Origin of the sequence: Dongia mobilis (genome assembly GCF_004363235.1) — a bacterium.
GTDB classification, from domain to species: domain Bacteria; phylum Pseudomonadota; class Alphaproteobacteria; order Dongiales; family Dongiaceae; genus Dongia; species Dongia mobilis.
In genome coordinates this window covers 1-115343 of the sequence record NZ_SNYW01000013.1, presented here as the reverse complement: position 1 = coordinate 115343, position 115343 = coordinate 1, and the positions used below count along the sequence as shown (strand labels likewise).

Sequence of the window (115343 nt, the reverse complement as noted above, 5' to 3'; positions counted from 1 at the left end):
AACCCCTTCATCGAACCCTGGTCGAGTGCCAGGACCAGGCCGAACCGGTCGAACGTGCCGTCATTGAAGAGCGGCTCGGGGCTGAGCAGAATGTGATGCGGCTGCGCCTGGGCAAGCGCGGCAGCGGCAGCCAGTCCCGGCCACTGCGCCGCGTCCCGCGCGATGTCACCGAAACGAGGGAGGCCGGCATCCAGTGCCAGGCGATGCCCGCCATCCGGCATTTCCTCCAGATAGGCCAGGGCCACCTGCCGGTTGGCGGTCCCGTTGCGCGACATGCCGTCGACGACGCGCTGGAATTCCTCGGCCGTGACGCTCTCGGAACCCAGGAACAGGCCGGTCATGGTGCGCAGCGGCACCATCTCGGCGCTCACCAGGTCGGAAAAGGCGTCGTCGAGCCGTGCCAGCGCGCCTTCAACGTTGCCAAGCCAGACCGCGTCGGCCCGTTGGCGCAGCTCGCCATAGATCACCACAGTGGCAAGAACGCCGATGACCAGGGTCACGATCGGCACGGCGATCAGTAGCATCAGGCTGTGGCGCGGTTCACTTGCGTTCCCTTGCTGCAGATCATCCGAATCGGGGCCGATCGGAGATGTCTCATGCTCGGCGACGAGACTCATCAGGCAAGACCTGTGCGGTGGTTCCGGCAGTGACAACAAGGGCAGATATTTGGCGCACCGCGAATTCGCGGCGGCGGCCCCGGACGCAGATTGCTTGCGCGACCGGGCGGAATGGTGGCCGCCCGGATGTCAAAGCGCAAGGTTAATAGTTTCTTGCTGTTAAAGGATGCAGCCGCATTAGGAAGATGGGCACAAATGCCGGCAGGTGTTCATGTATCAATGCAGGCTGCGGGATGGCATCGGCAAATCTGGCAGCGCCGATGATGCGGTTTCCGGCGCGGGGGCAGGGAGCAGCAGCTTGCCGCGCGCCAGGGCCATCCCGAGCCGCATCAGGGGCGCGAAGGCCAGACGCGCGGCAGCCGGCGCCAGCCAGCAGCGCAGTTCATGATAGGCCTGAAAGGCAAGCCCGTTCTGCGCGGCTGCAACGGCGCGGTGGAACACCAACTCGTCCGGGCTGACCTGACGGCATTTCAGACAGCGGATATCGATCTGCCGGTTGGCCGAATGGGCGACCACCAGAAAGAACTCGTCGAGGGCGCCCTCGGCCGCATCGAGGCCGAGCTGCAGGAAGGTGCCACCGCTCACGACGGCGAAATCCCGCTCGCTCTTCAGGGCCGTTACCCAGGCGCGCGCAACCCAGATGACGAACTGGCTGGCAAAGCCGAGTTGCTCGATACAGGTCTCGGCCGGCTTTTCCGTGGTGTCGCGAAGGTCCGGATCGGCGCAGTGATTGTCGTTGGCGGTCATGAGCGGGGGGCGGCTTTGGATGGTTTTGGATATGGCGGGCAGTCTAATGCTGTCCAGATTTATTTGCAAATGATTTGCAATCGCATGTTTGCCTTGCTTGCCTCAGGGCGCTGCCGCTGGCACTCTCGCCCCCAAGTGAAATCCCCGGAACGGGAGGAAAAATGAATACATTCCAATCATTTAGCATCTGTCTTGGCGCCCTGTCGCTGCTTCTTCTCGCGGCCTGCGACGCACCGCCCAACCGCCAGAAATTCGCCGACATGACATTCCAGCATCGGCCAGCCATTTCCCTCGATGTGGCGTCCGTGCAGGTCGAGACGGAGCCGGCGGCTGCCCTGCCCAGCGGCGCCGAGGATGTCAGTGCCGAGTTTCCGCAATCCCCGGCGGCGGCGGTCAATCAATGGGCGGGGGATCGGCTGCGTGCCGTTGGTATCCGCGGCCAGGCCGATGTGACGATCGTCGAGGCACGGGCGATCCGGACGCCGCTGCCGCGATCGAGTGGCCTAGACGCGGCGCTGCGCAAGGAACAATCCGACCGCTATGATCTGGCGCTGGAGGTCAGGATCACCGCCTTCAACCCGGTCATTGGCGTAAGTGGCACGCTGACCGAGCGCGTCACGCGCAGCCAGACGGTACTCGAGGACCTGACCCTCAACCAGCGCGAGGCGGTACTCTACAACATGCTGGATGCCGCCATGAAGGATCTCGATGCACGGCTGGAGCAGCGCATCAGCCAGCATCTCGGTCCGCTCATGCGCTGATGCCGCAAACAAACATGAGGTGCACATGATTGCCAGACTGACCGACAGCGAGATCGCCGCCGCCGCCCAGGAACTCGGGCATTGGCAGGTGAGCGCGGACCGCACCGCCTTGCAGCGCGACTTCAGGTTCCGCAATTTCAGCGAAGCCTGGGCCTTCATGAGCCGCGTTGCCCTGCTGGCCGAAGCACAGGACCATCATCCGGAATGGTCGAATGTCTATAACCGCGTCTCGATCCGGCTCACGACCCATGACTGCCGTGGCCTGAGTGCGCGCGACCTTCGGCTGGCCCGCGATATCGATGCCATCGCCTGATGTCAGGAATTGCGGCCAGTATCGCGCTCGGTTTCCAGATAATCCTGCTTCAGCAACTGGTGTTCCGGGAACAGGAAATCCTCCAGCCCGATGCAGCGGTCGACCCGTTTGCCGTCGGCGGACAGCGGCAGCAGCACAATCTCGCTGCGGCCGGTATGGTCGCGGGCCAGCGGCCATGAATCGAACCCGAAGACCGGTTCCCGCGCCGTGCTGGCCAGCTGGTAGGCGCGGGTATAGCGCCCCTGTCCATCCCAACGCAGTTCGTCGAGATAGCGCCCGGTAAAATCGATCCGATTGAAATCGGCGACCCGCGTACCGACCAGACGATAGCGGATGCGGAAGGGCTGCTCGATATCCACCAGCACGAGGTTGGGCAGCAGGTCGCGGATCTCGCCGGGGTCGATATCGTCGCGCCGTGGCAAGGCGTTGCCATGCCGCTTGCTGTACCAGTAGTCCAGCAGACGGCGAATCCGCGGCGAAGTTATGCCGTCCGGGCTGTTGCTGAATTCGGGGAATTGCTCCTCGGTGGTCATGGTCTTGCCCGGTCGAGTTCGGCCGGCGACAAGCGGCCAATGCCACTATAGCATGACTTGCCATCGCAGTGATCGGCACGATCGCAGGCGGGCATGTTCGCGGGCTGGCGCGGCTATTGCGCCATCACCAGCTGGCCGTTGCCGGAAAAATCCGCGCTGGCTAGGTCGACGAAGGCCTGCGTGATCTCGTCCGGCGCCTTGAGCGACATCGGATCCTCGCCGGGATAGGCTCTGGCGCGCATGCGCGTGCGGGCGCGGCCGGGATCGATCAGGTTGACGCGCAGATTGCTCTGTTCGACTTCCCGGGCATAGATGCCGGCCAGCATCTCCAGTGCCGCCTTGGAGACGGCATAGGTCCCCCAATAGGCGCGCGGACCCCGCGCCGCGCCCGAGGTGACGAAGATGACACGGCCAGCCGGCGATTGACGCAGCAACGGGTCCAGCGAGCGGATCAGGCGCCAATTGGCGGTCAGGTTGACGTCGATGACGTCCTGCCACTCCGCCGGCTTGATATGGCCGAGCGGCGACAGGGTGCCCAACTGGCCGGCATTGCCCACCAGCACGTCGAGGCGGCCATAGCGTTCGTAGAGGGCGGCACCCAGCCGGTCGACGGCCTCGCCGTCCTTCAGGTCGAGCGGCACCAGCAGGCTGGTCTTGCCGTTGATCTTGCGGATCTCGTCGTCGAGTTCCTCCAGCCCGCCCACGGTGCGGGCGGTCAGGACCAGATCGGCGCCTTCCCGCGCATAGGCGCGGGCGATGGCGGCGCCAAGCCCGCGCGAAGCCCCGGTCACCAGCGCGATGCGGCCGGCGAGTCGCCCCGAATTGCCCTGGCTCATGCGCTCTTTTCCGCCAGCAGCGACAACTGGGCCACTTTCTCGTTGCTGTGATCCGTCAATTCGGTCGGGTAGTCGCCGGTGAAGCAGGCGTCGCAATATTGCGGAGCCGCGGCATCGCGGCCCTTGTGGCCCATGGCGCGGTAAAGTCCGTCCAGCGAGATGAAGGCGAGGCTGTCGGCGCCGATGAAGCGGGCCATCTCGTCGACACTCATCTGTGCCGCCAGCAGTTTGCTGCGTTCCGGCGTGTCGATGCCGTAGAAGCAGGAATGCGAGGTGGGCGGGCTCGAGATGCGCATATGCACCTCGGTGGCACCCGCCTGGCGCATCATCTCGACGATCTTCTTCGAGGTGGTGCCGCGCACGATCGAATCGTCGACCAGGATGATCTTCTTGCCGGCCACCTTGGCGCGGTTGGCATTGTGCTTCAGCTTGACGCCGAGATGCCGGATCTGGTCGGTCGGCTCGATGAAAGTTCGGCCGACATAATGATTGCGGATGATGCCGTATTCGAAGGGAATGCCGGAACCCTCGGCATAACCCAGTGCCGCCGGCACGCCGGAATCCGGCACCGGAATGACGACATCGGCGGCGACCGCGGCCTCGCGGGCGAGTTCGGCGCCGATCGCCTTCCTGGCGTCATAGACGCTGCGCCCCTCCATGACCGAATCCGGCCGGGCGAAATAGATGTATTCGAACACGCAGAAGCGGTGCGGCGCCGGCGAGAAGGGCCGGAGCGAGGTGACGCCCTTGCCGTCCAGGATGACCATCTCGCCCGCCTCGATATCGCGCACATAGTCGGCGCTGACGATATCGAGGGCGCAGGTCTCCGAGGCGAGGATGTAGCCGTCACCGAGCTTGCCAAGTACGAGCGGTCGTACGCCCAAGGGATCGCGCACGCCAATCACCATGTCCTTGGCGAGAACGACCAGCGAATAGGCGCCCTCGACCTGATGCAAGGCATTGATCAGGCGGTCGACCACATTGCCCCTGAGATGGGTCGCCATCAGATGCGGAATGACCTCGGTATCCGAGGAAGCCTGGAAGATCGAGCCGCGCTTGACCAGTTCGCGGCGGATGGCGGAGGCATTGGTGAGGTTGCCGTTATGGGCGACGGCAATGCCGCCGAAGGCAAGCTCGGCAAAGAAGGGCTGCACGTTCCTGAGCGCCGTCTCGCCGGTGGTCGAATAGCGCACATGGCCGATCGCGGCGCGGCCCGCCAACTGGCCGACGACGCTTTCCGCCGAGAAATTGTCGGCTACATGGCCCATGGCGCGATGGGCGTGGAAGCTCTCGCCGTCATGGGCGACGATGCCGGCGGCTTCCTGCCCGCGATGCTGCAGAGCGTGGAGACCGAGGACGGTGCGGGTGGCGGCTTCGTCGACCCCGAAAATGCCGACAATGCCGCACTCTTCCTTCAAATGGTCGTCATCGAAGGGGTGCGTGGTCAGCATCGGCAGTTACCTTTTTCCGGCCGGGCTTTCACAGCGTTACTGGGTGCCCTGGATCAGTCGGTTTAGGTCGTTGCGTTCGGCGTCCTTATACCCTGATCCGGCATCTTGTCCACCGGGTTCTTGGGACTGAGGTCCGGCATTCGCGCCGGGGAGGGGCGCATCCGGCGCAGGACTGCCCTGGATGGTGCCGATCGCATTTCCGATCGCCTGGCCCTGTTCCACTGCCTTGAGGCCCTGGCCCAGCGCTTCCTCGCCCTGCTTGAGAATATCTTCGGGCAGCAATGTGAGGAGATAGGCGGCCCCCCGTTCGACCACCGGCAGGGTCCGGGCTTCGTTGACGATGTCCGGCCGTTCCTCGCGATCGGGCATGACCCAGGCCATCAGAATATAGGCGGCGCAGATCACCACCGCCCCGCGCACCAGGCCGAAGACCAGGCCCAGCGACCGGTCGAGGGCCCCCAGCCCGTTATTGCGCACATGCCCCGACAGCCAGTGGTTCACCAGGCCGCACAGAAACAGAGTGATGACGAAGATGCCGATGCCGGTGGCGATGTCGGCCAGCAGCGGCTCCGTGATGTATTGTCGCACATGGATCCGGGCCGGGGCGAACAGCATGATGGTCGCCACGACCGCGCCGATCCAGCCCAGGATCGAGAGCATCTCCTTGACGAAGCCGCGCGAGAAAGCGAGCAGCGCCGACAGGGCGAGGACGCCAAGGATGATGAGATCGAGAAAGTTCAACGCGCGGGCGCTCCTGTTGCGGCTCGTCCCTTAGCCTTTGTTGTGCTGTTGTCGACTGGCGCTCACCGTTGCCTGGAGGGCATTGGAGCGCACTTCATTATAGAGCCAATCGATCATTTCTTGCAGATGGCCGATTTCGACGAGCGCGAGGCCGGGAACCCGGATCGGCTTGCCGCCGGCCTGGGTCATGCGCTTTGGCAGAATGGCGCGCTTGAAGCCCAGCTTGGCGGCTTCCTTGAGGCGCGTTTCCGCCTGGGCCACCATGCGCACCTCGCCCGAGAGGCCGATCTCGCCGAAGGCGATGAGATCGCCCGGCACCGAGCGGTCGGAGAGCGAGGAAACGAGGGCCAGTGCCACGGAAAGATCGGCCGCCGGCTCGGTGATCCTGAGGCCGCCGGCGATGTTGAGATAGACTTCGCTGCCGGCAAGGCCGAGGCCGCAGCGTGTCTCGAGGACCGCCAGAATCATGGCAAGGCGCGCGGAATCCCAGCCGACCACGGCGCGGCGCGGGGTGGCGAGGGGCGAGGGCGAGACCAGGGCCTGCACTTCCACCAATACGGGCCGCGTTCCCTCGATGCCGGCAAAGACCGAAACGCCGCTGACATTGCCGTGGCGCTCGGCCAGGAACAGGGCGGAGGGATTCGGCACTTCGGCGAGACCCCGGTCCGACATCTCGAAGACGCCGATCTCGTTGGCCGGGCCGAAGCGGTTCTTGACGGAGCGCAGGATGCGGAAATGATGCCCGCGCTCGCCCTCGAAATAGAGCACGGTATCGACCATATGTTCGAGCACGCGGGGCCCCGCGATCTGGCCCTCCTTGGTGACATGCCCGACCAGCAGCAGGGTGAAGCCCCGGCTCTTGGCAAGGCGAATCAGCTCGGCAGCACAGGTCCTGACCTGGGCGACGGTGCCGGGGGCGGAATCCAGGCTGTCGAGATAGAGAGTCTGGATGGAATCGATCACCACGATCTCGGGTGCGTCGTCGCGGTCGAGGCTCGCCATGATGTCGCGCAGGGATGTCGCCGCGGCCAGTTCGGTCTTCATCTCGCCCGCCTTGCCGCCCGGCATCCTGTCATCCGGGCCAAGGCCCAGGCGCCGCGCCCGCAATTGCACCTGCTCGACCGCCTCTTCGCCCGAGATATAGGCAGAGCGGGTGTTCTTCAATGCGGTCACGACCTGCAGCAGCAGGGTCGACTTGCCGATGCCGGGATCGCCGCCGATGAGGACAGCCGACCCGCGCACTAGGCCGCCACCGGTGACGCGGTCGAATTCGGCGATGCCGGTCGGCCGGCGGATGGTCTGCGGCACATCGCCGTCGAGTGTGACGAAGGTGACACCCTTGCCGCGCTTGCCGGACAGCCCCTTGGGCACGCTCTCGACCGGCGCTTCCTCGACGATCGAGTTCCAGGCGCCGCAGGCCTCGCATTTGCCGGCCCATTTTGGAAAGGCGGCGCCGCAGGACTGGCAGACATAGTTGCGGGCTGGCCGTGCCATCGCCCCGGCGCCTCAGAGCGGCCGCACGGGCATGCGGATGGGCCCTTCCGAGCGGCCCTGGACGAATTGCTCGACATGGGCATTGCCGGTTCGGTCGATGTCGCGGGCGTCGCCCTCCCAGATGATGCGCCCCTCATAGATCATCGCCGCCTTGTCGGCGATGGCGCGGAGCGAATGCATGTCATGGGTGATGGAGAGTGCCGTCGCGCCCAGCGACTTGACGCATTTGACGATGAGTTCGTTGATCACCTGGGCCATGATCGGATCGAGCCCGGTGGTCGGCTCGTCGAAGAAGATGATCTCCGGCTCGGCGGCGATGGCGCGGGCGAGGCTGACGCGCTTCTGCATGCCGCCCGAGAGCTCGGCCGGGAAAAGCTCGCCCACTTCCGGGCCGAGGCCGACGGCGGCCAGCTTGCGCAGCGCCACGTCCTTGGCCGCCTTGCGGCCCATGCCGCGCCCGGCGATGAGGCCGAAGGCCACGTTCTCCCAGACTGGCAGGCTGTCGAACAGGGCCGAGCCCTGGAACAGCATGCCGAACTTGCGCATGATCTCCTCGCGCTCCGAGGCCTTCATGCCGACCACTTCCTGGCCGTCGATCTCGATCGAGCCGGAATCGGGTTCCATGAGGCCGAGGATGCATTTGATCAGCACCGACTTGCCGGTGCCGGAGCCGCCGATCACCACCAGCGATTCCCCGCGCGGCACGTCGAGATCGATGCCGTTGAGGACCTTCTTCGGCCCGAACGACTTGCGCAGATCCCGCACCTTGATCTTGAGATCGCTCATCGCGTGAAGAACAGCCCTGTGATGATGAAATTGGCGGCGAGGATCAGGATCGAGGCCGAGACCACGGCATCGGTGGTCGCCTTGCCGACGCCCTGGGCGCCGCCGCGCGAATGAAAGCCGCTATAGGTGCCCATCAATGCCACGATGAAGCCGAAGGCCGCCGCCTTGACGAGGCCGGAGACGATGTCGATCGTCTCGACGAAATCGACCGTGTTCTTGAGGTAGATCGCCGGGCTGAAATCGAGACGGTAGACGCTGACCAGATAGCCGCCGAAGACGCCGATGATGTCGGCGATAGCAACCAGCACCGGCAGCATCAGGATGGCGGCGATCAGGCGGGGGGCGATCAGGTACTTGAACGGATTGGTCGAGAGGGTCCGGAGCGCGTCGATCTGCTCGGTCACGCGCATGGTGCCGATCTCGGCCGCCATGGCGGCGCCCACGCGCCCCGCCAGCATCAGGCCGGCCAGCACCGGGCCCAGTTCGCGGGTGAGCGAGATGACCACGACATAGGGAATGGTCGATTCGGCATTGAGGCGCGACACCGCGACATAGGTCTGCAGCACCAGCACCATGCCGGTGAAGACCGCAGTCATGCCGACCACCGGCAGGGAATAGAATCCGATCTCGATCATCTGCCTGACGATCAGCCGCGGATAGATCGGCGGCACCAGGCAATGCATGACCGATTGCAGGGTGAAGAGCGCGAGCCGGCCCGCGGATTCGAGGCCGGCGAGGAAGGTCCGCCCGATCGGTTGCAGGATGCGCGTCGCCATCTCGCCAGCCATGCCTCAGCCGCCGCTGTAGCGGCGCTGGAAGCGCGCGCCGAGATTGGTGAGCACCTCGTAGCCGATCGTGCCGGCATCGGCGGCCAACTGGTCGATCGATTGCTGCGGGCCGATGAGGTCGACCAGCGTTCCCGGCGTCGCCGCTTCGGGCGGCAGGTGACCAACATCGATCGTCATGAGATCCATCGAGATGCGCCCCACGATCGGGGCCCGCTGGCCGGCCACGACGACCCAGCCGCGATTACCCAGCGACCTGAAAATCCCATCCGCATATCCGACCCCCAAAGTCGCGATGCGGGTGGGCCCCCGGACTTGATGCGAGGCACCATAGCCAACGGTCATATCCAAGTCAACGTCGCGTAATTGCAGGATTTTTGCCTGCAGACGCAAGGCCGGCCGCAATGGGTTCGGGGCACCCAGGAGCGGGTTGATGCCATAAAGCGAGGCCCCTGGGCGCACCAGGTCGAAATGATAATCCGGCCCCAGGAAGATGCCCGAAGAGGCGGCAAGCGAGACCAGCGGCTTTCGGCCCTGGACCGGCGGCAGCTTGAGGGCCGCCAGCAACTCGCGCAGGGCGGCGAGCTGGCGGCGGTTCATCGGATGCTCCGGGTCGTCGGCACAGGCGAGGTGGCTGAGAACGAGGCCGATATTGCCGGCGCCGATCCGGCGCGGATCCGCGGCGAGCGCGCGGCATTCGCCCAGGGTGAGGCCAAGGCGGTTGAGCCCGGTATCAAGATGCAGCGCAGCCTGGCGGCGCAAGGCGCCGTCGCTTCCGGGTCCCTTCTGGTAGGCCTGCCAGCGGTCGACTTCAGCCAAGGTGTTGAGCACGGGGATGAGGCCGGCGGCGTCGATCTCGCGCTCCGATCCCGGCGGCAAACCGCCGAGGAGATAGATGCGCACCCCGGGCAGCAGGGCCTGGCGGAGTGCCATGCCCTCATCCACCGTCGCCACGAAGAAATCGCTGCAGCCCGCGCGCTTCAGCAGCGGGGCGATGACGGCGGCGCCGAGGCCGTAGGCATCGGCCTTGACCACGGCGCCGGCGACAGCCGGCAGGGCACGACGCGACAGCAGATTGAAATTGGCGAGAACGGCGCCGAGATCGACGCTCAGGAGCGGCGCATAGCTGTCCGGCATGGGCCGCGCTATTCCGTTTGTGCCGGCAGGTAGTCGCTGCGCACCAGGTCGCTGAACCTGGTCAGCATGCCCTCGAATTGCAGCGGCACGGTGCCGATGGGACCATGGCGCTGCTTGGCGATGATGACTTCGGCCACGTTGTGGACGCGCTCCATCTCCCGCAGCCATTCGGACATCTTCTCGGCCTCGTGGTCGCCGGGCTTCTTGCGCTCGTGATAATATTCCTCGCGATAGACGAACATGACGACGTCGGCGTCCTGCTCGATCGAACCCGATTCGCGCAGATCGGCCAATTGCGGGCGCTTGTCGTCGCGCTGCTCGACGGCGCGGGAGAGCTGCGAGAGGGCGATCACCGGGACGTTCAGTTCCTTGGCGATGGCCTTCAAGCCCCGCGTGATCTCGGAGATTTCCTGGACCCGGTTCTCCGAGCCGCGGTTGTTGGCCGAGCGCATCAGCTGCAGATAGTCGATGATGATGAGGTCGAGGCCGTGCTGGCGCTTCAGGCGCCGGGCGCGGGTGCGGAGGGCCGGGATGGTGAGGGCCGGCGTGTCGTCGATGAAGAAGCCGGCCGAGCTCATCTCGGTCGAGGCCTCGACGATGCGGGTGAACTCGTCATCGCCCTTGATGTCGCCGCGGCGGATGCGGTCGGAGGAGACGCCGGATTTTTCCGCCATGATACGCAGCGCCAGCTGTTCCGAGGACATTTCCATCGAGAAGAAGGCGACCTTGTAGCGCGTCCCGGTATCGCCCTCCTTGAAGGCGCTGGCGGCGTTGAAGCCCATATTGGTGGCAAGCGCCGTCTTGCCCATCGAGGGGCGGCCGGCGAGGATGATGAGGTCGGAGGGCTGCAGCCCGCCCAGCTTGCGGTCGATATCGGTCAATCCGGTGGTGACGCCGGTCAGGTGGCTGTCGCGCTTGAACGCAGCCTCGGCCATGTTGAGCGCCGAGATGACGATCGACTTGAAATCCTTCGGCCCGCCCTCCACCTGGCCGGTCTCGGCCAGGGCGAAAAGCTTGGCTTCGGCGGATTCGATCTGCTGCAGCGCCGTCACTTCGGTGTCGTGGATATAGGCCTCGTTGACCGTTGCCTCGCCGAGATCGATCAATTGCCGGCGCAGGTACAGGTCATGGATGGTGCGGCCGTAATCCTCGGCATTGATGACGGTGACGACGGCCTGGGCCAGCTGCACGAGATAGGCGGCGCCGCCGATCTCGGCCAGCGCGCCGTCCTGGTCGAACAGATTCTTCAGCGTCACCGGGTTGGCGATCTGGCCACGCTCGATCAGTTTGGCGATGGCGGCGAAGATGCGCCCGTGCAGCGCGTCGGCGAAATGTTCGGGCCGCAGGAACTCGTTGACCCGGTCGAAGACCAGATTGTTGGCGAGGATGGCGCCGAGGAGCGCCTGCTCGGCCTCGTAATTGACCGGCGGGATCCGCGTCGGCGTGGTGGGACCGCCGCGAATATGGGCAATGTTGTTTGACTGTGTCGATTCCATGGGCGCGACCCTAGCAGGGCACGAAGCAATCCGTGCCTGTGGATAACGTGAATCATGGGATCATAAAAGAATGATTCGAGTCGCGCGCGAAGAAGACGCGTTGCTTCGTCGCAGTTTCTGTTGTCATCCCTCGCGCAGGCGGGGGATCCACAAGTTTATCGCAACAGGTCAGTCACTTGCAGTGAAACTCGTGGATGGCCCGCATGTCGACATTGGTTGACGGGGCGGGCCATGACACAAAAAGCGCTTTGCCGTCGTTCAGTGCAGTTCCGCACGCAGTTGCTGGCGGAAATAGTCGATGGGAATCAACTGGCCCTCGCGCGGCACGCACCAGAACTGCCAGCCATTGCAGGCGGGCGCCCCCTGGACGGCCGCACCCACCTGGTGGATCGAGCCGCGATGGTCGGCGGAGATCAGCGTGCCGTCGGCGCGCACCTTTGCGGTGAAGCGGCCATTGGTCGAGGTCAGCACCGTGCCGGGTTCGAGGAGGCCGCGCTCGATCAGCCAGCCGAAGGGGATGCGCGGCTCCTCGCGCTTCGAGGTGATGCGCAGCACCTCTTCCTCTGGCACCGTCTTCACCTTGGCGATGCGGGCGCGCGCCACCTTGATGTAATTGGGATCGCGCTCGATGCCGATCCAGCGGCGGCCGAGTTTCTTGGCGACGGCACCGGTCGTGCCGCTGCCGAAGAAGGGGTCCAGCACCACGTCGCCCGGCTTGGTCGCCGCCATGATGACGCGGTAGAGCAGCGCCTCCGGTTTCTGGGTGGGATGGCTCTTGGCGCCATCCTCGCCCTTAAGGCGCTCGGCGCCGGAGCAGATCGGAATGAGCCAGTCCGAGCGCATCTGCAGATCGTCGTTCAGCGTCTTCATCGCCTCGTAATTGAACTGGTGGCGGCTCTCGGCCGATTTCGCGCACCAGATCATGGTCTCATGGGCGTTGGTGAAGCGCCGGCCGCGGAAATTCGGCATCGGGTTGGTCTTGCGCCAGATGACATCGTTCAGCATCCAGAAACCGAGATCCTGCAGCTTGGCGCCGACGCGGAAGATGTTGTGATAGGAGCCGATCACCCAGAGCGAGCCGTCATCCTTGAGCACGCGCCGCGCCGCCTTCAGCCAGCCTTCGGTAAAACGGTCATAGGTGGCGAAATCGGCAAACTTGTCCCAATCGTTGTCGACCCCGTCGACCCGCGTATTGTTCGGCCGGTGCAGCTCGCCATTCAACTGTAGATTGTAGGGTGGATCCGCGAAGATCAGGTCGATCGAGCGTTCCGGCAAGGCGTTCAGCACATCGATACTGTCACCGCCGACAATGGAATCCAGCGGCAAGGACGGTGTTTTCGGCATCGGTTTCAAGTTCGGCCCCCATTTCTGATGGGCCGATCCTGAGTCACGCGATTCCGCGTGTCAACGAGAAAGTGATTTGAGTCAACTGGTTATCAGAATGTTCTCAGAAACAGGTCTAAATGTCCGTCGGTGTTGTGGGGTGATGCCATGGGCGCGGATGGCAGCCAAGTGCTCGGGCGTCGGGTAGCCGGCATTGCGTTCCCACCCATATACGGTATGCACGCTGGCCAGCTGACTCATGATCTTGTCCCGCTCCACCTTCGCGAGAATCGAGGCGGCAGCGATGGAGAGACTCTTCTGGTCGCCCTTGACGATACAGGTGCCGGGACAGGGCAGGGCGGGTGGCCGGTTGCCGTCGATGAGGGCATGGGCGGGCGCCAGCGCCAGACCCTCGACGGCGCGGCGCATGGCAAGGTGGGTGGCCTTGAGGATGTTGACGGCATCGATCTCGGCCGGGCTCGCCCCCGCCACGGCAAAGATGGCCACTTCCTGCAAGGCGGCGGCGATATCTTCGCGCGCCCCGGCGCTCAACTTTTTGGAATCATCCAGGCGCTTCTCCAGCGCCTTCGGCAGGCGCGCGGGGTCCAGGATCACGGCGCAGGCAATTACTGGTCCCGCCAAGGGACCCCGCCCGACCTCATCGACGCCGCAGACGAGCTGGCCCTTGGCGAGGCCGGCGGCCATTTCATAAGTCCAGTCGGGCATCGTCTCCGCACGCGGCAGCAAGAATTCAATCGCGCGGCAATTCTGCCGGGACCGCGCCCTTGCCACAATCGGAAAAGCCCCACCTGAATAGCGCGGGATCTACAGGCAGTAGTGCCCTGGACCAATCCCTCAGTTTCCTTCGGTCAACACCAGGCCGTCGGGCGCGAGCACGACATTGACCGGCATGCCGTCCTTGACCGCCGTCGCGTGCCAGAAATTGTCGCAGCCCTTGCTGGTGATAACGACATTGCTGTAGCCGGCGGCCTCGAATTTTCTCTTGGCATCCTCAGGGGTCGAGCTGTCGATCACCTCGCCCTCGGTGCAATTGTTGCCGCTGGGGAGATTGGGCTGTGCATCCTGCGCAAATGCAGGGATCATGGCGGAGAGGATGATGATCGACAGCGCCGCGAGGATGGCAAGGACAATACGGGCGGCGATCAGGCGTTCAAGGATGACGCGGGTCATGCTTCTCTCCCTTTGCTGACGGCACCGGCGGGCCATGGGCCAAACCCCGTTGACGCGACCCGGTTCCGCTCTCCTCAGCCGAACAGGCTGAGCTGGCCGGAATCGCGACCCGAGAGCGGGGCCGGGCGGTCGCCCGGAATGGCGAAGCGGCCGGTATCGATGTCCCATTTATAGCCGTCGAGGCCGTATTTGCGGGCGGCGGTGAGGACGCGGCGGCGAATGAGGGCGGCATAGGGGCCGGTCCCCTTCATGCGGCTGCCGAAATCGGATTTGTAGAGCGCACCGCCATGGCAGTCGCGCACCAGATCCATGATGCGTTTGGCCTTCAGGGGGTGATGCGCCTCCAGCCATTCGGTGAACAGTTCCTTGATCTCCAGCGGCATGCGGAGAACCGTCCAGGAGACGCTGCTGGCTCCCGCCTCGGCGCCTGCCTTGACGATGGCCTCGATCTCGTGATCGGTGAGGGCGGGGATGATCGGCGCCACGGAGATGCCGACCGGCACGCCGGCATTGCTCAAGGTGCGGATCGCCTCCAGCCTTCTCGCCGGCGCCGAGGCGCGCGGCTCCATCACGCGGGCGAGATCGCGATCCAGCGTCGTCACCGAGATATAGACCTTCATCAGCTTTCGCTTGGCCATGTCGGCCAGAAGACCGACGTCGCGCGTGACATTGGCCGATTTCGTGGTGATGCCGGCGGCATGGTTGTAGGCCGAGAGCACTTCCAGGATTTCCCGCGTCAGGCGATAGCGCCGCTCGATCGGCTGGTAGGGGTCGGTATTGGCGCCGAGCGCGATGACGGTTGGGCGATAGCCGGGGCGGCGCAATTCCCGCTCCAGCAATTGCGCGGCATCCGCCTTCATGTAGAGCCTGGTTTCGAAATCGAGACCCGGCGAATGGCCGAGATAGGCGTGGCTCGGCCGCGCGTAGCAATAGATGCAGCCATGCTCGCAGCCGCGATAGGGGTTGATCGACTGGTCGAAGGGAATGTCGGGCGATTGGTTGCGGCTGATGATCGACTTGGCGGAATCGAGCGCGACGCTGGTCCTGAGCGGCGGCAGAGCGTCCTCGTCGGCCGGCTCATTCCTGCCGAGTTTCGCACTGTCGAGCCTCACTGGCGTACCGCGAAAGGTCAGGGCCGCGACCGGGGTTTCCGCTGCGTCGCCCTGCTGCCAGCCGTCATCCTCCAGCGGGCGCTGGCCGCGCTCGAAGCGTCCGGCCTTGTTGGTGACGGCGCCGCGCCCCTTGCGGGCCATCGCCGGCAGGGCGATATCGGGTTCCAACTGGCTGAGGTCACGTTCGTAGCGCATGGCAAAAACCTGCCACGCGAAATGGAACATTTCAAGAACAAAGAATCAGGTGAGAGTCAGCGCCGATGCTCCTGCAGACGCGGCATCAACTCGACCAGGTTGCAGGGGCGGTGGCGGTTGTCGAGCTGCCATTTCAGGATCTCCTCCCAGCCGTCGCGGCAGGCGGAAGGCGAGCCGGGCAGGGCGAAGAGATAGGTGCCGCCGGCGACCCCGCCCACGGCGCGTGACTGGATGGTCGAGGTCTTCACCTTCTGGTAGGAGAGCCAGCGAAAGAGCTCGCCGAAACCGTCGATCTTCTTCTCGAAGACGCGTTCGAAGGCTTCCGGCGTCACGTCGCGGCCGGTCACACCCGTGCCGCCCGTGGAGATGACCACATCGATCGCGGGGTCGGCGATCCATTGCGTCAGCCTGCCGACGATGGCCGGGATATCGTCCTTGACGATAGCCCGGTCGGCAAGGCGGTGGCCGTCGCGGGTCAGCATCTCGACGAGTGCGTCGCCTGACCGGTCATCGGCAGGTCCGCGCGAATCCGAGACCGTCAGAATGGCGATGTTGACGGGAAGAAAGGGGCGCTGCTCGTCGATGCGGGACATGGTCGCTGCCTCGATGTTAAAGCCGCGATCAGTATACAGGCCAGATGCCGGCGGTCGCGAGGATCAGTTCGCCGCAGTCGCCGTGGCGCCGCTCTTCTGGTAGGTGGGCCAGGCGCCGTTGGCGACGGCTTCGAGAGAGCGCTGCGGCTGGCCGAGGCGCGCCTGATAAACCCAATAGGCGGCAATCACGCGTTCGACGAAATTGCGGGTTTCCTGCGAAGGGATGTTCTCGATGAAGAAGAGCGGGTCGTCGCTGCCCTTGATGCTCTTCTTCCACTTGATGAGGTTGCCTGGTCCCGCATTGTAGGAGATCGCCATCAGGAAGAGGTCGCCGCCGACGGAAGGCTCGGCGAGCAGGCGATCGATGTACTTCTCGCCATATTTCAGCGACACCAGCGGATCCTTGAGCGAGGCGGATTCCGGCGCGCCGATGGCCCTGGCCGTGGCCGGCATCAGCTGCATCAGACCGGTAGCGCCGGCGCTCGAGATGGCATTGGGATTGAACCCGGATTCCTGGCGCATAATCGCATAAAGCAGCGCCGGATCGATCTTGAAGCCGCCGGCCGGCTTCCAGGAGGGCAGCGGATAGAGCGCGGAATCGCGCCGCTCGCCACCCTTGATGGCATGCCAGGTGCCGATCTTCAGGGCCAGCGAGGGCAGGCGGTAGGATTGCGAGATCGCGAGCAGCGCGTCGGACAAGCTGCTTCCGGCCTCGCTCTGCAGGATCAGCAATTCCTTCTCGGCCAGATCGGTCTGGCCGATCTGCAGCAGGCCAAGGGCGCGCTGGCCGGTGCGGCTCTGCATCAACTGGTCGCCATGGCCGGTATTCAGTGTCGGCACGCGCCAGTCATAGCTGGGCTCAAGACCGAGGGCGCGCGTGGCAAGATGGCCATAGAAGGTCCGCGGGGCGGCGGCCGCCAGCTTCAGCCATTCGCTGACCTGCTGCGGCTGCTTTGCGCGGACATGGGCGCGCGCCGCCCAATAGGCGGCTGCCGAGCGTTCCCAGTCCGAAAGCGATTTCTGTCCGGCGGCCTTCTCGAACAGCGCGGCAGCGCGCGCGTAATCGCGCTTGCCCCAGGCCGCGAGACCGGCGCGCCAGTTCTGGTCGGTATCCTTGGTGCTCTCGTCCGGCGTGCCGACCCGGGTGATGTCGAATTTCGGCGATTTCAGCGCGCCCTCGCTGGCGCCCTTCTTCAGGGCGAGGCGGTAGATATACTTGGCCTGCGGATGACCCGGATAGGCCGCCATCCATTCGGTCAGTTCCTTGGCCCGACTCTTGTAGCTGGGCGACAGATAGCGGTCCGCCAGAACGTGGCCGAGCAGCAGCGGATCGGTGAGGCTGCCGATCAGGCGGTCGGCGCCGGCGAAATCGCCCGCGGCCTGACGGCGGAAAATCTGGCGATAGCGGTCGGCATCGACCGGATCGAGCGGATTGGGCAGGGCGGCACCCAACATCTCGGGCATGTCGCTGGGCAGCGAGGCGGTGCTGCCATTGCCCAAGGTGGCGGCGCTCAGTTCCTCGGCGGCTTCCTGCGCCGCTGCGGGTTTGATCCCGAGACTCGTACCAGCGACCGGCAGCCCCTGCGTGAACAGGGCCACCAGCGCGGTCGACGCCAGGATCCGGCGCCAGCCGTGTTGCCGAATAATCATCTTCAACCTGTCGCCCCCCTTAAGAGCGAGTGCCCATCGTTCAGTCCCGCGGGCTTCGGCGTCCCATCCTCGCCGAATGTTAACAAGAAGCGTGTTTGCGGGTTCCAGCGTTAGCGTCTGAAACCCAGCCAGTCCAGCAAAAAAACCGTGACCGATCTACAGATATGGTGCCTGGTGGGGCGCGTCCTACAATATATTGATTAAGCGCCTAAAATTTTAGCCGACGTGAAATATCGTCGCGGGGACTTGACGCGGCACAATTTCGTTAATGGGACAGCATTCTTGCCCAAAACACTGCCAGCCCCATCAGGCCGGCATGGCGAGTGCGGCCAGCCGCGCCTTTAGCTTGAGCAGATCAGCCCAGGTTTCGCGCTTCTGGGCCGGCTGGCGCAGAAGGAAGGCGGGATGGAAGATCGGCAGGGCTGGGATCGCCCGGGCGAGCCCGTCCGAGCGATAGTCGAACCAGCGCCCACGCAGTCGCGTGATGCCGTCCTGGGTGCCGAGCAGGGTATGGGCAGCACTGGCGCCGACCAGGACCAGGATGGCCGGGTTGATGAGCTCGATATGGCGGCTGACGAAGGGGGCCTGGGCCACCAGTTCCGCCTCGGTCGGCTTGCGGTTGCCCGGTGGCCGCCAGAAACAGGTGTTGGTGATGTAGAAACGGCTGCGGTCGAGGCCGATTGCCGCCAGCATCCGGTCCAGCAACTGGCCGGAGACCCCGACGAATGGTTTGCCGATGCGGTCCTCGTCGGCGCCTGGCGCCTCGCCCACCAGCATCACCCTGGCTTCCGGATTGCCGTCGGCAAACACCAGGTTGGTCGCCCGCTGGCGCAGGGCGGCAAGCCCGTCGAAGGCAAGGAGGGCGGCGCGCAAGGCGTCGAGATCGGCGGCACTGCGCGCAGCCTCGCGGGCCGATTGGGCCAGTTGGCTTTCACCACCACCCCTGCCAATGCCGGTTCCGGCTGGGATCGACCGTGGCACCCTCGGCTCGGCCTGGCGTGGCGGCGCTGGTTCCCGCATTGTCGCCGGCCGGGGCGCGATCGGGCCGGGGCGATTGCCTTCTGGCCGCGCCGATTCGGAGAAGCGATCCTGCGGCTCATCCGCGATCGCGGCATCCGCCCCGAAGGCGGTATATAAAGAGAGCAGGCGGAGCGCGGCTGCGTCATCCAGGGATGCGGCGTCGGGAATGGACGCGTGAGTGTCGGAAAATGGGCCGTCGCTGCTCATGCGGCAAGGCTAGCATCCGGGGCTTGCCCGGGTCCACAAAAGGGGAGTTTGGCCGACCGGCTGACGCGCCAATCTGCATGCCGTCGATAGCGCCGGCACGGTTGCGTTGATGGGTTCGCCGGTGTAAGCACACGGGCGTTATTTGACAACTGTACAAGTGTACAGCGAGATCGCTGCCAACGGACGCCAGGACCAGCGCTTGGGTGCCGGTCGTCCGTCAGCCTGGGGAGGGATGAGATGGATCGCGAAGTGATGGAATATGACGTGGTGATCGTTGGCGGCGGCCCCGCCGGCTTGAGCGCCGCGATCCGCCTCAAGCAGATGGCGGCCGAATCCGGCAAGGAGGTGTCCGTCGTCGTGATCGAGAAGGGTTCCGAAATCGGCGCCCATATTCTTTCCGGCGCCATCATGGACCCGCGCGCAATTACCGAATTGTTGCCGAACTGGAAGGAAGACGGGGCGCCGCTCAACTGTCCGGTGACCGAGGACCGCTTCCTGTTCCTGACCAATGAGCAGAAATCGATCCGCTTCCCGAATGCGCTGCTGCCGGACAGCCTGCACAACGAAGGCAATTACATCATCAGCCTCGGCAATGTCTGCCGCTGGCTGGCGACCCAGGCGGAAGCGCTGGGCGTCGAGATCTTCCCGGGCTTCGCCGCTGCCGACATCGTTTTCGATGACGAGAAGAAGAAAGTGCTCGGCATCGTCACCGGGGATATGGGCCGCGCCAAGGATGGCAGCGAAAAGGCCGAGTTCCAGCCCGGCATGGCCCTCATGGGCAAGTACACGCTCTTTGCCGAAGGCTGCCGCGGCTCGCTCGGCAAGCGCCTCATCAGCCATTTCCGCCTGGATGACGGCAAGGATGCGCAGAGCTATTCGATCGGCATCAAGGAATTGTGGGACATCGATCCCGCCAAGCACAAGCCGGGCCTGGTCATGCACACCGCCGGCTGGCCGATGGACAATTCGACCTATGGCGGCTCGTTCCTCTATCACGGCGAGAACAACCAGGTGATGGTGGGCTTCGTCATCGGCCTCGGCTACCAGAATCCCTATCTCTATCCGTTCGAGGAATTCCAGCGCTACAAGCACCACCCGGCGGTGGCCGAATTCCTGGAAGGCGGCCGCCGTGTCGCCTATGGTGCCCGCGCCATCGTCACGGGCGGCCTGCAGGCCCTGCCCAAGCTCACCTTCCCCGGCGGCGCCCTCATCGGCGACAATGCCGGCTTTCTCAACGTGCCGCGCATCAAGGGCAGCCATGCCGCGATCAAGACCGGCATGCTGGCCGCGGAGGCGGCCTTCTCGGCCCTGGGTGCCGAGCGCCAGCATGACGAACTTGCCGCCTATCCGGAGGCCTTCGAGAAATCCTGGCTGCACGAGGAACTCTACAAGGCGCGCAACTTCAAGCCCTGGATGAGCAAGGGCCTGCTCCTCGGCACCATCATGGCCGGCATGGATCAGAAGCTGTTCGGCGGCAAGGCGCCCTGGACGCTCCACAACAAGACGCCCGACAACGCCAAGATCAAGAAGAAAGACGGCTTCAAGCCGATCCAGTATCCCAAGCCCGACAACAAGCTGTCCTTCGACCGGCTTTCCTCGGTCTTCCTCTCCTCAACCAACCACGAGGAGGACCAGCCCTGCCACCTGACGCTCAAGGATCCGAAAGTTCCCATCGAGGTCAACCTGGCTCTCTATGACGCGCCGGAACAGCGCTATTGCCCGGCCGGCGTCTACGAGATCATGCGCGAAAGCGATGGCACCAATCCGCGGCTGCAGATCAACGCGCAGAACTGTGTCCACTGCAAGACCTGCGACATCAAGGATCCCACCCAGAACATCAACTGGGTGACGCCGGAGGGCGGCGGCGGACCCAACTATCCGAACATGTAGCTTCGAGAAGGGCGCCCGCGTGGCGCCCTTCGTCTTGGTGGCGCCCTTCGTCCTGGCGGCGCCAGTCGGGGAACGCGGGATCGGCGGGAGCCGGCGAAATGCCACGGCACACTTAGGCGACGGGAATGATTGCGATGGCCGCGACGCCGACGCGCCAGGTCCGGCGCCGCTTATGCCTGTGACAGGCGCCCCTTTCTGGTTCGGGCACTTCCTGCTAAGAGTGGTGTTTGAACACGTCAATTCAACACCTTAAAGGCTGCCGCCGCCCATGAAGATCCGCCTTTCCGTGCCGCGCCTGCGACCCGCCCTGTTCGCACTGGCCCTGCTGCCGGCCATGATCGCCTGCGCCGGCGAGGAACAGGGGCATGGCGCCGCGCGGGCCGAGACGGTCCCCGGCAACGCCCCAGACGCCCAGCCGCAGGAATGGTCCTTGTCCGGCGCCATCCTGGCGGGTCGCCATGCCTTCGAGACCGGCGACGACGCCATGGCGGCAAAACTCTATGGCATGATCCTGAAGGAGACGGATGGCGACCCGGTGACCGCCTCGCGGGCGCTGGCGGCGATGGTCGGCAGCGGCGACTTCGCGTCCGCCGTGGAACTGGCGGCAAAGTTGAAACAGAGCGGTGCGCGCACGCCGCTGGTTCCGCTGGTCGAACTGGCCGATGCCGCGCAGCGCGGCGACTTCAAGGCGGCGCGCGCGGCCCTCTCCGCCTTTGGCAGCGACAATATCAGCCGGGTCGCCAAGCCGATGTTCGGCGCCTGGGTGGCACTGGGCGAAGGCAAGGACGAGGCGGCGGTACTCGCTGAGCTTGACGCGCTCGACGCGGTCAACGGTCTTGGCGGCATTGCCGTCATGCACAGGGCGCTCATCCTCGACCATTTCGGCAAGGGCGCCGAGGCGTTGCCCACCCTGCGCCAGGCGGCGGAATCGGGATATGGCAGTGCCCGCTTCATCGAGCTCTACGTTGACATTCTGCACCGGCAGGGCGACGCGGCGCCAGCGCGCGACTACCTGACCAGGTTGTCGGCAGATGAATCCGGCATAGCTGCCGCGATCAGCGACCCGTTGCTCGAGCGCATTGCCCAGCCGGCACCCAAGGGGCCGGTGGTAGAGGACGCACGCCGCGGCCTGGCTGTCGCCATGTTCGATCTCGGCTCGCTGCTGAGTTCCGAGAACGTCAATGAGCAGGCCAAGATCCTGGCGCGGCTGTCCCTCGAGCTCAAGGACGATCTCGACATTGCGCGCCTGCTGCTCGGCAATCTGATGCAGGAGGGTGAGCGCTGGCAGGATGCGATCGCGATGTATCGCAGCATCCCGGCCGGATCGATCTATCGCTGGTCGGCCGAGATTTCCGTGGCCGACTGCCAGCAGAAGCTGAAGGATACCGACGGCGCCATAGCGACCCTGGAGGGACTGGTTGCCGCGCGGCCCAACCGGATGGAGGCAATCGTCGAGCTGGGCGATCTTTATCGTCGTGACCAGCGTTTCACGGAAGCGATCGCCACCTACGACCGGGTCATCGCAGGCATCAAGGAGCCGGCAACCCGCGACTGGACCCTGTTCTATGCACGCGGCGTCGCCCATGAGCGCGCCAAGCAATGGGAAAAGGCCGAGCCGGATTTCCTGAAAGCGCTGGATCTGTCGCCGGACCAGCCCTATGTGCTCAATTACCTGGCCTATTCCTGGGTCGAGCGGCGCGAGCGCCTCGACGAGGCGCTCGACATGCTGCACCGCGCGGTCGACCAGCGACCGGAAGAAGGCTTTATCGTCGATTCCCTCGGCTGGGCCTATTACCAGCTCGGCGATTTCGAGCAGGCGGTGACCTATCTCGAACGCGCGGTCGAATTGCAGCCGACGGATCCCGTGCTCAATGATCACCTGGGCGACGCCTATTGGCGCGTGGGCCGCAAGAACGAGGCGCGCTTCCAGTGGCATCGCGCCCTCTCTTTCGAACCGGAAGCGGATCTGGTGAAGCCGATCGAGGACAAGCTGGAGAACGGGTTGGGCGCCGCCGAGACGCCCGCCGCCCCGGCCACCGGCAACTGAGCGGGCCGGCTGGTCATGAGCAGGTTCGAGTGCGCGCCAGCGCGCGCCAAGATCAACCTCTTTCTTCATGTAGTCGGGCGGCGGCCGGACGGCTACCACCTGCTCGACATGCTGGTCGTGTTCGCCGAGATCGGCGACGAGATTCGCGTGGCGCCGGCCGACGACCTCTCGCTCGTGATCGATGGCCCCTTCGGCGCGGGCTTGAGTGCTGGTTCCGACAATCTGGTGCTGCGCGCGGCTGCAGGATTGCGCCAGCTTGCCGGCACGACGCAGGGCGCCAGCATTTCCCTCACCAAGATCCTGCCGCTGGCCTCGGGTATTGGTGGCGGTTCTGCCGACGCGGCGGCGACCCTCATTGCGCTGATGCGACTCTGGCAGGTGACGCCCGACCGGCGGGCGCTGTTCGATCTCGCCGCCTCGCTCGGTGCCGACGTGCCGGTCTGCCTCGACGGTCGTGCCAGCCTGGTCAGCGGCATCGGCGAGATCATCGAGCCGCTGCCGCCGCTGCCAGAAGCCTGGCTGCTGCTGGTCAACCCGCTGGTCGAAACGCCGACCCCCGCCGTGTTCAAGGCACGTGCGGGCGCGTTTTCGGCCAAGGCGGATTGGCTGGAACGGCCGCGCGATGCGCACGAACTGGCGGCAGCGTTGGCGTCAAGGCGCAACGATCTGGCCGAACCCGCCACCCGGCTGGCGCCGGTGGTCGGCGACGTGCTTGCCGCGCTCGCGGCGACACCGGATTGCCTGCTGGCGCGACTCTCCGGCAGCGGCGCCACTTGCTTCGGTCTCTTCGAGAACGAAGTCGCAGCGCTTGGTGCTCGCAATGCCGTGCTGCGGCATCGGCCCGATTGGTGGGCGGTCGCGACGCGGATGGCGACCTGACGTTTACCTAGTCACTGAGCAGCGCGCCGGCCCTGCGGTGTGCCAGGGCTTCGGCGCCGACGATCATCGAAATGCCTTCGCCGGGGGCCACCAGTTTCCTGAGGCAGCGCGACAGCACCAGGCCGTCATTGACGGCGCGCACCGGTGTCCGCGCCTGTGCGTGGCTGTCGGCCAGGGGATCGACGATTTCGGCGATGAGGTCGCCACGCTTCACGCTGGCCCCCAGTTCGACCTTGTAGGCGAGAATTCCGGCCTTTGGCGCACGCACGATATCGGTAGCTGCGAGATCGGTGCCGGCGCATTGCAGCGCCGGTGCCGGGCCTGGGTCGCCGGCGATGACGCCATGGCGCTGCAGGAAGCGATAAAGACCGACGGCATCCTTTTCCGCAAGCTCGTCGAAGACATCGGCCTGGCCGCGGAATTCGACCGTGGTGGCAAAGCAGGCGGAAGGGATCGGAAATTTTTCCCCGACCGCCGCCGCCATCTTGGTCCAGGGCAGCGAAAAGGTCTCGTCAAAGGAATTGGCCTCGGAATCGACACAGAGGAGCGAGGCGCGCGCCCCGAGTTCAGCCGCGAGATCCTGAAATTCGGGCCAGTGCACCGGCTGCATGTAGACATGCATCAAGGCCTCGTCGTCGCAATGCAGGTCCAGCACCATGTCGGAATCATAGGCGAGCCGGGCGAGCGATGCCTTCAGGCAGGCAAGTTCGGTATCCATCGGCAGGCGGGCGATACGGGCGCCGATTGCCGCACGGATGGCAGCCACATTGGCGGCCGGATCCGGCCCCAGCTTCGGCTCTGCCAGGTCGCGCACACCCTCGAAGAGATCCGGCCAGTGCCGGTTGAAATTGCCGCCGCCGCGCAACTCATAGCGGCCGCTATGGCTGCCATTGATGATCTGGCCGAGGCCGATCGGATTGGCGACAGGTACCAGCACGATCTCGCCGACGATCTCGCCGCGCGCCTCTGCGGCGTCGAGCAACCCCATCAGATGATGGGCCGCCAGCATGCCCGGAATTTCGTCCGAGTGGATCGAGGCCTGCAGGTAGGCCTTCGGCCGCGCGCCCTTCGTGCCGTAGCGATGGACCTTGAGGAAGCGCTCGGTGCCGGGGCTCATGCTGTTGAGGGAAATGCGCTCGATCGATTTTGCCATGGTTGTCCACTCCTGGGCGTTCGGGCGGCATTGGGCCCATCGCCCCCGATGCTGTCAAGGTTCGGAAAGGCCCCTTGTCCCGGCGCCGGATGGTATAAGGGCGCATGACCGAATCGACGCTTTTCCCACCCGACGTTCCGCCGGCGCAACCCGGCTATCTGGCGGGTCTCAACGACCGCCAGCGCGACGCCGTGCTGGCACTTGACGGCCCCGTCCTGGTCCTGGCCGGGGCCGGTACCGGCAAGACCCGGGTACTGACCACGCGCCTCGCCCACATCCTCGCCAGCGGACTTGCCTGGCCGTCGCAGATCCTGGCCGTCACCTTCACCAACAAGGCCGCCAACGAGATGAAGGAGCGCATCGCGCACCTGCTCGGGCGTCCGGTGGAAGGCTGGTGGCTGGGCACCTTCCATGCGCTGGCGGCGCGCATCCTGCGCGCCCAGGCGGAACTGGTCGGGCTGAAGCCCAATTTTACCATCGTCGGCACGGACGACCAGCTGCGCCTGGTCAAGCAACTGATCGAGGCGGAGGGTCTCGATTCCCAGCGTTGGCCGTCGCGCGTTGTGCTCGGCATCATCGAACGCTGGAAGGATCGCGGCCTCACTCCCGACAAGGTCAGCCGCGCCGAAATGGCCGAAGTCGCCTCGGGCCGCATCCTCGACCTCTATCACGCCTACCAGCAGCGCCTGCTGACGCTGAACGCCTGCGATTTCGGTGACCTGCTGCTGCACAACCTCACCATCTTCCAGAAGGCGCCGGACCAGCTTGCGCGCTATCAAAGCCAATTCCGCTACATCCTGGTCGACGAATACCAGGACACCAATGTGGCGCAGTACCTCTGGCTGCGCGCGCTGGCTCAGCAGCACAAGAACATCTGCTGCGTCGGCGATGATGATCAGTCGGTCTATGGCTGGCGTGGTGCCGAGGTCGAGAACATCCTGAAGTTCGAGAAGGACTTCCCGGGCGCCACCATCATTCGCCTCGAGCAGAACTACCGCTCGACGCCGCATATCCTGGCGGCCGCCTCCGGCCTCATTGCCCATAACGAGGGGCGCCTCGGCAAGACGCTCTGGACCGATGTCAACGAGGGCGAAAAGGTGCGCGTCCTCGGTGCCTGGGACGGCGCCGAGGAAGCGCGCCAGATCGGCGATGAGGTGGAGACGCTGCAGCGGCGTGGCACGGAACTGAAGGACATCGCCATCCTGGTGCGTGCCGGCTTCCAGACCCGCGAGTTCGAGGAACGCTTCATCACGCTGGGCATTTCCTACCGCGTCATCGGCGGCCCCCGTTTCTACGAGCGGCAGGAGATCCGCGACGCGCTCGCCTATCTCCGCCTGATCCACCAGCCCGATGACGGCTTGGCCTTCGAGCGCATCGTCAACCTGCCCCGGCGCGGCATCGGCGACACCACGCTGAAGCAGCTGAACGAACTGGCGCGCGCGCAAAGTGTCTCGGTCCCGGAAGTGGCGCGCCAGGTGGTGACGACCGACGAACTGAAGCCCGCGGCAAGGCGTGCGCTGGGATCGTTCATGAACGACGTTGCGCGCTGGCGCGGCCTTGCCCAGACCCTGCATCATGCCGAGCTCACCCAGATCGTCCTCGACGAAAGCGGCTATACCGCCATGTGGCAGGCCGACAAGTCGATCGAGGCGCCGGGCAGGCTCGAGAATCTCAAGGAACTGGTGCGGGCCCTTGAGGATTTCGACAGCCTGGAAGGCTTCCTCGAACATGTCTCGCTGGTGATGGAGAATGCCGAATCCGGCCCGCGCGACCAGCTCTCCATCATGACCCTGCACGGCGCCAAGGGCCTGGAATTCGATGTCGTCTTCCTGCCCGGCTGGGAGGAGGGCCTGTTCCCGCATCCCCGTTCGCTCGACGAAAACGGCATCAAGGGACTGGAGGAGGAACGGCGCCTAGCCTATGTCGGCCTCACCCGCGCGCGCCGGCTCGCCATCATCTGCCATGCCGGCAGCCGCCGCATCCACAATCAGTGGCAGAATGCGCTGCCCTCGCGCTTCCTCGCCGAACTGCCGGCCGCACATATCGAGCGCCAGGACCATCAGGGCTTCCGGCCGCCGCAAGGGGGGGCACTTGCTGGCGGTCTCGATTGGCCGGCCCGTTCCTATGGCAGCGGATTCGGCGGTGGCGGCAGCTATCCGCAGCGGCGCATGGCGCCCACCATCGACCTTGAGGCGGTGCCGGTCAGGAAGTCCGGCGGTGTCTATCCCGGCGGTATGCGCGTGTTCCACCAGAAATTCGGCTATGGCAAGGTCTTGACCGCCGAGGGCGACAAGCTTGAAATCGCCTTCGACAAGGCCGGGGTGAAAAAGGTCATGGCAGGCTTCGTCGTGCCGGCGGATCAGGCGGGCTGACGAGATTTCTGGTGAGGGACATGAAGAATCCAAAGCTCTACGCGGTCAGCCTCGACCTCGCCTTCAAGCCGGAGGAAAGCTGGCGCCTGGCGCTGGAGGAGGCGCTGGAGCCCTTCGGAGCCGCCCTGGTCAGTTTCGAGACCGATGGCGGGAAGGGCTGGCACATGGAAGTGATCGGCGAGGAGAAACCGAGCGCCGCGGCGGTCAAGGCGGCCCTCAAACCCTTTGCCGGGTTGACGCCGGTGATCGCCCCGGTGCCGGACAAGGATTGGCTGGCGGAGAGCCGCAAGGGCTTGGCACCGCTGAAAATGGGGCCTTTCTTTGTCCATGGCGAACATGATCGCGGCAAGGCGCCGAAGAACGTCATTCCCCTGGAGATCGATGCCGGCATGGCCTTCGGTACCGGGCGGCACGAAACCACCAGCGGCTGTGTCAAGGCGCTGCTGCGCCTCGCCAAGTCGCACAAGTTCAAGCGGCCGCTCGATATCGGCACCGGGACGGGCATCCTCGCCTTCGCTGCCTGGCATCTCTTCAAAGTGCCGGTGACGGCCGGCGACAATGACAAGGACGCGGTCCGCGTCGCGCGCGAGAACGCGGCGATCAACGGCCTCAGGAAGGCGATCCGCATCGTCACTTCCGACGGCTATCGCGCCAAGGCGATCCGCGCGGGCGGGCCCTATGATCTCGTCACGGCCAACATCCTGGCCAATCCGCTGATCTCGCTGGCGCCCGACTTGGCGAGGCATCTTGCGCGCAACGGCCGCGCCGTGCTGTCCGGCCTGCTGGTCGCCCAGGAGAAGGATGTAATTGCGGCACATCGGGCAGTCGGGCTGGAACTCGATTTCCGCATCCGCCAGAACGACTGGTCAGTTCTGGTGCTGAAGAAGGCGGCCCGCCCACCGGCCGGCAAGAAATAGGACGCGTGGGCCGGGTCAAAAATGAAACGGCGGCCTGGACCAGCCCGCGAGGGGCAAATCCAGACCGCCGTTCCGGCGCACTACTTAGGGGAAGCTCGTGCTAGCTCTGTTACCGAGCCCGCGGCCTTAGGCGGCCTTCGGGGCGCGGTGATTGCTGTTGGCGGCGGCGAGACCGGTTTCGGCCAGATTGTCGGCCAGTTCGGAGATGTCGCCGCGGATGACGCCGATATCCATCAACTGGCGGTCGGTCAGGCGCGAGAGTTCCTTCACCGTGGCGCGGGCTGCGCTCCAGGCCTTGAGCGGGGCGGTGACGTCCTGCTCCATCGCCGCGACGGTCACCGGCAGCGGACCGTTGATGGCACCCGAGAGGCGGGCCACATGGGCGTCGATCTCGTGGCGGGCGAGGCCGATATCCGCCAACAGGCGGTCATCGAGGGCGGCCAGAGTGGCGCGCGCCTTGCGGCGGCGGTTCCAGTCGATCGAGGGGCGCAGCACGCCGTTGACGATCATGCGGCTGAACTCGGCGAAGAGCGAGCCAGTCACCTCGTCCGGGATCGCCTCGCGGGCGATGGCCGGGATCAGGCCGCGGCTGACGCCGATATCGGCCAACGAGCGGTCATCGAGACCATAAAGCTCGTTCTCGAGCTGGGTGCGGGCATGGGCGCGCTTGGCCGAAGCGACCAGGGCGCGGCCGAACCGCTTGAATGCCGCCAATCCGATTTCGCGAGAGGGAGCAACCGGCGACATCGCAGCGCTCAGGACCTTCTCATTGCTCACGATCCGATTCATAGTAACCTTCCATGCCGGCTGGCCGGCTTTCTCTTCCAGATGGCACCATTGCCATCGCTCTTGTTTGTGGACGAACGATATATAGATTTAACCCGACCCATTTAGTAGTGTTTTCGCTGCATCGCAGCAATGCAGTGGGCGCATGGTAGTCGGCTGAGATGGCAGTGTGACGCATATCACTAAGACTTTATGAAGATGCTTTAGAGACTTAGCCGTTACAGGAATTATGGTTAATTTGGGGTTCGATATGGCGACATCGCCGGATTCAGGCTGCCGCGAGGCTTATCAAGGGGATGACGCCCTCGCTGTAATGCTTAAAAAACACCAGGCGCATGTGAATTTAACCATGCTGGCTGACTTGATGCCGGGCGTTGCTGCGGCGCCGGTCGACGAACGGCCGGATGCCTGGATCGATCTGGTGGCGGAGAACCCCAGCCCAGCCCTGGTGGCCCAGCTGCGCGCCTATCGCCAGCATTGGCTGGCCGGCCAGCCAGCCGCAGCCCAGCCGCCGATTGCGGCGCGGCTCCAGCGCCTGCGGGCGGAGCTGGCCGCCCAGGGTCTCGACGGATTCGTCATTGGCCGGGCCGACGACCATCAGGGGGAATATGTGCCCCGGGCGGCCGAGCGCCTCCAATTCGTCTCCGGCTTCACCGGCTCGGCTGGCATGGCGTTAATCCTCAAGGACCGCGCCGCGATCTTTGTCGACGGCCGCTACACCATCCAGGTGAAGGAACAGGTCGACCCGTCGCTCTATATATACCGACACCTCGTGACCGAGCCGGTCGAGGCCTATATCGGCGAGGCGATGATTGCCGGCCAGAAGCTGGGCTTCGACCCCCGCCTCTTCACCCATGACCAGGCGCAGCGTTTCCGCGCGGCGGGAACCAAGATCGGCGTCGACCTCATGGCCGTTGTGCGCAATCCGGTGGATGCGGTCTGGGACGGTCGCCCGGCCGAACCGCTCTCCGCCATGCTGCCCCATGACATCGCCTATGCCGGCGAGGCGGCTGGCGACAAGCGGCGCCGGCTGGCCGCGCGGCTGAAGCAGGAGGGACGCAAGGCGGCCGTGATCTCGGCGCCGGATTCGCTCTGCTGGCTCTTGAATGTCCGCGGCGCCGACGTGCCGCGCACGCCCTTTGCCCTCGGCTATGCGATCCTGCATGACGACGCGCGGGTCGACCTCTTCATCGACCGGCGCAAGCTGCCGCCGCGCACCATCGCCCATCTCGGCAATGAGGTGGCAATCGCCCAGCCTGATTCATTTGCCGATGCGCTGCAGGCTCTGGGTGGCGCTGGGGCGGCGATCGCGACCGATGCCGCGACCACCAGCGCCTGGATCCATGACCGCCTCGCCCAGGCCGGTGCCAAGGTCCAGCCGGGCGAGTGCATCTGTGCGCTCCCGAAGGCGGCGAAGAACGCAACCGAGGTGGAAGGCGCGCGCCGCGCCCATGCCCGCGACGGGGCGGCGGTGACGCGCTATCTGGCCTGGCTCGCCGGGCGCGCGCCCAAGGGCGGCCTCAGGGAGATCGAGGCCTCCGACAAGCTCGCCAGCCTGCGCCACCCGGCCGACCTCTTCCGCAATCTCTCCTTCGATTCCATCTCGGCCGCTGGGCCCAACGGCGCCATCCCGCATTACCATGCGATGCCGGAAACGCAGCGCGAGATCCCGCTGAACTCGCTCTATCTCATAGATTCAGGCGGGCAGTATCTCGACGGCACCACCGACATCACCCGCACGGTGGCTATTGGCACGCCGACGCCGGAGATGAAGCAATGCTTCACCCGCGTGCTCAAGGGGCATATCGCGCTGGCGACCGCGCGTTTCCCGAAGGGCACCACCGGTTCGGCGCTCGATGCGCTGGCGCGACGCCCGCTCTGGGATGCGGGACTTGATTACGACCACGGCACCGGCCATGGCGTCGGCTCCTATCTCTCGGTGCATGAAGGACCGCAGCGCATCTCCAAGATGCCGAACCGGGTGGCACTCGAACCCGGCATGATCATCTCGAACGAACCCGGCTATTACAAGGAAGGCGAGTTCGGCATCCGCATCGAGAATCTGGTGGTGGTGCAGCCCAGCGCCCAGCATCCGAACATGCTGGAATTCGAGACGCTGACGCTGGCACCCATCGACCGCAATGCGATCGAGAAGAGCCTGCTGACGCCCGATGAGATCGCCTGGCTCAACGCCTACCACGCGCGCGTGCGCGAGGTGATCGGCCCGCAACTCGACGGTGCCGACAAGGATTGGCTGATCGAGGCGACGCGGGCGATTTGACCCCCTCTTCTCAATGTAGAGGAGGATTAGGAGGAGGCGCGGACTGGCTAGGTCGGCGGATTGATGCCGGTGGTCATGTCACGTTTTCGCATCGTCAGCCGACCGCAGCCAGATGCGCAACGGCCCCAGTCGCTCGAAGCCATGCGCCAGCAGCAACGACGCGTCATCCTCGGTTTCATAGTCGACGATCGGTAGATCCGGACAATTCCGTGCCACGAAAGCAAGGCAGGTGCTGAGCCAGTCTTCCGGCGCATCCGGCGTGTGAAAGAGATTGGAAAGACCGACGACACCCGCCGAGAGGTTGAGAACGCAGCCGGCGACAATGCGGCCATCATGTATGCCGGCGAGAAGCCGCAACGCCGGCTGCGTGAGCAGGCGAAGCGTCATGGGCGATCTGACCAGGCCTGGATTGTCGAGGTCCCAGAGGGCAGCTCACGCGCCGAAGGTGACCGGCGATTGCACCCGTTCCCAGGTCATGTCGCCCGTATGCGTGGCCGCATCCGGTCCCGGATGGACAAGCCAGCTTGCCTCGATGATCGGCGTAAAGCTATGCGAGGTGAGGTCGAGTGTCGCAAAGCTGTCCTTGATCGCCCAGGCACCGCCAATCTTCACGCGCGAGAGCCCGTCCGGATCGAAGGCCGGAGAGAACGTTACCAGGTTTGGATACAGCTCGGGCAAATCGGTGTTGCTGTACCAGCAATCGCTGACGAAGGTGGCGGCGATAGCATGCGCCGCGAGAACCGCATGACACAGCTCGGCATTGTTGCGCGCGGCGATCTCCGCGGTTACCCGCATCGTCAAGCCCGGAAGATCTTCCCCGGATTCATTCGGTTGTCCGGATCGAGTGCCGCTTTCAGCTGGCGCATCGCCGCGACCGCCGCGCCGTGCTCCGCTTCCAGAAACGCGATTTTGCCGGAGCCGATGCCGTGTTCGCCAGTGCAGGTGCCGCCCATGGCGATGGCGCGGTGGGCGAGGCGGCCGGTGAAATCCTTGACGCGGGCGAACTCGGCCGCGTTGTCGGGGTCGAGCAGGATGTTGAGGTGGAAGTTTCCGTCGCCGACATGCCCGACCAGGGGGGCGAGCAAACCGGTCGCAATCAGATCTTCCTTGGTTTCCAGGATGCAATCGGCAAGACGTGAAATGGGCACGCAGACATCGGTGGGGCAACCCTTGGCGCCGGGACGCAAGGCAAGCCCGGCATAAAAGGCGTCATGCCGCGCCTGCCACAATCTGCTGCGCTCCTCCGGCTTCAGGCTCCAGGCAAAATCGCTCATGCCGAATTCCTCGCCGATCGCCTTCACGCTTTCCGACTGCTCGGCGACGCCCGCTTCGGACCCGTGGAATTCGAAGAAGAGGGTGGGCCGCACCGGCAGATCGAGTTTCGAATAGCGATTGATGGCGTCGATCTGCACCTCGTCGATGAGCTCGATGCGCGCCACCGGAATGCCGCTCTGGATCACCTGGATGACCGTGTTCACGGCAGCACCGATATCGGGGAAGTTCGCCGTCGCCGACGCCATGGCTTCCGGAATACCGTAGAGACGCAGCCGCACTTCGGTGATGATGCCGAGCGTCCCCTCGGAGCCGACGAAAAGCCGCGTGAGATCATAGCCAGCCGCCGATTTCCGTGCCCTGCCGCCGGTCCGGATGATGCGGCCATCGGCCAGCACCACGGTCAGGCCCAGCACATTCTCGCGCATGGTGCCGTAGCGCACCGCATTGGTGCCGCTGGCACGGGTGGCGCTCATCCCGCCCAGGGTCGCATCGGCGCCCGGATCGATCGGGAAGAACAGGCCCTGGTCCTTGATGAAGGCGTTCAGCTGCTTGCGGGTGACACCGGCCTCGACCATCACATCGAGATCGGCGGCGTTCACCTCGATAACCTTGTTCATGCGGCCCATATCGACCGAGATGCCGCCATGAGTGGCGGCGACATGGCCCTCCAGCGAGGTGCCGACTCCAAACGGGATGAGCGGCGCCTGGAAACGCTGCGCCACCCGGGCGATGGCCGCCACTTCCTCGGTTGAATGCGGAAAAACCACGACATCCGGCATTTCTGTCGCGTGGTAGGATTCGTCGCGGCCATGGCGGTCGCGGATGCCGGCATTGGTCGAGATCTGGTCCGGCGGCAGGGTTTCGCCCAGGGCGGCAAGGAGCGCCGGGAGGTCGAGGTTACGGGGCGCTTTCTGCGGTGCGGCTGGTGCGTTCATGGCCGTTTCCCGAACAAATTTCAGTCGGGCCTACCATACCCCCCGCCGCCCGGGGTTTCCACGACGAAGACATCGCCCGGCATCATCTCGGTGCCGTCGGTGCCCTTGAGTTCCTGGATGCTGCCATCCTTGCGGATGACATGGTTGCGGCCGGTGGCGCCATCTCCGCCGCCGTGCAAGCCATAGGGGGCGACGATGCGGTGGCCGGACAAAATGCCGGCGGTCATCTGCTCCAGGAAGCGCAGGCGCCGCACCACGCCGTCGCCGCCCCGGTGCTTGCCCCTGCCGCCGCTGCCCCGGCGGATATGGAAGTCTTCGAGGAGGACCGGGAAGCGGAATTCCAGCACCTCCGGGTCGGTCAGGCGCGAATTGGTCATGTGGGTTTGCACGGCGTCGGTGCCGTCGAAATCCGGCCCGGCGCCGGAGCCGCCGGCGATGGTCTCGTAATACTGATAGCGCTCATTGCCGAAGGTGAAATTGTTCATGGTGCCCTGCGCCGCCGCCATCACCCGCATGGCGCCATAGAGCGCATCGGTGATGCATTGCGAGGTTTCGACATTGCCGGCGACGACGGCGGCCGGGTATGCGGGTTTCAGCATCGAGCCATCCGGGATCACGATGTCGAGGGGCTCCAGGCAGCCCTGGTTCATCGGGATTTCGTCGTCGATCAATGTGCGGAAGACATAGAGCACGGCGGCCTTGGCGACGGCCGAGGGTGCGTTGAAATTGGTCGGCAGCTGCGCCGAGGTGCCGGTGAAATCGATCCTCGCGCGTCGCGCCGCACGGTCGACGGTGACGGCGACCTTAATGACCGCACCGTCGTCCATCGGATAGGCGAAGCTGCCATCATTGAGGCGGTCGAGGACCCGGCGCACCTGTTCGGCGGCATTGTCCTTGACGTGACCCATATAGGCTTCGACCACGGGCAACGAAAATTGCGCCACCATGCGGCGAAGCTCCTGCACGCCCTTTTCATTGGCGGCCACCTGGGCACCCATATCGGCGACGTTCTGGTCGGGATTACGGGCCGGATATTTGCCGCCGGCGAGCAGCGCGCGCAACTCCGCCTCGCGCAGGATGCCGCGATCGACCAGCTTGAAATTGTCGATCAGGATGCCTTCCTCTTCGACCGTGCGGCTGGTGGGCGGCATCGAGCCGGGGGTGAGGCCGCCGATATCGGCATGGTGGCCGCGGCTCGCCACGAAGAACAGGATATTGCCGCCGTCCTGGTCGAAGACCGGCGTCACCACGGTGACATCGGGGAGATGCGTGCCGCCGTTATAGGGCGCGTTCAGCACATATACGTCGCCGGGCTGCATGTCGGTCCCGCCGCCCTTCTTCGCATGGGCGCGGATGACACTCTCCACGCTTTCACCCATGGAGCCGAGGTGAACCGGCATATGCGGTGCGTTGGCGATGAGATGTCCCAAGCGGTCGAAGAGCGCGCAGGAGAAGTCGAGTCGCTCCTTGATATTGACCGAATGGCTGGTCTTCTCCAGCGTCGAGCCCATCTGCTCGGCGATCGACATGAAGAGGTTGTTGAAGATTTCCAGCATCACCGGATCGACCGAGGTGCCGATCGCGTTCTGGCGCTGGGCGACGATGTAGCGTTCCAGGATCAGATGGCCGCGATCGTTGAGGATCGCGCGCCAGCCGGGCTCCACCACATTGGTCGAGATCGGCTCCAGGATGATCGCCGGCCCGTCGATCTGCTGTCCAGGGACAAGTTCGGCGCGGTCATAGACCGGCGCCGTCATATGCCGGCCCTGGCCATAGAACGGCACCTCGGCAAGCGGGCCGGTGGCATCACCGCCTGCCTTCAGCTTCGGCTCCGTCACGCGCTCGGACTTGCCGATGGCCTCGACCGAGATGGAATCGACGATAAGCTGCTTGCCCTTGACGATGAAGCCGTAGCGCTGGCGATGCGCTTCCTCGAACCCCGCCTGGATTTCAAGGGCACTGCCGAAGCTCGTCACCAGCGGGGCGTCGGTCCCGGCATATTTCACATGCACCTGGCGCAGCACCTGGATGTCGCCGGCGGCAATACCTTGCGCCGCGATCTCGGCCTGGGCCTCGCCGGCCATGGCATCGAGTTCGCGGCTGAGATAGGCGGTCATGGCATCGCCCAGCGGCGTTTCCACCGTCTTGTGGCGGATGGCGCGGATATCGGCCAGACCCATGCCATAGGCCGAGAGCACGCCGGCCAGCGGGTGCAGGAAAACCCGCGTCATCCCCAGAGCATCGGCAACGCGGCAGGCATGCTGGCCGCCGGCTCCGCCGAAGCAGGCCAGGGTGTAATGGGTCACGTCATAGCCGCGCTGGATCGAGATTTCCTTGATGGCGTTCGCCATGTTGGCGACGGCGATGTCGAGGAAGCCTTCCGCCACATCCTCCGGCCGCTGTTCCTTGCCGGTAGCCTTTTCGATCTCGGTGGCGAGGTCGCGGAACTTTGCCACCACTACCTCGCGGTCGAGCGGCTGATCGGCATTCGGTCCGAACACCTTGGGGAAATAGTCGGGATTGAGGCGACCCAACATGATGTTGCAATCGGTGACCGCAAGCGGCCCGCCGCGCCGGTAGGAGGCGGGGCCGGGATTGGCGCCGGCGGAATCTGGCCCGACGCGGTAGCGGCTGCCATCGAAATGCAGGATCGAGCCGCCGCCGGCTGCGACCGTGTGAATCAGCATCATCGGGGCCCGCATGCGCACACCCGCCACCTGCGCCTCGTAGGAGCGCTCGAATGCCCCGTTGAAATGCGACACATCGGTCGAGGTGCCGCCCATGTCGAAGCCGATAATGCGGTCGAAACCCGCTTGCCGCGCCGTTTCCACGGCTCCGACAATGCCGCCCGCAGGACCGGATAGGATGCTATCCTTGCCCTGGAACTGGCGCGCATCTGTGAGGCCGCCATTCGACTGCATGAACATGAGCCGCGTGGTCCGGTTGCCGATCTCGCCTGCCACCTGGTCGACATAGCGCCTGAGAATCGGCGACAGATAGGCATCGACCACGGTGGTGTCGCCGCGGCTCACCAGCTTCATCAGCGGCGAGATTTCGTGGCTGACCGACACCTGGGTAAAGCCGATCTCGCGGGCGATGCGCGCGAGCGCGATCTCATGGGCGTGATGGCGATAGCCGTGCATCAGCAGGATGGCGATGGCGCGATAGCCCTGGTCGAAGGCCGCCTGGAAATCGCGCCGAGCCGTCGCCACGTCGAGGTGATGCAGGATATTGCCATGGCTATCGACCCGCTCATTGATCTCGATCACGTCCCGGTGCAGCAGTTCGGGCAGGTCGATCCGGCGCGCGAAGATCTTCGGCCGGTTCTGGTAGGCGATGCGGAGCGCGTCGCGGAAGCCCTTGGTGATCGCCAGCACCACGGGCTCGCCCTTGCGCTCCAGCAGCGCATTGGTGGCAACCGTCGTGCCCATCTTGATCGCCGTCACATCGGCGGGTAAGGGCGCGTCGGCAGGAAGGTTCAGGATGGCGCGGATGCCGGCAAGGGCCGCATCGCGGTAGCGCTCGGGGTTTTCCGACAGCAGCTTGTGCGTCACCAGCCGCCCGTCCGGTGCCCGGCCAACGATGTCGGTAAAGGTGCCGCCGCGATCGATCCAGAACTGCCAGGTCACGTTTTGATGTCCCTTCTCTTGCTGTCATGCCCCGGCTTGGCCGGGGCATCCACGACTTTCTTCGGATGCCGGCAAACTCGTGGACCCCCCGCTTTCGCGGGGGATGACAAGCGAGAACGCTACCTACCGCGTCACCAATTCCGTGCCGCGCTTCGATAATACGCGGCAGCCCGTCTCGGTCACCACCACCGTCTGGCCGGAGGTCATGGCGAGGCCGGCCTCGGAATCGAAGATGATGAGGTGGATGAAATAGACCTGGTTGGGTGCCGCCACTTCCGGATTGCCGTGATAGAACATCGGGTAATCCATCCAGTTCGGCGCGAAGGTGGTGCCGAGGGAATAGCCGGTCGCGTTCATGCGGTGCTTCTGGTAGCCGGCCTGGTCCAGCACGCGGGCATGGGCGTCGAACACTTCGCCGATTGGACGACCGGGCTTCAGCGCCGCCTTGCAGGCCTCCAGCGCGTCAACCGCGACCTTGTGCATCTCCACCTGGCGCGCCGGCGGCTTGCCGATCGGAATCGTGCGCATGAGAGCCGAATGGTAGTGGCGGAAGACGCCGGCGAATTCCAGGGTCAGCTGATCCTGCGCATCCAGCACCCGGCGGCCGGTGTGATAGCGGCAGAGGAGGGCCTCCGGCCCCGAGCCGATGATGAATTCGTTGGCAGGGTCGTCGCCATCATTACGGATGATGACGGATTGCATGGCGGCCAGGATCTCGGCCTCGGCGGCGCCCGGTGCGGCGAGGCGGTGCGCCTCGTCGAGGGCGAGGTCGGCGAGATGCGCCGCTTTCTCGACATAGGCGATCTCGGCCGGCGATTTCACCAGGCGCTGTTTCGAGACGATCTCGCTGGCATCGACCAGTTTGGCGAAGCCGTCGAAGGCAGCGGCAAGCCGCATGCCGTTGCGGGCGGTGAGGCCATACGCTTCCCATTCGACGCCAAGCTTCTTCCCCGACAATCCCCAAGCCTTCAGCATGTCGCGCAGCTCGGCCGAGGGGTTGGCTTCCGGTCCGTCGACCCAGACCCGGATATCGGCGATGTCCGAGGTGAGCTGGGCCTGCCTGAGATCGGGGGCGCGGGTCAGCAGGAACTGCCTGCCATCGGCGCCGAGGTAATAGCACTGGAAGAAGACATAGCCGAAGGTGTCGTAGCCGGTGAGGTAATACATGCTCTCCTGGCGGAACATCAGCAGTCCGTCGAGGCCGCGCGCCTCCAGGGCGGCGATGGTGGCCTGGCGGCGGCCGGCAAGCTCGTCACGGGTGAAATGCAGCGGCATCGGACATCTCCTGTTTATCGGTCGCACCATCTTCCATCGGCGCCGGGATGGCCGGCAAAGCGAAAGTGACATTTATTCGACAATATCGAATATTGTGGCATGGCTGAAATCCGCATCCAGGTCCTGAAACGCGCCGATTCCATCCTGGCGGTGCTGGCAGCGGCACCGCGCGACGGCCTGCGCCTCACGGACATCGCCGCCGCGATCGGCCTTGCCCCCACCACCACGGTGACGCTGCTGCAAAGCCTGGTGGCGCTGAATTATGCCGAACAGATCAAGCCGAATGGCCGCTATCGCCTCGGCCGGCGCTTGGCGCAACTGGGGCGCCGGGTCGAGGCCAGGCGCGACATTGTCGATCTGGCCCGCCCCGCCCTCATCCGCCTCTGTCAGCAGACCGGCGAGATGGTGAACCTGACCGTGCCCGGTTCCGGCGCCATGGTGGTGGTGGAGAGCCTTGCCGGCGACATTGTCTTCAAGGAGACGCCGTTGAAGGGTCGCGATTTGCCGCTGCACGGCAGTGCGTCCGGGAAATGCTTCCTCGCCTTCGCAGCCCCGGCCATGCGCGCGGCCTTCCTGGAAGCCCTGCCACTCACCCGCCTCGCGCGGCGCACCATTGGCGATTTGAGGAGACTGGAGGAGGATCTGGCGCGCATCCGCGCCCAGGGTTACGCGACCGAGGAAGACGAATACACGCCCGATACCTTCGCCCTCGCCGTGCCGGTCCTGGATTCCGCCGGCATCGTCCAAGCGACCTTGAGCGTGCACGGGCCCGCCGAACGCTTCACACCGCGCCGCCGCTCAAGGCTTCTCGCCGAACTCCGGCACGAGGTACAGCAGGTGAAGAAGTTGCTGCCGTGACCAATGGGCAGGATCCCGCAACTGTTCTGTCAGCCACCCACCGGCGGCGGTATCAGAACGAAGTTTCCGACATGTTTCTTCTCGAGGAAGACACTCTGGGCCCTGGCAATCTCGGCCAGCGGGAATGTTCCGGCAAGCAGCGGCCGGATCTCGCCACGTTCGATGTAGGTGACGAGGTTGGGAAAGACCGGCTCGTCCCAGGCCGTACAGCCGATCAGTGTCAGATCCCTGAGATAGAAGTCACGCATGTCAAGCGTGACCACAGGTCCGGCAATGGCGCCTGAGGATACGTAGCGGCCGCCCCGTTTCAGGGTCCGCAGAACAGATCCGAATGCCGGCCCGGCCACGTTGTCGACCACCAAGTCCATGCTTTCCCCGGCCTGTGCCACGAGGTCGGCGTCGCGATCGAGGATCCGGTCGGCACCGATCGCGCGCAATTGATCTGCCTTTGCCGGCGTAGTGACAGCCGTGACATACGCGCCGCGTCGTTTGGCGAGCTGGAGGGTCGCCGATCCGACACCGCCCGATGCCCCGGTAACCAGCACATGCTGGCCGGCCCTGAGTCCGGCCCTGTGCAGCATATTCTCGGCCGTGCCATAGGCGCAGGGAATGGTGGCCAGTTCGGCATCGCTCCAGCCGCACTCGACGGCGAATACCTCTTTCTCCGGTACCCTGACGAACTGAGCGAAAGCACCATCGAAATCCGACGCCATCCAGATGTTCTCCGGTGACCCGAATCCATGCGGGCGCATGCAGGGCCGGACCAGGACCCGCCGACCGATCAGGCCGGTATTGGCGGTAGGTCCGCAGGCTATGACGATACCGCAGCAATCTGTCCCCTGGATCAGCGGGAACGGCGTCTTTGCGTTCCAGCCACCATCCGGGCGCGCGGCTTCGATGGCAATCCCTGCCACGTCTGCCGTGCTTTCAGTGACGCTGGCCGAATACCAGCCCAGGCGCGTGTTGATTTCGGTGTTGTTGATGCCGGCTGCGAGAACACGGACCAGAACCTCCCCGGTTCTTGGCAGTGGCATCTCTACGTCACGATAGACCAGCTTGTCATAGCCGCCATTGCCGATGGTGACCACCGCCTTCATGGTGGCGGGCAGATTTGCACCCTCGCCGGGCGGTATAGCCGACATGCGAACTCAATCCACCAGCTTGTCGCGGCGTAGGCCGGCGCGCTCCAGGTGAAGCGGCAGGGTCCGACCGTAGAGTTGCCGGGTACGCTCGGGACTGCCGACCATGTCGGCATCCTCGGTGAAGCTGAAAATGGCGACATAACGCGGTCTGGCGCCGGCCAGCGGCGCCACGCGGTGCAGCGAGTAGCGGCCCTTGAAGATCTGAAGATCGCCCGGCTCCAGATGCAGGGTTTGAATCAACCGTTTGTCGCCATCGAGAACGGCTTCAACCCCGGCAAAATTCTCGTCCGTCGGCGAGCGCAGATAGGGGCTGTATTCAAAGGCGCCGCCATGCTCCGCGTTCTGGATGCACAGCGTCACGGTATAGTTGTTGGTATCAAAGTGCCAGGGGAAGCCACCGCCTTCTTCCGCCAGGTTAACGATCACGTCGGCCAGCGGATCGGCGTAGCGGAAGAAGCGCTCTTCACCCAGTGCTTCCTGGATGAACGGCGCGAAGGCCGGCCATTCGTAGATCGCGCGCAGGATGCTGTCGGGCCCGAAATTGTCGGCAGGCACAAAGGCGTTGGAGCGATCGAAGAAGCGCCGCAACGGATGGCTGGCCGGCAGGTCGGGGCGATCCTGGGTAAAATAGGCATTGGTGCGATTGAAGTTGCGGTGGCCATGGATGGCGGTGCGGTCGCATTCCATCACCAGATCGGTGATTCGCTCCGCCCGGACGAATCCCCTGAGCACGGCGCAGCCATCCAGATTGATGGCGGCGCGCAACTCGGCAATAAGAGCCCCGCGAGCTGGGCCCGCATTGGCGATCGGGTAGCGTCCAAGGTCGATGTAGTCGGCGGCGTCCTTGACCTTCACATCCATCCTCTCACGTGGTGTCATGGCGCCTGCCGTTCGCCGGCTAGCTGAGCTTTGCCGGAAAGCCGGGCGCCCGCAGGTCGGTCCTCAGCGCATCCTCCAGCAGCTTCACGATCATCGGCGATTCCGCCCTGCCGCCATAGGCAGCCTTGGCCAGCACATAGGTCTGGTTGGTGATCGAGGCAAGCTCGAGCGGCACGCCGAACTCGCGCCCGAAATGCAGGGCAAAGCCCAGATCCTTCAGGGCCAGATCCATCGAAAACCCGATGTCATAGGAGCCGTTGAGAATGAGCTGTCCTTCGGTTTCATGGACGAAGGAATTGCCCGAGGAGGCGGCGATGGCGTGATAGGACTGGGCGAGGTCGAGCCCGCCGCGCTTGGCCAGCATCAGCGCCTCGCCGACGGCCTTCAGATGGATGAAGGCCAGCATGTTGGTGATGACCTTGATCACCGCGGCTGAACCCAGCGGTCCCATGTGGAAGATCCGGTCGCCCATTGCCTTGAAGGCGGGCAGGTGCGTCTCGAACAGATCCTTGTCGCCGCCGGCCAGGATGGTGATCTTGCCCTGTGCCGCCAGATGCACGCCCCCGGTCACCGGCGATTCCAGCGTGCGCACGCCGTGCTGCTGCGCCAATTCCGCAAAACGCTGGATCTCGTCGCGGCCCAATGTGCCCATTTCGATCCAGGTGCTGCCACCTTGTGTGTCCTTCTGGTCGAACCCGGCCAGGATGCCGTCCTTGTCGGCCAGCACTTCCTGGGTGGCACCGGGGCTGGGCAGGCAGGTGATGACAGTGTCGCAGGCCTCCGCCACGGCGCGTGGCGAATCCGCCCAGCTGGCGCCAAGTTCCAGAACCATGCCGGCGGAATCCTTGTGCAGATCGTGGACGACAAGGGGGAAGCCGCCGCGTTGCAGATTGGCCGCCAGTTGTCGCCCGATGGTGCCGAGGCCGATGAAACCGTAGCGCATGCCTTTACTCCCAGGTCGTCTTCTTGTGGCTATTGGATGACCTTGTTGGTCATCTCGAGGTGCAGGTTCCTGCCTGTATAGGGATGCGCCCGGGCGACATCCTCATCAAGCTCGATGCCGAGGCCAGGCAGGGTCGGGGGAATGACATAGCCTGCTTCAAAGCGCACCGGCTGCTTCAGGATCTTGGCGTGGAAGCCGCTCCAGGTCTCGATGCTCTCGAGAATCAGGAAATTGGGCGCGGCGGCGGCGAGATGCACGTTCGCCATGCCGATCACCGGCCCGGCATAGAGATGCGGCGCGATCTGCGCATAGTAGCTTTCCGCCATGCTGGCGATTTTCTTCGCTTCCAGCAGGCCGCCGACGCGGCCCACCTGCATCTGCAGGATCGCGGCGGCACGATTCTCCAGCACGCGGGCAAATTCGTACTTTGTCACCAGTCGCTCGCCGGTGGCGATTGGAATCGACGTGCCGCGGGCGACGAGTGCCATCTCCTCCGGCTTCTCGGGCGGGGTCGGCTCCTCGAACCAGAGCGGCTCGTATTTCTCCAGTCGCTTGGCCAAACGAGTGGCGCCTGCCGTGGTGAACTGGCCATGGGTGCCGAAGAGTAGATCGGCCTTCGATCCCACCGCTTCGCGGATCAGGCGGCAGAATTTCTCGCAGAGATCCATTGATTCCAGCGAGGGCTGGCGGGGATCGAAAGGGGAATAGGGGGCAGCAGGATCGAATTTGATGCCGGTAAAGCCCATGCCAACATAATGGGCAGCCCGCTCGGCCGAAGCTTCCGCATTCCAATAGATCGAGCTGTCCTGGCCCTTCGCGACATCGGGATAGATATAGGTATAGGCGCGCAGGCGCTCGTGCACGCGCCCGCCCAGCAATTCATAGACCGGCTTGCCGGTCACCTTGCCCTTGATGTCCCAAAGCGCGATCTCGATCGCCGAGAGCACGCTCATCGTCGTGACATCGGGGCGCAGCGTGTAGCCCGAGCCGTAGGCGAGGCGCCACAATTTCTCGATATGGAACGGGTCCATGCCCTCGACATAACGCTGGAACATGTCCTCGATCGCCGCCACCATTACCTTCGGGCCGAAGGCGGTGCCGTAGACCTCGCCCAAACCCTCGATGCCGTCATCGGTGACAAGCTTCACGAAGATGAAGTACTGGCCGCCGAAGGAAGGTGGCGGATTGCCGACGACAAAGGTCTTGAGGCCCTTGATTTTCATATTGGGGTGCCTGGCTGCGGGGAGAAAAGCGGCAGCGGAACCGCATACGGTTCCGCTGCCTGGTCGCTAACGGGAGAGGTCTCGATGGATCAGGCGAACCACCAGCGCTGGGTCACCTTGAGGCCATCAACATCCCAATTGGGCGCGATCACCTCGGGGCGGCCGACGCTGTTCGCATGCGCATTGACGTAGTTGTAGAACATGAGAACGACGACGCCGCCATCATCGGCCACCAGTTCCTGCATCTCCGCATACATCGCGGCACGCTTGACCTGGTCGAGTTCCGAACGGGCCTGGACCAGCAGTTCGTCGAAGCGGGCGTTGGACCAGAAGCTGTCGTTCCAGGCAGCGCCCGTGGTGTAGGCCGTGCTGAACATCAGGTCCGGCGTCGGACGGCCCGACCAGTAGGACAGGCACCAGGGCTTCTTCATCCAGACGCTGTCCCAATAGGCATCGTCGGCCTCACGGATCACGTTGATGTCGATGCCGCATTTGGCGGCCGATTCCTTCATCAACTGGGCTGCGTCGACGGCACCGGCAAAGGCGGCGTCGGCGGCCGAGAGGTCGACCTTGAGGCTGGAAAGACCAGCCTTGTTAAGGTGGAACTTAGCCTTTTCGGGGTCGAAGGTATGCTTGGTAGCCGGGTCATGCGAGTAGGGGACGCCCGGCGCGATCGGATTGTCGTTGCCCGGCTTGCCATGACCCAGCAACACCTTCTTCACGATCTCCTCGCGGTCGATCGCGTATTTCAGAGCGAGGCGGACGTCCTTGTTATCGAAGGGTGCCACGCGCACGTCCATCGGTGCTACGTAGTGGGCAAAGCCGGCGACTTCGGCGAGGCTGACATTGCCGCCGCCGGCCAGGCGGTTCGCGGTCTTCAGATCGACGCGGTCGATGAAGTCGACATTGCCCGAGGTTAGCGCATTCATGCGCGCGGCCACATCGATGATGGTGAGGACCTCGATCTCGTCGAAATAGGTCTCGCGGTGATAATTGGCGAAACGCTTGCCCTCGCCGCGCACACCCGGCTCGAAGGCGGTCATGGCATAGGGGCCGGTGCCGACGCCCGACTGCCAGTCGACCTTGCCTTCCGAGGCGGGCATGATCGGCAGGTGGTAGTCGGCGATGACGAAGGGGAAGTCGGCATTGCCGGCGTCCAGCGTCACCATCACCTTGTTCTTGCCGTCGGCCTTGACGTCGGTGACCGCGGTCAGCAGCGACTTCGCCGCCGATTTCGAATCCTCGCCGCGGTGATGGTTGATCGAGGCGACGACGTCATCCGCGTCGACCGATTTTCCATTGTGGAATTCGCTGCCGTTCCGCAGGGTGAAGATCCAGGTCTTGCCATCATCGGCCGCCTCGAAGCTCTCGGCGAGATCCGGGATGACCTTGCCGTCCGCGGTGACCTCAGTCAGGCTGGAGCGGATCGAACCCCAGCCGAACAAGCCGTTGAACGTATCCGGGAAGGTTGCCGGATCAAGTGTGTCGGTGGTGGCGCCACTACCGACCGCGACCCGGAAGCGGCCGCCCTTCTTAGGTTCGGCGCGGGCCGCCTTGATGAACATGCCCTCGGCGGCGGCGGCGGTGACGCCGGCGGCCATGGCGAGTTGTACGAACTCGCGGCGGGACATTTTCCCCTTCGCGGCGAAATGCTTCATGGTCTTGAGATCCATTGCAACGATCCTCCCGTCTTTCTCTCTTCGAGTACGATTTGTCGGCTTCTGCACACGCGGGCAGCAGCTTCCCCATCATGGTAAACCTGACGACCGCGCGCTATCCCCATTCCGCGCTTGACAGAGACAAAAATCAAACGATGTATTATGGCCCTTAGGCCATAAAATTTTTGTCGGTCAACCCCGTCATGTCCTACCACCTGCCGCCGTTGCCCTGGCTGCGCTCGTTCGAGGCATCGGCGCGCCGTGGCTCCTTTTCGGCGGCGGCGGGCGAATTGGGCCTGACCTCGGCGGCGGTCAGCTATCAGGTCAGGGCGCTGGAACAACTGCTGGGCCGGCCGCTTTTCGAGCGCCTGCCGCGCGGGTTGCGCCTTACCGACATGGGCAAGGCCTACCTGCCATCCATCCGCAAGGCGTTCAGCGAGCTTTCGGTCTCAACCCTCGGGATTTTCGGGCCGGAGGGGGATATCGCCATCGATGTACGCGTCTCGGTTTCATTCGGCGTGCTTTGGCTGGCGCCGCGTCTGGGCGATTTCCTGGCGAACCACCGCAATTTCCGCATCCGGCTGTTTTCCGCCATCTGGGGCGACGCGCTGCCAGCCGACAATACCGATGTAGACATCCGTTTTGGCCACGGCGCCTGGTCCGGCTTTTCGGCACGGCTGCTGATCAACGACCCCGTCGTGCTGGTGACGCCGCCGGGTGCCGTCATCAATGGCCCGGGCGACATTCGCCCCGGGCAGCTGATCCACATCCTCGGCGTCGAGGGCGACTGGCAGCACCTCTTTACTACGGCCGACCGGGCACCGCCTTTCGACCAGGTCGGCATCACGGTCGATACCAGCCTCGCCGCCCTGGAGATGGTGGCCGCCGGGGCGGGCGTCGCCCTGGTGTTGGAGCGATTTGCCCGACCCTTCGTGGCGCAGGGGCGGATCCGCCAGGTTCCTGACCTGCTGCTGCCCCAGGACCAGTCACATTACCTGCTGCTGCGCGACGGCATTGATGCCCCCCGCGCCGAGACCATGTTGTTCTGCGACTGGCTGCAGCAGGCCCTCATTGCCGAACGTTCGCCGCCCCACCCCGAAACGGCCCCGCGCCGAAGGACCCGACATGCCCAGCAAGACCGACAACATGCCCGATAGCGACTTCATCATCATCGGCGGCGGCTCGGCGGGCTGCATCCTCGCCAACCGCCTGACCGCCGACGGCACCTCCCGCGTGCTGCTGCTGGAAGCGGGGCCGAGCGACCGGCGCTTCGACATCGACGTGCCGGTGGGATACGCCCGCACCTATTTCGATCCGCGCGTCAACTGGATGTACCAGAGCGCGCCGGTCCCCTCGCTCGACAACCGCGTCATCTATTACCCGCGCGGCAAGGTGCTGGGCGGTTCCGGCTCGATCAATGCCATGGTCTACGCCCGCGGCCAGCCGGGGGATTTCGACGATTGGGCGGCCGCCGGCAATACCGGCTGGGGCTGGTCGGATGTGCTGCCCCATTTCCGCGCCATGGAGGATCACGATTTCGGTGCCAGCGACCTGCACGGCGCCGGCGGTCCCCTCCATGTGACCCAGATCGGCCGCGACGCGCATCCCATCTGCCGGGCGTTTTTCGCTGCCGCCGGGGAACTTGGCTTCCCCCATCTGCGCGACCTGAATGGGGCGGAACTGGAAGGTGTTGGCCATTACCAGATCAACACCAGGAACGGCCAGCGCCATTCCTCGGCCAAGGCCTATTTGCGCCCCGCACTCTCCCGCGCCAATCTCGCGGTCGAGACCGGTGCGTTGGTCCTCGCCCTGGTGATCGAAGGCAACCGCGTCGTTGGGGTGCGCTATCGCCGCGACGGCGTCGAAAGGGTGGCGCGGGCCGCGCGCGAGGTGATCCTCTCCGCCGGTGCCATCGGTTCGCCGATGCTGCTGATGCGCTCGGGTATCGGCCCGGCGGCGCATCTCAGGGAAATGGGAATCGAGGTCAGGCTGGACTCGCCTGCCGTCGGCCAGCACCTGCAGGACCACATCTGCTACGACCACATGTTCGAGGCCAAGGTACCGACGCTCAATTCCTCCCTCGGCACATTGATCGGGCGCGGCTTCGCCGGGTTGCAATATGCGCTGCTGCGGCGCGGCCCGCTCTCCATGAGCCTCAACCAGGCCGGCGGCTTCGTCCGCTCCTCGCCCGGGCGGGCCCGCCCCAACATCCAGCTCTATTTCTGCCCGCTCGCCTATGAGAAGACGACACCGGACAGCAAGCAGTTGATGAAGGTCGATCCCACCCCCGCCTTCAGCCTCAGCGTCTCGCCCTGCCGACCCTTGAGCCGGGGTCACGTCAAACTGACCGGGCCGCAGCCGGAAGCGGCGCCCGAGATCCAGCCCAATCTGCTGGCCCATCCCGAGGACATGAAGGAAATGCTGGAGGCGGTGGCGCTGTTGCGCCGCCTGGCGGCAACCCGGGCGCTTTCCGCGGTTGCGGCACGGGAAACCAAGCCGGGGCCGGAGGTTGCCAGCGATGCCGAGTTCGAGCGCTATATCCGCTCCTACACCTATTCCATCTTCCATCCTGCCGGCACCTGCCGGATGGGCCGCGACCCCCGGCAATCGGTGGTCGATGCCCGCCTCAGGGTGCATGGGATCGATGGCATCCGGGTGATCGATGCCGGTATCTTCCCCACCATTCCCTCCGCCAATCTCAACGCGCCTACGATGATGGCGGCGGAAAAGGGGGCAGCGCTGATCCTGGGCGAGAGAAACGGCTGATTGCGGGTGCGGCGGCAAGGGCGCTGGCCAGCCGGGCGGGCGCTGGGTATGGTTGGCGCATGAGTTCCTCGACAACCACGCCGCCAAGCACATCCGAACGGGCCATCGGTCAAATCATGAGCATATGGGGCAAGATCATCGGTGGTGCCGCCGGCTTTGCCATGGGTGGCCCTCTGGGCGCGCTGCTGGGGGCAATCGCCGGCCATGCCGTCGACCGGCAGCGGGCCGAGGCGCCGGAACCTACCGATGATCGCGCCGCCACCCGGCAGATCGCCTTCACCATCGCGGTCATCGCTCTCGGCGCCAAGATGGCCAAGGCCGATGGAAGGGTCAGCCGGTCCGAGGTTGCGGCCTTCAAGCAGGTCTTCAAGATTCCGCCGGACGAGGTCCAGAACGTCGCCCGCGTCTTCGACCAGGCGAAACGCGACGTCGCCGGTTTCGACGCTTATGCCCGGCAGCTGGCGCAGATGTTCGAGCCAGGCCATGCGGTGCTCGAGGAGTTGCTGGACGGCCTTTTCCATATCGCCCGCGCAGATGGCGAGGTGCATGAGGCCGAAATCGCCTTCATCCGCGACGTGGCCGACATTTTCGGTTTTGACGATGCCGGTTTCGCCCGCATCCGCGAGGCCAATCTGGGTCCGGACGAGGGCGACCCCTATACCCTGCTGGGAGTCCAGCGAACGCAATCGGACGATGAAATCCGCGCTGCCTGGCGCCGCCTCTCGCGCGAGAACCACCCCGACCGGCTGATTGCCGCCGGCCTGCCGCCGGAGTTCGTCGAGCTTGCCAACGAAAAAATGGCGGCGATCAATGCCGCCTATGACAGGATTGCCAAGGAGCGCGGCATCAAGTAGGGGATCGGCCGCAACAGGAGATCCCGTTCCATGCCGCCCGCCCCACTACCCAATACGCCCCCTTGGGTCGCCCTGCGCGATGCCGCCATCACCTTCGGCGGCAAGCCGCTGTTCAGCGGTATCACGCTCAGCATCGGCAAGGGCGAGCGCGTCGCCTTGGTGGGCGCCAACGGTTCCGGCAAATCGACCATCCTGAAGGCGCTGGCCGGTCGCATCGAACTGGATGCCGGCACCCGCTTCCTGCAGCCCGGCACGCGGATCGGCTATCTCGACCAGAACCCCGACCTCGCCCGGGGCGGCATGGTCGCCGACTTTGTGGCGGCCGCTCTGCCGGGGGCCGAGGCTGACGACTACCGCATTGCCCGTGTGCTCGACCATCTCGACCTCGACCCCGGCCGCGATACGGCGACGCTATCGGGCGGCGAGGGGCGCCGGGCTGCCATGGCCCGGGCCCTGGTGGCCGAGCCGGAGGTGCTGCTGCTGGACGAGCCAACCAACCATCTCGACCTGCCCACCATCGAATGGCTGGAACAGGAACTCGGTGCCTTTCCAGGTGGCATCCTGATGATCAGCCACGACCGCGCCTTCCTCAATGCCCTTTCGCGCCGCGTCTTGTGGCTCGACCGCGGCCGTCTGTTCGAAATGGATGGCGGCTTTGCCGGTTTCGAGGAATGGTCGGAAACCATCATGGCGCAGGAGGCGGCGGAAGCGCGGCGCCTGGAGAAACGGATCGAACAGGAGGAGTACTGGCTGGCGCGCGGCGTCACTGCGCGGCGCTCGCGCAACGAGGGGCGACGACGCGGCCTGATGGCGCTCAGGAAGCAGCGCGCCGAGGCGCTGCGCGCGATCGGTCGCGCCAAGCTGGAACTGGGGGACGCCGTGCAGGGCGGCCAGCTGGTGATCGAGGCCGAGAAACTCAGCAAAAGCTTTCTGGCGCCCGACGGCAGCATGCGCTGGATCACCCGAGGCTTCTCGACCCGGATCCAGCGCGGCGACCGCATCGGCATCATCGGCCCCAACGGCGCCGGCAAGACCACGCTCATCAAGATGCTGACCGGTGACCTGGCGCCGGATTCAGGCAGCATCCGCCTCGGCACCAATGTGACGAGGCTCTATCTCGACCAGCGGCGCGAGAGCTTCGATCTCGACCAGACCTTGTGGCAGACCCTGGCGCCGGGCGGCGGCGATTCCATCATGGCGCAGGGTCGTCAGCGCCATGTCGTGGCTTACTTGCGTGATTTCCTGTTCGATGAAAAGCAGGCCACCATGCCGGTGCGTGCTCTCTCGGGCGGCGAGCGCGCGCGGCTGCTGCTGGCGAAACTGTTCGCCCAGCCCGCCAATCTCATCATCCTCGACGAGCCGACCAACGATCTCGACATGGACACGCTGGACCTGCTGCAGGAGGTGCTGGCCGATTTCGACGGCACCGTGCTGGTGGTCAGCCACGACCGCGATTTCCTGGACCGGCTCGCCACCTCGATTATCGCGGTCGAGGGAGACGGCGTGGTCGAGGAATATCCCGGCGGCTATTCCGACTATCTCGACCAGCGCAAGGCCGCCGAACGCCATGCCGTGAAGGCAAGGCCGGCAAAGGCTGCCGAAGCGCGGCCGGCTGTAAAGCCAGCCGCCGCCGCACTGCGCTGGTCGTCCAAGGACCAGCGCGCGCTCGACCAGGTGGCCGACCGCATGACGACGCTGGAGGCCGATATTCGCACGATCGAGGCGGCGCTGGCCGATCCCGATCTCTATGCCCGCGACGCCGCCAAGTTCGAGAAGGCGAGCGTGCTCCTGGCCCAGAAACGCAGCGAGCTCGAGTCAGCGGAACTGCGCTGGCTCGAGCTCGAGGAAATGCGCACCCAGGCCGGCAGCTAGCGCTGCGCCGGGCGGCAGGCAGGCGCCGTCGTCAGATCGCCGCCGTCATCATGATCTCGACCTTCCATTTCGGGTCGGCCAGCTTCGCTTCGACGGTGGCGCGGGCCGGGGCGTGACCGACCGCGACCCATTCCTTCCAGGCCTTGTTCATCTCGGCGAAGGTCGAGATGTCGGCAAGCCAGATATTGGTCTTGATGATCTTGGTCTTGTCGGTACCGGCCTCCTTCAAGAGGGCGTCGATCTGGCCGAGGATGTTCCTGGTCTGCTCATAGACCGAGGGGGAAACCGGCTCTTCCGCTACCTGGCCGGCGAGGTAGACGATGTTGTTGTGAATGACGGCATCGCTGATGGTGGTCGGATCGCCCAGGCGCTTCAAAGACATGTTAACCTCTAATTGCTTGAGAAAAAACGGATTTTCAGGACGAAAATCGGTCCGGCAGGGCCGTGGGGCCACCGCGTCGGCGGCGCATTATGCCGGGGCGGCGGAGCCGGCGCAAACAACCCCAATGTGTGGTTGATTTCTGGCCCACCAGAAGCTAAAAGGCGCCCGCAACCGCCTTTTCGACGTCCCCATCGTCTAGAGGCCTAGGACACCACCCTTTCACGGTGAAGACACGGGTTCGACTCCCGTTGGGGACGCCATCGATATCGAGCCTTTTGTAGGCGCAATGCCCTCATCTGACTGCGGCTTGTTCTCGCCGAGGGCTATTCCCACCAAAGCTGCCACCTGCCCACCGCCTACGAAGTAGCCCGGCCGCACCGCCTTTCTAACCGAGTGATCGAGATGCAAGGCGAGGGCTGGCCATCGTCATCCCGGCCATCGGGAGGCTACGGGCACGCGGCCGCACTAGGCCTGTCGAGTTCGTGGTAGAGGTTTTGTTCGAACGAAACGGCCTGAACCTACCGAAGGACAGCCTGTCATATCGCGAACTGGCGTTCGCCCTGTTGAGCGCGCAGGTGAAGGCAGACGGGTTGCTGGCCCAACGCCGAGCCGGCGAGGCTATCGACACACCACCTGCTCCCGTGAGGAGGCGCCGAAGCCCAACACCGAATCACACGCTTACGCGGGAATGACAATAGTGAGAAAGGCTCCCCTCACTAATCCGCGACCGCTAGGTCCGGTACGACGGCGCCGATATTGTAGCCTTCGAGTTGGGCTTCCTTTGCATCGGCATGCGTGAAGTTGAGGATGGTCGCAGTGCCTGGGGTCACCGGGATGACACGAGCGGGCGGTAGGCCGATGAATTCGTGCATGGCGGCGCGAATGACGCCGCCATGAACCACGGCCAGGAGATCACCCTCGCCCGCCTTCAGCCAGTGGCGGAAGCCTTCGCCCGTCCGGGCGCGGAACTGGTCCCAGGTCTCGCCGCCTTCCGGCGTGAAATGCCCCGCGCGCCAGGCATGGTATTTCTCCGGTTCACGCGCGATGAGGTCGGCTTTCAAAAGTCCCGTCCAGCTTCCCATGCTGAGCTCGCGCAGGCGCGGATCGGTCGGCGCGTCGCCATGGCCGATGATCTCGGCGGTCTTTCTTGTGCGGCCGAGGTCGGACGCGACGACGCGGTAGGGTTTCAGCGCGCGCGCGAAACCGACGAAGCGCTTCGCCTGCTCGATCCCGCGCGGGGAAAGCTCCGAATTGTCCTGGCCCTGCAAGCGGAGATCAACGTTCCACATGGTCTCGCCATGGCGCAGCATGATGAGGCGCACTATTGAACCCCCGCCAAACGACGGCCGTCGGCGGCGAAGATCGCTTCCGGCTGTTGCGGGAACGAAAGCGTGACACTGTCACCAGGCATGGCTGCGGCATGGCCCGGTACTATCGCGGTCAAACGGAGATTGCCCCGCGTTGCCGTCACCATGATCTGCCCGGCGATGGGGGCTGCTTCCGAGAACTGCGCCACGAGCGACGGCCGCCCGGGCGCTTCACCTAGGGCCAATTTCTCCGCGCGGTAGAGGAAATACGCGCGCGTCTCGCCCGAGGCCAGCGCGCCATTGCCGAACCTCACCCCGTCCGCAACCCAGTGATCGCCCTGGCGCTCGACCGGTACGAGGTTGGCAGGCGGTGTCCCCAGGAAGGTCGCAACGAAGGTCGTGGCCGGGTTTCGCAACAATTCGTGGGGCGCCCCGAATTGTTCGACGACACCGTGATTGAGCACCGCCACATGGCTCGCCATGGTCATCGCCTCGACCTGGTCGTGGGTAACGTAGACCGAGGTGGCGTCGGTCGCCCGGTGGATTCGCATCAATTCGCAGCGCATCTCGATTCTCAATTTGGCATCCAGATTGGAGAGGGGTTCGTCGAATAGGAGAATGCTGGGCTTAGGCGCGATGGTGCGCGCGATGGCGACGCGCTGCTGCTGCCCGCCGGAGATTTCAGCCGGGTAGCGCGCGGCCAGCGCCGCGATGCCGAGGAGTTGCAAGACCTCGTCGACCCTTGCCGCGCGTCTGGCCTTGTCCCAGCCCGCAACCTTCAGGGGCCAAGCGATGTTCTGCGCCACGGTCATGTGCGGCCAGAGTGCATAGCTCTGGAAAACGAGGCCCGCGTCGCGGTCCTTCGCCTCGGCCACCACGGCGCCATCCCTCGAAACCACGCGCCCCATGAAGGCGATCTCGCCCTTGGTTGGCGCGTCGAGCCCCGCCAGCATGCGGAGCAAGGTCGATTTCCCGCAGCCCGACGGCCCCACCAGCACCAGGAAGGCGCCCTTCGGCACGGCAAGGCTCACATTGTCAACCGCGGCGACATCGCCGAAGGATTTCACCAGATGGGTGAGGCGGATCGCCGCTTCCCCGGTATGCAGGTTCATGGCTGCTTCCACTTCTGGACACGCGCCTGCAATGCCTGCGAGAGCAAAGCGGCGGCAAGACAGATTACGAGAATGAGGAGGGTGATCGCGTTCGCAAACTGCATGAAACCCTCCGAGGCATAGCGATAGGCGACCATCGAGAGGACCGGCGAGGTTGCGCTGAAGAGCAGCACGACCAGGGAAAGATCTCGCACCATCTTCACGAAGACCAGGATCGCTCCGGCGAGCACGCCGCGGATGGCGAGCGGGAAGACGATCACCGCCATGCGCCTGAGCGCGCCGGCTCCGGTCAATCGCGCCGCTTCCTCGAGGTCGTTAGAGATCTGCCCCAGCACCGAGCGCCCGGATTGCACCGCGAAGGGCAAGTTGTGCGCAGCCGCCGCGATCACAAGGAGCGTAAAGGTGCCATAGAGCGAGGGCAATGGCCCGAGCGGCGCCCCGAAAAGAGCGATATAGGCGGCGGCGAAGGCGATGCTCGGCACCAGGAGCGGCGTGAAGCAGAGCTGCGACAAAAGATTGGCGATCAGCGTCCCCTTCCGCTTCACAATGGTATGGGCGAGCAGCAGGCCCATCGCCACGGTGAGGAGCGCGACGGTGAGGCCAAGTCGCATCGTGTTCCACATCGCCTCGATCAGGACCGGGTTGCGGAAGATCCCGGCCTGGCCTTGCGCTATTTGCCCGCCCGCCTCGCCCAGCCAGAAATGCAGGTTCCAGTTCGAGAACAGGGCGCCCGATTGCGGGGCGAGGCTGGAGGCCGCGAGCACGATGACGGGGAGGATCGTTGTGCCGATACCGATGGCGACGGCAAGGATCGCCAAAGGCCAGCGCCAGGGGCCGAGGCCAAAGCGCTTGGTGCGCCCGCCCTTGCCGGTGACGGTGGTGAACGCCCTGCGCCCCGAGACCAGGCGGTCGCTCGCCCAGAGGAAGCTCGCCGCGACGATGATGAGGAGGAGCGCCAACACGAAGCCGCGTTCGTTCTGCCCTGTCTCGATCATACCGAAGAGCCGCGTCGAGAGCGTCTGCATGCGCACCGGCAGACCCAGCAAGGCGGGGGCCGCGAAATTGGCGACGGCGCCGGCAAAGGTTAGCGAGGCTGCCGAGACCAAAGCCGGCGTCACCACGGGGAGGATGATGCCGACAAAGATTCGCTTCCGGCTTGCCCCTGCCATATGTGCGGATTCGATGAGGTCGGCGCCGACCGAGGAGAGCGCTGCCGCGATGATGGTGTAGGCGAGCGAGTAATAATGGGCGATGAGCACGATGAGCGTCGGCGCCAGGCCCCAGGCGAGCCAGTCAGGAATGCTGATTCCGTTGACCTCGAAGAAGCCCGCCGAGCCGCCGAGCCGTGAATTGCGGAACAGGGTCCCCCAGGCGAGGGCGGTGGCAAAGCTCGGGATCATGAATGGGAGCGTCGAGAGAACGCCGATGAATTTCCGCCCCGGCAAATCGGTGAGGATGACCAGCCAGGCCAGAAACCCGCCCATGAGCAGGCAGCCGAACGCCACTCCCACGCCAAGGATGAGGGTGGTGCCGAGCGGCTTCCACCATAGATTCATCGAGAGCGGGCTGGCGAGAACCGTGTTCCAGGCGGCAAGCCCCTCCGGGCTCAACGTCGCCACCAGGATTTTGAGGAGGGGCGCCACCACCAGCACCGCCACCATGGCGAGGAGCAGCAACGGTGCCAGAAGCGCACGGCCGGAGCGGTGATGAAAGGCCGCAACCAGGGACGTCACGAACAAACCTCTAAAGCATGGGCGCCGGGCGGGTCATCCCCGCCCGGCTTGAAATGGTTTACTGCAAGGTGATGATGAGGTCGGCGATACGCCCGCGCGCCGCCGCCGTTTTCTCGGGGTCAATGGTCCAGGCTTTCAGCCTGTCGAGCGGCACCGAATCCGGGTCATCGGCGATGCTCTTCCGTGTCGCATAGTCGCCCGGCACGTTGAAGGGCGCAAACGCCGCGCCGCCATTGGCGCTGTCATCGCCGAACATGAAATCGATGGCCAGGCGTGCAGCCGCCGGATGCGGCGCCTTGTCGGCGATGGCGAGGACTGCCGGGAACAGGATGCCGTTCGCCGGTTCCACATCATTCGCGATCTGCAGTGCCCAGCCTTCCTCCTCGTTGTCGCGGCGGTCGGAATAGGTGCCAAAGGCGACCGGCGCCTCCTTTAGGGTCTTGTCGCCGACCGCCTTGTTGAGCGCGTCGCTGTTGGAGACCAGGATGAGGTCGTTGGCGAAAAGGTCGCGGATATATTGTTCGCCGGCGCCGTTGAGATCGGAATCGACCTCGATCTTCTTGCCGAACTGCTTTTCGTAGGCGGCCGCCATCTCGTCGGGATGCAGTGCGATCTCCGTCAGAAGATCGAGGAGCTCGCCACGCTGCATGGGGTCGACCATCAGCACCCTTCCTTCCCAATCGGGCGTCGTCAGTTGCCAGAGATTGCTGATCGGCGCGCCGTTGGGATAGGCCGCCTCGTTATACATCAGCACCTTGGTGGAGAGGCGGTGCTGGAGGAGCGGCGCCTGGAATTTTGCGTCGAGCTCGGCTGCGATCCGGGGCGGCACGTAATTGTGGACGCGGCCCGCCTGGTAGAGTTCCTTGAAGGCAACCGGCGTGTCAGCCATGTAGAGAACGTCGACCGCATAAACGCCGGCGTCCTGTTCCGCCGTCACGCGCGCGATCTGCTTTACCGAGGATAGGTCGACGCCGATCATGTCGATTCCGGGATAGGCTTTTTCGAACGCTGCTTCCACCTTGGCGATGCGGCTCGAGAGCGAGAATACGGTGACGCTCCCTTCCTTCAAGGCGAGTGGCAGCAATTCTTCGGCCGAGAACTGGTCGAGATTGGCACTATCGGCAAGCGACGTTCCAGCCAGGCCCGCCGCAAGTGCCGCGGCGGCGATGCCGGCTTTCAGAGTTCTGGATGACGTAAAGCGCATGGGTTTCCTCCGATGGATTATGGGTAAAGTCGCCCGGTCTTTGCGCCGGGCTTATCCTGGGAAAATCGCTGCCGCTATTCGAAACTCTCGAACAGGCTGGAGAGACGTTCGAGGTTCGGCATGATCTTGCGTTCGTGGCGGCCGGCGATGGTGAGCAGGATCGCGTTCACGATGGCAAGGGGAACAGTCGGCGTCTGGAACTCGCTGCCCGAGCGGCCGCGCGGGGCGGCCAGCATCAGATCGGCGCGCGGCTCCAGCGTGGCGCCGACCAGATCCGAGATGACTATGGAGGCGGCGCCTATTTCGCGCGCGTGCTCCATCAGCGGCGCATAGCCCTGCGGCTGCTTGCGGAAGGCGAGCGCCAATACGAGGTCCCCCGACCGCAACCCCACCAGGCGTTCGGCAACGTCGCGGCCGCGCCCGGTCAGCGCGATCGTCGTCATGCCGAAACGGTCGAGGCGACGGTGGAGAAACGAGGCCACCGATTGCGCATGCCCTTGTGCGAACAGGAAGATACGCTTTGCGGCCACGATCGCGTCCGCCGCCTGGTCAATTTCCTCCTGGCTGACGCAACGCTGCAAATTCTCGAGCGCCGTCATTTCGGTCGCGATCAAATCGGCGAGATAGCCGCCGCCCTGGACCTGCGAGACCGAGCGGCGCATGCGGTTGGCAGCGTCCTGCCCTGCCATCGCCTCGCGCTGCAATTGCGCGCGGAGCTCCGGATAGCCCTTGTAGCCGAGCTTCTGGGCAAGACGCGTCGCCGCCGCCTCATGTACCGCGAGGCGCTCGGCGAGCTGGGGCCCGGAGAGAAACATGGTCTCGTCGCGGTGATCGAGCAGCGCCCGGATGATCTTCTGGTCCGTGGCGGTCAATTTCACCGCTGTCCCCGTCAGCCGCTCCAGGAAATCCAAGGCCAGCCTCCCCAGCAGCCCGGATTTTCTCGGGCAATTATCATTGCAGAAGAAGTATTAACTGCAATTTTCATTGCCGTCAAGCGCAAGATAGCAAGGAAGGACGCATGATTTCGACACGACTGGTTCCGCTGACGTGGCCGCATTTCAGCCACCCATGCGAATTTGGATGTCGTTGCATCGATAGCTTGGTGCTGCCATCAACAAATCGCAGCGACCAGCATCCAGTTATCAGTTTCATCACCGCTGGGACGCCATCGATACAGTACATCCCGGGCCGGTCCTTCCAATCGGCGCAATTCTGTCGGCGCTTCTTCCGATCGCGGCAAGTGCGGCTATCTGTCCGACTGTTTCGGCTTCCATCCCGCGCCCTATCTCGGTTGGTCGTAAAATGATCCGGTCGATCAACCCCTCGAATCAAATGCATGGCTTCAGCCGGGTTCGAGGAGTCGGCCGACCTCGGCGCGGTCAGGGCGAAGTACGGCGTCCCGGACCCGATGGCTGGGTGTCACACGATTCTGGCCACCGGTGAAGTCATCGAAGGAAATTCTCCCGCAGCGGCGATGAGGAAGCTCCTTGCCGATCGACCGATGATCAACGGGATTTCACTGCCAGGCATGCCCGCAGGGTCGCTAGGCATGAGTGGCGAGAAGACCGAACCTTTCGTGTTCTACGTCATCCAGGATGGAACACTGCGCGCCTTCGTGACGGAGTGAGATTCTGGTTTTTGGTACTGTCTATCGCTATGCCATGATGGATAAGATTGGGCCCGATTGAACATTGGCAGCTAACTGCGCCGCCTGTAGGAGCGCAGAAACTGGGCGTTGATGGCGACGATGACAGTGCTGGCCGACATGAAGACGGCTGCCACAGCGGGCGTCATCATGAATCCGGTCCCAAAAGTGATCCCTGCCGCCATTGGCACAGCGATCGCATTATAGGCAGTTGCCCAAATCAGATTCTGCACCATCTTTCGATATGTGGCGCGAGAGAGCCCAAGGATCGCGGCGACATCGCGCGGATCGCTCCGCACCAGCACGACGTCGGCGGACTCAACGGCGACGTCGGTACCAGCACCGATCGCAATCCCCAGATCGGCGACCACCAGGGCAGGGGCGTCGTTCACGCCATCGCCAACCATGGCGACGGAAAGCCCCCGGGCTTGCAACTCCTCGATCTTCCGAGACTTCTGGTCGGGCAGCACCTCGGCAAAATACTCGACAATGCCGAGCTCCTCAGACACCGCCCTGGCGACCCCCTGGGCATCGCCGGTGAGCATGATAGAGGTGATGCCGAGGGATTTGAGTTCGGCGATTGCTTCCTTCGATTCCGGGCGAACAATGTCGGCCAGCGCCAGAAGTGCGCGAGGTACGCCATCGCGAACCAGAACGACAACAGTCTTGCCCTGTTCCTCCAGTCGCCTGAGGCTGTCATGGGTAATGGGTTGGCCCTGCCGAGCGAGGTGTCCGGGGCTGACGATGCGAACGTCCTGGCCTTCAACCCGCGCGACGATGCCTTCTCCGGTGATATTGCTCACCTCTGCGGCCTTGGGGACAGCGAGGTTGCGGCTCTTCGCCTTGGCAACGATCCCATTGGCAATGGGATGTTCGGACTGGCTTTCGGCCGCGGCCGCATAGGCGAGTTCTTCGTTCTCGTCGCCAACGTTCAGCAGCACAATGTCACTGACACCAAATCGGCCCTCGGTCAGTGTTCCGGTCTTGTCGAATATTACGGCGTCGAGATTTCGGGCTCGCTCAAAGGCGGCGCGGTCCCGGATCAGGAGTCCATTGCCGGCCGAAAGCGAGGTGCTGACCGCCACGACAAGCGGGACTGCAAGGCCGAGTGCATGAGGGCAGGCAACGACCATCACCGTTACCATCCGTTCGATCGCAAATGCGGGTGGTGCATCGAGTGCCAGCCACCAGAAGAAGAGTGTGCCGAACCCGACTATGAGCGCGATATAAGTTAGCCATGAGGCCGCCTGGTTGGCGATATCCTGGGTGCGGGACCGGGTAGCCTGAGCCTTTTTCACAAGGTCGATGACCTGAGCTAGATAGGTTGCATCCCCAGTGGCGGTGACTTGGATCGTCACGGCATTGGCGCCGTTGATCGCGCCACCGATTGCGGTTGCACCAACGGTCTTTGAGACCGGCCGGGATTCGCCAGTCAACATCGCTTCGTTGAACCCCGACGAACCCTCGATGATCTTGCCGTCCACAGGCACTTTTGCGCCGGGGCGCACCAGAACGCGATCTCCAGGTAGTAGGGCTGCGATCGCAACTTCGTGCGTCGAGCCATCCGCATCGATTCTGGTCGCACTGTCGGGCAGGAGTCTGACAAGCTCCTCCAGCGCCCGCGAGGCGCCCATCACCGAGCGCATCTCGACCCAATGGCCGAGCAACATGATGAGGATCAAGGTTACCAGTTCCCAGTACAATTCCTCGCCCGGGAAACCGAATGTGACAGCGGCAGAAAACAAGTAGGCTGCCGAGATCGCGAGGGCAATCAACGACATCATGCCGGGCTGGCCTTTGCGCAGTTCCGCGATGAAGCCCGTCAGGAACGGCCACCCACCATAGGCATAGGCAATGGTGGAAAGCGCGAAAAGAAGATAGCGATCTCCCGGAAAAGACAGTGCTTCAGCTATACCGAACCAGTGCTGAATCATGGGCGAAAGCAGGAGAACCGGTGGTGTTAGTATCAAGGCCACCCAGAAGCGGCGCCGAAAATCGGCGACCATCTCACCATGATCATGCCCGGCATGTCCTGCGTGTTCAGAGTTAGCGGGACTGCCGGCCGATACTACCTTCGCTCCAGCGTTTGATCCGGGATGCGGGATTTCTGTGCCAGGTAGATCATGACCGTGATCACTGGAATGGGCGTGTGGTCGCTCTGTTGTCATTCTGCCTTGTCCTGCTCTGGCCGGTTGCGGCTCGGACTGGCGTACCAATCCAACGAAAGTTGGAAGCTGCTTTCGGCATCACCTACCTGCTCACGGTCGTCACGGCTACCGTGAGAAAACGTTCGATACCCTCACTCGATCTGGCGTACCAGACCGGGATAGCGGTTGAAGGCGAGCTTCTGGACCAAAGAGCCGTCCAGGGTCACAATCTCGGCAGTGATGCTGCCATCGGCAGCACCGGCTACCTCCCCCAGCTTCAGGCGCGGATTGCCGAGGCGGATCAGATCTTGCTCCAGCAAAGCGCGGACCTGAGCCTCGGTGATTTGCACTGGTGCACTGAGCGGAGTTCCGATGAGGTTGCCATGGTTTTCCATTGTGCCAAGCATACTCTTTGCTGCTTGACCAGTCGTCATCATACGCATCATCGGACACATCATCATGCCGTCCATCGTCGACATCTGTCCCATCATACTCGGGCCCATCATGCCGGAACCCATGCCACCGCCCGGCATCGACTGGTCAGGCATACCTCCCATCATGCCGGGCATTCCACCCTGACCCATCATCCGTTGCATCATCTGCATCATCTCCGGCGTCATCATGCCCATGCCGGGCATATTGCCTGGCATACCCGAAGGAGATGTGGCGCCCGCCGGTGGCGCGGTTGGACCGGGCTGCTGTTCCTCTGGATGGTGTGCATCGTGATCTTGCGTATCCGTTTGCGAAAGAGCAGTGCTTGTCGTGCCAATGAAGAGCAGCCCGCCAAACAGGATTGAGAGGGTCTTGTTGGACATCATGGATCTTACTCCTTGTCAGATTGAGAGATTAGGTGACTGCTTCGTCACGGTATTCTGCGTTTTGTGAGGCGACTCAAGCGTGGCAGGAAGAAGCCGATCAGGATGAGTGCAAAGCCGCCGTACTGAGGGTGGCGCAGATGTGCATATGGGCCTGTCGTCGCCAATCTTCCTTTGCGCTGCGCTTCATGCAGGATCCGCCATGCACTAGCGACAAGGATGAAGCCGCCACCGATGAGAACGAAGCTCAGCAAATGGAAGGGCGACCAATGAGGATCGGCAGACCAGCCGAAGACAGCGGGCCAGATATGACCTGCATCGTGTGACATGGGGTCCAGTGCGGGGAAGCGACTGCCGAGCCAACCGGCCAGCAAGTAGAGCGTCAGGGGAAAGCCGTACATTTCGGCAAAAAGCGCTACGACAAAGGCGGAAAAAGCACCCAGAGTCCTCCAGTCGCGCGCGGTTCTTGGCTTGAAGAAACTGAAGGCAAACAGGATGAAGAGGCCTGCATTGACGACCGCCAGCAGCCACAGCCCATATGCAGGGGCGTCACTGTTCATGGTGCCCTCCACCGTGTCCTCGATGCATGAAAAAATGCATACCGAGGCAGATCAGTAGCGGCAGGAAAAGAGGCAAAACGCCGAGAATATGGGCCTGGTGATCCAGCCAGAGAAGCACGCCCCCGATTGCGAGGAATAGGCAGAGCGCGAGCCCAGCTGGGGTCCGCAGGAATGTTCTCCGTACGCCCTCATCGCGTTTCGGGTCGGGCGAATTGTCGTGGTGATGTACCATGGCATCAATTTCCCTCGAGATTTTCTGGAGAAACAGCTACTGCTTCGGTGACCGATAGGTAATGCCGTTGGGCCCGCGCCCAACAGGGAAGGACGCGATCACATTTCCTGTCGCCACTTCGATGGCGGATACCGTTCCATCCATGATGTTAGTGACAAACGCCCAATCGCTGTCGTCGGCGACAACGACACCATGCGCGCCCATGCCTGTCCGGATTGTGTTGACGACCGTTCTGCTCGCCACATCGATCACCGACACTGTGTCGGCCGGCTCGTCGGCGCTGCCTTGGTTCGCAACGTAGACAGATCGTCCGTCGGGCGTTGCGTAAACCTGGATGGGGTTTCGACCAACCTCGATCGACCCGATCAGATTCCGCGTAGACGTGTCGACCACCGCCACCCTGTTTTCCTCTCGCAGGGAGACATAGACCCAGCTTCCGTCTGGCGTGAACCCCACCTGCACTGGCGTGTTTCCCACAGGGATCCGCGCAATTTCGGTGAGGCCCTTTGCATCGATCACGGATAGCGTACCGTCCTCGACATTTGCGACATAGATCTCGCGCCCGTCGGGACTCATTCGAATACCGTGTGGGTAGCGGCCGGTATCGATGTTGGCGATTAGAGCCTTGGTGGCTAGATCGATCACGCTGACGGAGTTGTCACCGGCGTTCGTAACAAAGGCGCGCGCGCCGCTCTGCTCGACGACGACATGGGCAGGATGTGTACCGACGGGAATTTTAGCGATCGGCTCGAGTCCGAGTGCTGTTGCATCGAAAACCAGCAGGAATCCTTTGGCCTCTGTTGCGCCGTGTCCCTCGTCAGTACCACCGTGCCCATGCCCATGCCCATCCGCAGCCGGTTCGCCAACGGCCAGAATTCGGCTGCCGTCGGCGGTAATCTGTACATTGTGCGGAGAAATAGGGACTGGGGTCGTTGTGACGCTACCAGTCGCGAGGTCGATGGCGCTGATCGAGTTGCCGTGTTCGTCCGCAGTATAGACAAACGTGCCTGCCTTCCAGTGCGTAATTTGCGTCTGCGCGACGGTAACGCCTGAAATCGTTAGGAAAGTTGCGGCAAGTACGGTCAGCCAAAATTGGCGCGATCGCTCGATCGGCAACCGAAGCGTCACCGCTTTGCTGCCCAAAGAATCTGATGGGATCTTCTTCATTGTGATAACCTTTGGCTGGGGCTAAATCGCGCTGTCGGAGGGCCGTCATCACGCCATTTGTCATTTGACGGGGTGATAGCAGCGTTGCGCTCGATTGCCCGTGTTCTCGTCCAGAGATGCTTGAGGGGGAGCGACACACTTGATGTCGCCGACAGAAGCTATCTTTGGAATGTGAGAAGATCTGGTTGTACCAAGTTGGCCAACGGATCCATCCCAAGGCACCGAAAACGGCGCTCGGGATCAGGCGTTCGCGGAGAGAATCGGTGGGCGGAACAGTGTTGTCGGCACACGACTGCGATGAAATGCATCAGGCAGGGCCGGGCGTAGCTCCGTGGTCAGCGGCGTCATCAAGACCATGGTCGTCAGCATCGGGACGCAGAAAGAACATCCACCAGCCGTGCTGCAAGTAGCGTCATGAGACCGGCCATCATGCTCGGAGTCGCATGGCTCGCTATCGGCGCCAGGATCGAGGGAATTGAAATTGACATCGTGCGAAAGAGACGCTGCAACAGCGGCGTGGGTCTCCACGGGAGCATGAATGAAGCTGGACGTCGACAGTACAAGCGCAAAAATCAGCACGAGGCAAAGCCACTGGCCCGAGGTCCGAACCTTCGAGGTCGTTAGGCGCTGGTATCCTATGTCCGCCTGCACTCGACGCCCTTTTCCCGCCGCTATTTGACTAGAGCAGGTTAATTTGTAGCAGGTTAAGCTGCCCACGCTTTGATATGGATCAAGGTGCTTAGCCTCCCAAGTTGATGGCAAACTATCAATATGCGTGTCCGGCGTCAGCAGCCATGAGACACATAGCAGGGCTTGAGGAACGGAGGGTTTTGGTCTCGTCGTAACGACGCAGGAGTGAAGATGAGACCAAAACCAAACGCCCCACACTGTCCGGGGAGGGGTGACCAGGGAAAGCGCAGCGCTCGGCTATAAGATGTGAGTTAATTTATTGATTTGTAATCGATAAGTCCACATTTGTGGCTTCCTCGATAATGCGCTGTATCGGCCAACTCCCTTTGGGGACGCCATTAAATCAATGGCTTACCTGGCTGGCCCATCGAAGTGCCCCAATCTTTCTCCCAAATAAGGCCCTGGCGCGACGGTGCCCAGCTTGGCAGCACAGCCGATGGGCTGAAATCGGCCCCCGGGCAATTACCTGGGTAACGCTTTTTTTCTTGAAACTGGCAGCATCCATTTTTCCCACCAACGCGAGCGGTCTCAGCACTACGACTATTGCGCTAGTCTGGGTCAGAGTCCAACCATCCACCTTACTTTTCGGTTCATCTATTTACACGCGCGAACAACATATTTACATTACCTTAGAGTTGTATCTTTCCTTATCTCAGATTTTTGATAGCAGGTGGAGGATCCGATGCCTTCTCTCCGAGCCATCCTCGTAGTCTCGATGCTCGCGGCCCCAGGTACAGCTTTCGCGGCCGGCAACTGCGATGCTTTGCTCCAGCATGGGCTCTACAACATATCGGTCAGTAAGTACTCTTATGACCGTACCGCATTCCTCTACGACAAGTATTGCCGCAAACAGTACGAGACATTTGACAGCAGCAAGAAGGGGCAGATTGACGTCGAAGTCTTCGGGTACGGCTCGGGTGACGGTTCAATGTCAGATGATCTCCGAAAAACCAAACTGGACGAGTGGTGTCAGACTAATCGGAGTTCGAGCAGTGATCAAACGGACCAGTACCAGGAAGTCCGTACTATAAACGATGCCGCCGTAAGGGCTTGGGAAACCTGCACTGCTAACAAGGAAGTGGATATCGACCCCATTCTGACCGATGGCAACCAAAGGCACGTACTGGTCAATCTGAAGTACACTGGCGCCGGCTCAGGAATCGCGTTCGGCGGCGTATCCCCGCACGGATACACGTGCGGCTATAGGGCCTTCCGAAGCAAAGACGAGATCATCGAAACGCAAACCGCGGAGGGCGGATTGCTGACCAATAGGGGGATCACTGTTGATTGTTGGCGTGATGAACCTGAAACTATCGAGCAGGACGGCCAATCGTTCCATCGATATAAGCCCGGGTCATTAGCAATCTACCTCGCAGGCAATAGCCTTCTAATCTCCTTTGTAGAGCAGATCGACCCATTGTTGCCTTCGATCCGCGAGTATTACGTGCCTCAGAATGCGGTCATGGCCTTCAATGCCGCAGCGTGTCCGAAGGGCTGGCAACCATTCGCAGAGGGCATAGGGCGAACCATTGTCGGTGTCGGAAGTGCTGGCAGCGGGCTACCCAATGTGTCTCTCCTGGCTCAAGGCGGCTCTCAGGTAGTGTCGCTAACAGCAAACAACCTCCCTCCGCACGCGCACGTCTTGCCGCTGACCAACACAGGCGAGGCATCTACTCGCACAGGGATTTCGGGCGGATTAATGAATAGCCGTGATCAAGCGGGCTTCTACTACGGCCGCGTGGTTGTATCTGACCACGGGAATGCAATTACATCGAACGCGTTCGGACCTGGTGCTCCGGTCGATGTGACAAATCCTTACGTCGGATTGCTCCTTTGCCAAAAACAGTAGTCCTGAGACTCTGACCACATTTGGGTCGATAATTGATTTAGGGATCATTTGCCATGAATCAGACTCGATATGCGGAACTTTCGTGTCGCTTTACGAGTGGTCCCGGATCCCGCGAGAGAAGGTTGGGGCATCGTGGCCGTTCGGTAACAAGCTGTGTTTCAGCACCGAACTGGGACCCCGGCCATTTTTCAACTATCCAAGCGACTCGATGACGCTTCAGGGCAGGTCACTGGCTCTGCCCGGCCTTGCTCCGGCGCGCCCCTGACAACCTGGACCCGCCGTGATATAGCCACCCGGCCTTGGTCCCTAGGGTGTAAGGGGTGCCGGCTCCAGCGGCCGCTACAGGGGTCGGTGAGCGTCGTTTCCTGGACGCTGCCAAGGCATCTCTAGGCCTATCGCCCCTTCGACGCTCGATAGTATGCCGCGCGCTCACCCTCATTGCGCCAAGGCATCACCGGCTTGTCCCATGGCCGCTTGCCAGGATAGGCAAGATGGAAGGTGATGCTGGCGTTTCGGTGCCGGCATTTCTGGCATCGGTAGCGGCCGATCAGGTAGCGCAAACTCAGGCCGCGTTCGATCCGGCGCGCCAGGCGTTCGGCATCCTCGGGGAATAACAGGCGCTCGCCGCCGCAGCCGGGCACCAGGCAGCAGATCTTGGCCCAAAGCTTCGGCGGGCCGTGCTTGTCCCAGGATTCCGGCATGGCGCGGTGGCATCCCTCCCATTCTCATTGGGGAACGCTAGGCCAGAACGGATAAGGAACACAATGCATCCCGAAAGTCGTAGCGCGACCATTTCCCTGCCGCCAGCAGTTGCAGGCGGTGCCGCCGGGGCATTCCCGGCATGAATGGGGAAACGCTATGAAGCATCGCAAAATCGCAGCCGCGCATGTCGAGGAAGTCCGGCAGGTAATCCGGGAACTGGTCCAGGAGATCACCCAGGACCTCGCCACCAGGAGCCGGAATCCGGGAGTGCTCTTGGATATGGCAGGCGACCTTGAGGCTCAAGCGAAGGCATTGCGCCAGGACTTCGCGCGTAGGGCGGGCAGGTAGCGGCCAGGGCGGCGGGTGGCTTCGCGGCTGCCCGCCGCCTCTGATTGCAGGCATCAGCCGTTGCGGCTAGTCTCCGGCCGGGTGCTGGTGATGGTCGGAAAGTCCGCTGCCGCCGGAGGTGTCCTAGGCGCCTCGCCGTATGAGGGAACAGTGGCCCCTCCACCGGCACTCAAGATGCCATCTCCGCCGCTGGCAACCAACCCAGCCGCCGGTCACTCCCCAAAGTGGTATTTTGCTTGCCACGTTTTGCCGTATTCTCTGCACGTGGGGCAGAAAATCACGGGGGCGCGACAATGGCAAAAAAGACTGCGACCAAGGCGAAGCCACGAAAGTCCAGCGGCCGGATGGCGAGCAAGGGATTCCCCAATCCGATCGATGTGCATGTGGGTCAGCGGATGCGCCAGCGCCGGGCATTGTTGGGCATGAGCCAAACCACTCTAGGCGATGCCATCGGCCTGACATTTCAGCAGGTACAGAAATACGAGCCGGTTCTAACCGGGTGTCCGGCAGCCGGTTATTCGATCTAAGCCGCGTGCTGGATGTGCCGGTGTCCTATTTCTTCGAGGATATGCCAGGGGACGTAGAGCGGAAGTCGCCGGCCAAGCTGCTGGGCGCCGCCACACCAGAGCCGGTCGAGTACGAGCCCGACCCGATGGCCAAGCGCGAAACGCTGGAATTGGTGCGCGCCTATTACAAGATCCCCTCGGCAGCGGCCCGGCGGCGGCTGGCGGAATTGGCGAAGGCGCTGGCGAAAGCGGGCGGCGAGGAATAGGCGCAAAACCATAACTTGACCCCAACTCAAGGCTGTTCTGGCATGTCGTCGCTCAACCGAGTGGGGCGAGGTGTGCCATGCTTATGCCCGTAGGCCTTGTCGTCGCTGTTCTGATCGCCTGGCCCGTCAACGCTTCTGCCGATCAGACGATAACTCCTGACTATGACACCGCGCGTCGCATTTTCTGGCGCGATGTTTATCCCGACAAACCGACCGGCCGCCCTCACTCGGATCTCTACTGCGGATTCGATTTCCGGACCCGCGATGACGTCGAGATGCAGGTCGAGCATGTGTATCCGGCCAACTGGTTCGGAACCCCGCTAGGCTGCGGAACGCGTACGCAATACCAACAGACCAGTGAGCGCTTCAACCTTATCGAAGCTGATCTGCACAATCTTTAGCCATCCGAGAAGAATGCCAATCAGCTCCGCTCCAATCACAGCTTCGCGGTCATATCCGGCGAGGATTGGGAGTTTGAGAACTGCGACATGGAAAAGGCGGAGTCGGCATTCGACGGAACGCCCACCAACTGGGTGATTGAGCCTCGAAACATCGCCCGAGGCAATATTGCGCGGTCCATTTTCTACATGGCGCACGAATACGATCTGCCGATAGAGGAAAGGTTAGTGCCGCTGCTAAAGGCATGGAATAAGGCAGACAGGGTCAGCGCCGATGAACGCAGGCGGAATGACCTGATTGAGGATCTGCAGGGCACACGCAACCCCTATATCGATAACCCGGCATTGGCGGATAGCGAGTGGTAGCCAGCGTCTGTTTCGGGCGCATTCATAGGAGCCTGCGGATTACACCGGCGATGGCCGCAGGCGTGACCGATCACGTATGGTTGCTGGAAGAAATCGCAGGGCTTGCGGGCAGGGTATGAGACCAAGGGGTGGGCACTCCGCCCGTACCAATCGATGATCGGATCGGCCTTGGCATCGCTTACTTTGATCCCCACCGGGCCCCCCACCCAAGGGTTGAGACTGCCAATGAAGTACAGCCCAGGGATATTGGGCATGTAAAGTGCCTATGGTCGTAGGTTGCCACTCTCATACAATTCTGGGTTGATTTGCCCGCTCGGGTGTGCTGCGATGACGGCGAGATAATGCAAGGGCAAGGCAAATGCGGTGGAAATCGCTATCCGCGGCACTACTGGCCTCGGGGAGCCTGCTGCTGGCTTCCTGCGTAGGCGGCGTTCACGCCAACGTGGAATCCTTCAGCACAATGGAAAACAGCTTCCGCGGTGAGACAATCGCAGTTGCGCCCTACGATGAGCAGCGGGGCAGCTTGGAGTTTGCCAGTCACGCCAAGAAGTTCGAAGCCAAACTCGCTGCTGCCGGAATGCGAGTTGTGCCATACGATCCAAAGGCGGCTCCACCGCGCTATGTGGCCTTCCTTGACTTCAGCATCGATGGCGGCCGCGAGGTGCCATACTCCTATAGCGTACCCACATGGGGTCCGACCGGCATAACGTCATCAACGACAACTGGGGTTATCTCACCCTACGGCACATATTCGGGCTCAACGACCTATCAGCAATCCTACGGGCTTACCGGGTATAACCAGGTTACCGGTACGGCGACACAATTCACGCGCTATCTTTACATCGACATAATGGAAGTTAACTCCAATGGCGACGTTGCTCAGGCTTACGAGGCTCGGCTTGTCAGTAGTGGAAGCTGCGGCCGACTCGCTGCGGTTATGGACAGTCTGCTCAGCGCTGCCTTTAAGAATTTTCCACAAGAAACGAGCTGCGAAGTTGTAGCCCGGGTGCCGGTCGCCTGCTGAAACCTCGCCGGTATCGAATTGCGGCAATAGCTCAAAGGCTAGCATACGACGTGCTAAATGCGATTAGTTGTCTGCCTGCTTACTGTTTTCGCGACTTTCGCCAGCGCCCAAAGTCTGGCCGTTCAAACGCGAATTCCGCACTTCGATTGAGCGCGGACAATCTTCTGGAGCGAGCTTTGTCTAGAGAAAGAGTCTGGGCGACCATACTCCGACCTTTGATGCAATCCAGATAGATTGTGACTGGTGGTACGCCAACACATAATCGCGCGATTGTAAGAGCTGCAGTAAGTCGATGAGCCAGGGGTGGAAGATGAAGACTCAAACGTTAGCATCACTGGTGTTTTTCCTTCTAGCAACACCAGCAGCGCTTTCTCAAGAGTTGACGCAAGCAGGCTCTCTAGTCGTCTTGACCAGCCAGGCCATTCAGCGCGGGGCAGGCTATGACACAGAGCTCCGTATCACACAGCCTAGTTGCGTTCAGGGAACCCTAGCTGAGCCAATCGGCACTACTTCAATGGCTGGGGTCATTCAAAGCCAGACCACAAGCGTCTATGCCGTGAGCACAAAGGTAGAAATGATCCGCAGAATGTCGGGTGGACACAGCGTTTCGTGGGGAGAGCTGCTCAAATTCACCAATTCCGATGTCAGCGAGTTCTCGATAAACGAGTACGATGCCAACGTTGTTATCGAAGTCAATATCACGATGGGGTCGCGATCAATCGAGGACGTGAATATAAAGCCGGCTTGGGAGAAACGCTTGAATCAGGGCCCGGAGGGTCAATCCGCATTTCGAAGGGCCTGCGGCAATCAGTTTGTCTGGACAGAATTCTACGAAGGCCGAGTTCTTGCGGTTCTATCGTTCTCTACACGGTCGAAGGACCACCGGACTAAAACTGAGAATGAGGTAATAGCTGGACTCAATAAACTCAACATTCACTTACCAAACGTTTCTACCGAAAGCTCTGACGATCTGAGAAAAATACTATCCACTTCGCAGATGCGCTACTTTGTCGTTGTGCAAGGTGGAACAAGACCGATTGTGCAGGTGAACAGTATTCAAGAAATGTTTAGTGCATTCCAAGAAGCCGTCGAAACGATGGTTAGCAGTCCTAGAATTGGAAGAGTAGAGCTGCGACCATATACGATAGCGCAAAATTACCCGGATACAAAAAATCCTGTCGCCTTATATGATACCCAGACCAAGAACAGAGATCGAGCGTCGCGGCGCTATCAGGAGATTGATCAAGCAATCGCGAGCATACTGTTTATCCTCTCTCACCCGAACCAATTTGCCGAGCACGACCGTATAGAGCTTACTGAGGCGCTGAAGGAGATGCAGGCGGTAGCAAATGCATACTACGACTACCTCGCCGGTGACACGAATTGTCTGCAGGATGTGCTCAAATGTGGCCCATTACCTGCAGACATTGCGGCGATTCCTGATCTACCGCAGCGCCTCGAAAGCAGCCTTGCCGGATGCGAAGTTCGTAGGTCAAATGCGTGTGGACCCGAGTTATATGTAGAGGCCGTAACTAACGCGTGCCCAATTGCGACATACATAACTCGTGCCGACCCGCAATGTGTTGGCCCAGATGGAAGCGACCCTCAGCCAATTTATCAATACGCAAGAGGGCCAGAGTGCGGCGTGGAACTTCACAAATCGGGTGAGTGCCTCATATTGAATCCAAACTATCGAAACACAAATCAGTACGGGGAACCGCTTCACAATGTCGCCTGCAAACCGGGGACGATCAATATTGTTCCGTACTCCAGAGATCCTAACGACTTTAATTCGATAAACACGTTTCTTGCTGAGTGCACCAGAATAGCCGATGGCGTTCACTTTAAACATCGTGCGCCTTTTGCCCAATACGAACAATCTGCGTGTCGGCACCCAGATTTCGGCGTTGAACTCTATACAAACTGTCGTAGTCCAATGCATCCGGTAGAATCATGGCCAGTTTGCTCCAAACCTGAGTGGGGAGGTGCAACATTCCAGTCTTGTCGAAGCGAGAAGCACGGAGTTGAGCTGTTCAAAGAGTGCAATGTACGAGTAGGGGCTAATGGGGCAGATACTGTCTGCGTGGCCGAATGAAAGGAACAGTCGCATGTCAAAACATTCTAAAGCAGTTCTGGCCCTTCTTTCTCTATACTTTTTCGACGCAACGAATTGCCTAGCTCAAGATGCGCCGCTGCCGGCAACCGATCGACAGATCTACGAGTGTTTACAGAAAGGCGAAGTAAATGGAATCGATTGCAGTAGCATCAACAAGAAGTCACCTAACGCATCGACGCTCGAACTAAATCTGCAATGCTATCGCGAGTGTGTCACGTTCTGCCAAGACGTGACTAACTCAATCCTTGATGAACAGGATTGCATTAGAGGCTCTTGCTTGGAGGGTGGGAGTTGGGGATGCGATCAGCGTTAGTTTTCTGGAAGAAACTTTTACAGTTTGACAGTGCTCTGCCCCCAAAAACGTGGATCGTTCTGAGATAGAATTTTCCGCTGCCGATTCCCAGGCTGGGAGGAGTGGAAAGCATGACAGCGACGAAGTCCAGCTAATCCCCAACTGCAGATGTTCTGCGCCCAGGCGGGCGAAGGTACGGCGACCGAGGAGGTGTGTCGTGACCTGAGCCCCTTGGCTCATCCATTGGGAAGTAGAATCCGTTCCACATTGAGCTTGCCCCCAACCTTGGACCACTTCGGCTGGTAAATTCCGGCTTCATCCGGGGCCTGGCTGGCCGGATTGGCCAGGCAACGGATGCAGCTCTTTCGGCACTTTCTGTCCGAGCGCGGAATGTGGCCGCAGCTCGTTATACTCTCTACGCCAAGCCTCGCATTTTCGGCGTGCTTCGTCGAGGCTGATGAACCAGTGAGCGCGCTGGTATCAGGCGTCAACACTAAGGTCTCAGCTGGAAGGCACCAATTCGTGCTATAACATTTAGCTGTTATGGCAGCCACGGTGCGAGCGCAAGCCCTAGTCTAACAATAAGGAATAACATGGTCGACTACCCGATCCCGGACAAACTTCACGCGAACCCAGCAATCCATTGCGCCGCCCTCGCCATAACGCGGAATGCCCTTGAAGACCGGAAGGCGGGCCTGCCGAGGTTTGCAGAGCCGGAAGCCTCTTTGCGAAACGGAACCCTGACCTTTGTAAGATCGAACGGTCGAACCTACGCCATCACCTGTCAGCATGTTGTTCAACACTACCGGGACATGTTGGAACAGTCCGGACAGGAGTTTAGTCATTCCATGCGGACGATGCTGAATGGCTTTCACATTGTGATGGACCGCTTCATCCAGCCGCATGCCAAGCCTGGCGATGAGCCGCCGGACATCGCCATAAGAGAGATCAACCCCAGCCATATTGCCCATATCGGCAAGCAGCCGCTTGATCTTGATACTCTCGGTGAGCCGCCCGAGAACATGCGCCACGCCTACGCTGTCGGCTTTCCTGAAACCCTGAAGTACAACAGGCACGACGCGGGGGATCCCTTCGGCTATCGGGTGTCGATACCCCAAGTCGAAATCCTTGCAGAGCTGTCGCGCCGCCCGGATCGGCGTTTCACCATGTTCTCAGAACTCGTGAAGCCCGCTGCGGATATCGAGTACTCCGGCATGAGCGGTGGGCCGATCTTCTGGTCGACGGAAGATGAATACGGAATCCTTGGAATTATCTATGAAGGCGGCCCCGGTCACGGCAACGGGTCGATTTACGTGTACGGCGAGATCGCCACCCCTGAAGTAGTCCGGGATTGGATCGCGCAATGCCCACCGCGCGACAGCTAGGTCGCCGGCGCTGCGGTTATTGATGCACAGGGAGCCATCCCTCTTGAACGATCGCGCAGACCCACCGATGAGCGCCGCTGAACTTCGGTTCTGCGATACGATCCGGGAGAAAGACCGGAGATTGCGACTGTTCCTGGCCAACAGCGACTTTCCCGCAAGCGACAACGCCCGCGACTGGCTGGCCTATCTCATTGGCATCAAATCCGCGCTCGGCAATATCAACAATGACCTAGGCTTCGTCGCGACGTTGCTGATAAAGCAATATCTGGAGCAGCGCTTTGGCATCGTGAATTTCGATGCAGCCGGCAAGGCGCAGGGCGCCTCCGGCGTTGACATTGAGGCAGTAAGCGCTGATGGCCTCAGCATTGTCGGCGAGCTGAAGACGACCAAGCCTTATCAGCCGGGCTTCGGCGCAGCGCAGCGCACGCAGATCATAAAGGACCTCACCCGCCTCGCGGCCTACAAGGCCGACTATCGCTTTATGTTTGTCGTGGATGAGGATGCCTTTGCAGCTCTCTGCAGGCCCTCCCTTTCAGGCCGCGCGCCCGGCGTTGAGGTAGTCGACCTGGTCACAGGCAAGAGCTTCGTTTGCCCGGGGACCTGATTACTACGAAAATTGTAAGCGATCGCAATGAGATAGTGGTGCCCGATTTTATCTCCCCGGCGCGCCATTTTCCACCTATCCGGAATAAAGCTGGGCTCCGGGTTCGCTATTGGCCCTTCGGGGTCGGGGAGGGGCTATGACCTGCATCATCGCGCCATGAGCGCGAACACGCCCCAGCCCAGGTATTCACGTGTGTACGCGGTGTAGCGCTTGGGTTCCGAGGTCAGTTTGGCTCGAACGTCATGTGCAAAATCGTCCTCGGGATTCATTTCGAGCCATCGGCGCATGGTGAGCCACTTGGCCGCCTCGTACCGGTCCCAGCTGTCCTGGTTTGCCAGTACCATTTCCACCACGTCGTAGTTCAGGTCGCCAAACGATGCGATAAGATCGGGAAGCATCAGAAAGTCGGAAATCGAACTGGCATTGCATCCTTTGGCAACCTCTTCTGTCGGCGGCAACCGCAGCTAGTACGGCTCCCCGATCAGGATTATCCCTCCGGTGCGAAGGTTTTTCGCCAGAAGCTCAATGGTACCGGCGACACCCCCACCGATCCACGTGGCACCTACGCAGGCTGCCACACCGACCTTTTCGTCGGCCACATAGCCGGTCGCATCGCCGTGGATGAACTCGACTTGATCAGCCCCCCCGAGTTCTTTGGCGCGCAGCTTCGCTTGTTCGCTGAACAACTGACTCTTGTCGATACCAGTGCCGACAATCCCGTAGTCGCGAGCCCAGGTGCACAGCATCTCGCCAGAACCGCTGCCGAGGTCCAGCACACGGATCTCAGGCTCCAGGCGCAACGCCTTGCCGAGAGTGGCGAGCTTCTCGGATGTAAACGGGTTATGGATGCGGTGGGTGTGTTTCAGCATCGAACTGGGACCCCTTCAATTTTTTTAACCATCCACATGATTTCTCTTGTAAATCTGGATTGGCTAGGAGTCCCGATCGGCGCCGATCGGGACCCCATATCGCGAATTGTTTTGCGCGCATAATCAATACGATAGGGATCCTTTGGGTGGGGGTCCCGGTTCGATGCTGAAACACACCCCTGCGTCAGAGGGGTCCCTTTTGGATGCCGATAACCCCTAAAACGGGGTCCTTATTGCATGCCGAAACACAAGTAAAGCAAAGTGATGAACTGACCTCCGCTGGGGCTTGTCAATTACATCCGTATCCGTGGGCTTGCCAGGCCGCGAGAAGTCGAGCGTCACGTCATTGGCGACAGCCACCAGGGCCGCCATGGCGCCTGTCATCGCAGCGGCATGGTGACGATACGGTGATTGCAAAACCCACCCGCGGTCTATCCGGTGGGTGGGTTTAGGCCGCGTCGATATACGTCGGTAGTAGGGCCGATTGCCGGGCCTCGCTTTAGGGTTGCAGTGTCGATGCGGCCTGGTGCTCAAGGCATTTTTCAAGATTGAGCGCCATCCGTTTGACATCTCCCATCTTGAAGTTGACCCGATCCCGTCCGATCAACAGCTTGACTTCAGCCGAGTTCAGAAACGCGTCGCGCAGCAGGTGCCGCTGATCCTCGATCTCGAAGGAGATCGCTCTCAGGCGCACGTCATGAACGGCATTGACCGCAATTCCCTTGCTCGCTTCCGTGCGGAAGGTCACGCCATCAATCTCGATAGTGGCCGGAACTACCTGCCCATCCGGCACCGACAGCGGCGCAAAATTGTACACCAGAATCTCATACTCGGTGCCGTGCCGGTAGTCCGTCAGATCATCGAACCAGATCTGCAGGTCCCATCTAATTTGATCATTCTTCTTGAAGGTCGCGCAGGCCTCCTCATAGATCTCCCAAGGCGTTTCTTGAAGCGCCCCCCAACCGACATTCCTCTCTATCGCCTCCTGCTCGGCGGCGGCCAGACGAACGGCATAGTCCTCAGGGGAATGCTGGTTGGATGACGCTGCAGAAGCGATCACTTTTTCCTCCGGCGAACATGCCGACAGGACCAGCGCCAAGGTGATGAAACCGATTCTGATCATTATCCATCCTTCGTCGATGAAGTGATGCCGCGTCAATACCCTGCAGAAGGATCGGGCGCTACAGATTCCTACCATTCTTCTTATCTGGAATATTGGAACAAAGGCGAGAGAAATACCCTCCCGGAGGAAGGGCGACTCTGAATCAGCGTGGGGTGTCGGCGCCGATCGACACGTTAATTCCTTGAATCGAGAGAAAATTGAGGGGTCATCTTTCGGCGCTGTTAGCATTTTTTGTGAATCCGGCAAGGCTCGGTCGAGAGATAAAGGCGCTTCCAACGCGGTTTTCTTTGGACCAGCACGAAAGCGGCCCCCCTTTTCTTGTGTGTTTCGGCATACCTCGCCGACCGCCGTACCTTCCTCCGCCTGTCGCAGAATGAACGCGATCTGCTGCTCGCTGAACTTCGACCTCTTCATGGAAAATCCACCAACCCGGCCAAGGGCGCTAAATTAGAATTTTCCAGCTCAAAGTGAGTTAAGAAACCGGGAGCAGGTCAAAAGTAAACGAGTCGGGCTGCGTTGAAGAATTTGGGAAGTACACGGCAGGTGAATGTCAATCAGCACGCAAACGGGATCGATGATCGGCGTGCACACTATTAAAATTCTTCATATTGGAATGAACCGTTCCGCCCTTCTCCGCACGCCTGTTTATCCCCAGGATGACGTCTGGCCATGGGAAGAAAACCGGCGTCTGCTTTTACGACGATAAAACAGATAGTTAGCGATGCGGCCCAGCCAGTGGCTTGGGCGAATACTAAGAGGCATGCCGGCTATCCGCCTTAGCCGTGCCGAGGTCAACATGAGCACTAATCAACAGGGGGGAAAGTCATGAAGTCGGAATTGACCACGGTACAGAACCAGCTTGCGGCATTAAAAAACACTTGGGGCTGCGACCGACGTACGTTCCTCAGTCGCGCGCTCGCGCTCGGATTCGGCGCCGCCGCCTTCACGTATTCGTCCATGGCCTTCGCCTCGCCGCGCAAGGGCGGTACGCTGCGCATCGCGACCACGGGCGGTGCCACCGTCGACAGCTTCGATCCGCATGTCTTTATCTACACGTATCACATCACCCTCGCCATGACTGGCATGTATGACCGACTGATCGACGTAGATCTTTCCGGCGCGCCAGCGCCGATGCTGGCGGAATCCTGGTCGACCTCGGAGGACGGCCTGGTGTGGCGCTTCAAACTGCGGAAGGGCGTTCTGTTCCAGAGTGGCCGCGCCCTCACCGCCGAGGACGTCGTCGCCTCCTACCGCTACGTAACCGCGGAAGAATCCAAATACTCTGAGCCACGCCAGATCCTCTCCAGCGTGAAAGACGTAAAGGCCGACGGCGACACCGTCGTGTTCGAACTCTCCTCCGCCGATTCCGACCTGCCGCTGAAACTCTCGCACCACGCCCTTATGGTGGCGCCCGCCGATATGGGCAAGGATGGCTGGGGCAAGCCCGGCAACGGCACCGGTCCCTATGTGCTGAATACCTTCGAGCCCGGCGTGAAGATCTCGCTCACCAAGAACCCGCATTACTACCGTGACGATGACGGTTTCTTCGACGCGGTCGAGATCATGAACGTGCCGGATACAGCGGCGCGCATCTCCGCGCTGCAGGCCGGAGATGTAGATTTCATTTCGAACGTCGAGCCGAAGCTCGCTGACCGCCTTAAGACCGCGCCCCGTGTCGAACTGATCGAGGCCAAGGGGCTGCAGCACTACACGATGCCAATGAACACGACCGTGGCGCCCTATGACAATGTCGATGTCCGCCTCGCAGTCAAATACGCGATCAAGCGCGAGGAGATGCTGCAGAAGATCCTCAACGGCTACGGCTATATTGGTAACGATCATCCGATCGGCAAGAATCAGCAATTCTTCAACACGGACTTGCCGCAGCGGGAATACGACCCAGAGAAAGCAAGATTTCATTTGAAGAAGGCCGGCCATGATCGTCTGCCGGTGGAATTGTTTACCGCGGACGCGGCCTTTACCGGCGCCATTGACTCCGCCATCCTCTTTGCAGAATCAGCGGCCTCTGCCGGGATCGATGTGAAGGTGACCCGCGTTCCCGACGACGGTTACTGGGCTGACACCTGGCGGCAGAAACCGTTCATCTTCGGCTACTGGTCGGGCCGCATGACGGCGGATTGGATGTTTAATACAGCCTTCGTCTCCACCTCGACCTGGAACGAGGCCTATTGGACCAAAGAGCGCTTCGACAATATCCTCGCCGAAGCGCGCGGCGAGCCCGATACCGACAAGCGCCGGGAGATGTACTGGGAGTTGCAGGAGATTACCCGCGATGACGGCGGAGTGCCGGTGCCGCTCTTCGCCAGCCATCTGCATGCCGCCAGCGACAAGCTCGGTCACAACGAATTCCGTGGTGCCTACGGGCTCGACAATATCAGCATGCTGCGCACGACCTGGTTCAAGGAATAGCCAATATCGAGCGGTGCCGACCCCTCAGCGATCGGCACCGGCTCGCTCTACTAGCCATTCGGAAAACAGATCGAGTATGCGGTGCGGGTATCCCCCTTGACGCGTGACCAGATAAACGCTGCCTTCGACCTGGATCTGCTCTGGCAGCACTTCGATCAACTGCCCCTGTCGCACAAATTCGCCGGCAGTGCCTTTCCAACCAAGCGCCACGCCGCTGCCGGTCAGGGCCGCCTGCATCATCATCACATGATTGTCGAAGCTGGGTCCGGTCAGAGTCGGCGGCCGAGCGATCCCGAAATGATCGAACCACTGTTCCCAGTCAAACCACCGTTTATCCCTGGCATGAGCGTGAAGCAGCGTATGCTTCAGCAAATCCTTCGGCTGGCGGATTTGCGGCGCCTGTTCGATATACATGCTGCTCGCCACCGGCGTGATGCGCTCGCTGAAGAGCAGTCTGGAGTGGCAATCCGGCCAGTCGCCACTGCCAAAGCGGATCGCGACGTCGATACCCTCACCAAGTTCCGGTAATCCCTGATAGGTCGTCACCATGTTGACGGTGATATCCGGATAGGCGTCGTGAAAATGCTTCAGCTTCGGCAATAGCCAGAAATTGCCGTAGCCCAGATTGCAGGATACAGTCAGCGCCGATGAGCCGTGCCGCTCATGCAGCAACTGTCCCTCGGCCTTCAGGATATTGAGGCTCGAGATCACCGAATTAACGTAGCGCTGGCCCTCGGTCGTCAGCTGGATCGGCCGGCTGGTGCGGTCGAACAGACGCGTGCCCAGCAACGTCTCCGCCTGACCGACCAGGTGGCTGACCGCGGATTGCGTGACATTCAGCTCATCTGCCGCCTTGGAAAAGCTGCCGCAGCGAGCTGTCGCCTCGACGGCCAGTAGCGATTTTAGTGGCGGAATGTACTTCCAATATCTCATTATCAATTTTCTTCATGCTGTGATGAGCCGATCCCCTATTCAAGCCTAGCAATTTTCATCGCCAGAATAAACAATTACAGCATGCTCCAAGGGCTGCGCCTAACTCGCCTGGCTGCTTGGATTTTCTCATGCTGTTCAATCAAGCCAGGGGAAGTCCAGATGAGCCAGGAAGTAAGCGTCGAGATTGAAGGACGGGTCATGACGGTGACCCTCAACCGGCCGCCGGCCAACGCGCTGACCACCGAGACCAGCACCGTGTTGTACGAAGCCTTCAAGCGCTTCAATGACGACGAGGATTTGCGCGTGGCCATCCTGACGGCTGCCCCCAACCCCAAGAATATCTTCAGTGCCGGCTGGGACCTGAAAGCCGTCGCACGTGGAGAAAGCCGCGACGAGGAACTGGGCTTCGATCTAGGTCCCGGCGGCATCGGCGGCCTCACCGAGTTTTTCGACCTCTATAAGCCTGTCATCGCCGCCGTGAATGGCGCGGCCGTCGGCGGCGGATTCGAGATGGCGCTCGCCAGCGACATCATCGTTGCTTCCGAAGACGCCTATTTCTCCTTGCCCGAGATGCAGCGCGGTTTCTTGCCCGATGGCGGCGCCGTTCAGAAACTGCATCACCGGGTACCCTACAATGTCGCGATCGACCTTATGCTGACCGGCCGCCGCCTCGGCGCGCTGGAGGCGAAACATTGGGGTCTCGTGCGCGATGTCGTGCCGAAGGAAAAGCTGCTGGAGCATGCACGCGATGTCGCCCGCAATATCGCGGGTGGAGCGCCACTGGTGACGCGAGCGCTCAAGGAATACATGCGCTACAACGCCATGACCTCACCGGAGGAGGCACACAAGGTCACGCGCAAGGCCTGGGTCGGCAAGAGCAACCTCACCAACTACGAACGCATGCTGCAATCCAGCGATTTCAATGAGGGCGCCGTCGCCTTTTCCGAGAAGCGCAATGCGAACTTCAAGGGCTCCTGAAATGTCGGATGTGATGGAGCGCAATGTTGAGGTGAAGAGCCGCCTAGCACCGATGTTTAACGCGCGTTCGATGGTGGTTCTCGGCGCTTCCGGCCGGGAGGGGTCTTTCGGCCAACGGCTCGCCCAGTCGGTCACCAGCGCAAAGTTCGCCGGGCGAATCGATTTCATCAACCCACGGCAGAGCGAGATCCTCGGCAGGCCCTGCCATGCCAGCTTGGCCGATATCGACGACGTGCCGGACCTCGCCATTCTCGGCATGGGTGCGCGAAATCTGGAAGCGGCCATGCTTTCCGCAATTGACCGGGGCGTGCGCGCGGCGGTCATTTTTGACGCTTGCTACGGCGAGACAGCCTCCGGCCTGCCACTGCTCCCCCGATTGCGCGACATCGCTCGCGAAGCGAGGTTGCCGGTCTGCGGCGGTGCCGGCATGGGCTTCATCAATGTCGCGACCGGCTGCGTCGCCAGCTTCTACCCCGCCGGCCATCTGAAGCCCGGTGGCATTTCCCTGATCGCGCATTCGGGCTCGGTGTTCACGACGCTTGCCATGAACGACCCCCGCTATCGCTTCGATCTCATCATATCTTCCGGCCAGGAAATCGGTGCAACGGTCGACGAATACATCGATTATGCCGTGCAGCGGTCGACCACCCGTGTCATCGCGGTCTTTATGGAAGCCGCGCGCAACCCGGCGGGGTTCATGGCGAGCCTGCGGCGCGCGCGGGCGGCGGGCGTGCCGGTCGTCGTCTGCAAGGTTGGGCGCTCCGCCGAAAGTGCTCGCATGGCGCGCTCGCATACCGGTGCGCTTGCCGGCTCCCGCGTGGCTTACGAGGCGGCCATCGACGATTGTGGTGCCATCGTCGTCGACAATGTGGACCAGTTAATGAATGTCGCACAGCTTTGTGCCGCGGGGCGGCTACCGGGTGCCGGCGGCGTCGGGCTGGTGACGGACTCAGGGGGCTTGCGCGAACTGGTCATGGATTGCGCTGGCGAACTCGGTGCCCCACTAGCAACCCTCTCTGCCGACACCGTAGCCGCATTGCGGGCGACGATGCCACCCTCGCTCGAACCCTCCAACCCACTCGACTGCGCCGCCGACCTCACCGATGAATATGCGCGGGTGTTCGAGCGTGGCCTCGCTGTCCTGGGGCGGGCGCCGGAGGTTTCCATGATCGGCCTCGAGGCGGACCTCCGTGACGACTACATCTATCTCGAGGACATCAAGCAATTGGCGCTGACCCTGCCGAAGATCTCGGGCAAGCCCTGCTTCTTCTACACAAGTTTCGCCCGCACCCATAATCGTCAGCTCGGCGAAGCGCTGGCGGAACACAATGTGCCTTGCATCAATGGGGCCGCCGAGATGCTTACCGCCGTGAAAAAGCTCCAGGCTTGGGCGGACCGTGTCGCAAAACCCGCCCTCAAAGCCACCGCCCCCAGACAGCATTTCTCCGCGATTGTCGCCGATTGGCGCGCCAGCCTGCGGCCGGGGCATAACGCGGATGAAAGAGAGGCACTGGATCTGCTCGCGCGCGCTGGCATACCGACCATACGGAGCGAGACGGTCGACGACCGGCAAAATCTCGCCAAGGTCGCCGCGCGGATCGGCTATCCCATCGTCCTCAAGACTGCCGCGCAAGGGATTGAGCACAAATCCGATCTTAACGGCGTCCGCCTTAACCTCGGCGACGAAGCGGCGCTGCTCGCGGCCTATGACGACATCAGCGCGCGGCTCGGTTCGCGGGTCATCGTTCAGAGCATGGCGAATCCGGGCGTCGAAATGGCGATAGGCTGCGTCCATGACGCCGATTTCGGTCCCCTCGTAATGATCTCCGCCGGTGGCGCGCTGGTGGAACTCTTCGACGACCGTCAATTCGCCCTGGCGCCAGTCTCGTTGGAGAAAGCGGAGCAGATGATCGCCGGCCTTCCCATCTCCAAGCTCCTTGCCGGTGCGCGCGGTGCGGGGCCGAAGGATGTGAAGGCGTTGGCTCACGCGCTGGTGACTTTCTCGGAACTTTGCGTTTCTCTAGGCGATAAACTGGCCGAGATGGATGTCAATCCGGTCATCGTGTCTGAAACCGGCGTCGTCGCTGTGGACGCCCTTTTTGTAGCGCAAGGGGATAAATGAAAGCAGCCATTATCGGCGGCGGTGTTATCGGCGGCGGCTGGGCCGCGCGGTTCATATTGAACGGGTGGGACGTCGCCATCGTCGACCCGGCGCCAGATGCCGCGCGCAAGGTCGAGGCGATCTTGGAAAGCGCCCGCCGTTGCCTGCCGCGCCTCTACGAGAAGACCGGCCTGCCCGCCGAAGGCCGGTTCATCTTCACCTCGCTTGCAGAGGCATTGCAGGACGCCGACTGGATCCAGGAATCGCTGCCGGAGAAACTCGAGATCAAGCGCGCGATGTATGCCGAGATCGAGAAGCATGGGGCGAAGGATACCGTGATCGGTTCTTCCACATCCTACCTCGCCCCCTCACTGCTACAGGAGGGCAGGAAGTACCCCGAGCGCTTCCTCGTCACCCATCCTTTCAACCCGGTATATCTGCTGCCGCTGGTGGAGGTCGTCCCCTCGCCACATACGAAGCCCGCGGCAATAGATCTCGCCACCTGCATCATGACAAAAATTGGCATGAAGCCTTTGGCGATGAAGCGCGAGATCGACGGCTTCATCGCCAATCGCTTGCAGGAAGCGATCTGGCGCGAGGCGCTCTGGATGGTGAAGGACGGTTTCGCTACAACTAAGGAAGTCGACGACGCCGTGCGCTACAGCTTCGGCCTGCGCTATGCCATCATGGGTCCCTTCGACACCTGCCGCATGGCTGGCGGTGAAGGCGGCTTCGCCCATTTCCTCAGCCAGTTCGGCCCCTATCTCGAAGCCCCCTTCAGCAAGCTCATGGACGTACCGACACTGGACGACGCCCTTGTCAAAACCATCTCTGACCAGTCCGATGCCCAATCCGGCCACCTCACTATCCACGAAATGGAACGCATCCGCGACGACAACCTCGTCGCTATTCTGAAGGTCGTCAATTTCATGGGAAAAGATTGAACATCAGACTGGGCATTGGCCGCTTAAAGTGCTGTTGGCGGAGCGTAAAAACCTCTGCGTGCGAGGGGTGTGAACTGCCAAGCCATCGCGAGAAGAGGCGAGGTGGATGTGAACTACCTCGCGACCGGGAATTAGGTAAACTGCCAGAGCTCGGCCACTTCTAAACCATCCAAGTCCCAGGTCCCGACGACTTCTTCGTGGGAAAGTTGCTTGGACAGTGCGCTCACATATTTGTTGAAGACGAGGACCACCAAGTCGCTGTCATCGTGGACGAGTTGCTGCTTGATCTGCTCCCCGGAATTTAGGTCAAGGATAGCTCGAAAATTCCAGTTACGATGGTTGGGCCGGATCGGGAAGATTCGATCGAATCGTCGAAGCTCCGCGAGCCCTATATCCTGCATGTTCTGCGCACGGATGACAAATGCTGCCGATGATAGTTTTTCAGTGGCAGACCAAGTCCAATGCGTTGATCAGGTGCGCCGGTAGGTCGGGTGTGGCACCATCGCAGATTATGGTCACGAAACCTTGGCGCCTAGCCTCTGGCCACTCGGTCAGGCGCTGGTGCTGATGAACCAGATGCCGCGACATCTGAAGGATCACCGGGCGCTCTTCGCCGACAATCGGCAGCAAACCCTTGACGCGTAGCACCTCGGTACCGTGCTGTCCGGTCAACCGGGCGATCCAGCGACTTAAATGCACAGGATCCAGGTCCGTCTCGATCCGTGCTGAACGCGTATGATAGAGTTGGCTATGAGGCTGTAACCCTTCCATTGACACATTGCCGATCCCACTCGGTATTGTCGCAAAAAATTCCTGCCAGGGCAGAGTGTCCCTGCCTGAATGGAACATACCGGTATCAGTCAGTCCGCTGATCGCCGCTGTCGTTCCACGGAGATCAGCGGCGGGGAGGTCGAGCTTGGTCACGATGACGTGATCGGCCAGCGCGAGTTGGCGGCGCGCTGTATCATGGCTTGCAAGGATGCCGACGCCGAGCACCGCGTCCACCACCGTCACGATCGACGCGGGCCGGTAGCGGCTGAAGCGTAGCGGATCGGCCAGGAAAGTCTGCAGGATCGGCAACGGATCGGCAAGTCCGGAGGTCTCGATGACGACCCGCGCGAAGGGTGGGATGCCACCACGTTCGCTCTCTTCGAGCAGCATCCTCAATGCCTGGGCGAGATCGCCGGATTGCCCGCAGCACAGGCATCCATTCTCGAGCAGGACGATCTGGTCGCCGACTTCGCGGACAATCAGGTGGTCGAGGCCGATTTCGCCGAATTCGCTGACGATGATTGCGGTATCCGTCAGGCCGCCATTGGTGAGCAGGTCGCGGATCAGAGTCGTCTTGCCGCTGCCCAGAAAGCCGGTGACAATGACCACCGGAATTGCCGCCTGGCGGAACAGTGGAACCGCAGCTGGATCCGGGAGGGTCTGGCTCAACTTTCCACCCATGTCGCGTCCCAGAACGAGTCTGGCGCTTCCGTCATGGTGTGCCAGGCGCCGATTCTCGGCTCGCCAATCGTGCGTCCGGCGATACGGCGTGCAAGCTCGGCCTTCGCCTGTGCGACGGTGGCTGGAGACTGAATAAGGTCAAGTGTCCCCAGGGTCAGGACCTCCGACGCCATCAACGGACCCGCATGGCTCGCGGTGTGCCCTGAAAGGGCGGCGAACGACCAATTGTGAAGCGGCACCTGTTCCGGCACGGCCCAATTCACCCGGCCAAGCGGAATCCGCCAGCTCGCCTCGCCATCATCCTGGCCATAAAGATCATGGCCGACGCGATGCAGGCGCGTATCGCGGTCGAGCTTCATCCGCTCGCCTGGGCGAATCGCGTGAACCAGTTCCTGCATCCAGGCAAGGTCGGCATCGGACCAGCGCGGCGGTCCGATCTCGTCCATGCGCCGCTGCAGCAGCTCAGCCAGTGTGTCGTTGGCAAGGTAGCCTCGGGTCGCGGTGATGAACTGTTCGCGGAAGCCGACGCCGCACATGGTTGCGGCCTTATCGGAGATGCCGCGGATGAACTGATAGACGGCTTCGGCACGCTCGAAATCCACCTGCCGCGTCGTCATCCAGACGCGAGCCTCGTCGGGGGTCACGTTGGGGATGCGGCCACCGAGGCGCATGACATGCTCGGCCGCCGTGTCCGGAAAATGATGCGCCCGCAGGCGCTCGACCGACTGGATCGCCAGTTCGGCGGCATCCAGCGCATTCTGGCGCCTTACGGTGCCGCCATGGCCGGACTCGCCCAGGAACACGAACTCACCGCTTACCACCGATTGGCAGGGCCGCGACACAGCGCCGTTCTGGTAATCGCCATGGGAGGTGAGTATTGCATCGGCTTGATCAAAAGCGCCTTCCCGCAGCAGCGCGATCTTTCCCCAGACGATTTCCTCGGACGGACAGCCGATCACCAGAATGTGGCCGTCGATGCCGGTCTCTGCCATGGCATGGGCAGCGGCGATGGCTGCGCCGATGTTTGCCGGACCGATATGGTTGTGGCCGCAGGCATGTCCGCCTGGCAGGCCTGTCGCCTCGCGCCGCGGCACGGCCATATTGCCGGTGCCGGGCAGGGCATCATACTCAGCCAGAAGGGCTATGCAGGGTCCGTCGCCGTGCCGATAGCTTGCCGTGAAGGCCGTTGGGATGCCGCAGACGTGCCGTGAAACGGTAAAGCCATGCTCTTCCAGCCAGTCGGCCAGAATTGTGGCGGACCGGAACTCCATGTTGGGCAGCTCGGCCAGCTGCCACAAAGCCTGGAACTGCCGCTCGATCTGCGGCCGGATCGCCAGCCAGTGGCGGCGCGCTGCGTCTGCAGTCTCTTTGAGCTTGTGCTCGTCGTCTGCCTTCATTCAGTCTCTCCGCCTCTCACTCAGGATCCACCTCGGAATTGCCGGTAAGAGATCTATTTGCAGTTTCACCGCTTCTCAGCCACACGTCGTCTTCACTCTGCCTGTGCAAGCAGGGTGCATGCCCCTATTAATCTGAACTCAAGGCGTCTATATACTGGTCCGGTGGATTGAGGTTCCTGACGATCATGCCTTCGAGATAAATCAGTCGACCATTGTTGTCGAACACGCCGCAGCCGACCTCATGCACCCAGACGATGTGCCCGTCTCTATGTCGGTAGCGGAACTCGATATCCCAGTTATTGTTGCTCTCAAGTGCGGTGTCGACAATTCGACGCATCGGCTCGAGATCGTCAGGGTGTATCACGGACGACATGTTGCGCGTGGGACTGTTGATGAAAGTGGCCGCCGAGTATCCCAGCAGGCGTTCGATTCCCCGCGTCACGTAGAGAACGGTATAGGGATGGTCGTTTAGGCAGCGGTAGAGAAAGCCGGCATTGCGCTCGGCGATGCTGCTGATGGTGCGCAGCGCATTGCGCTGGATCATCGGCGAGAGCGAGTTCTGGTGTTCGGCGCGAAAATCGCGCGGATTACTGCCGCTGCGACTCTTGAAGGCGCGCGAGAAGGTCGCCGACGACGAGAACCCGCTGATGATGGCAATCTCGCCGATCTGCATGTCGGTATTTAGCAGCAGCGACCGAGCGCGATCGAGGCGCAGATCCTGGTAGTATTCGTTGTGCGAGGAACCCAGCTTGGTGCGCCACAAATTCTGCAGCTGGCGAGCCGAGATGCCGACGCGGTCGGCGATTTCGTTCAGGGATAGGGGCGATTCCAGATTGTTCTGCATCTCGATGATCGCCTTCTTGAGTCGCGGATCGCGTTGCGTGCTGAAGGGATCCAGCAGGCTGACGCGCTGCGGCGTCTGCGGCTGCCGGATCTCGGGAGCCAGGAGCTCGGAAGCCAGCGTCGCGGCCACCGTTTCGGAGAGATTGCTCTTGATGTAGTGCAACATCATGTCAACGATCGCAAGATGGCCGGCGCAGGTGAAGCAATTGCGATCCTTTACGTAGAGCTCCTCGCCGAAATGGACGTTTGGAAAGCTCTCCTGTGCCATCGGCAGGCAATCGAAATGCGTGGTAGCCCGATGGTCGTCGAGGATACCGCTGCGCGCCATCAGCAATGCGCCATATTCGATCCCCATGATGATTGCGCCGCTGCGTGCGGCACGACGCAGCACGCGCACGGTCGCGTCCTCGTCTTGGTCGCTTGGCTTGAGGTTGTTGAGGACGATGAGAAGGTCGCGGAAATCCTCCGGATAGGTGGCATTTGGAATGATCGGCCGACCATTGGTCGCCATCACCGGCTGGCTGTTCGGCGTCAAAATCCTGACGGTGAACAGCGCCTCGCCGGCAACGCGGTTCGTCAGCCGCAGAATGTCCAGGACCAGGGCACAATCGAGATCGCTGACGGGGGGCACAACCAGGACGTAAACAACTGACTGCATGCCATTCCTTGTAGGTTAGGTATGCTGCATTGCAGCAGAATTTGGTGCCAGTTAGTGCGCTCTATGCAAAAAATACTGCGTAGAATGCAAAACACACCGCAAAACTCAATGTTAATCTGCGTTGAACGTGATCAGGGAGAAGCATTCCCAACTCCTTGGGTGATGGTTTCTCTGATGAAAGACGCGTAATAACAATGGCTTAAAAACGCCCCTAGTCACAGGAGTGCTACTCGATGGGAAACGTTAAAATTCAAGGTCTGGCCGCCGGCGCTGTCCTAACGTTGGGCGTTCTTGCTGCATCGCAGCATGCAGCCGCCGAGGGCAGCCTCGCCCTGCTCACCTGGGAAGGCTATTCCGACGACCTGGTCGTGGCGCCTTTCACCGAGAAGACCGGCTGCGTGGTGGAGCCCACCTATGTCAGCTCGAATGATGAAATCATCGCCAAGACCCTGGCATCCGGTTCGGCCACGATCGACCTGGTCTCGCCGTCCAACGACGCCACTATGACGCTGATCGATGCCGGTGCGGTGGAGCCGATCGACAAGTCGAAACTACCGCATCTTGCCGATTACTTCCCGGTCTTCCAGTCGCCCTCTTGGCTGGTCAAGGATAACGATCTCTACGGCGTGCCGTATGGTTACGGATTCCTGCGCCTGGTGTTGGACAGCAATGTTATTCCGGACGCGCCGGCCTCGGTTTCGGTGCTGTGGGACGAACGCCTCAAGGGCAAGCTCGCCATGTGGGACAACCTAGAGACACTATATGTCGCTGCGCGATATATCGGCGTGAAGGACGTCTACAACATGACCGATGAGGAGCTGCAGAAGACGCGCGATGCGCTCATCGCCCTGAAGCCGAACATTCGCAAGTTCTGGACCAGCGATGCCGAGTTCCAGCAGCTTTACATGCAGAAAGAAGTGGTCGGCGGCAACACCACCGAATTGGCCGTCTCCGGCCTGTGGGCGCAGAGTGCCGACAGCCTCAAGGAAGTGCTGCCCCAGGAAGGCAGCGGTGGCTGGTCCGACAGCTGGATGATCGTCAAGGGCGCCAGCGAAAATCCCTGCGTCTATGCCTGGCTTGACTGGATCTCGTCGCCGGAATCCCAGGCGCTGGCCTCGAAGCTGACCGGCTATGCCTTTGCCAACGCCAAATCCTTCGACATGCTTGAGCCGGAAGCGCTCGCGTTGCTCACCAAGCTGGGGACCGGCGATCCGGAAGTCCAGAAGAGCATCTCGTGGTGGCAACCGGTGCCGCGGCGCGGTGCTTATCTCGAAATCTGGAATCAGGTGAAGGCCGAGACCGCCCAGTAATGATGGCCTGAACAACGACCAGAAAACACGAAGCAGCGACGATGTCCGCCACGATCTCACTCCAGAACCTTAGGAAGACCTTCGGCGACGGCCAGTCTGGCCACCTGGCCGTGGACGATGTCAGTCTGGAAATCGCCGCGGGGCAATTCGTATCCCTGCTGGGCTCCAGCGGTTGCGGCAAGACGACGACCCTGCGCATTGTCGCGGGGCTGGAAAGCCCGACCAGCGGCCGGGTCCTGTTCGACGGGGCGGACATCACGCATCTGCCGGCCTCGCATCGCGACATGCGGATGATGTTCCAGGACCTGGCGCTCTTTCCGCATATGAGCGTCGAGGAAAATGTCGCCTTCGGTCTCCGGCTGAAGCGCATGCGCGGCAAGCTGAGCGCGGACGAAATCAGGCGGCGGGTCGCCACCTATCTCGACATCGTGCGTCTGGGCGAGATGCGCAAGCGGATGCCGCATCAATTGTCCGGTGGCCAGCGCCAGCGCGTGGCCCTGGCGCGAGCGCTGGCGACGGAGCCGCCGGTGGTGCTGTTCGACGAACCGCTGGGTGCCCTCGATGCATCGCTGCGCCGTTCCACCCAGGCCGAGCTGAAGCGGATCCACCGCGAGCTTGGCAAGACCTTCATCTATGTCACCCACGACCAGGACGAGGCCTTGTCGATGAGCGACATGGTGGCGGTGATGAGCGGCGGCCGGCTGATCCAGTACGACACGCCGGAGGGAATCTATGAGCGCCCGCGGACGCGGTTCGTTGCCCAGTTCATCGGTGCCAAGAACCTGATTTCGGCGCGTGTGGAGAAGGTTACCGGCAGCGAAGTTCTGCTGCGGCTCGCCGATGGAACGCATCTTGGTGCCCATGCCGAGGAATCACTGGTGCCAGGCCAGGAGGTTACCGCTGTCTTTCGTGCCGACCGGGCGCTGATGCAGGTCAACGGCTATACGGACGCCAGCCTGGTGTCGGGCATCCATGTGCAAAGCATGTTCCTCGGCAACCGCATGGAACATATCGTGCGGCTGGTCGACGGCAGCGAGGTGACGATCCACGATGCCCAAGCTCGGCCCCTGCCTGGCGATGGCGGCCCGCTACAATTCGCGTTACGGCCGCAGCACGTCCAAATTCTGACGAAGTAGACGGCAGTCTAGATGACAGTGCAAGCCGACATCCTGACCGAAAATGCACCTGACATGCGCCGCATCGAGCGGCGCCGGGCGCTGTTCTGGTTGCTGCCGCCGATCCTGTGGTTCGTCGGTTTCATGCTGGTCCCTTATGCGATCACCCTGTTCTACAGCTTCGGTCGCATGGATTACGTCCAGTTCGTGGCCGGCTTCAGCCTCGACAATTATGTCAAGGTGTTGACGGTGCAGCCTTATGCCGGGCTGATCCTGCGCTCGGCCAAGATCGGCCTGCTGACCGCGTTTTGGTCGACCCTGCTCGCCTACCCGGTCGCCATTGCCATGGCCTTCTATCTCAGCAGCGAATGCGCCAAGCATATCCTTTATATCCTGGTGATCCTGCCATGGTGGGCGAGTTATCTGGTCAAGGCCTATGCCTGGAAAACGATACTTGGCACCCACGGCCTGCTCAATGAAGGTTTGATCTGGCTGGGCGTCATCGACGAGCCACTTACCGTCTTCCTCTACAATGATTTCAGCATCATCCTGACGCTGACCTATATCTTCACGCCTTTTGCCGTTCTTTCGATCTATGCGCAGCTCGAGCGGCTGCCCCTCAGCCTTATCGAGGCAGCACGCGACCTAGGTGCCACCGGCTGGGAGACCTTTATCAAGGTGATCTGGCCGATCTCAATCCCCGGTGTGCTGGCCGGCGGCGTCATCACATTCTCGCTCGGCTTCGGCGATTTCATCGCCCCGGCCCTGCTCGGTGGCGCGGATTCGATCATGATCTCCAGCGTCGTCATCAGCCTGCTGGGTGTTGCCAATGACCGGCCGCTGGCCGCCGCTATCGGCGTCGCCATCATCCTGATGGCGATGGCGTTGCTGACCGTCTCGCAATATCTCGAGAAGCGGACGCAGGTGCGGCTATGACGCGTCTCGGCTCACCCTATCTGATCTGGTCGGTGGCCGGTGCCATCATGCTGTTCCTCTATCTGCCGATCCTGGTCATCATCGTCTTCTCGTTCAACGAGGGGCGCAATGCCGGTCTGCCCTTCACCGGCTTCACGCTGAGCTGGTACGAGGCCGCACTTTCCAACCGGCAGATCGTGCGTGCCATCTGGAACAGCGTGCTGGTCGCCGGTGGCACCATCCTGATCGCCGTGCCGATTGGCCTCATGGCGGCGATCGCGATGGATCGATTCAGCTTTCCCGGCAAGGACATGTTCCGCCGCCTGGTGCTGCTGCCCCTGGTCCTCCCCGGCATCATCACCGGCATTTCGCTGCTGAACTTTTATGTCATGCTGAAGGTGCCGCTGTCGCTGACTACCATCATGCTGGGCCAGGGAACGGCGCTGATCTGCATCACCGTGACCGAGGTCTTCGCCCGCCTGCAGCAATTGGGCCGGTCGCAATACGAGGCCGCCTATGACCTAGGCGCCAGCGAGTTCGAGATCTTCGTCAAGGTGACGCTGCCCAACATCAAGACTGCGCTGATCGGGTCCACCCTAATCATCCTGTCGCTGTCGCTGGATGAAATCGCGGTCACCTTCCTGCTGACCGGGCGCGACAACACGCTGCCCATGGTGCTGTGGTCGATCCTGCGGCGCGAGGCGACACCACTGGTGAACGTCGCCGGCACCGTGATGATCGCCCTGACCCTGGTGCTGGTCACCATCGGTCTGCGTCTGTCGAGGGGCAATAGCGGGCGGCATTAGACGCGCCAAGCGGACGAGCGAAAGCGCCTTACACAGTTATGCTATTTATGGAGGAAAAAATGCCTGATATTACAACCTTAGAGCCGACGGCATCTGTCGATGAAATTCTGGCGGTCCTGCACCGCGACGGCGCGCTGATCGTGCGCAATCTGATGACGCCGCAGCAGATGGCGACCCTCAGCGAAGAGCTGCGCCCGTGGATCGACAAGACGCCCAACGGCAATGGCGATTTTGTCGGCTACAAGACCAAGCGCTGCTGCGGTGTGCTCGGCAAATCGGCTATGGCTGGCGAGATCGCGACGCATCCAAAGATCCTGGAATTGTGCGACCGAGTGCTGCTGCCGCAATGCACGCGCTATCGCCTGTCGGTGTCGCAGGTGATCAGCATCGGCGCCAGTGAGACCGTGCAGCACATGCACCGCGACGATGCGCTATGGCCGTTCGAGCACCCGGTGAAGAACCACCGCCTGATCCATTGCATCTGGGCGGTGACAGACTTCTCCGCTGAAAACGGCGCGACGCGTGTGGCCCCGGGCAGCCATCTCTGGGGCGAAGGGCGCGAACCGAAAGAGGGTGAGTGGACGCAGGCTGTGATGCCGGCTGGCTCGGCGCTGATCTACTGGGCTGACACCTTCCATGGCGGCGGCGCCAATCGCACCGGTATTCCGCGTGACGGCATGATCCTTGGCTATATCGTCGGCTGGCTGCGCCAGGAGGAGGAGCAATTCCTCGCCGTGCCGCCGGAGAAGGCGAAGACCCTGCCGCGCAAGATCCAGGACCTGCTCGGCTACAAGACCCACGAGCCCTATCTCGGCTGGCTGGACCAGAACGATTGCCGCGTCGCCCTTATCGACGTGCCGGAGGATCAGCGCGGCGCCGTCGACCTTTCCGACGATGATGATACGGCTGGCGAATTGCAGCCCGGAAAATGGGCCGTCTTGATCTGACACGAGATTTGCTCAAGGGAGAAGTTACATGCAGCTCAGCAAGGAACAACTGAAGCTCGCCTATCAGCGGATGCGGCAGATTCGCGTTTTCGAGGATCGCCTGCATCTTGAATTCACCCGGGGCCAGATTCCCGGCTTCGTCCATCTCTATGCCGGGCAGGAGGCCAGCGCCGTCGGCGTCTGCATGCACCTCACCGACCAGGATACCATCTCCAGCACCCATCGCGGGCACGGCCATTGCATTGCCAAAGGCTGCGACATCGATGGGATGATGCTGGAGATCTACGGCCGGAAAGAGGGGCTTTGCGGCGGCAAGGGCGGCTCCATGCATATCGCCGACCTCTCCAAGGGCATGCTGGGTGCCAACGGCATCGTCGGCGGCGGCCCGCCCCTGATCTGCGGTGCGGCCCTGGCCGCCAAGACGTTGGGTACCGGCGCGGTCGCGGTCTGTTTCACCGGTGACGGCGGGTCGAACCAAGGGACCACACTGGAAGCGCTCAATCTCGCCAGCGTCTGGAAACTGCCGGCGGTGTTCGTCTTCGAGAACAACGGCTATGCGGAATCGACCGCCAGCCATTGGTCGGTTTCCAGCAAGCAAATCGTGAAACGGGCCGACGCCTTCGGCATGCCGGGCGCGCGGGTCGACGGCCACGACTTCTTCGCTGTCTGGGAGGCCGTGCGAGAAGCCGTCGAGCGGGCACGGGCGGGCGAGGGGCCAAGTCTGATCGAAGCGACGACCAATCGCTATTACGGCCATTTCGAGGGCGATGCACAGACTTATCGGGCACCTGGCGAGGTCGAGAAGGTGAAGGCAGAGAAGGATTGCCTCGTCCACTTCCGCAAGCGCGTCACTGAGGCGGGCCTGCTCTCCACGGCCGATCTCGACGCCATCGACGGCGAGGTCGCAACGCAGATCGACCAAGCCATCGAAAAAGCCCTGGCCGGCACCCTGCCGACCGTCGCCGATCTGACCACCGACGTCTACGTCCGCTACTGACCGGCGCGGCCCAGGAAACAAGGAACACGGATCATGCCCAAGAAGACATTCAAACAAGCCATCACGGAGGCGCATTTCCTCGAAATGCGACGCGATCCCCGGGTCATCGTCATGGGCGAGGACGTTGCGGGTGGACAGGGGGCCAGCGGCGAGGCCGATGCCTGGGGTGGCTCCGAGGGTGCCACCAAGGGTCTCTACACGGAGTTCGGCCCGAGCCGCGTGCTCGACACCCCCCTCACCGAAAGCGCCTTCATCGGCGCCGCCGTCGGTGCCGCGACACAGGGATTGCGACCCGTCGCTGACCTGATGTTCTTCGACTTCATCGGCGTCTGCTTCGACCAGCTCTACAACCAGGCCGCCAAGTTCCGCTACATGTTTGGTGGCAAGGCGGTAACGCCGGTGGTGGTGCGGGCAATGATCGGCGCCGGCTTCCGGGCGGCGGCGCAGCACTCGCAATGCCTCTATCCGATCGTCACACATATTCCCGGGCTGAAGGTCGTCATTCCGTCCAACCCCTATGACGCCAAAGGGCTGCTCATCCAGGCGATCCGTGATGACGATCCGGTCATCTTCCTGGAGCACAAGCTGCTTTACGGCGTCACCGGCGAAGTTCCCGACGATTCCTATACCGTTCCCTTTGGTGAGGCGAATGTGCTGCGCGAGGGCAAGGACGTCACCATCGTGGCGTTGGGGTTGATGGTGCAGGTGGCGATGGATGCGGCCAAGGAACTCGATACCCTCGGTATTAAGGCGACCGTGATCGATCCGCGGACGACCTCGCCCCTGGATCTCGAAACCATCGTGGAAAGTGTCGAGGAGACCGGGCACCTTGTCATCGTCGATGAATCCAGCCCACGATGCAACATCGCGACCGACATTGCCGCCCAGGTGGCCGATCAGGCGTTCCATGCCCTGCGTGGCCCCATCAAAATGGTCACGCCGCCGCATACGCCGGTTCCGTTTTCACCGGTTCTCGAGGATCTCTACATTCCCCGCGCCGAGCACGTGGTGACCGCCGTCCAGGCGACCGTGCCGGCCAAGAAGAAAGGAAACTGAGTCTTGAATGCGTCGATTCAGTCCATCAACATGCCGAAATGGGGCATGTCCATGAGCGAAGGCAAGCTGGTCAAATGGTTGGTCAGCGAAGGTGACGCTATCAAGCCGGGCCAGGAGATCATGGAGGTCGAGACCGACAAGATCACCAATGTGGTCGAGGCGCAGGATGCAGGGATCCTGCGTCGCAGGGTGGCGGCGGAGGATGAGACCCTGCCGGTCGGCGCCCTCCTTGCCGTTCTTGCCGATGCGTCGGTCGCGGACAGCGAGATTGACCAGTATGTCGATGCCAATCGTGTGGTCGCGGTCGATGCCGATGGCGAAACCAGCCTGATCTCGAAGATCCAGGTGGATGGGAGAACCGTAAATATCATGGATAGCGGCGGCGAGTCCGACAAAGCGTTCCTGCTGATACATGGGTTCGGCGGCGATCTCAACAACTGGCTATTCAACTTCGAGGAATTGGCCAAACACGAGCGCACCATCGCTATCGACCTGCCGGGTCATGGCCAGTCTTCCAAGGATGTCGGCGACGGCGCCGCGGTCAATCTGATCGCGGCGGTCGATGGCGTCATCGATGCGCTCGGCCTGAAGGCGGTGCACTTCGTCGGCCATTCCATGGGTGGGATGGTCGCCGCATTGGCGGTGATCGGCCGGCCGGCGGTGGCAGGCTCGCTAACACTCCTGGCTCCGGCCGGCTTCACGACGCCGGTGAATGAAGCCTATCTCGCTTCCTTCATCGCGGCAGACGACCGCAAGGAGATGAAGCGAGTCTTGAGCGATCTCTTCGCCGAGCCTTCGGTCGTCACGCGCGACATGGTCAACGACGTTCTACAATACAAGCGTATCGACGGCGTCAATGCGGCGCTGGGCCTGCTTGCCAGCAACGCGCTGAAAGCACCGGAGGCGGGTGGCCTTGCTGCGCAACTCTCTGGTCTTGGCTGCCCGGTGCGTATTTTCTGGGGCGCCGAGGACAAGGTGATCCCACCGCCGCAGTCAGACGCTGTTTATGCTGCTTTCGATATTTCGGTCATCGACGGCAAGGGCCATATGCTTCACATGGAAGCAGCAAGTGATCTCAATGCCGCGATTTTGCAGCAACTCGCGACGGATTAATCTCCTTATGTGATTCGGCGTGGGGTTTTGGCGCCGATCGACACCGATAACTCACTGGATCGATCGACAATTGAGGGGGCAAACTTCGGTGCCTACTAACAGCATGTGAATTCATCAGATTGGACGGCCGCATGTCAGTATGATTTTGGCAGCTAGGCGCGACCCGACCTGTTCCCGCGACCATTGTTATTGAAACGATCAATACAATGGATTGAAAATTACCATTGGCTGTATATCCGGTCATCTGCCAATGTTGCGCGCTGAAGGACAGTGATCGCTATCTTCCTGTCCACGGATCGCGAAATCTGAGGCAAGCAATTGCAGCGAACTCCACCTTCATCTTCCAGCGACGTCATTGGCTTCGCATCTGCTTTTCAGGATGTAATCCGCGTGACTATGAGCTATTGGGCGTTCTGAGCGCATGGACCGCAGTGCCCACAGCACAGCAAGGGAGATGTATGTGCATGTGAAGAACCGTGATCGCCTGCCTTACCGCTCACGCGCCCGCTGAAGCAACGTCACGAAAGAACCGTTCGTCGATGCCAGGAGACACGGAAAGGATCGACAGAGCACAGGTCGTTATCATTGGCGGTGGCGTAGTCGGCTGCTCTATCGCTTATCATCTTACCCGTTTGGGAGTCACAGACGTTCTGCTGCTCGAGCGGAACGAGCTCGCCAGCGGCGCCACCGCCAGGTCGGCTGGATGTGTTTTGCACGTTCGCTCCGATCTCAGCACGACACAGATGGTCTCTCGCACCTGCGCGGCAATGGCTGAACTTGAGGAGCTCTTGGGAGAATCGCTGGACTTCCGGCAAGTGGGATGCATCCGCGCGGTGTTTAGCGAAGAGCGGGAACATGAATTCGTCGGCATGGTGCGGGTTTTGGCCGAGGCTGGCATTCCCGCCGAGAGCCTCGATCCTCCGGCTGCCCGGGAGATCTGCCCATGGCTTGAGCTCAAGGCGAGCAGGCGAATCATCTATGTCTCGGCGGATGGATACATTGATGGAGCCCGGCTCAATGCCGCATACGCCCGGGCGGCGCGCATGCTGGGCGCACGAATTCGACGAGGTGTCTCGGTATCGGCAATCCTGTCGGAAAGCGGGCGAGCCGTTGGCGTTAGAACAGATCAGGGAACGGTGGAGGCCGACTGGGTTGTCGACGCCGCCGGCGCTTGGGGCGTCGAAGTAGCCTCTTGGGCTGGATGGGGCCTTCCGGCGGCGTCGACCCGTAGCCATTATTGGATAACAGCGCCGGACGGATCAGGCTCCGAGACATGTCCCGTAGTCCAACTCCCGGACATGCGTACATATCTGCGGCCGGAGGTCGGCGGCCTGCTGATCGGTATGCAGGAGCCCCGTTCCCTTACCTACGACCCGCTGCAGATCACCAGCGACATGGCGGAGATGCCGCTGAGCAACCACACAGATGACCTTGACCTGCTCCTAGAGCAATCCGGCGCCTTGAGAACAGTAGTTCCCACCATCGACAGCTGGCGATTTGCGCATCACATAGCGGGACTTTCGACCTATACGCCAGACGGAAAGTTCTTGATTGGGCCGGTTCCAAGCCTGTCGAATTTTCTCGTTGCGGGCGGATGTTGCGGCTCCGGCGTTGCAGCATCGGGTGGGTTCGGACTGTCGATTGCTGAACTCATCAACGGTTCTCCGATGACCATCGACATCGAACGCTACCGCCCTGACCGGTTCGGCGACGTGGATCCTTCTTCCCAGGACTTCCGAGACCGTTGCGCCGCTGCACGTTCCAGTAAAAGTCGCGGTTAGGCGGACCAGGCATCGCTAAGCGGACGGTCATCATCGAATGGCTGCACGGTCCCCAACGGGTCAAGCTCGACCCTAACGCAGCGGCGGCGGTATGTCGCTCTTTCTCCACATAGAGACGCACGCTGACACAGCGGAAATGTCTCATTCGAGCCAGACGAGGACATTGCCCACCTTCTTGACGTCTTAAATTAGTCAACTGCAACGGGATGTTCCAGACGCGAACCGGGATGGGATGGAAATAGTCGGCTGCTCGAGGCCGGCAGCCAACTTCTGAGAAAGTGGGTGGAGTGGACGGGACGTTGCGCGTTCTGGTCTGTGGCTGCTATAAGTTCCAGCGAGGTGGTGTTTGGTCAGCTGACGTCGATAACGGCGTCCGAGTTTAACGTTTGTTTGGCCAGACTAAAGTTGATCCGCCGCGTCTGCAGAAGCCGCTGAAATTTGCCAAGTTTCTCGCGACCACTATCCGACAGTAAGGTCAGCGCGCCTTTCGTGTCCCCGGCGACCCTGGCGCTCGGTCGGAGAGGCTCCACCCCTGCGGGACTGACAAATGGGCCATCCCAGTATTGTGGAACTACGTATTTGAGACCTTTGCCGGGGCGCAAATGTAGCGCGCCACGAACACCGGACAGTTCGCCCGCGAGATACTTTGCCGCCAATTGTCCAGCCCGGCGTCCCTCGCACGCTGCCCAGCCGCTACTCTCCACAGGGCGCAAAACATTGCCGGCGGCGAAGACGCCAGGCAGTGAGCTGCGCATGGCCTGGTCGATGGCGATGCCGCCGGTCGCCGGGTCCACCTCCACCGCGCTGCCGACAAAAGCCGCGGTCTCGGGGGTCCATCCGGCGGAGAACACGATGCCGTCGCAAGCAATCCTGCGCGTTGTGCCACCCTGGCGCACCACCAACGCCTCTACACGTTCGGAGCTGCCGTCAATCTCCAATAACTCTGTATCCAGATGGATACGTGCGGCCAGAACACCAGCCAACAGCCGCATGATCGGAAAGGAGAAAATACGGTGCTCGCAGCCAATCATGTGCCGGACCGTCGCGCCACCGTGCCTTGCCGTCAGAAGGGCAGAAAATGCAACATGCTCGGTGCCAATCACGGTCAGGTTTCGGAACTGGTCAAGCTGGCCGTCGCGTCGCGCCACCAACTGCTGCAGCATGCCGGTCGTGAAGATCCCGCGTTCCGGACGAATGCCGGGCACGCAGAGATTGCCGCGATTGCTTTCGCGGATGCCAGTAGCCAGGATCACGGCTTTCGGCAGCAACTCTGTATAACTGGTCTCGGGTCCGACTATCTGTACCGACGGCCCAGCGTTAATGCTGATCATGGTGGTCTTGCAGAGAATGCGGATGTTGGGTCGGTCAGCCGCGTTGAGCATATACCTTGCGAAGCCGGGGCCCGTGCGCGGGTAATGCGCATACTCCCAACCGAATCCGGGATGATGGCAGAAGCGCGGCAGGCCGCCCGGTGCATCATCCCGGTCAATGACCACGATGTCGGCAACGCCCGCATCCGCCAGAGCAATGGCGGCAGCAAGGCCGGCGGCACCCGCACCTACAATCAGTACGTCTGGACTTGTTGAAATCATGTGTGTTCGCTGTTCCGGCCGGAATTGAATATTGCATCAATCCGGGCGCCGCAATAGAAGCCCTGGCAGCGACCGAACATGGCGCGTGTCCGGCGTTTTAGAGCCTTCAAGGTCCGGGGAGGAATGCGCGAGGCCATGGCGTTTTCAATCTCACCACGCGTAACTCTCTCACAATGACAGATGATTTCGCCGTAGCGCGGATCAGCTTCGATCCGGGCATTGTCCTGCCACGGCCGCTGAGAGGTTTCTGCAAGATCCGGAACCACAATGGCGTTTGTTGTTGTCTTCCGGCGTGCATCGACAAAAAGCGGAACGAGCAGGGATGCAACGTGCTCGGCGATTCCCAGAGCGCCGGAGAAGCCTGTCGAACGGATGCCCGCCACTGTCACCCACCGCTCGGAGAGGCGCGGGATGATTTGATACTCGCTTCGATCGGTGGCCGGTCTCATGCCAGAGAAGACCGTGTTTACTGGAAACTGTTCCAGCGCCGGTGCCATGCGGTGCATGGCCTCGCGCAGCTTGGCGAGACCTTCCGGGGTGGTGCGCCGGTCATCCGGGTCAGATACTTCCTCGGCCGTGGGGCCAACGATCACGTTTCCGAAAATGGTTGGGGCAATCAGGATTCCGCGCGTGGTCGGCGTCGGCGTGGGCAGGGCGATCACGTCGTGCAGGCTGCGCGCCGCCTTGTCGAGAACAAGATACTGCCCCCGTCGGGGCCGCACGACGAAATCGCTGTAGCCGGCCAGTCCTTCGACCTTGTCGGCCCGCAAGCCCCCGGAATTCACCACAAGCCTCGACGTGACGGCTTGACCCTTGGCCTCCTCCAGCCGCCAGCCATTCGTCAGTCGATCCGCACGCTTAACGGCGAAAGACGGCCGGTAGACCACCCCGTTTGCCACCGCGTCCAGCACATAGGCATAGGGCGTAGAGAATGGGTCGGCGATACATTCTTCCGGCGCCCACATGGCACATTGAATGCCAGGGCTGAAATGTGGCCACCGTCGCAGCACGTCGGCGCCATCCAGCAAAGTCACGCTCGAGAAACCATCGGCACGGGCGCCGGCGACTTCGTGTTCAACGATGGCTCGCTGTTCGTCGCTCCAGGCAAGTGTCAGGGCACCGACCCGGCGGATCGGCAGGCCCATGGCGGGCGCCTCCGTCTGATAGCGAATGAAGCCGCGAGTCACCAATTGGCGTTCCAGTGTGCCGCGCGGTGTATCGAAGCCAGCGGTCATCAACGCCGAGTTCCCTTTGCTGGATTCGTCGCCGAAATCGGCGCGTGCTTCCAGCAGGATGACGCGAAGGTCGAAACGCGAGAGGTCGCGCGCAATGGCTGTTCCCACCACGCCAGCCCCGATGATAGCGATATCGAATTGCATGGTCAGGTCAGCACGTCGCGCAGGCGTTGAAAGCAAAGTGCGGTATAGGCGGGAAGGTCACCTGATTTCTCGCCCTTCAACCGGTTCTGCCTTGCCTGCAACAGGCACCACAATGCTTCGCGGATGACGCAGGCGATTTTCATATCGTACAGAACGCCGGTGTCATAGTCGCCGTAGGCTTCTAGAAAATGTGCTGCGTCCCCTTCGCCAAGGCCGAAATTGGCCAGCACCAATGCAAGATCGGTTTCCGGAGCGCCGGAACCCGCATATTCCCAGTCGATCAGATAGAGCCGCCCGCCGTCGCAAAGGATGTTCTCGGGAATAAGATCACCATGCACTACGGATCGACCTCTGCCAGGCCGCAGACGGTCCAGTGTGTTTGCCACGCGATGCCGTTCTTCCGGCAGTTCCAGGTCGGTGAGATCTGCAAGGTACCGCCTCGAAACCGCGACGGGGTCAAATGCGGGAAGATTGGCTGGCACGGGTACTTGGTGCAAGCGTCCCAGCAGGGTGGCAAGCTCCTGAAGTACGTTCCTGTCTGGCGTTTCTTCGAGATGAAGTGTTTCGCCGGGCAGATAGTCCTGAACAAGAATGGCATCCCCGGCATAGATCACCGCCGGACCGATGCCATGGGTAGCCGCGAGCTGACAGCAGATGGCTTCACTGACGCGGTCAATGCCGAGATCCTGACGGTCGCTGCCGATGCGCGCAAAGAAGCGGCGATCACCATCCCAGACAAGGTAGTTCTGGTTTGTCCTGCCGGCAGCGAGCGGCTTGATTTCCGGCGTGCCCTGCCAGATCGGCAGTTCGGCAAGGTTCTTGGCGGTGCTCATCCTTTCACCGCGCCGAAGGTCAGGCCGCGCGCCATGTAGCGGGAGAGGGCGAAGGTGAGGAACAGGACCGGAAGGACCACGACAACGCCCAGCGCCATTGCCGGTCCCCAAAGGATGCCGCGATGGGTGAGGGCGAGGCCCACGATCGGTGGCAGCGGGCGGGTATCGCCGCTCACCATCGTATTGGCCAGAAGAAATTCGTTCCAGGTGAACATGAACACAAAGAGTGCACAGCAGATGAGCCCGGGCGCCGACAGGGGCAGAATGGTTTTCCAAAGCACCCGCCACGGCCGGCATCCGTCGACCGTCGCCGCCTCGTCGATCTCGCGGGGGATCTCGTCGATGAAGGATTTCAGCACCAGGATCGCGAAAGGCAGCTGGAAGGCTGCATTAAGGATGATCAGGACGGCCAGCGTGTTATAGGCACCGACCGACCGCACCAGCACGAAGAGCGGCACGATCGAGGCAATCGGCGGGATCATCTTCAGGCTGAGGATATCGAACAGGATCGCGTCCTTCTGCCAGATGGGAAAGCGCGACAGGCCATAGGCGGCGGGGAGGGCCAGAACCAGTGTTAGGAACGTGGTGGCCACACTGATCAGCAGGCTGTTCAGCAGATGGCGTTCCACCGCCCAATTGTCGTGAATGAAGCGCCAATGCTCCAGCGTCGGCTTGAAGAACCAGACGGGATCCGGTGACAGCAGATCGGCCTCGCTCTTGAATGCCCCAAGCAACATCCAGATCAGGGGAAAGACAAACAAGCCGACGATGACGGCATTGGCTGCCACCAGCAGGGCATGGCGATACCATCTGACAGCTCTACCTGGCATCAGCGAGACCCCGTTTGAACAGTATCAATGTCAGCACCAGGACCATGATGAGGAGAAGGAAGGACGCTGCCGACGCAGAGGCAACGTTGAGATTGACGAGGCCTTCGCGTTGAATGAAGAGGGTGATGATGTCGGTCGCTCGGGCCGGGCCGCCTTTGGTAAGCACGAATACGGTGTCAAAGGTGGCGATAGCGAACATGAAGCGGAAGACGACGGCAACGGCGATGATTCGCTTCATCAGAGGCACCGTGATGCGGCGCAGGATCTGCAGTGCAGACGCACCATCGACCTCGGCTGCTTCGAAAACGTCGCGCGGCAAACCTTCAAGCCCGGCCAGCATGATCAGGAACATGAAGGGCGTCCACTGCCACACATCCATCAGAACAATCGATACCAGCGCCATCTTCGGATCGGCCAGCCAGAGAATCCGTGCCAATCCAAGGGAATCCGTCAGTTGGTTGATGATGCCGAAATCGCTATTGAGCATCAGCTTCCAGATCAGCCCCACTGTCACAGGGGTGGCGATCAGCGGCAGCATGATCAGCGCCCGCATGACGGGATGCGTGCCGGTCATGCGGCTGAATGACAAGGCCAGGAGGAATCCGAGGATGGTTTCGACCACGATCGCCGTCACCAGAAAAATACCGGTGACGATAATCGAATCGTGAAATACGTCATTGCCCAATGTCTGGGCATAGGTGTCAAACCCCACGAAACGCGTAACCGGGAAGGTCAGCCGCAAATCGGTAAAGCTGGCATAAAGCGAATAGAACAGCGGGTAAATGATGATCGTGAAGATGTAGACCAGCGCCGGCAACAGGAAATAGGCCCCGTACCAGGCCGCCTTGTTGCGGCGCCGGATCTGTGGCCGGATCTGCGCTTTATCGCCCGTATGCGCGGTCATCCCGCTATCCTGACGTGCCAATACGGATGACGCGGATACCGGCCTCGCGCAGGCCAACCAGCCGATCCTCACCGGCGCCGGTTACCAGTGAATACTTCTTCGAGAGCGGCATCGCATTGATGCGCTGGCGCTGTTGCAGCTTGCTGGCCACGGCGACGATCACTGTATCGGCGGATTGCGTCGACATGCGCTGGGCAAGGGCAGCGTCATCACCGCTTTGAAAGGTAATACCCGATTCGGCATGAACCCCATCGGGGGAGATGATCGCGATATCCGCGTTGATTTGCGCTGCCATCGCCGCCGTGAAATTTCCGGCTGTCGCGAGCGAGCTCTGCCGCACGATGCCGCCGAGCAGGCAAGACGTCACCTTGCTCCCTGCAGATAGGCGAGTGGCCACATTCACTGCGGGAGTTGCCACGAAAACCTCAAGATCGGCGGCGACGATCGCATGGGCGATGGCCATGATGGTGGAACCGTCATTCATGAACACCGTACTGCCCGGCTGAATGAAGCTCACAACCTTCTCGGCAATCGCGCGTTTCTCGTCGATATCCAGGGACTCGCGCTGGGCGAAATCCTGATCCGCAGGGCGGAGCGTGCGCATCATCGCACCGCCATGGGTGCGCTGGATCGGCGCCTCGGATTCCAGCAGATCGAGGTCGCGCCTGATGGTGGCTGGCGAAGCGGAGAGAAATTCGCAGAGTTCCTCAATCGACGCCCCCTGACGTGCGGTGAGGAGGCGGAGAATTTCAGAACGTCTTTGTGCGGGGGTCAGTGTTTTTCGGCTCATTTTTCAAATTTACTCACCTGAATACCTGAAAGCAATCAAAAACGATCAAAATGATTGCTTCAAACGATCACTTTGGCATAATCTTATCCTCAGCTGCTGAGAAGTCAGCGGCCCAACGAAGCGAACAGGGCGGGGAGTGAGGAAGATGATTGGAGAAAAGATACAGCGCGGTGCTGCCTTTCTGGCAGCTGCCATCACATTGTCGATGTACAGCGGGAGCGCACTTGCCGACACGGAGATTCGCATTCTTGCGACCGGCGAAGCCTATGGCGCCGCCATGAAGGTTGCCGCCGATGCCTATACCGCGAAGACGGGCGTCAAGGTCGTGATCGATCAGCTGCCCTATGGTGACGCCTATAACAAACAGGTCCTGCTGAGCACGGCAGGGTCGGACGAATATGACATCATGGTGGTTGACTGCATCTGGCTGCCGATCTTCACCAAGAATGGATGGGTCCAGTCCTTTGAGCCGTTGGAGGCAGCCGCGAAAACCAAGATTGATTGGGCCGGCTTCGTTCCCGGCATCGTCGATGCCTACGACATGTTCAACGGCCAGCACTATGCAGCGCCCATCGACTTCTTTATCGAACTTCTCGCCTATCGCCCGGACCTGTTCGAGAAGGCAGGCCTCTCGGAACCGCCGAAGACCTGGGACGAGTTCCGCAATTATGCCGAAAAGCTGAATGAGATCGAGAGCGGCGTGTACGGCGTCGCCACCATGCCCGGCGAACAGGACGGTGCCTATTCGGAGTGGACCGTGCGCCTGGCAGGGCTCGATATGCCACCAAACGCCAACCAGTTCGTCTGGGACAAGTCATTTAAGTCAATGATCGCCCATAACGGCAATGGGCAGAAGGCGCTCGAGCGCTGGCTGGAAATCCAGCCTTTCACCGCCCCCGGTGCCAATGAAATGGGCTATGCGGAAGCCACCAACGCCTTCATGCAGGGGTCGGCGGCGATGTATGTGAACTGGTACGCCTTCTTCTCCGACGTGGAGAATCCCTCGACCAGCAAGGTCGCCGGCAAGGTCGCTTATGCACTGCCGCCACGCGAAAAGCTGGAAGGTCCGCGGCGCGATTATCTGGGCGGCTTCCAGATTGCGATTGCGACCCATGCCCCGGAACCGCAGGCCGCCTACGACTTCATCGCTTACGTCACCAGCGATGAAGGGCAGGAGACCATGCTGGAGAACGGCGCGCCGGGCGCCTATCGCAGCTATGTCTACAAAAGCGAAAAATGGATCGAGCGCTATCCCTTCCTGCGCCCTGTGGCTGAGGCTGGGGAAATGCTGCCGCTTACAGCCGATTTCGCGGAATATGTCGAAATGCAGCGCGTGATCTATGATCAGATCTTTGCCGCCTGGGTCGGCTCGAAAAGCGCTGGAGACGCGATGAGCGCAGCGGATGCCGACCTCAACAAGCTTATGGTCGATCTCGGTTACCAAAAGCCCTGACAATATCCAGGACGCAAGAACGCGGGCCGGACTCCACCGGCCCGCGTAACGACCAGAGGGCAGAGCAGCAAGATGGCGGGCGTTACCTTTTCCAATCTTTCGAAATCCTACGGAAATGTGCCGGTCGTGAAGGCACTCGATCTGACGCTGAAGAGTGGCGAGTTCACCGTTCTTTTGGGACCGTCAGGTTGTGGCAAGACGACATTGCTGCGCATGCTGGCAGGTCTGGAAGAGGTTACCGAAGGGGAAATCGCGATCGACGGCCGCGTCGTTACCGATCTCCACGCCAGCGAGCGAGACATCGCGATGGTGTTCCAGAGCTATGCTCTCTACCCGCACCTTGATGTCGCCGGCAATATCGGCTTTCCGCTGGAGGTGCGCGGCCTCCCGAAATCCGAGATAGCAGCGAAGGTTCGGTCGGTTGCCGGCATGCTGGGGCTGCTAGAACTGCTTACGCGAAAGCCCAAGCAACTATCCGGTGGCCAGCGCCAGCGTGTTGCCCTTGGCCGCGCCATGGTGCGCGATCCCAAGGTCTTTCTGTTCGACGAACCCCTTTCCAATCTTGATGCCAACATGCGCGAGGAAATGCGGTCGGAACTGATCCGCTTTCACCGCGAAACCGGCAAATCGATTGTCTATGTTACGCATGATCAGGTCGAGGCCATGACAATGGCGCAGCGCATCATCGTCATGCGGCAGGGCTCCATCCAGCAGAACGGCACCCCGTTCGAGATCTATAAGCAACCGAAGAACGACTTTGTCGCTCAGTTCGTCGGTAGCCCAGGCATGAATATTCTCGATACGGACTTTGCTGGCTGCTTGCGGCTGGGCGGGGCACCTCTGACGGTCCCGGCTGGATTTGATTTGTCAGGCGGCCAGGTCGCCAAGCTGGGTATCCGGCCGGAGGACATTCGCCTTGGAACTAGTGCGACGACGGAGGCTTCTCTGAGCTTTCCAGTCCGGCTAGTCGATGTGCAGCCTCTGGGTGCTACAATGATAATTGACCTCAAAACTGTCGGCGGGAACCTGCCCCTTATCGCCCTTGCCGAATGGCGTGATCCTGGAATTTCGCCAAATAGTGAAATTGAGGTTGTGGTGCCCATCTCGGCAGTCCACAAATTTGCGGCAGACGGCGTGCGCATTTGCTGAAGAATGATCGCAGGGATGCCTCAGCCTATGGACAATCTTGCGTCTAGCATTTGATACAAATGCTGAAAACCCGGAAACAGATGCGGGCACTGGAACGCAGGACCGGCTACGATGCAGGCGCCCAAATCTTCACTTCCACGTCACACAAAGCTGTGACACATTCGCAGCCAGCGATGATATCCGGGCCTTTTATTCCAATTGGTTAGGGCTATTGCCCAAATCAGCTACGATCCCTGGCGCCCTGGTCGGAGGTTAGGTCGTCGACCAATTGCCAGTTATCAGTTTCATCACCGCTGGGACGCCAGCGCCTGACCGGCTGATTATTTCCCAGGAAAGTCCGTTCCTCGTCGATGTGTCCGCGATCTCGTGCACTGGAAGGCGAAGGGCATTGGTGGATGTGGGCGATTGGTTGGGCCCGCAGAATTGACCGGACTCGCAAGACAACCTGCGTAGAATCCCCCTTTCGGGCACGGAGGATGGATCGTTGGACCGGGACAAACAGAAACCGGCCGGGAAATCAATGATCCCGCGTCCGGCCCTGCCGTCACTCGGGCGCCAGCACCAGACGCACGTCTTCGGCCGAGAAATAGAGCACGGTACCGTCGAGGAACTGGCAGAAATCCATGCCGGAGACGTTGAAGTACTGGGTCTGGGATCCTTCGGGGGCAATCCCTCGGCGGACAACTTCCTGAAAATCCGAAAGCTCGATCACCAGGACATCGCCGCCGGTCTCGATCACCAGGGCGCCCTGGTCGTCCGGTACCAGGTCATGGAGCGACAGGGAAACGAAGTTGGCGCGACCGCGGGAATCGTGGAATTCGACCTTTTCCATGGCCGGACGGCGTGACCCCGCCGCCATGCCGGCTGGAGGCGTCGTGTCGGCAGCGAAGTGAGCGGCGTGACGCATGTCCCTTTTCCCGGTGCGGTTTGCAATCGTCATATTTAGCTGAACGAATCAGCGGCAAATTTATGCCGTATTGCCCTGCGTCGCCGGCTCGTCGGGGAGAAACGGCCTTACCCGGGACAAAACTGTGACCAGGCTGCACGCCCGTTCCCTGGAAGGAATAACTCAACTGGCAGCTTCGTTGACGCTCAGGAACAGGCCTGACCGCGGATCTGCCTTCGGGCCCTTGCCCCGGTATCAACACTGCCCTTCTGGAGAAAAGCTCATGAAGCGTCGCGTTTCCGAATTTGTCAGGGTTATGGCGGTCGCCGGTCTGGTGGCCGGTGCGGGAATCGGCCTTGTCGCGTCACCCTTCGACAATATCGCCGAGGCGAAAAACGGCGGCGGCAATGGCGGCGGCAACGGGGGCGGCAATGGCGGTGGCAACGGGGGCGGCAACGGGGGCGGCAATGGCGGCGGCCAGGGAAATGGCGCCGACCGTGGCAGCGAGCGGAGTGGCGGCAATGCCGATGGCGCGGGCGGCAGGGCCGGCGGTGGTGGCGCCGCGCAAGGTGCTGCCGGCAACGCCAAGGCGGGCGGCGATACGGACTCGCCCACGCCCAGTGACTACGGAAAGCTCAATGGCTTCATGCATGCCAGTCCGGCAGCCATGCAGAACGCCGCACCGAATTCCGCGATCGGCGCCGTCAGCCAGGAATTTCGTGACCTCCTGAACGAGTATGTGGGTGGGGTTGTGGACAGCGAAGGCGAAGAAGGCGCCGCGGAACCAGTGGATCTTGACGATCTAGCGGAAGCATTAGCCGAGGCGGTGAACAAGCCGATGACCGGCGAGATCGTGGAAAATGTCCTTGGCCGATTGAGCGAGACCTATGGCGACGATTATTCCGGCCTGATCGGTTCGCAGGATGAGCCGGAAGAGAACGACGGTACGGCGGAGGGCGAGCCGGATGACGACAGCGAGGAATCTTTCGCCGACGCACTCGCGGATAAGGTAAACGAGATCAAGGGGTTTGAGAATCCCGGCGACGGGACAGACAGTGTGACCGGCGATACGGCCGACGATACGACCGGCGAGACAGCCGGCGAGGTGGAGAGCTGATTGGCGCTGGAACCGATCGTGCGATCTGACGCACTGCCATCAATTGGCGCCGCGCTCCCCCTCCAGGCGTTCGATGGCTAAGGCCATGTGGTCGTAGAGGGGCCGCAATTCGCTTGCCTCGTCGATGGTTGGGCACTCCGCCAGGAATCGTCGCGCAGCACGTGTGTCGCCAATCCGCAAGGCGGCGATCACCTCCTGCAACAGTGTCTGCACCAGCTTGAACCTGGGATCGCGGGCAAGCGTGGCGCCGCCGACCAGCGCCATGATCCTGACAAACACCTGCTTTCCCTTGACCTGTACTTCGCCCAGCGGGAGCAGGGCGAATTTGGCTGCCAGCCGGTCGCCAGGATCCGCAACCAGGATGTCGATCCCGTAACTCTTGGTCAGCGTCTCCAGGCGCGAGGCAAGATTGACGTCGTCGCCGATGACCGAATAGTTGAAGCGCTTCTGCGTGCCGAGGTTTCCGACCAGACAGGTGCCGGAATTGATCCCGATTCCCATGCGCAGGGGCTCCTCGGCAGCGCGCTGGGTGTTCAGTTCCGCCAGACTGCGGCGCATGTCCAATGCGGCGGAACAGGCATGCTCGGCATGATCGGGATCGTCAAGCGGCGCATTCCAGAATGCCATGATCGAATCGCCGATATATTTGTCGATGGTGCCATGACGACGCAGGATCGCATCCGTCATGGGCGTCAGAAAACTGTTGAGCAGGCGGGTGAGGCGCGTTGCATCGGTTCTTTCCGCGATGCTGGTGAAGTCGCGAATGTCGCAGAACATGATCGTGACTTCGCGCAGTTCACCGCCGAGGCGGAGCTGGCTGGGATCGTCGGCAAGACGCTCGACCATTTCCGGTGCCAGGTAATGACCGAACGCCTCGCGGATGCCGCGCCGCTCTATATCCGACCGGAAATATGACGTCAGCACGCCGGTAACGAAGATGGCGAAAGTGGAAAGGCAGGGGTAGACCGGGTCAAAGAGTTGGCCGAAATGAGCGAAAGCCAGCCAGGCGAGGCCGATTGCGATCAGCCCCGTGCCGGCACCGAGTAGGGTGCAGCCAAGCGGGCCGAGCCGCGGCAGCAGCAACACCAGGGTAATGCTGAGGATGATCAGAAGGGCAAGTTCCGGCAGGATGGTCCAATAGGGCCGCTGCAACGAAACTCCGGTCAGAATCTGTTCGGCGATTTGCGCATGAATCTCGACGCCAGGTGTGACGAGATTGAGCGGTGTCGCGCGCAGATCAAGAAGCCCTGGTGCGCTGGTACCGACAAAGAGGATCGCACCGGTCAGATCCGTCACTTCGCCGGAGAGGATTTGCCAGGCAGGAATCTGTCGCTGGGCGATGCGGCCGCTGTCATGCAGCCACACCCGGCCCATGCCGTCGGTGGGGACAACGCGCCGCCCGATGCGCAGTTCCGCGATGACCTCGGCACCCGCCAGCCGCGCACCGAGTTCCTGCCACCAATGCTGATAGCCGCTTGCGCCGGATGATTTCACCGCAAGGGTGGACGCCTTCTCGGCGACGCGCAGCGCCTCCACGACCAGGCTCGGATAAAGCGTCCCGTCGCCGTTTAGCAGCAACGGCAACTGCCGGACGATGCCGTCGTTTTGTGGGATGACATTGATGCTGCCAAGACCCTTGGCCGGCCGTAACAGATCCGGCAGGTTGACGACGGCACCGGTAAAGCGCGGGCTTACATAATCGCCGAGTTTGAGACCCTTCGGGGCACCCTGGACGGCAAGGCCGCCCTTGCGCCTTGGCATGTCCTGCTCGGTCGGGTTGCTGGTCAGCACGAAACCCAGGACCACCGGCATCTGGGCGATGGCGGCCGCAAGTGCCGCGTCGGGGTCGGCGGTACGTCCGACGATATCGGCAAAGACCGGATCCGACGGCTCGATCCCCCATTCCGGCAGGGCCCGGCGGGGCGCCGTGCGGTCGGCCTCGGCAAAAACCATGTCGAAGGCGACGACCGAAGCGCCGGCTACCTGCAGTCGCTCGATCATGGCGGCGATGCGGCTGCGCGGCCACGGCCATTGGCCGTATCGGCGCAGAGATTCCTCGTCGATATCGACAACCCGGACCGGTGTCGCGGCATAGGTGCGCGGACTGAGGCGCTGGAACACATCGAATACGCGCAGGCGCATGTCCGAGAGAAAAGCGGGGTCCTCGGCCCGCAGCATCACAGCGCCGATGAGCATCAACAGCGGCAACAGGCGATGCAGGACATGCTTCATGGAACCGCTTCCTGGGGCCGCTTCCTGGGGCGGGGTGTCAGCGGACGCTAGTTGCTTCCCCTGCCGGAGTCAAAATTTCCCATGTCACGGAATAAGAACGGCAGGTCGGTCGTTACTGGTGCGTAGAACCCGAATTCCATCCATTCACCGGCATGCCGGTGGAACAGGCGAACGGCGACACAACACCGTCACTGCCAACGCAGTCGGGGGGCTAGAAAGGTCGGGCATTATGAAAAGGATATCCCGCCGGATCGCGGTGCTGGCCGGTATCGCGGCGTGTCTGACAGCGTCCGGCGTTGCGTTTACCGCCTTGGCCGCCACGACAACGGATCCGATCGCCGATGTGATCGATCTGGTCAACGAGGCATTCCAGACACCGCCCGACGGTGAGGAGGGCCCGATTTCACTCGGCGACCGGTTGCTGTCGGATTCGGTGGTCCGTACCGCCGCGGATTCGGCGGTCGAGATGAGCTTCCCCGACGGAGCCGTATTGCGGCTCGAGGCGGAAAGCGAGATGACGCTGGATTCTTACGTATACGATCCCGATGGCGCCGCAACGACGGCTCAGGTCAACCTGAATTCGGGTCTGATGCGTTTCACCACTGATGAAGAAGCGGGCATCAATGACGAGGGTATCGTCTTTGAAACACCGGTCGCGACCGTCGGCATTCGCGGTACCGATATTGCAATCTCCGTGGGCGCCGATGGATCGACCGTTGTGGACGTGCTGTCGGGCAGCGTCGTTGCCAAGCCAAAGGAGCATGAACAATCGGTTGGCGGCGAGGAGGGCGACAGCATTCTGATCACCAACAGCAAGATGCCGCCGCAGGTCGGGGCGATCGGTGACTTTGCCACGGCGGCAGGGCCGGCGCCTGGAACCGGGCCGGGATTCGGCAATTCCAACCTGGACAGCGAAGGAAGATCTCAGGGCGAATCTGGCCAGGCCCGTGGCTCCCAAGGTGATGGCAGTGGCGGCGGCGCTGGCGGTAACTCTGGCGCTGGTGGCGGCGGTTCGGACGGCGGCAGCGGCGGCTCTGGCGGCGGCGGTTCTGGCGGTGGTGGTTCCGGCGGTGGTGGTTCTGGCGGCGGCGGTTCTGGCGGTGGTGGTTCTGGCGGCGCGGATGGTGACGGCAATTCCGGCCATGGCGACAATGACAATGGGCGCGACCCCGACAATCCGGGCAAGGGCAAGGACAATTCGGGGCAGGGTAATGGCAATGGTAACGGCAAGGGGCTTGGCCGCGACTGATCCAGCCTCGGCACCATCACTTAATCGCTAACTGACTGGTTTGCCTCGCTCCGGTTGCCCGGGCTCAGGCTATTGGGCCTCAGCCACGGCGCAGATATTGCCGGCCTGAACCAGGCCGTGCCCGAAGACCGGGTCGGGGCCGGCCGGACCCAAATCAAGGGCAGATGCCAACAGGCGATCGAGGTTGTTCCCGTTGGCAGCGAGGGCTGCCGCGACAAAAGGCGAGGCGAAGGACGTGCCGCTGACGACAACCCCGCCGACATTCTGTGCTGATGTATAGGGAATCCATAGATCGACGCCGGGTGCGGCCAGGGCAACGAAGCTGCCGCGATTGGCGGCCTGGAACGCCTTGCGGTCTGGCGACACCGCAGTCACACCGACCACGCCGGGATAGGCCGCGGGATAGCGAGCCACACCATCCAGTCCATCATTGCCGACCGCCGCAACAATCCGGGTCTGGCGTGCGGCGGCGGCATCGACCGCCAGTTTCAACAGGCGATTGTCGGGACCGCTCAGGCTCGTATTGACGACCCGCACGCCATTGTCCACCAGCCAGTTGAGCCCGGCGATGAAGCTGGATGTGCTGGCTATCGGCGCGCCTGTCTGATCGATCGTAAAAATGCCGCCGATGGACAGCGGCCGGTTTGGCAGAAGGCCGAATTCAGTTCCCACCAGAAGTGTTGCGATCATGCTGCCGTGAAGATTGGCGGCCTCTGTCGCGCCGTGATCCACGAAGGACTTTTGCTCGATCACCGAACTGGCGAGCGCCGGCTGCGACAGATCCGCCATGGTATCCAGCATGCCGATGCGGTCCTGCCTCGCATCGCAGCCGGTCAACGTCGGGTTCCAGCTTATCTGTTGGTGGGCATATTCCAGCGACGCGACGGCAAAGCCGGCATTCGGCCTGTAGACATGGTTGAAATCCACCGACGCGCCAGGAAACGCCGACTGGATCATGTCGCGTGCAGCCGCCAGGGAGACGCCCTCCGGTGGCGCCATTCGCGTGACCGACATGTCCAGCGCCGGGTAGGCCTGGCTGTCCACCACCTTAAAACCCTTTTGCGCAGCATAGCCCGCGAGGTCCATCCCGGCGATGGCGGCGACGATCTCGCCCTTGACCGCAATCGCCTTGCCTGCGCCGCCGTTCGGCGTCGGCACTTCGACGATTTCGGTGGCGATTGCACCGACGCTGGCGGCAGTGCCGTCCGTATTGGTCACCGGGTTATCGGCCGGCGCAGCGGCTGCCGGCAGGCCTGAGGGGCCGCCGATGTTTTGGGTGCCGTTGCCGCCCGCATTGTTGCCACCGGCATTGCCGTTGCCGTTGTTGCCGCCCGCACTGTTTCCACCGGCACTGTTTCCACCGGCACTGTTTCCACCGGCACTGTTTCCACCGGCACTGTTTCCACCGGCGTTGCCACCAGCATTGCCGTTCCCGCTGTTGCCGCCGGCATTGTTTCCGCCAGCGTTGCCGTTGCTGTTTCCGTTGTTGCTGCCACTGCCGCCATTGCCGCCCGCGTTGTTGCCACCAGCCTTGCCATTGCCGTCGGCTTTTTCATTCTTGGCCATGGCGGCGGATGTGAAAGCAATCAACAGCGAGCCCGCCAACGCCCCATGCAGGGTAGCGAGGCTGGTCGCAACGAAGGCAGAGATGATCAGGCGGCGCCACATGATCCCAGAACAATCTCCGTCCGGCGCGGCCTGCAAGAAACCGGGTCTAAACCGGGTCTATTGTTGCTCGGCAGCGTCCTGCAGCATGACGATATCCCAACGGCCGTCGCGTTGGCAGGCGAAGCCGGCCGTTCTGTCGGATTGACCCCGTCGCACGTGAAACTCCGCACAATCGGAACCATCCGCCATCTGGAACCAGGATACCAGACTCACCGACGCAATTTGATTTAAATGATCAGAATCCTGATACGATTGTGTGCGAATCTCGCCTGGAGTTTGCAGGAGGCCCATCAAGGCCGATTTCATTGCCCCGGACTGGATGTCGGTTCCACTTGCTTCCGGCAGGCTGGCCAGGCGCAGGCCGGCATCCTGTCCTGGCCATTGTGCCAACAGACCTATCGCGGCTCCACCCAGCAGCAGGCCGACCATTGCAGCCGTGGCTTCGCGTGCTGAAAACCACCTGTGGTGGCGCGAGTGCGATTGTAGCGGTTCCGGCGCCTCGACAATGGTTCTGGCCAGATGCAGTGGAACCGGGTCGTTCATCAGGCCGGACATCGTCTCGCGCGCGAGGTTCGCTCCGGTTGTCAGGTCCTGCGCCAATTGCTGCAGCAGCGGGTCCGCTGCGATCTCGTCAGCCACGCGGGCGGCTTCGTCGGGCGGCAAGGTCCCGTCGCAGTATCGCATGATGCGCTCGATCATTTCGTCGCCAATCTGTTGTTCAATGCCGGTCATGTGTCACCTAACGATTCCAGGATGAAAATATTCCCTGGAGCCTATCCAGTGTTCTCCGTGTCCGGCTTTCCGGATCCTGTCTTGCCGGTAACCCTGTCGTTCTGCACATTCCGCGCGAGGGCCAGCCTCGAGCGCGCCAGCCGACTCATCACGGTTCCGATCGGAATGCCGAGAAGGTCGGCGGCCTCCTGGTAACTAAGGCCTTCGACTGCGACCAGCAGCAAGACCTGCCGCTGATCCTCCGGCAATTCGCGGATGGCACTCCAGGTCTTCTTGAGTTCCTCGCGGGATTCCAGCTCGCTCTGCATGGACGGGCCGGCGATATTGTCCCAGTGCTGATCGCCCGGCACATTCAGACGCATGGCTGCGGATTTGCGGCGGTCCAGCCACTGCGTAAGCACGATCCGGTAGATCCAGCTGTCCAGCTTGCTGTCCGGATTCCACTGATGGCGCTTCTCGATCGCCTTCAGGCAGGCAGCCTGAACCAAGTCATGCCCTTCGTCGATCGACCCGCTGAGCCCGATGGCAAAGCGTCGCAATCGGGGCAGCAGGCTGATCAACTTGGCTTCGAAATCCTTCCGTCCCGCCACTCAATCCGCTCCAGTCGCCTTTCCGGTAGGATCGGGGACAGCAGAGTTTTTGTGTTTCACATCCGCCCGCACAATGCCGCTACTCGGTATTCCCCCGGGCATCATTACTCCAAATCGGCAAAACCCTGAAACCGGGCGCCGTCTCCCGCATCATCAACCCGCATCGTCCGGCCGCATCCCTTCCGCGCATTGGCATTGCATCGGGCAAGTTGCGTCAAGCGATTAAAACTCGTTGTGGCCACATCAAGGTGTAGGCTTTTCGAAATATACCCATCAAATTTAAGGAATATTGCCTGTTTTTGGCGCGTTTTCTCGGGGACTGCCGGTTCCCGGAAAATTCGGTGCCCCGCGCCCTGGATTTCGCCGGTTGCGACCGCTGCTGAATTCCACCCTCGCCGACAGGGAGCGAACCATGGCCACCGACACCACGAACATCCCGACCGAGACGACCGGCATTGCCCATGAGGGTGATGTCGAGCGGGCGACGCTGACGCAGGGGGTGACCCAGGTCCAGTTGCCGGCGGGCGAGCCGGTGGTGCGCATCCAGGTGACGCCGGGCGAGACGATCCAGCTGCCCTTCCCGCAGGACGCGATGGTGGCGCGGCTTGACGACGGCAACGGCAATCTGGCGGTGCGCGTCGGCGACATCACGGTGATCCTGCAGGGCTATATCGCGGCGGTGGGCGAAGCCGACGTGAC

General features: G+C 62.1%; 100 protein-coding genes, 1 tRNA gene and 2 pseudogenes (1 of these 103 running past the window's edge). 41 read left to right on the top strand and 62 right to left on the bottom strand.

Annotated features, from left to right (window positions below):
* Together A8950_RS17590 and A8950_RS17585 are read right to left on the bottom strand one after the other, a co-directional pair.
* Nucleotides 1–617, bottom strand: partial view of a sensor histidine kinase gene (locus A8950_RS17590; protein ID WP_133614992.1) — the start only. The gene continues 1132 nt to the left of window position 1, outside the view; 617 of the gene's 1749 nt are visible here — the first part of the coding sequence; it begins with the start codon at nt 615–617; its stop codon lies off the left edge, out of view.
* 216 nt (nt 618–833) lie between these two features.
* Nucleotides 834–1364 (bottom strand): hypothetical protein, encoded by a 531-nt coding sequence (locus tag A8950_RS17585; protein WP_133614991.1) that lies wholly within the window; start codon nt 1362–1364, stop codon nt 834–836.
* Nucleotides 1365–1525: 161 nt separating this feature from the next.
* Here A8950_RS17585 and A8950_RS17580 point away from each other — a divergent pair, with 161 nt between their 5' ends.
* On the top strand, nt 1526–2125 hold the full coding sequence (locus A8950_RS17580) for a hypothetical protein (RefSeq protein ID WP_133614990.1): 600 nt from the start codon (nt 1526–1528) through the stop codon (nt 2123–2125).
* 25 nt (nt 2126–2150) lie between these two features.
* A complete protein-coding gene (locus tag A8950_RS17575; RefSeq protein WP_133614989.1) occupies nt 2151–2438 on the top strand; it encodes a 4a-hydroxytetrahydrobiopterin dehydratase in 288 nt (95 codons plus the stop codon).
* Between the two features lie 2 nt (nt 2439–2440).
* Here A8950_RS17575 and A8950_RS17570 read toward each other — a convergent pair whose 3' ends face one another.
* From A8950_RS17570 to A8950_RS17495, 16 genes are all read right to left on the bottom strand, one after another.
* A complete protein-coding gene (locus A8950_RS17570; protein ID WP_133614988.1) occupies nt 2441–2971 on the bottom strand; it encodes a PAS domain-containing protein in 531 nt (176 codons plus the stop codon).
* Between the two features lie 113 nt (nt 2972–3084).
* Nucleotides 3085–3807 carry an SDR family NAD(P)-dependent oxidoreductase gene (locus A8950_RS17565; protein ID WP_133614987.1) on the bottom strand — a complete coding sequence of 241 codons (723 nt, stop codon included), beginning with the start codon at nt 3805–3807 and terminating at the stop codon, nt 3085–3087.
* Nucleotides 3804–5258: an amidophosphoribosyltransferase gene (gene purF, locus A8950_RS17560; RefSeq protein ID WP_133614986.1), complete on the bottom strand. Its 1455-nt coding sequence runs from the start codon at nt 5256–5258 to the stop codon at nt 3804–3806. The genes A8950_RS17565 and purF overlap by 4 nt, the downstream gene beginning before the upstream one ends.
* A 36-nt stretch (nt 5259–5294) precedes the next feature.
* A complete protein-coding gene (locus A8950_RS17555; protein WP_133614985.1) occupies nt 5295–5999 on the bottom strand; it encodes a CvpA family protein in 705 nt (234 codons plus the stop codon).
* Between the two features lie 30 nt (nt 6000–6029).
* Complete coding sequence (radA, locus tag A8950_RS17550) at nt 6030–7493, bottom strand: DNA repair protein RadA (protein ID WP_133614984.1); 1464 nt, start codon at nt 7491–7493, stop codon at nt 6030–6032.
* A gap of 12 nt (nt 7494–7505) precedes the next feature.
* On the bottom strand, nt 7506–8279 hold the full coding sequence (locus A8950_RS17545; protein ID WP_133614983.1) for an ABC transporter ATP-binding protein: 774 nt from the start codon (nt 8277–8279) through the stop codon (nt 7506–7508).
* Nucleotides 8276–9067 (bottom strand): MlaE family ABC transporter permease, encoded by a 792-nt coding sequence (locus tag A8950_RS17540; RefSeq protein ID WP_243735690.1) that lies wholly within the window; start codon nt 9065–9067, stop codon nt 8276–8278. Before A8950_RS17540 ends, A8950_RS17545 begins: the two co-directional genes overlap by 4 nt.
* Nucleotides 9068–9070: 3 nt before the next feature.
* Nucleotides 9071–10201: an alanine racemase gene (gene alr / locus A8950_RS17535; RefSeq protein ID WP_133614982.1), complete on the bottom strand. Its 1131-nt coding sequence runs from the start codon at nt 10199–10201 to the stop codon at nt 9071–9073.
* Nucleotides 10202–10209: 8 nt separating this feature from the next.
* Complete coding sequence (locus A8950_RS17530; RefSeq protein WP_133614981.1) at nt 10210–11697, bottom strand: replicative DNA helicase; 1488 nt, start codon at nt 11695–11697, stop codon at nt 10210–10212.
* Nucleotides 11698–11955: 258 nt separating this feature from the next.
* Nucleotides 11956–13041, bottom strand: a complete 1086-nt coding sequence (locus tag A8950_RS17525; protein ID WP_133614980.1) for a site-specific DNA-methyltransferase — start codon at nt 13039–13041, stop codon at nt 11956–11958.
* A gap of 81 nt (nt 13042–13122) precedes the next feature.
* Nucleotides 13123–13746: a ribonuclease HII gene (locus tag A8950_RS17520; RefSeq protein WP_133614979.1), complete on the bottom strand. Its 624-nt coding sequence runs from the start codon at nt 13744–13746 to the stop codon at nt 13123–13125.
* Nucleotides 13747–13875: 129 nt separating this feature from the next.
* Complete coding sequence (locus A8950_RS17515) at nt 13876–14211, bottom strand: PepSY domain-containing protein (RefSeq protein WP_133614978.1); 336 nt, start codon at nt 14209–14211, stop codon at nt 13876–13878.
* Nucleotides 14212–14285: 74 nt separating this feature from the next.
* Nucleotides 14286–15518, bottom strand: a complete 1233-nt coding sequence (locus A8950_RS17510; protein WP_208109922.1) for a PA0069 family radical SAM protein — start codon at nt 15516–15518, stop codon at nt 14286–14288.
* Between the two features lie 56 nt (nt 15519–15574).
* Nucleotides 15575–16111, bottom strand: a complete 537-nt coding sequence (gene moaB, locus A8950_RS17505; protein WP_133614977.1) for a molybdenum cofactor biosynthesis protein B — start codon at nt 16109–16111, stop codon at nt 15575–15577.
* A 63-nt stretch (nt 16112–16174) separates the two neighbouring features.
* Nucleotides 16175–17761, bottom strand: a complete 1587-nt coding sequence (locus tag A8950_RS17500; RefSeq protein ID WP_133614976.1) for a lytic transglycosylase domain-containing protein — start codon at nt 17759–17761, stop codon at nt 16175–16177.
* 306 nt (nt 17762–18067) lie between these two features.
* Nucleotides 18068–18988, bottom strand: coding sequence for a uracil-DNA glycosylase (locus tag A8950_RS17495; protein ID WP_133614975.1), 921 nt, complete (start codon nt 18986–18988; stop codon nt 18068–18070).
* A gap of 237 nt (nt 18989–19225) precedes the next feature.
* On the opposite strand from A8950_RS17495, the gene A8950_RS17490 reads away from it, so the two are divergent.
* The 3 genes from A8950_RS17490 to A8950_RS17480 all read left to right on the top strand — a co-directional run bounded on the left by A8950_RS17490 (nt 19226) and on the right by A8950_RS17480 (nt 23804).
* Nucleotides 19226–20878, top strand: coding sequence for an electron transfer flavoprotein-ubiquinone oxidoreductase (locus A8950_RS17490; RefSeq protein WP_133614974.1), 1653 nt, complete (start codon nt 19226–19228; stop codon nt 20876–20878).
* A 268-nt stretch (nt 20879–21146) separates the two neighbouring features.
* Nucleotides 21147–22925 (top strand): tetratricopeptide repeat protein, encoded by a 1779-nt coding sequence (locus A8950_RS17485; protein WP_133614973.1) that lies wholly within the window; start codon nt 21147–21149, stop codon nt 22923–22925.
* A 15-nt stretch (nt 22926–22940) separates the two neighbouring features.
* Nucleotides 22941–23804 (top strand): 4-(cytidine 5'-diphospho)-2-C-methyl-D-erythritol kinase, encoded by an 864-nt coding sequence (locus tag A8950_RS17480; RefSeq protein ID WP_133614972.1) that lies wholly within the window; start codon nt 22941–22943, stop codon nt 23802–23804.
* Nucleotides 23805–23811: 7 nt separating this feature from the next.
* Here the strand turns inward: A8950_RS17480 and A8950_RS17475 are convergent, their stop codons facing one another.
* Complete coding sequence (locus A8950_RS17475; protein WP_133614971.1) at nt 23812–24957, bottom strand: succinylglutamate desuccinylase/aspartoacylase family protein; 1146 nt, start codon at nt 24955–24957, stop codon at nt 23812–23814.
* 104 nt (nt 24958–25061) lie between these two features.
* Between A8950_RS17475 and A8950_RS17470 the strand changes: the two genes are divergently transcribed.
* Both A8950_RS17470 and A8950_RS17465 read left to right on the top strand, forming a co-directional pair.
* Entirely contained in the window at nt 25062–27329 is a 2268-nt protein-coding gene (locus A8950_RS17470) for an ATP-dependent helicase (protein WP_133614970.1), read from the top strand.
* Between the two features lie 20 nt (nt 27330–27349).
* Nucleotides 27350–28246: a 50S ribosomal protein L11 methyltransferase gene (locus tag A8950_RS17465; RefSeq protein WP_133614969.1), complete on the top strand. Its 897-nt coding sequence runs from the start codon at nt 27350–27352 to the stop codon at nt 28244–28246.
* Nucleotides 28247–28372: 126 nt separating this feature from the next.
* Here the strand turns inward: A8950_RS17465 and A8950_RS19720 are convergent, their stop codons facing one another.
* Nucleotides 28373–29023 (bottom strand): DUF1127 domain-containing protein, encoded by a 651-nt coding sequence (locus A8950_RS19720; RefSeq protein ID WP_208109921.1) that lies wholly within the window; start codon nt 29021–29023, stop codon nt 28373–28375.
* Between the two features lie 358 nt (nt 29024–29381).
* On the opposite strand from A8950_RS19720, the gene A8950_RS17445 reads away from it, so the two are divergent.
* Nucleotides 29382–31313, top strand: a complete 1932-nt coding sequence (locus A8950_RS17445; RefSeq protein WP_243735689.1) for an aminopeptidase P family protein — start codon at nt 29382–29384, stop codon at nt 31311–31313.
* A 78-nt stretch (nt 31314–31391) separates the two neighbouring features.
* Here A8950_RS17445 and A8950_RS17440 read toward each other — a convergent pair whose 3' ends face one another.
* From A8950_RS17440 to A8950_RS17420, 5 genes are all read right to left on the bottom strand, one after another.
* Entirely contained in the window at nt 31392–31700 is a 309-nt protein-coding gene (locus A8950_RS17440; RefSeq protein ID WP_133614967.1) for a hypothetical protein, read from the bottom strand.
* 45 nt (nt 31701–31745) lie between these two features.
* Nucleotides 31746–32114, bottom strand: coding sequence for a hypothetical protein (locus A8950_RS17435; protein ID WP_133614966.1), 369 nt, complete (start codon nt 32112–32114; stop codon nt 31746–31748).
* The gene (locus A8950_RS17430) at nt 32111–33523 is read right to left on the bottom strand and encodes an FAD-binding oxidoreductase (protein WP_133614965.1); all 1413 of its coding nucleotides are present in this window, start codon (nt 33521–33523) and stop codon (nt 32111–32113) included. Before A8950_RS17430 ends, A8950_RS17435 begins: the two co-directional genes overlap by 4 nt.
* Before the next feature lie 20 nt (nt 33524–33543).
* A complete protein-coding gene (locus A8950_RS17425; protein ID WP_133614964.1) occupies nt 33544–37152 on the bottom strand; it encodes a hydantoinase B/oxoprolinase family protein in 3609 nt (1202 codons plus the stop codon).
* A gap of 123 nt (nt 37153–37275) precedes the next feature.
* Nucleotides 37276–38427, bottom strand: coding sequence for a M24 family metallopeptidase (locus A8950_RS17420; RefSeq protein WP_133614963.1), 1152 nt, complete (start codon nt 38425–38427; stop codon nt 37276–37278).
* 99 nt (nt 38428–38526) lie between these two features.
* Between A8950_RS17420 and A8950_RS17415 the strand changes: the two genes are divergently transcribed.
* Nucleotides 38527–39285, top strand: a complete 759-nt coding sequence (locus A8950_RS17415) for an IclR family transcriptional regulator (RefSeq protein ID WP_133614962.1) — start codon at nt 38527–38529, stop codon at nt 39283–39285.
* Nucleotides 39286–39314: 29 nt separating this feature from the next.
* Here the strand turns inward: A8950_RS17415 and A8950_RS17410 are convergent, their stop codons facing one another.
* From A8950_RS17410 to A8950_RS17390, 5 genes are all read right to left on the bottom strand, one after another.
* Nucleotides 39315–40427 (bottom strand): alcohol dehydrogenase family protein, encoded by a 1113-nt coding sequence (locus A8950_RS17410; protein ID WP_208109920.1) that lies wholly within the window; start codon nt 40425–40427, stop codon nt 39315–39317.
* Nucleotides 40428–40433: 6 nt separating this feature from the next.
* Complete coding sequence (locus A8950_RS17405) at nt 40434–41306, bottom strand: HalD/BesD family halogenase (RefSeq protein WP_208109919.1); 873 nt, start codon at nt 41304–41306, stop codon at nt 40434–40436.
* A gap of 19 nt (nt 41307–41325) precedes the next feature.
* Entirely contained in the window at nt 41326–42249 is a 924-nt protein-coding gene (locus tag A8950_RS17400) for an NAD(P)-dependent oxidoreductase (RefSeq protein ID WP_133614961.1), read from the bottom strand.
* A gap of 29 nt (nt 42250–42278) precedes the next feature.
* Nucleotides 42279–43472 (bottom strand): mandelate racemase/muconate lactonizing enzyme family protein, encoded by a 1194-nt coding sequence (locus A8950_RS17395; protein WP_133614960.1) that lies wholly within the window; start codon nt 43470–43472, stop codon nt 42279–42281.
* 89 nt (nt 43473–43561) lie between these two features.
* Nucleotides 43562–45145 (bottom strand): ABC transporter substrate-binding protein, encoded by a 1584-nt coding sequence (locus tag A8950_RS17390; RefSeq protein ID WP_133614959.1) that lies wholly within the window; start codon nt 45143–45145, stop codon nt 43562–43564.
* A gap of 188 nt (nt 45146–45333) precedes the next feature.
* Between A8950_RS17390 and A8950_RS17385 the strand changes: the two genes are divergently transcribed.
* From A8950_RS17385 to A8950_RS17370, 4 genes are all read left to right on the top strand, one after another.
* Nucleotides 45334–46287, top strand: a complete 954-nt coding sequence (locus tag A8950_RS17385) for a LysR substrate-binding domain-containing protein (protein ID WP_133614958.1) — start codon at nt 45334–45336, stop codon at nt 46285–46287.
* Nucleotides 46256–47896, top strand: coding sequence for a GMC family oxidoreductase (locus A8950_RS17380; RefSeq protein ID WP_208109918.1), 1641 nt, complete (start codon nt 46256–46258; stop codon nt 47894–47896). Before A8950_RS17385 ends, A8950_RS17380 begins: the two co-directional genes overlap by 32 nt.
* Nucleotides 47897–48012: 116 nt before the next feature.
* On the top strand, nt 48013–48750 hold the full coding sequence (locus A8950_RS17375; RefSeq protein ID WP_133614957.1) for a TerB family tellurite resistance protein: 738 nt from the start codon (nt 48013–48015) through the stop codon (nt 48748–48750).
* A 30-nt stretch (nt 48751–48780) separates the two neighbouring features.
* On the top strand, nt 48781–50622 hold the full coding sequence (locus A8950_RS17370; RefSeq protein ID WP_133614956.1) for an ABC-F family ATP-binding cassette domain-containing protein: 1842 nt from the start codon (nt 48781–48783) through the stop codon (nt 50620–50622).
* Between the two features lie 31 nt (nt 50623–50653).
* Here A8950_RS17370 and A8950_RS17365 read toward each other — a convergent pair whose 3' ends face one another.
* On the bottom strand, nt 50654–51004 hold the full coding sequence (locus A8950_RS17365) for a RidA family protein (protein ID WP_133614955.1): 351 nt from the start codon (nt 51002–51004) through the stop codon (nt 50654–50656).
* Between the two features lie 184 nt (nt 51005–51188).
* Between A8950_RS17365 and A8950_RS17360 the strand changes: the two genes are divergently transcribed.
* Nucleotides 51189–51264 (top strand) — tRNA-Glu (locus A8950_RS17360).
* A gap of 456 nt (nt 51265–51720) precedes the next feature.
* Here the strand turns inward: A8950_RS17360 and A8950_RS17355 are convergent.
* The 5 genes from A8950_RS17355 to A8950_RS17335 form a co-directional block, all read right to left on the bottom strand.
* Complete coding sequence (locus A8950_RS17355; protein ID WP_133614954.1) at nt 51721–52326, bottom strand: histidine phosphatase family protein; 606 nt, start codon at nt 52324–52326, stop codon at nt 51721–51723.
* Nucleotides 52326–53423 (bottom strand): ABC transporter ATP-binding protein, encoded by a 1098-nt coding sequence (locus A8950_RS17350; protein ID WP_133614953.1) that lies wholly within the window; start codon nt 53421–53423, stop codon nt 52326–52328. Before A8950_RS17350 ends, A8950_RS17355 begins: the two co-directional genes overlap by 1 nt.
* Nucleotides 53420–55156 (bottom strand): ABC transporter permease, encoded by a 1737-nt coding sequence (locus A8950_RS17345; RefSeq protein WP_208109917.1) that lies wholly within the window; start codon nt 55154–55156, stop codon nt 53420–53422. Before A8950_RS17345 ends, A8950_RS17350 begins: the two co-directional genes overlap by 4 nt.
* A 58-nt stretch (nt 55157–55214) precedes the next feature.
* On the bottom strand, nt 55215–56360 hold the full coding sequence (locus tag A8950_RS17340) for an ABC transporter substrate-binding protein (RefSeq protein WP_133614952.1): 1146 nt from the start codon (nt 56358–56360) through the stop codon (nt 55215–55217).
* Between the two features lie 74 nt (nt 56361–56434).
* Nucleotides 56435–57271 carry a MurR/RpiR family transcriptional regulator gene (locus A8950_RS17335; RefSeq protein ID WP_208109916.1) on the bottom strand — a complete coding sequence of 279 codons (837 nt, stop codon included), beginning with the start codon at nt 57269–57271 and terminating at the stop codon, nt 56435–56437.
* Between the two features lie 425 nt (nt 57272–57696).
* Between A8950_RS17335 and A8950_RS17330 the strand changes: the two genes are divergently transcribed.
* Nucleotides 57697–57987 (top strand): DUF411 domain-containing protein, encoded by a 291-nt coding sequence (locus tag A8950_RS17330; protein WP_133614951.1) that lies wholly within the window; start codon nt 57697–57699, stop codon nt 57985–57987.
* A gap of 71 nt (nt 57988–58058) precedes the next feature.
* Here A8950_RS17330 and A8950_RS17325 read toward each other — a convergent pair whose 3' ends face one another.
* The 5 genes from A8950_RS17325 to A8950_RS17305 all read right to left on the bottom strand — a co-directional run bounded on the left by A8950_RS17325 (nt 58059) and on the right by A8950_RS17305 (nt 62926).
* Entirely contained in the window at nt 58059–60011 is a 1953-nt protein-coding gene (locus tag A8950_RS17325) for a heavy metal translocating P-type ATPase (RefSeq protein WP_208109915.1), read from the bottom strand.
* 293 nt (nt 60012–60304) lie between these two features.
* Nucleotides 60305–60970 carry a hypothetical protein gene (locus A8950_RS17320; RefSeq protein ID WP_133614949.1) on the bottom strand — a complete coding sequence of 222 codons (666 nt, stop codon included), beginning with the start codon at nt 60968–60970 and terminating at the stop codon, nt 60305–60307.
* A gap of 44 nt (nt 60971–61014) precedes the next feature.
* Nucleotides 61015–61527, bottom strand: coding sequence for a methyltransferase family protein (locus A8950_RS17315; RefSeq protein ID WP_208109914.1), 513 nt, complete (start codon nt 61525–61527; stop codon nt 61015–61017).
* Nucleotides 61517–61759 (bottom strand): DUF2933 domain-containing protein, encoded by a 243-nt coding sequence (locus A8950_RS17310; protein WP_133614948.1) that lies wholly within the window; start codon nt 61757–61759, stop codon nt 61517–61519. The genes A8950_RS17315 and A8950_RS17310 overlap by 11 nt, the downstream gene beginning before the upstream one ends.
* A 36-nt stretch (nt 61760–61795) precedes the next feature.
* Entirely contained in the window at nt 61796–62926 is a 1131-nt protein-coding gene (locus A8950_RS17305; protein ID WP_133614947.1) for a YVTN family beta-propeller repeat protein, read from the bottom strand.
* A gap of 1372 nt (nt 62927–64298) precedes the next feature.
* Between A8950_RS17305 and A8950_RS17300 the strand changes: the two genes are divergently transcribed.
* Entirely contained in the window at nt 64299–65465 is a 1167-nt protein-coding gene (locus A8950_RS17300) for a hypothetical protein (RefSeq protein WP_133614946.1), read from the top strand.
* A gap of 392 nt (nt 65466–65857) precedes the next feature.
* On the opposite strand, the gene A8950_RS17295 is transcribed toward A8950_RS17300, so the two are convergent.
* Both A8950_RS17295 and A8950_RS17290 read right to left on the bottom strand, forming a co-directional pair.
* On the bottom strand, nt 65858–66166 hold the full coding sequence (locus tag A8950_RS17295; protein WP_133614945.1) for a hypothetical protein: 309 nt from the start codon (nt 66164–66166) through the stop codon (nt 65858–65860).
* Between the two features lie 37 nt (nt 66167–66203).
* Nucleotides 66204–66470 carry a hypothetical protein gene (locus A8950_RS17290; protein ID WP_133614944.1) on the bottom strand — a complete coding sequence of 89 codons (267 nt, stop codon included), beginning with the start codon at nt 66468–66470 and terminating at the stop codon, nt 66204–66206.
* 338 nt (nt 66471–66808) lie between these two features.
* On the opposite strand from A8950_RS17290, the pseudogene A8950_RS17285 reads away from it, so the two are divergent.
* The 5 genes and pseudogenes from A8950_RS17285 (at nt 66809) to A8950_RS17260 (ending at nt 71170) form a co-directional block, all read left to right on the top strand.
* A pseudogene (locus A8950_RS17285) lies at nt 66809–67287 on the top strand (helix-turn-helix domain-containing protein).
* Between the two features lie 77 nt (nt 67288–67364).
* Entirely contained in the window at nt 67365–67688 is a 324-nt protein-coding gene (locus tag A8950_RS17280) for a hypothetical protein (protein WP_133614943.1), read from the top strand.
* A gap of 12 nt (nt 67689–67700) precedes the next feature.
* A pseudogene (locus tag A8950_RS17275) lies at nt 67701–68051 on the top strand (endonuclease); the annotation flags it as partial.
* Between the two features lie 460 nt (nt 68052–68511).
* Nucleotides 68512–69075, top strand: coding sequence for a hypothetical protein (locus tag A8950_RS17265; RefSeq protein ID WP_133614941.1), 564 nt, complete (start codon nt 68512–68514; stop codon nt 69073–69075).
* A 310-nt stretch (nt 69076–69385) separates the two neighbouring features.
* Complete coding sequence (locus A8950_RS17260; RefSeq protein ID WP_133614940.1) at nt 69386–71170, top strand: hypothetical protein; 1785 nt, start codon at nt 69386–69388, stop codon at nt 71168–71170.
* 628 nt (nt 71171–71798) lie between these two features.
* Here A8950_RS17260 and A8950_RS19915 read toward each other — a convergent pair.
* Nucleotides 71799–71942, bottom strand: coding sequence for an integrase core domain-containing protein (locus A8950_RS19915; protein WP_407644243.1), 144 nt, complete (start codon nt 71940–71942; stop codon nt 71799–71801).
* Nucleotides 71943–72076: 134 nt separating this feature from the next.
* Between A8950_RS19915 and A8950_RS17250 the strand changes: the two genes are divergently transcribed.
* Together A8950_RS17250 and A8950_RS17245 are read left to right on the top strand one after the other, a co-directional pair.
* A complete protein-coding gene (locus tag A8950_RS17250) occupies nt 72077–72868 on the top strand; it encodes a hypothetical protein (protein WP_133614939.1) in 792 nt (263 codons plus the stop codon).
* A gap of 67 nt (nt 72869–72935) precedes the next feature.
* Complete coding sequence (locus A8950_RS17245) at nt 72936–73472, top strand: hypothetical protein (RefSeq protein WP_133614938.1); 537 nt, start codon at nt 72936–72938, stop codon at nt 73470–73472.
* A 146-nt stretch (nt 73473–73618) separates the two neighbouring features.
* Here the strand turns inward: A8950_RS17245 and A8950_RS19910 are convergent, their stop codons facing one another.
* The 3 genes from A8950_RS19910 to A8950_RS20030 form a co-directional block, all read right to left on the bottom strand.
* Nucleotides 73619–73870 (bottom strand): hypothetical protein, encoded by a 252-nt coding sequence (locus A8950_RS19910; RefSeq protein ID WP_243735688.1) that lies wholly within the window; start codon nt 73868–73870, stop codon nt 73619–73621.
* A 66-nt stretch (nt 73871–73936) separates the two neighbouring features.
* Nucleotides 73937–74341 (bottom strand): SAM-dependent methyltransferase, encoded by a 405-nt coding sequence (locus tag A8950_RS19905; RefSeq protein WP_243735687.1) that lies wholly within the window; start codon nt 74339–74341, stop codon nt 73937–73939.
* A gap of 499 nt (nt 74342–74840) precedes the next feature.
* Nucleotides 74841–75878, bottom strand: coding sequence for a hypothetical protein (locus tag A8950_RS20030; RefSeq protein ID WP_133614937.1), 1038 nt, complete (start codon nt 75876–75878; stop codon nt 74841–74843).
* 411 nt (nt 75879–76289) lie between these two features.
* On the opposite strand from A8950_RS20030, the gene A8950_RS17230 reads away from it, so the two are divergent.
* Nucleotides 76290–77894: an ABC transporter substrate-binding protein gene (locus A8950_RS17230; RefSeq protein WP_133614936.1), complete on the top strand. Its 1605-nt coding sequence runs from the start codon at nt 76290–76292 to the stop codon at nt 77892–77894.
* A 24-nt stretch (nt 77895–77918) separates the two neighbouring features.
* Here A8950_RS17230 and A8950_RS17225 read toward each other — a convergent pair whose 3' ends face one another.
* Entirely contained in the window at nt 77919–78827 is a 909-nt protein-coding gene (locus tag A8950_RS17225) for a LysR substrate-binding domain-containing protein (RefSeq protein ID WP_133614935.1), read from the bottom strand.
* A 159-nt stretch (nt 78828–78986) separates the two neighbouring features.
* Here A8950_RS17225 and A8950_RS17220 point away from each other — a divergent pair, with 159 nt between their 5' ends.
* From A8950_RS17220 to A8950_RS17210, 3 genes are read left to right on the top strand one after another with little or no spacing between them, the layout of a single operon-like run.
* The gene (locus A8950_RS17220) at nt 78987–79805 is read left to right on the top strand and encodes an enoyl-CoA hydratase-related protein (RefSeq protein WP_133614934.1); all 819 of its coding nucleotides are present in this window, start codon (nt 78987–78989) and stop codon (nt 79803–79805) included.
* A 1-nt stretch (nt 79806) separates the two neighbouring features.
* The gene (locus A8950_RS17215; protein ID WP_166645256.1) at nt 79807–81927 is read left to right on the top strand and encodes an acetate--CoA ligase family protein; all 2121 of its coding nucleotides are present in this window, start codon (nt 79807–79809) and stop codon (nt 81925–81927) included.
* On the top strand, nt 81924–82850 hold the full coding sequence (locus tag A8950_RS17210) for a 3-hydroxyacyl-CoA dehydrogenase NAD-binding domain-containing protein (protein WP_133614932.1): 927 nt from the start codon (nt 81924–81926) through the stop codon (nt 82848–82850). The genes A8950_RS17215 and A8950_RS17210 overlap by 4 nt, the downstream gene beginning before the upstream one ends.
* Before the next feature lie 441 nt (nt 82851–83291).
* Here A8950_RS17210 and A8950_RS17205 read toward each other — a convergent pair whose 3' ends face one another.
* The 3 genes from A8950_RS17205 to A8950_RS17195 form a co-directional block, all read right to left on the bottom strand.
* Nucleotides 83292–84290, bottom strand: coding sequence for a CobW family GTP-binding protein (locus A8950_RS17205; protein WP_166645255.1), 999 nt, complete (start codon nt 84288–84290; stop codon nt 83292–83294).
* Nucleotides 84287–85699: an amidohydrolase gene (locus tag A8950_RS17200; protein WP_133614930.1), complete on the bottom strand. Its 1413-nt coding sequence runs from the start codon at nt 85697–85699 to the stop codon at nt 84287–84289. Before A8950_RS17200 ends, A8950_RS17205 begins: the two co-directional genes overlap by 4 nt.
* Before the next feature lie 127 nt (nt 85700–85826).
* A complete protein-coding gene (locus tag A8950_RS17195) occupies nt 85827–87200 on the bottom strand; it encodes a helix-turn-helix domain-containing protein (protein WP_133614929.1) in 1374 nt (457 codons plus the stop codon).
* A gap of 233 nt (nt 87201–87433) precedes the next feature.
* Here A8950_RS17195 and A8950_RS17190 point away from each other — a divergent pair, with 233 nt between their 5' ends.
* From A8950_RS17190 to A8950_RS17150, 9 genes are all read left to right on the top strand, one after another.
* Nucleotides 87434–88510: an ABC transporter substrate-binding protein gene (locus tag A8950_RS17190; protein ID WP_133614928.1), complete on the top strand. Its 1077-nt coding sequence runs from the start codon at nt 87434–87436 to the stop codon at nt 88508–88510.
* A gap of 41 nt (nt 88511–88551) precedes the next feature.
* Nucleotides 88552–89646, top strand: a complete 1095-nt coding sequence (locus tag A8950_RS17185; RefSeq protein ID WP_133614927.1) for an ABC transporter ATP-binding protein — start codon at nt 88552–88554, stop codon at nt 89644–89646.
* A 12-nt stretch (nt 89647–89658) separates the two neighbouring features.
* Complete coding sequence (locus A8950_RS17180) at nt 89659–90561, top strand: ABC transporter permease (protein ID WP_133614926.1); 903 nt, start codon at nt 89659–89661, stop codon at nt 90559–90561.
* Entirely contained in the window at nt 90558–91346 is a 789-nt protein-coding gene (locus tag A8950_RS17175; protein WP_133614925.1) for an ABC transporter permease, read from the top strand. The genes A8950_RS17180 and A8950_RS17175 overlap by 4 nt, the downstream gene beginning before the upstream one ends.
* A gap of 59 nt (nt 91347–91405) precedes the next feature.
* Complete coding sequence (locus tag A8950_RS17170) at nt 91406–92293, top strand: phytanoyl-CoA dioxygenase family protein (RefSeq protein ID WP_166645254.1); 888 nt, start codon at nt 91406–91408, stop codon at nt 92291–92293.
* Between the two features lie 28 nt (nt 92294–92321).
* The gene (locus A8950_RS17165; protein ID WP_133614923.1) at nt 92322–93290 is read left to right on the top strand and encodes a thiamine pyrophosphate-dependent dehydrogenase E1 component subunit alpha; all 969 of its coding nucleotides are present in this window, start codon (nt 92322–92324) and stop codon (nt 93288–93290) included.
* 33 nt (nt 93291–93323) lie between these two features.
* Complete coding sequence (locus A8950_RS17160; protein WP_133614922.1) at nt 93324–94346, top strand: alpha-ketoacid dehydrogenase subunit beta; 1023 nt, start codon at nt 93324–93326, stop codon at nt 94344–94346.
* 3 nt (nt 94347–94349) lie between these two features.
* Nucleotides 94350–95459, top strand: coding sequence for an acetoin dehydrogenase dihydrolipoyllysine-residue acetyltransferase subunit (locus tag A8950_RS17155; protein WP_243735686.1), 1110 nt, complete (start codon nt 94350–94352; stop codon nt 95457–95459).
* Between the two features lie 539 nt (nt 95460–95998).
* Complete coding sequence (locus A8950_RS17150; RefSeq protein ID WP_243735698.1) at nt 95999–97240, top strand: NAD(P)/FAD-dependent oxidoreductase; 1242 nt, start codon at nt 95999–96001, stop codon at nt 97238–97240.
* A 350-nt stretch (nt 97241–97590) separates the two neighbouring features.
* On the opposite strand, the gene A8950_RS17145 is transcribed toward A8950_RS17150, so the two are convergent.
* From A8950_RS17145 to A8950_RS17120, 6 genes are read right to left on the bottom strand one after another with little or no spacing between them, the layout of a single operon-like run.
* A complete protein-coding gene (locus A8950_RS17145; RefSeq protein ID WP_133614920.1) occupies nt 97591–98832 on the bottom strand; it encodes an NAD(P)/FAD-dependent oxidoreductase in 1242 nt (413 codons plus the stop codon).
* Complete coding sequence (locus tag A8950_RS17140; RefSeq protein WP_133614919.1) at nt 98829–100211, bottom strand: NAD(P)/FAD-dependent oxidoreductase; 1383 nt, start codon at nt 100209–100211, stop codon at nt 98829–98831. Before A8950_RS17140 ends, A8950_RS17145 begins: the two co-directional genes overlap by 4 nt.
* Before the next feature lie 2 nt (nt 100212–100213).
* A complete protein-coding gene (locus tag A8950_RS17135) occupies nt 100214–101044 on the bottom strand; it encodes a choline/ethanolamine kinase family protein (protein WP_133614918.1) in 831 nt (276 codons plus the stop codon).
* Nucleotides 101041–101874: a carbohydrate ABC transporter permease gene (locus A8950_RS17130; RefSeq protein WP_133614917.1), complete on the bottom strand. Its 834-nt coding sequence runs from the start codon at nt 101872–101874 to the stop codon at nt 101041–101043. The genes A8950_RS17135 and A8950_RS17130 overlap by 4 nt, the downstream gene beginning before the upstream one ends.
* Nucleotides 101864–102778, bottom strand: coding sequence for a carbohydrate ABC transporter permease (locus A8950_RS17125; protein ID WP_133614916.1), 915 nt, complete (start codon nt 102776–102778; stop codon nt 101864–101866). The genes A8950_RS17130 and A8950_RS17125 overlap by 11 nt, the downstream gene beginning before the upstream one ends.
* Nucleotides 102779–102782: 4 nt before the next feature.
* On the bottom strand, nt 102783–103568 hold the full coding sequence (locus tag A8950_RS17120) for a DeoR/GlpR family DNA-binding transcription regulator (RefSeq protein ID WP_133614915.1): 786 nt from the start codon (nt 103566–103568) through the stop codon (nt 102783–102785).
* A 145-nt stretch (nt 103569–103713) separates the two neighbouring features.
* Between A8950_RS17120 and A8950_RS17115 the strand changes: the two genes are divergently transcribed.
* Nucleotides 103714–105021 carry an ABC transporter substrate-binding protein gene (locus A8950_RS17115; protein ID WP_133614914.1) on the top strand — a complete coding sequence of 436 codons (1308 nt, stop codon included), beginning with the start codon at nt 103714–103716 and terminating at the stop codon, nt 105019–105021.
* 72 nt (nt 105022–105093) lie between these two features.
* Nucleotides 105094–106170: an ABC transporter ATP-binding protein gene (locus A8950_RS17110; protein WP_133614913.1), complete on the top strand. Its 1077-nt coding sequence runs from the start codon at nt 105094–105096 to the stop codon at nt 106168–106170.
* 544 nt (nt 106171–106714) lie between these two features.
* Here A8950_RS17110 and A8950_RS17105 read toward each other — a convergent pair.
* Complete coding sequence (locus tag A8950_RS17105) at nt 106715–107077, bottom strand: hypothetical protein (RefSeq protein ID WP_133614912.1); 363 nt, start codon at nt 107075–107077, stop codon at nt 106715–106717.
* Between the two features lie 223 nt (nt 107078–107300).
* Between A8950_RS17105 and A8950_RS17100 the strand changes: the two genes are divergently transcribed.
* Nucleotides 107301–108173: a hypothetical protein gene (locus A8950_RS17100; RefSeq protein WP_133614911.1), complete on the top strand. Its 873-nt coding sequence runs from the start codon at nt 107301–107303 to the stop codon at nt 108171–108173.
* Between the two features lie 39 nt (nt 108174–108212).
* Here A8950_RS17100 and A8950_RS17095 read toward each other — a convergent pair whose 3' ends face one another.
* Entirely contained in the window at nt 108213–110405 is a 2193-nt protein-coding gene (locus A8950_RS17095; RefSeq protein WP_133614910.1) for a CHASE2 domain-containing protein, read from the bottom strand.
* 256 nt (nt 110406–110661) lie between these two features.
* Between A8950_RS17095 and A8950_RS17090 the strand changes: the two genes are divergently transcribed.
* Entirely contained in the window at nt 110662–111654 is a 993-nt protein-coding gene (locus A8950_RS17090; protein ID WP_166645252.1) for a FecR family protein, read from the top strand.
* A gap of 69 nt (nt 111655–111723) precedes the next feature.
* On the opposite strand, the gene A8950_RS19715 is transcribed toward A8950_RS17090, so the two are convergent.
* Genes A8950_RS19715 through A8950_RS17070 form a run of 3 tightly spaced genes read right to left on the bottom strand, consistent with a single transcriptional unit; the run spans nt 111724 to nt 114644 of the window.
* A complete protein-coding gene (locus A8950_RS19715; RefSeq protein WP_208109913.1) occupies nt 111724–113322 on the bottom strand; it encodes a S8 family serine peptidase in 1599 nt (532 codons plus the stop codon).
* 57 nt (nt 113323–113379) lie between these two features.
* Nucleotides 113380–114054: an anti-sigma factor family protein gene (locus tag A8950_RS17075; protein WP_133614906.1), complete on the bottom strand. Its 675-nt coding sequence runs from the start codon at nt 114052–114054 to the stop codon at nt 113380–113382.
* A gap of 41 nt (nt 114055–114095) precedes the next feature.
* The gene (locus A8950_RS17070) at nt 114096–114644 is read right to left on the bottom strand and encodes an RNA polymerase sigma factor (protein ID WP_133614905.1); all 549 of its coding nucleotides are present in this window, start codon (nt 114642–114644) and stop codon (nt 114096–114098) included.
* 412 nt (nt 114645–115056) lie between these two features.
* Between A8950_RS17070 and A8950_RS17065 the strand changes: the two genes are divergently transcribed.
* Nucleotides 115057–115343 (top strand): hypothetical protein (locus A8950_RS17065; protein WP_133614904.1); only part of this gene is annotated, 287 nt, incomplete at its 3' end.

Coding starts and splice junctions, on each gene's coding strand:
- A8950_RS17105 (WP_133614912.1), bottom strand. CDS start 107,077: ATGCGTCACGCCGCTCACTTCGCTGCCGACACGACGCCTCCAGCCGGC.
- A8950_RS17480 (WP_133614972.1), top strand. CDS start 22,941: ATGAGCAGGTTCGAGTGCGCGCCAGCGCGCGCCAAGATCAACCTCTTT.
- A8950_RS19905 (WP_243735687.1), bottom strand. CDS start 74,341: ATGCTGAAACACACCCACCGCATCCATAACCCGTTTACATCCGAGAAG.
- A8950_RS17390 (WP_133614959.1), bottom strand. CDS start 45,145: ATGGATCTCAAGACCATGAAGCATTTCGCCGCGAAGGGGAAAATGTCC.
- A8950_RS17585 (WP_133614991.1), bottom strand. CDS start 1,364: ATGACCGCCAACGACAATCACTGCGCCGATCCGGACCTTCGCGACACC.
- A8950_RS17210 (WP_133614932.1), top strand. CDS start 81,924: ATGAAAGCAGCCATTATCGGCGGCGGTGTTATCGGCGGCGGCTGGGCC.
- A8950_RS17410 (WP_208109920.1), bottom strand. CDS start 40,427: ATGTCGGCTATACCGCCCGGCGAGGGTGCAAATCTGCCCGCCACCATG.
- A8950_RS17540 (WP_243735690.1), bottom strand. CDS start 9,067: ATGGCTGGCGAGATGGCGACGCGCATCCTGCAACCGATCGGGCGGACC.
- A8950_RS17165 (WP_133614923.1), top strand. CDS start 92,322: ATGCAGCTCAGCAAGGAACAACTGAAGCTCGCCTATCAGCGGATGCGG.
- purF (WP_133614986.1), bottom strand. CDS start 5,258: ATGCTGACCACGCACCCCTTCGATGACGACCATTTGAAGGAAGAGTGC.
- A8950_RS17520 (WP_133614979.1), bottom strand. CDS start 13,746: ATGCCCGACTGGACTTATGAAATGGCCGCCGGCCTCGCCAAGGGCCAG.
- A8950_RS17475 (WP_133614971.1), bottom strand. CDS start 24,957: ATGGCAAAATCGATCGAGCGCATTTCCCTCAACAGCATGAGCCCCGGC.
- A8950_RS17465 (WP_133614969.1), top strand. CDS start 27,350: ATGAAGAATCCAAAGCTCTACGCGGTCAGCCTCGACCTCGCCTTCAAG.
- A8950_RS17575 (WP_133614989.1), top strand. CDS start 2,151: ATGATTGCCAGACTGACCGACAGCGAGATCGCCGCCGCCGCCCAGGAA.
- A8950_RS17225 (WP_133614935.1), bottom strand. CDS start 78,827: ATGAGATATTGGAAGTACATTCCGCCACTAAAATCGCTACTGGCCGTC.
- A8950_RS17515 (WP_133614978.1), bottom strand. CDS start 14,211: ATGACCCGCGTCATCCTTGAACGCCTGATCGCCGCCCGTATTGTCCTT.
- A8950_RS17485 (WP_133614973.1), top strand. CDS start 21,147: ATGAAGATCCGCCTTTCCGTGCCGCGCCTGCGACCCGCCCTGTTCGCA.
- A8950_RS17370 (WP_133614956.1), top strand. CDS start 48,781: ATGCCGCCCGCCCCACTACCCAATACGCCCCCTTGGGTCGCCCTGCGC.
- moaB (WP_133614977.1), bottom strand. CDS start 16,111: ATGTCCCGCATCGACGAGCAGCGCCCCTTTCTTCCCGTCAACATCGCC.
- A8950_RS17130 (WP_133614917.1), bottom strand. CDS start 101,874: ATGCCAGGTAGAGCTGTCAGATGGTATCGCCATGCCCTGCTGGTGGCA.
- A8950_RS17195 (WP_133614929.1), bottom strand. CDS start 87,200: ATGCAGTCAGTTGTTTACGTCCTGGTTGTGCCCCCCGTCAGCGATCTC.
- A8950_RS17200 (WP_133614930.1), bottom strand. CDS start 85,699: ATGAAGGCAGACGACGAGCACAAGCTCAAAGAGACTGCAGACGCAGCG.
- A8950_RS17565 (WP_133614987.1), bottom strand. CDS start 3,807: ATGAGCCAGGGCAATTCGGGGCGACTCGCCGGCCGCATCGCGCTGGTG.
- A8950_RS17095 (WP_133614910.1), bottom strand. CDS start 110,405: ATGAAGCATGTCCTGCATCGCCTGTTGCCGCTGTTGATGCTCATCGGC.
- A8950_RS17245 (WP_133614938.1), top strand. CDS start 72,936: ATGAGCGCCGCTGAACTTCGGTTCTGCGATACGATCCGGGAGAAAGAC.
- A8950_RS17525 (WP_133614980.1), bottom strand. CDS start 13,041: ATGCCGAAAACACCGTCCTTGCCGCTGGATTCCATTGTCGGCGGTGAC.
- A8950_RS17400 (WP_133614961.1), bottom strand. CDS start 42,249: ATGCGCTACGGTTTCATCGGCCTCGGCACCATCGGGCGACAACTGGCG.
- A8950_RS17190 (WP_133614928.1), top strand. CDS start 87,434: ATGGGAAACGTTAAAATTCAAGGTCTGGCCGCCGGCGCTGTCCTAACG.
- A8950_RS17530 (WP_133614981.1), bottom strand. CDS start 11,697: ATGGAATCGACACAGTCAAACAACATTGCCCATATTCGCGGCGGTCCC.
- A8950_RS17545 (WP_133614983.1), bottom strand. CDS start 8,279: ATGAGCGATCTCAAGATCAAGGTGCGGGATCTGCGCAAGTCGTTCGGG.
- A8950_RS17330 (WP_133614951.1), top strand. CDS start 57,697: ATGGCTTCAGCCGGGTTCGAGGAGTCGGCCGACCTCGGCGCGGTCAGG.
- A8950_RS17385 (WP_133614958.1), top strand. CDS start 45,334: ATGTCCTACCACCTGCCGCCGTTGCCCTGGCTGCGCTCGTTCGAGGCA.
- A8950_RS17125 (WP_133614916.1), bottom strand. CDS start 102,778: ATGACCGCGCATACGGGCGATAAAGCGCAGATCCGGCCACAGATCCGG.
- A8950_RS17310 (WP_133614948.1), bottom strand. CDS start 61,759: ATGGTACATCACCACGACAATTCGCCCGACCCGAAACGCGATGAGGGC.
- A8950_RS17395 (WP_133614960.1), bottom strand. CDS start 43,472: ATGAAAATCAAGGGCCTCAAGACCTTTGTCGTCGGCAATCCGCCACCT.
- A8950_RS17305 (WP_133614947.1), bottom strand. CDS start 62,926: ATGAAGAAGATCCCATCAGATTCTTTGGGCAGCAAAGCGGTGACGCTT.
- A8950_RS17250 (WP_133614939.1), top strand. CDS start 72,077: ATGGTCGACTACCCGATCCCGGACAAACTTCACGCGAACCCAGCAATC.
- A8950_RS17470 (WP_133614970.1), top strand. CDS start 25,062: ATGACCGAATCGACGCTTTTCCCACCCGACGTTCCGCCGGCGCAACCC.
- A8950_RS17430 (WP_133614965.1), bottom strand. CDS start 33,523: ATGAACGCACCAGCCGCACCGCAGAAAGCGCCCCGTAACCTCGACCTC.
- A8950_RS17135 (WP_133614918.1), bottom strand. CDS start 101,044: ATGAGCACCGCCAAGAACCTTGCCGAACTGCCGATCTGGCAGGGCACG.
- A8950_RS17295 (WP_133614945.1), bottom strand. CDS start 66,166: ATGCCGGAATCCTGGGACAAGCACGGCCCGCCGAAGCTTTGGGCCAAG.
- A8950_RS17075 (WP_133614906.1), bottom strand. CDS start 114,054: ATGACCGGCATTGAACAACAGATTGGCGACGAAATGATCGAGCGCATC.
- A8950_RS17230 (WP_133614936.1), top strand. CDS start 76,290: ATGAAGTCGGAATTGACCACGGTACAGAACCAGCTTGCGGCATTAAAA.
- A8950_RS17405 (WP_208109919.1), bottom strand. CDS start 41,306: ATGACACCACGTGAGAGGATGGATGTGAAGGTCAAGGACGCCGCCGAC.
- A8950_RS17120 (WP_133614915.1), bottom strand. CDS start 103,568: ATGAGCCGAAAAACACTGACCCCCGCACAAAGACGTTCTGAAATTCTC.
- A8950_RS19715 (WP_208109913.1), bottom strand. CDS start 113,322: ATGTGGCGCCGCCTGATCATCTCTGCCTTCGTTGCGACCAGCCTCGCT.
- A8950_RS19910 (WP_243735688.1), bottom strand. CDS start 73,870: ATGCTTCCCGATCTTATCGCATCGTTTGGCGACCTGAACTACGACGTG.
- A8950_RS17220 (WP_133614934.1), top strand. CDS start 78,987: ATGAGCCAGGAAGTAAGCGTCGAGATTGAAGGACGGGTCATGACGGTG.
- A8950_RS17340 (WP_133614952.1), bottom strand. CDS start 56,360: ATGCGCTTTACGTCATCCAGAACTCTGAAAGCCGGCATCGCCGCCGCG.
- A8950_RS17420 (WP_133614963.1), bottom strand. CDS start 38,427: ATGCCGCTGCATTTCACCCGTGACGAGCTTGCCGGCCGCCGCCAGGCC.
- A8950_RS17440 (WP_133614967.1), bottom strand. CDS start 31,700: ATGACGCTTCGCCTGCTCACGCAGCCGGCGTTGCGGCTTCTCGCCGGC.
- A8950_RS17115 (WP_133614914.1), top strand. CDS start 103,714: ATGATTGGAGAAAAGATACAGCGCGGTGCTGCCTTTCTGGCAGCTGCC.
- A8950_RS17570 (WP_133614988.1), bottom strand. CDS start 2,971: ATGACCACCGAGGAGCAATTCCCCGAATTCAGCAACAGCCCGGACGGC.
- A8950_RS17380 (WP_208109918.1), top strand. CDS start 46,256: ATGCCCAGCAAGACCGACAACATGCCCGATAGCGACTTCATCATCATC.
- A8950_RS17140 (WP_133614919.1), bottom strand. CDS start 100,211: ATGCAATTCGATATCGCTATCATCGGGGCTGGCGTGGTGGGAACAGCC.
- A8950_RS17180 (WP_133614926.1), top strand. CDS start 89,659: ATGACAGTGCAAGCCGACATCCTGACCGAAAATGCACCTGACATGCGC.
- A8950_RS17415 (WP_133614962.1), top strand. CDS start 38,527: ATGGCTGAAATCCGCATCCAGGTCCTGAAACGCGCCGATTCCATCCTG.
- A8950_RS17300 (WP_133614946.1), top strand. CDS start 64,299: ATGCCTTCTCTCCGAGCCATCCTCGTAGTCTCGATGCTCGCGGCCCCA.
- A8950_RS17490 (WP_133614974.1), top strand. CDS start 19,226: ATGGATCGCGAAGTGATGGAATATGACGTGGTGATCGTTGGCGGCGGC.
- A8950_RS17150 (WP_243735698.1), top strand. CDS start 95,999: ATGCCAGGAGACACGGAAAGGATCGACAGAGCACAGGTCGTTATCATT.
- A8950_RS17580 (WP_133614990.1), top strand. CDS start 1,526: ATGAATACATTCCAATCATTTAGCATCTGTCTTGGCGCCCTGTCGCTG.
- A8950_RS17365 (WP_133614955.1), bottom strand. CDS start 51,004: ATGTCTTTGAAGCGCCTGGGCGATCCGACCACCATCAGCGATGCCGTC.
- A8950_RS17170 (WP_166645254.1), top strand. CDS start 91,406: ATGCCTGATATTACAACCTTAGAGCCGACGGCATCTGTCGATGAAATT.
- A8950_RS17350 (WP_133614953.1), bottom strand. CDS start 53,423: ATGAACCTGCATACCGGGGAAGCGGCGATCCGCCTCACCCATCTGGTG.
- A8950_RS17175 (WP_133614925.1), top strand. CDS start 90,558: ATGACGCGTCTCGGCTCACCCTATCTGATCTGGTCGGTGGCCGGTGCC.
- A8950_RS17215 (WP_166645256.1), top strand. CDS start 79,807: ATGTCGGATGTGATGGAGCGCAATGTTGAGGTGAAGAGCCGCCTAGCA.
- A8950_RS17320 (WP_133614949.1), bottom strand. CDS start 60,970: ATGATGTCCAACAAGACCCTCTCAATCCTGTTTGGCGGGCTGCTCTTC.
- A8950_RS17265 (WP_133614941.1), top strand. CDS start 68,512: ATGGAAAACAGCTTCCGCGGTGAGACAATCGCAGTTGCGCCCTACGAT.
- A8950_RS17145 (WP_133614920.1), bottom strand. CDS start 98,832: ATGATTTCAACAAGTCCAGACGTACTGATTGTAGGTGCGGGTGCCGCC.
- A8950_RS17185 (WP_133614927.1), top strand. CDS start 88,552: ATGTCCGCCACGATCTCACTCCAGAACCTTAGGAAGACCTTCGGCGAC.
- A8950_RS20030 (WP_133614937.1), bottom strand. CDS start 75,878: ATGAAGAGGTCGAAGTTCAGCGAGCAGCAGATCGCGTTCATTCTGCGA.
- A8950_RS17325 (WP_208109915.1), bottom strand. CDS start 60,011: ATGGTCGCCGATTTTCGGCGCCGCTTCTGGGTGGCCTTGATACTAACA.
- A8950_RS17445 (WP_243735689.1), top strand. CDS start 29,382: ATGCTGGCTGACTTGATGCCGGGCGTTGCTGCGGCGCCGGTCGACGAA.
- A8950_RS17160 (WP_133614922.1), top strand. CDS start 93,324: ATGCCCAAGAAGACATTCAAACAAGCCATCACGGAGGCGCATTTCCTC.
- A8950_RS17510 (WP_208109922.1), bottom strand. CDS start 15,518: ATGCGCTACGAACGTGACCTCAGCCAGTTGGAACCCGATATCGCCCTG.
- A8950_RS17280 (WP_133614943.1), top strand. CDS start 67,365: ATGCTTATGCCCGTAGGCCTTGTCGTCGCTGTTCTGATCGCCTGGCCC.
- radA (WP_133614984.1), bottom strand. CDS start 7,493: ATGGCACGGCCAGCCCGCAACTATGTCTGCCAGTCCTGCGGCGCCGCC.
- A8950_RS17495 (WP_133614975.1), bottom strand. CDS start 18,988: ATGAGCAGCGACGGCCCATTTTCCGACACTCACGCGTCCATTCCCGAC.
- A8950_RS17500 (WP_133614976.1), bottom strand. CDS start 17,761: ATGATTATTCGGCAACACGGCTGGCGCCGGATCCTGGCGTCGACCGCG.
- A8950_RS17375 (WP_133614957.1), top strand. CDS start 48,013: ATGAGCATATGGGGCAAGATCATCGGTGGTGCCGCCGGCTTTGCCATG.
- alr (WP_133614982.1), bottom strand. CDS start 10,201: ATGCCGGACAGCTATGCGCCGCTCCTGAGCGTCGATCTCGGCGCCGTT.
- A8950_RS17110 (WP_133614913.1), top strand. CDS start 105,094: ATGGCGGGCGTTACCTTTTCCAATCTTTCGAAATCCTACGGAAATGTG.
- A8950_RS17315 (WP_208109914.1), bottom strand. CDS start 61,527: ATGAACAGTGACGCCCCTGCATATGGGCTGTGGCTGCTGGCGGTCGTC.
- A8950_RS17260 (WP_133614940.1), top strand. CDS start 69,386: ATGAAGACTCAAACGTTAGCATCACTGGTGTTTTTCCTTCTAGCAACA.